Origin of the sequence: Massilia suwonensis (assembly GCF_042655665.1) — a bacterium.
Lineage (GTDB): Bacteria > Pseudomonadota > Gammaproteobacteria > Burkholderiales > Burkholderiaceae_D > Telluria > Telluria suwonensis.
The window spans coordinates 398,923-511,456 of sequence record NZ_JBHSMR010000001.1; the positions used below are offsets into that span (position 1 = coordinate 398,923).

A 112,534-nucleotide genomic window follows, 5' to 3' on the forward strand; every position below is an offset into this window, starting at 1 on the left:
CGGGACAATATCGCAATCGACAGGCGCAGGTCAAGTGCGTGGCTGTGGGTCATGACCAGGAAGGTCGTTCCAGGAGCGGCTTCTTCCACCAGCACCTCGGGAATGTCGGTGGCTTCGATCGTGACGTTCGCCGGCACCGTGGCCGGGAACAGGTCCTCGCGCTCGTCGACCCAGGTGACGCGGCAAGGCAGCTCGCTGAGTGCGCGCACGATGGCGGCGCCGACGTGGCCGGCGCCGAACAGCATCAGGTGGGCGCGCGGGGCGAGCACGGCATCGGCGAGCCAGCGGCGGCCGTCGGCGTCGGTGAAGACGTGGGTGCCGAGAGTGCGGTCGAAGGCAGGGACAGGATCGCCCGCCAGTTGCACACCGTCGGTGTCAAACAGCGCCCACGTAGGGTGGACGGGTCCCCCGTCCACGCGTTCAGCGGACGCATGACCTTCCGATTGCGTGCCAACGCCACCGCTGGTTGAACGCGTGGACGGGAGACCCGTCCACCCTACCGGTATGACTCTGAATGTATCGGCGCTGCGGCGCGCATCGAGCAAGACCATCTGGTCGCGGTCGACCGGCTCGAAAACCAGATGCGCAATCCCGCCGCAGCACTGCCCCAGGCTCGGCCCGAGCGCGAAGCGCTCCAGCTTCGGCTGCCCACCGTCTTCCAGCATCCCGCGCGCGATCTCGATCGCGCGGTGCTCGAGGTGGCCGCCGCCGATGGTCCCCGCGAAGCCGTCGCGCTGCACGAGCATCTTCGCCCCCGGCTCGCGCGGCACGGAGCCTTCGACGATGGCGACCGTGACCAGCACGGCCGGCGCACGCAGCGCGGCGGTGAGCCAGTCGTCCATCACGCGCGGGAAGCGGCAGCTTCGACGAAGGCGATGGCGTCGAGGATCTCCTCGCTCGTCGCCGGCGCGTTCAGGGGCGGGTTGACGCGATGGCCGCCGACGCTGGAAACCGCGTCGCGGATCGCGAAGAAGACCGAGAACGGCAGCAGCAGCGGCGGCTCGCCCACGGCTTTCGAGCGGTGGATGCTGTCTTCGACGTTGCGGTTCTCGAACAGGCGCACGCGGAAGTCCTGCGGGCAGTCGGATACGCCCGGGATTTTATAAGTCGAGGGCGCGTGCGTCATCAGCTTGCCGCCCGGGTTCCACCATAGTTCCTCGGTGGTGAGCCAGCCCATGCCCTGGATGAAGGCGCCCTCCACCTGGCCGATGTCGATCGCGGGATTGAGCGAGTTGCCGGCATCATACAAAGCATCAGCGCGCAGCAGCTTCCATTCGCCGGTGAGCGTGTCCACCACGACTTCCGACACCGCCGCGCCGTAGGCAAAGTAGGAGAAGGGCCGGCCGTTCATGGTCTTGGCGTCCCAGGACAGGCCGGGGGTTGCATAAAACCCGTCGGACCAGAGCTGCACGCGCGCGAGATAGGCCTTCTGCACCAGGTGCGGGAACGGCACCTCGATGCCGTTGACGAACACGGTATCGGCTGCGAAGCGCACGTCGGCCAGCTCACCGCCGTATTGCGCCACCGCGAAGGCGGCCAGGCGCTCTTTGATTTGTCGCGCCGCGTCCTGCGCCGCCTTGCCGTTCAAATCGGCGCCGGTCGATGCCGCCGTGGCCGAGGTGTTCGCGACCTTGCTGGTATTGGTGGCGGTGGCGCGCACGTGATCCATGTCCACGCCCAGTTCGTGGGCGACGACCTGCATCACCTTGGTGTTGATGCCCTGCCCCATCTCGGTGCCGCCGTGGTTGACCATGATGGAGCCGTCCACGTACACGTGCACCAGCGCGCCCGCCTGGTTCAGGTGGGTGACGTTGAAGGCGATGCCGAACTTGACGGGCGTGAGCGCCAGGCCCTTCTTCAATACCGGGCTGCCGGCGTTGAAGGCGGCAATGGCGGCGCGCCGCGTGCGGTATTCGCTCGAGGTTTCGAGTTCGGCCACCAGTTCGTGGATGACGTTGTCGACCACGGCCTGGCCGTAGGGCGTGACGTTGCGCTCGGTCTTGCCGTAGAAATTCAGCTTGCGCACGTCGAGCGCGTCCATGCCGAGATTGCGCGCGATCTCGTCCAGCACGTATTCCATCGCGATCGCGCCCTGCGGACCGCCGAAGCCGCGGAAGGCCGTGTTCGACTGGGTATTGGTCTTGCCGCAGGCGGCGCGGATGTCGACGTCGCTCAGGTAATAGGCGTTGTCGTAGTGGCAGACGGCGCGCGTGGCGACCGGCCCGGACAAATCGGCCGAGAAGCCGGCGCGCGAGACCATGTCGACTTTCGCCGCCAAAATGCGTCCGGCGTCGTCGTAGCCGACTTCGTATTCGTAATAGAAACAGTGGCGCTTGCCGGTGACGAGCATGTCGTCGTCGCGGTCGGCGCGCAGCTTCACCGGACGCTTCAGTTTGTGCGCGGCGATCGCGGCGGCCGAGGCCCACAGCGCCGACTGCGACTCCTTGCCGCCGAAGCCGCCGCCCATGCGGCGGCACTCGACGACCACGTGGTGCGAATGCAGGCCGAGCGCATGCGCGACCACGTGCTGCATCTCGCTCGGGTGCTGGGTCGAGCACTGCACCAGCATGCCATTGTCTTCGCCGGGAATCGCGTAGGCGATCTGGCCTTCCAGGTAGAACTGCTCCTGGCCGCCGACGTACAGCTTGCCGGCCACCTTGCGCGGCGCGTTCGCGAAGGCGGTTTCGGCATCGCCGCGCGCCAGGCGCATCGGCGGCACGACATAGGACTTGGCGGCGTGCGCTTCCTGCGGCGTCAGGATGGCCGGCAGTTCTTCGTACTCGATCTTGGCGAGGCGCGCGGCGCGGCGGGCGTTGTCGTGCGTGTCGGCGACGACGATGAAGACCGGCTGGCCGACGTATTCCACCTTGCCGTCGGCGAGGATGGGGTCATCGTGGATGATGGGGCCGCAGTCATTCGTGCCGGGGATGTCCTTCACCGTCAGCACCGACACTACGCCGCGCGCCGCGCGCACGGGAGACAAGTCGAGCGAGACGATGTGGGCGTGCGGCTTGCTCGACAAACCGAGCGCCGCGTGCAGCGTGCCCGCCGTTTCGGCGATATCGTCGGTGTAGGTAGCCTGGCCGAGCACGTGCAGCGTGGCCGATTCGTGCGGCCGGGCGCGGCCGACCGCTGCCCACGCCGCCTGCTTGATTGCTGGTGCGCCTGCGTCGTTCATATGATTCTCCTTACGCCGCTGCGAATGCGTTGACTGCGGACGGCGGCAGTGGATTTTCCAGCCGCGTCTCGAGCCAGAAGCGGCGCAGCAGGTTCTGGGCCGTCTTCATGCGATAGCTGCTCGAGGCGCGCATGTCCGACAGCGGCGCGTAATCCTGGGCCAGCGCGGTCATGGCCTCCTTCAGCGCATCTTCGTTCCAGACGCGGCCCGTCAGTACGGCTTCCGCAGCTGCTGCGCGTTTCGGCGTGGCCGCCATGCCGCCGAAGGCGATGCGCGCTTCCTTCACGATCTCGCCATCGAGCGTCAGCGCGAACGCGGCGCAGACGGCCGAGATATCCTGGTCGAAGCGCTTGGCCAGTTTATAGGTACGGAAGCGCACGCCGGCCTGCGGCAGCGGTACGCGCAGGCTGGCCACGAATTCGTCCGCCTGCAAATCCTTTTGCTGATAGCCGAGATAGAAATCTTCCAGCGCCAGTTCGCGTGTCCCATTTGCGCCGCGCAGCACCAGGCGCGCACCGAGCGCGATCAGCCAGGGCATCGAGTCGCCGATCGGCGACCCGTTGGCGACATTCCCGCCCAGGGTGCCGGCATTGCGGATCGGGAGCGACGCGAAACGCTGCATCAGCTCGCCCAGCTCCTGCGGATAGTGGCGGCAGACGGCCGCGTAGGCATCCTGCAGCGTGACGCCGGCGCCGATCTCGAGGTAATTACCCTCTTCGCGCACGGATTTCAGCTCCGCCACGTTGCCGATATAAATGATGTCGTTCAGCTCGCGCATCTGCTTGGTGACCCAGAGGCCGACGTCGGTCGAGCCGGCCAGGATCAGCGCCTGCGGGTGGGCGGCGCGCAACGCGACAAGTTCGTCGAGCGTGCGCGGCGCGTGGAAGCTGCGGCCTTCATAGGAATACGAGCTGCCCGCGCCGCGCTGCAGGGCAAGCAGCTGCCCGGCCACCGCGGCGCGGTCGAAGTCGGCGCGCGGCAGTTCGACCATGCGCTGGGCCGCGTCGATGATCGGACGGTAGCCGGTGCAGCGGCACAGGTTGCCGGACAGGGCGTCGTCGATCTGGCAGCGCGAAGGAGCCGTGCCCTCCTGCTTCAGGTACATGCCCCACAGCGACATCGCGAAACCCGGCGTGCAGAAGCCGCACTGCGAGCCGTGGCACTCGACCAGCGCCTGCTGGACCGGGTGCAGTCGCCCGTCAGGCAGCTGCAGGTCTTCGACCGTGAACAAGGCCTTGCCGTCGAGCGTGGGCGTGAACTGGATGCAGGAATTGACCGCCTTCAGTTCCAGCTCGCCGTTCTCGAGCGAACCGACGACGACGGTGCAGGCGCCGCAATCGCCTTCGGCGCAGCCTTCCTTCGTGCCGGTGCAGCGCAGATCCTCCCGCAGGTGCTGCAGGATGGTTTGCGTCGGCGCCACGCCGGTCACTTCGTGAACGGCGTTGCGGAAATAAAAGCGGATCGGGTCGGCCATGCTTGTCTCGGATTGGGTCCAGCGTGAAGGATACCTTGTCGGAGCAAGAAGCAACTATGCACAGAAACTGATTTTGCTTATCATCAAACCGATATATCAGCTTGGGTACGGATGGGTGTTTCTCCAATGCTCGGCGATGTCGATCCGGCGCGCGATCCACACGTGTTTATGCTGCAACACGTAGTCGAGGAAACGCGCCAGCGCCGCGGCGCGCGCCGGCCGCCCGACGATGCGGCAATGCAGCCCGATCGAGAGCATTTTAGGCGCGTTCAGACCATTCGGGTCGCCTTCCGCATACAGCACGTCGAAGGCGTCTTTCAGATAATCGAAGAACTGGGTGCCGGAATTAAAACCCTGCGCGGCGGCAAAGCGCATGTCGTTGGTGTCGAGGGTATAGGGCACGACCAGGTGCGGCGTCTCGCGTTGCACACCGTCGGGACCGGTGTGCGCGACCTTCTGCCAGAACGGCAGGTCGTCGCCATAGTAATCGGCGTCGTAGACGAAGCCGCCATGCTCGACCACGAGGCGCCGGGTATTCGGCGAGTCGCGCCCCGTGTACCAGCCGAGCGGCGCCTCCCCGGTCAGCTCGCGCATGATGGCGACCGCTTCCGCCATGTGCGCACGCTCGGTCGCTTCGTCGACGTTTTGATAGGAAATCCAGCGCAGGCCGTGGCAGGCGATCTCGTGGCCGAGCTCGCGGAAGGCGGCCACGGCGTCCGGGTTGCGCTGCAGCGCCATCGCTACGCCGAAGACCGTCAGCGGCAGTTTTCGTTCCTCGAACATGCGCAGCAGACGCCACAGGCCGGCGCGCGAGCCATATTCATAGAGCGATTCCATGCTCATGTGGCGCATGGGGAAGGCTTGCGCCCCTATGATTTCGGATAAAAAAGTCTCCGAAAACGGATCGCCATGCAGCACCGCATTCTCGCCGCCTTCCTCGTAGTTGAGCACGAACTGCAGGGCGATCCGGGCCTGACCGGGCCACTGGGCATGGGGTGGCGTGCGGCCATAACCAACGAGGTCGCGTGGGTAATTGGTTTCCATGAAAGGTCCCGAGGATGAGGGGTATATCGCCGATCATATATTGACTGAACTTCATCAGTATATGATCAGAAGAATAGACATCTTCACCACGACCATATAGGGACTCCGATGGGCAAACTCAGCACCCATGTACTCGATACCGCGCACGGCCGCCCGGCTGCCGGCGTGGCGATCGCGCTGTATGCGCTCGAAGGCGACGCCCGCAAGCTGCTGGCCGAGGCGGCGACCAACGCCGACGGCCGTTGCGACGCCCCGCTGCTGTCCGGCGAGACGATGCAGGCGGGGCGCTACGAACTGGTGTTCGCAGCCGGCGATTATTTCCGCGCCCAGGGCGTGGCCCTGCCCGATCCGCCTTTCGTCGACCGCGTGACGATCGCCTTCGGCATCGCCGATCCGTCGCAGAACTACCACGTGCCGCTGGTGGTGACGCCCTGGTCGTACTCGACTTACCGGGGAAGTTGACGAGAGAAAACGGACGCCTGCGCCCGCAGGAAATTGCTATCCTGAGGATTCACGACAGGAGCGCCAATGGCTTTGCACATCGTTCATTTCATCGGACCGATCAACCATCATTCGGCATGCAGCGTCCGCAACCTGTGCCTGCAGGCATTGCAGAACGGGGCCACCGAGATCGAGCTGCACATGTCGACCGAAGGCGGCAACATGACGGCCGGCTTCGCGCTGTACTTCTTCCTGAAATCCCTGCCGATCCCGCTGACCACATTTAACATTGGCAGCATCGAGTCGGTCGGCGTCGTCATTTTCCTGGCCGGCAGTAAACGCTATGCCTGCCCGGGCGCACGCTTCCTCGTTCACCCCTTGCACTGGGGCTTCGGCAACCTGGTGGCGGCCGATCACTCGCGCGTGTCGGAATGGCGCGAATGCCTGGATTTCGATGCCGAACGCTATGCCGCCATCTTCGACGAGGCCACCCGCGGCGCCCCCGAAGCGCACGACATCCGCCCGCATCTCTTTGGAAACGCGCGTATCTACACGGCCGAGCAGGCCGTGCGCGCCGGCCTGATCGACGAAGCGGTCCAGGCCAGGCTGCCCGAAATGGGCGCCACCACCCACTGGTGGAATTGATCCATATCGATAAGCTTAGGTAATCGTTAACAGAAAGAACCGGATTACTGGTTCTGCTGTTTCGTCGATACAACATCACACATTGTAACAACAGTATTTAGCACTCGGCGGCTTGCTTTGACTTGTCAGTACTTTTGCCTGATGGATACAATCATTTCCGTCATTTCACGTTTCATCACATCTGACACGCCAAAAGAAGAAGTAAATCTTATAAACGCAGTATCTGTTACAGGTTGTCTTATGAATAAGCAGATTATCGCCGCCGCCCTGGCTTTGCCGCTGGCACTCTCGTCGGCCTTTGCGCAAGAAGCGCAAGGCCCTTCGGTCAAGATCAGTGGTTTCGGCACCGGCGCCCTCACCTGGACCAACACCGACCAGGCCGAATTCAGCCGTCCGAACCAGGCTTCCGGCGTCAAGAAAAGCCCGCGCACCGGCGTGGATTCGAACCTCGGCCTGCAGGCCGACATCGGCGTCAACAGCTGGCTCTCCTTTACCGCCCAGGGCCTGGTGCGCCGCGATGCCGAAGAAGAATACGGCGCGGAACTGGGCTGGGCCTTCGCCAAGGCCAAGATCAACGACCAGTTCAGCGTGCGCGTCGGCCGTATCGGCCTGCCGGCATTCATGATCTCGGACTACCGCAACGTCGGCTACGCCAACAACTTCCTGCGTCCGCCGGTCGAGATGTACTCGCAGGTGCCGTTCAATAGCCTCGACGGCATCGACGCCACCTGGCAGCACAGCTTCGGCGACACCACCCTCACCGGCCAGCTCGCCTTCGGCGGCGCCGAAGCCCCGATCACCGGCGACCTGACCGCGCGCGGCAAGAAGATGAGCGCCGTGAACGTCGTCGCCGAACACGGCCCGTTCACCGCCCGCCTCGGCCGCGTCGACGCCACCGTGTCGATCTACGGCAACGGCCCGAGCAACGTGCGCCTGGGCACCCTGCTGACCGGCCTGCGTACCTTCGGCACCGCCCTGCGCGCGCCGCAGCTGACCGAGATGGCCAACCAGCTCGCAGCCGACGAAAAGAAAGCCTCGTTCACCTCGGTGGGCCTGGGCATGGACTGGAACGACATCGTCGTCCAGACCGAATTCGCCAAGCGCAAGGTCGATGCCTACGTCAACGACACCAGCTCGTGGTACGTGATGGGCGGCTACCGTATCGGCAAATTCCTGCCGTACGTCATCCAGAGCAAGGTCAAGATCGACGGCACCGTGGCCAACGTCGTGCCGGCCACCTGCCCGGTCGCCAGCCCGGCCGTCTGCGGCCAGCTCGCTGCACTGCGCGCCGGCGCCAACGCCCTGCCGTACACCGGCGTGGGCCAGGGCGAGTCGAGCACCACCTCGATCGGCATGCGTTGGGACTTCTACCGCTCGCTGGCCCTGAAGGCGCAGATCGACCGCGTCAAGCCGGCCGTCGGCAGCGGCCTGCTGCTGAACGCCGCGCCGGGCTTCAACAAAGATGTCACCGTCGGCGCCGTGGCGATCGACTTCGTTTTCTAAGGAACGCGCCATGAACAAACTCCTGAAAGCGGCCCTTGCCGCAGCCATCCTCGGCGCCTCGCTGCCGGCACTGGCCGAAGTGGTCGTCGTGGTGAACCCGAAGGCGGCTGAAGCGACCATGACGAAGGACCAGGTTGCCCAGTTCTTCCTCGGTAAATCGAGCGCCATGACCCCGGTCGACCAGCCTGAAGACGCCGCCATCCGTGGCGAGTTCTACAAGAAGGTCACCGACAAGGACGCCTCGCAAGCCAAGGCCCTGTGGTCGAAGCTGGTCTTCACCGGCAAAGCCACGATGCCGAAGGAAGTCGCCAACAGCGCCGCCGTCAAGGCCGCCGTTGCCGCCAACCCGAAGGCGATCGGCTACATGGAAAAGAGCGCCGTCGACGCCACCGTCAAGGTTGTCTACACCGCGCCGTAAACAAAGGAACAGGGAGCCGCGCTCCCTCTGTCCAGGCCCTGCCCGCTTCCCAGCCGGCGGGGCTTTTTAGCTGAAAGCATCCGTAGCACGGGCCAATCACAAGCAGCGAATCGAGAGAGAGACGAACAGCATGAGCATCAAGCGCAGGATCTGGGCACTTCCGGTCATTTCGACCCTGATTTTCGGCCTCGGCGTAGGCGTCAGCGCGAGCATCGCGAACAAGGCCCTGGACTCGATCCATTCGACCGAAAAGGCCGACTACCCGGTGCTCGACGCATCGAAGGCCCTCACCCTCGAAGTCAAGGACATCACCGACGGCCTGATGGACGCCGTCAGCGAAGGCGACAAGGCGCGTATCGACGAGATGGGCAAGCAGGCCGAGGCCGTGCGCGCCCACCTGAAAGCTTTCAGCGCGATCGAAGGCCAGGCCGCGAACGGCGAGCGCCTGCTCAAGGAATTCAACGATTATTACGCGCCGGCGCTGTCGGCTGCGCGCATCATGCTCGAACTCGAGCAGGGCGACGCGCAGGCCGTGGTGCCGAAGATGCAAAGCACCCTGGCCACCCTCAACAAGGACCTGGAGCAGACCCAGGTCAAGGCCCAGGAACAGTTCAAGGCCGGCATCGCCAGCAGCGAGGCGAACGTGCGCCGCGTGCTGTGGACCATGATCCTTACCGCCCTGGTCGTGATCCTGAGCCTGGCCGTGGTGTCCTGGTTCGTGGTGCGCGCCATCTGGCACCAGCTGGGCGGCGAGCCGGAATATGCGCGCGAGATCGCCCGCGCGGTGGCCGCCGGCGACCTGGCGATGGACATCCGCACCGAAGCGAGCGACAGCACCAGCCTGCTGGTGGCGCTGAAAGACATGCGTGCGCGCCTAGCCACGATGGTCGCCGAGATCAAGAACTCGGCCGAGACGATCGCGGTGGCCAGCGCCGAAATCGCCAGCGGCAACGCGGATCTCGCCGGCCGCACCGAATCGCAGGCCGCCAACCTGGAGCGCACCGCGCGCGCCATGGACGAGCTGACCGGCGCCGTGCGCCAGAACGCGGCGAATGCCAACGAAGCGAACGCGCTGGTCGTCTCCGCCACCGACATCGCCACCCGTGGCGGCCAGGTCGTGGGCGGCGTGGTCAGCACCATGGGCGACATCAACACCTCGGCCAAGAAGATCGTCGAGATCATTTCCGTCATCGACGGCATCGCCTTCCAGACCAACATCCTGGCGCTGAACGCGGCGGTCGAAGCGGCGCGCGCCGGCGAACAGGGCCGCGGCTTTGCGGTCGTGGCCGGCGAAGTGCGCAGCCTGGCCCAGCGTTCGGCTGCGGCGGCGAAAGAGATTAAGGAACTGATCGGCGACTCGGTCTCGAAGGTCAACGCCGGCAGCGCGCTGGTCGACCAGGCCGGCGTGACCATGGGCCAGATCGTCGACTCGGTCAGGAAGGTGCACGACATCATGGCCGAGATCACCATGGCCGGCCAGCGCCAGAGCGAAGGCATCGAGGACATCGGCCGCGCGATCGACAGCATGGACGAGATGACCCAGCAGAACTCGGCCCTGGTCGAGGAAGCCTCGGCGGCGGCGGAATCGCTGACCGAGCAGACCACGCAGCTGACTGGCGCCCTGTCGGTGTTCAAGCTGGCCGACGGCGGCGAAGCCCCAGTGCTGAATACGCGTCCGGCAGCGCTGGCCCTGCGTTAAATACGGCACTGCTTTGTGCGAATCGATACCGGCGCCCGAGGGCGCCGGTATTGTTTTGGGCGGCGATATCGCAATGTTCACACCGCTTGACGCGCCGCTAACACCCGTAATCGAAACGCCAACAAACCCCGCGCTACGGGGCGTCATGGCATTTCGACTACGTGGTAAGCATGCCTCGTCACCCTGTTGAAACGCTTTACAAACTTGATGCCTGTAGGCATCATCCGAGGAGTCTGCCGCCTTGGGCGGCCCCTCGGCTTTCCTCTCATAACACGGCTCATATGGCAGCAGTCCTCCCCAACGCGACCCCAGGCACCCAGTTGTCCGGGCTTGCGCGCGCGCTGGTGCAGGCCGGGCGCCTGACGGCCCAGCAGGCCGAGGCGCTGCAGAAGAAGGCCGCGGGCGACCGCACTGCCCTGATCGACGCCATCATCGCCGAGCGCGCGCTCGATGCCGCCTCCCTGGCCGCCTTCTGCGCCGAGACCTTCGGCTACCCGCTGTTCGACCTGTCGGCCTTCAGCATCGAGTCGCTGCCGGAAGCGGCCATCGACGCCAAGCTGATGGCGGCCCAGCGCGTGATTGCCCTGGCCAAGCGCGGCAACCGCCTGTCGGTGGCCATCTCCGACCCGACCAATACCCAGGCACTGGACCAGATCAAGTTCCAGAGCGAGGCCGCGGTCGAGCCGGTGATCGTCGCCCACGACGCCCTGCTGGCGCTGCTGGCCAACCTGACCAAGAGCGCCGAGCAGTCCCTGGGCGACCTGGTGGGCGAGGAAGGCGACATCGAGTTCGCCGAGGAAGAGCAGGCTGCCGCGCCGGTGGAAGCCACCACCGAAGTCGAAGACGCGCCGATCGTGCGCTTCCTGAACAAGATCCTGATGGACGCCGTGTCGCTGGGCGCCTCCGACATCCACTTCGAGCCTTTCGAGAAGTTCTACCGCATCCGCATGCGCGTGGACGGCGTGCTGCGCGACCACGCCACGCCGCCGCTCGCGATCCGCGACAAGCTGGTCTCGCGCATCAAGGTGCTGGCCAAGCTCGACATCTCGGAAAAGCGCGTGCCGCAGGACGGCCGCATGCGCCTGATCCTGTCCGCCACCCGCACCATCGACTTTCGAGTCAGCACGCTGCCCACGCTGTTCGGCGAAAAGACCGTCATGCGTATCCTGGACGCGACCCAGGCGCAGATGGGCATCGATTCGCTCGGCTACGATCCGGACCAGAAGGCGATCCTGCTGGACGCCATCTCGCGTCCCTACGGCATGGTGCTGGTGACGGGGCCGACCGGTTCCGGCAAGACGGTCTCGCTGTACAGCTGCCTGAACGTGCTGAATAAACCAGGCATCAACATCTCGACCGCGGAAGACCCGGCCGAGATCAACCTGCCCGGCGTGAACCAGGTCAACGTCAACGACAAGGCCGGACTGACCTTCCCGGTGGCCCTGAAATCCTTCCTGCGCCAGGATCCCGACATCATCATGGTCGGCGAGATCCGGGATCTGGAAACGGCGGACATCGCGATCAAGGCCGCGCAGACCGGCCACATGGTGTTCTCGACCCTGCACACCAACGATGCGCCTTCGACCCTGACGCGCCTGATGAACATGGGCGTGGCGCCCTTCAATATCGCCTCCTCGGTGATCCTGATCACGGCCCAGCGCCTGGCGCGCCGCCTGTGCACCTGCAAGCAGCCCCTCGAGATGGGCCGCGAGGCCCTGCTCGCCGCCGGCTACCGCGAAGGCGACCTGCAGGACGACTGGAAGCCCTACGGCCCGGTCGGCTGCGAACGCTGCCTCGGCTCCGGCTACAAGGGCCGCGTCGGCATCTACCAGCTCATGCCGATCACCCCGGCGATCGAGGAACTGATCCTCGCGCACGGCAACTCGATGCAGATCGCCGCCCAGGCCGAGAAGGACGGCGTGAATTCGCTGCGCCGCTCCGGCCTGATGAAAGTGAAACAGGGGCTGACCAGCCTCGAAGAAGTACTCGGCTGCACCAACGAATAGCGAATACAGGATCAACATGGCTACCTCCCTCTCCACCCGAAGCCGCGGCGGCGCGCAAGTCAAGGAAGCGGTCTACGCCTGGGAAGGCAAGGACAAGTCCGGCAAGACCGTGCGCGGTGAGCTGCGCGCCGGCGGCGAGGCCATCGTCAACGTGACCCTGCGCCGCCAGGGCATCATGGTCACCAAGGTCAAGAAGAAGATCTACCGCAGCGGCAAGAAGATCACCGACAAGGACCTGACCATGTTCACGCGCCAGCTGGCGACGATGATGAAGGCCGGCGTGCCGCTGCTGCAGGCCTTCGACATCGTCGGCAAGGGCCATGCGAATCCGTCGATGTCGAAACTCGTGCTCGACATCCGCGGCGACATCGAGACCGGCACCAGCCTGAACAACGCCTTCCGCAAGTACCCGCGCTATTTCGACCCGCTGTTCTGCAACCTGGTCGGCGCCGGCGAACAGGCCGGCATCCTGGAAGACCTGCTGCACCGCCTGGCCGTCTACAAGGAAAAGACGCTGGCCCTGAAGGCCAAGATCAAGTCCGCCCTCACCTACCCGATCGCCATTCTCGCGGTCGCCTTCATCGTGGTCGCCGTGATCATGATCTGGGTGGTCCCGGCCTTTAAATCCGTGTTCGCCAGCTTCGGCGCCGACCTGCCGGCGCCGACCCTGATGGTGATGAGCATGTCGGAATTCTTCGTCGAATGGTGGTACCTGATCTTCGGTACGATCTTCGGCTCGATCTACTTCTTCTTCCAGTCCTGGCGCCGCTCCTTGAAGATGCAGCAGGCCATGGACCGCCTGCTGCTGCGCCTGCCGATCTTCGGCGACGTGATCCGCAAGGCCACCATCGCGCGCTGGACGCGCACCCTGGCCACCATGTTCGCCGCCGGCGTGCCCCTGGTCGAAGCGCTCGACTCGGTCGGCGGGGCTTCGGGCAACGCGGTCTACCTCGACGCCACGCGGCGCATCCAGACGGAGGTCTCGACCGGCACCAGCCTGACGGTGGCGATGCAGAACGTGAACGTGTTCCCGAGCCTGGTGACCCAGATGGTCGCCATCGGCGAGGAATCCGGCGCGCTGGACGGCATGCTCGGTAAAGTCGCCGACTTCTTCGAGGAAGAAGTCGACGAGGCGGTGAGCGCGCTGTCCTCGCTGATGGAGCCGATGATCATGGTCATCCTGGGCGTCCTGATCGGCGGGCTGGTGGTGGCGATGTATCTGCCGATCTTCAAGCTGGGGTCGGTGGTGTAAGGTCGAAACGACTGCGAGAAGGCGAGTTCCGGCAATGGTGCGGACCGGCTACTGCCCGGTCTCCCGCGCCAGCGCCACGAAGGCGTGCAGATAGTCGACATCCCAATCCGCTTCCCGCGCCCCCAGGTGGATGTGCTTCCGGATCCCGCCTGGCCCCAGCCGCAGGGTGCGCAGTTCCAGCTGCGGCGCGTAATCCGTCACCAGCCATTTCGGCAGCGCCGCCACGCCGCGGCCGCTGGCCACCATCTGCAGCATGATGTCGGTCGTCTCGATCGTCTTGTGCCTGCGCGGCGCGCATTTCGCGGGCAGCAGGAACAGGTTGTAGATGTCGAGGCGGTCGATCGGCACCGGGTAGCTGATCAGGGTTTCCTCGGCCAGCTGCTCCGGGCTCACCTCTTCCTGTCCCGCCCAGCGGTGCGCCTTGTGCACCACCAGCACCTGCTCGTAGCCGAACACGGGTTCGAAGCGCAAGCCTGGCCGCAGCACGGGGTCGGGCGTCACCACCAGGTCGATCTCGTGGCCGAGCAGCGCGCCGATGCCGCCGAACTGGAATTTCTGCTTCACGTCCACGTCCACCAGCGGCCAGGCCGCAAGATACGGCGACACCACTTTCAACAGCCACTGATAGCAGGGATGGCACTCCATCCCGATACGCAGCGTGCCGCGCTGGCCCTGCGCGAATTGCAGCAGCTGCTCCTCGGCCAGCAGCATCTGCGGCAGCAGGCGCTGGGCCACGGCGTACAGATACTCGCCGGCCTGGGTCAGGCGCAGGTTGCGCCCTTCGCGCACCCAGATCTCGGTGCCGGCCTGCTGTTCCAGCTTGCGCATGCTGTGGCTGAGCGCCGACTGGGTCACGTGCAGGGCATCGGCCGCGGCCGTGACCGACCCCAGCCGCTTGAGTTCGACCAGGATCTTCAGGTGGATACGCTCGAGCATATATGAATGAAATCGATGGATATGTGAAAAACGACCATTTTACTTCATCGATTCGCAGCTCTAGCATGGCCATGTTGATAATCCTGAAGGAACACGCATGACCATCATTCACAACCTCGGCTTTCCACGCATCGGCGCCGGGCGCGAACTGAAATTCGCGCTGGAGTCCTACTGGAAGGGCGAATCCTCGCGCGCCGCGCTCGAGACCCAGGGCGCAGTGCTGCGCCAACGCCACTGGCAGCAGCAGGCCGGCCTCGACCTGGTGCCGGTGGGCGACTTCTCGTTCTACGACCAGGTGCTCGACATGAGTTTTACGCTGGGACACCTGCCCGAACGCGTGCGCGGCTTCCATGGCGACGCACTCGACAATTACTTCCGGGTGGCGCGCGGGCGCTCGGCTGCGTCGACCGACGAGCACCACGGCTGCTGCGGCGGCGTCGCGGCCGGCGAGATGACCAAGTGGTTCGATACCAACTACCACTACATCGTGCCGGAATTCGACGCCGGCACCGTGTTCGCGCTCGATGCGTCGCGCCTGCTCGGGCAGCTGGCCGAAGCGCGCCGAGAGGGCGTGAAAGCCAAGCCGGTGATCATCGGTCCGGTGACCTATCTCGCGCTCGGCAAGACCCGGGACGACTCCGACAAGCTGGCCCTGCTGCCCGCGCTGCTCGACGTCTACGCCCAGCTGCTGGAGACCCTGGCCGCGCAAGGCGTGGAGTGGGTGCAGGTCGACGAGCCGCTGCTGGTGACGGAGCTGGACCAGGACTGGCAGCACGCCTTCAACTTCGCCTATCACCAGCTGAAAGCGTGCCGCGTAAAACTGCTGGTGGCGAGCTACTTCGGCCCCTTGCAGGAAAACCGCTACCTGGCGGCGAACCTGCCGGTGGCGGGACTGCACGTCGACGCGACGCACGGCCAGGAAGACATCCTGTCGCTGCTGAACCTGCTTCCAGACCACAAGGTGCTGTCGCTGGGCGTCATCAACGGCCGCAACATCTGGAAGACCGACCTGAACGCCGTGCTGGACTGGCTGGAGCCGGTGGCGGCCCGTCTCGGCGGCCAGCTGTGGCTGGCCCCGTCCTGCTCGCTCCTGCACGTGCCGGTGGACCTGGAGGGCGAACAGAAACTCGACGCCGACATCCGGTCCTGGCTCGCCTTCGCCCTGCAGAAGCTGGACGAATTGCAGGTGCTGGCCGAGGCGCTGCGCGGCGGACGGACCGCGGTTCGGGAAGCATTGGCTGCGAACGCGGCGGCGCTGGCCGCGCGCCGCGCCTCGCCGCGCGTGACCAATCCGGCCGTGCAGGCGGCGGTGGCCGCCATCGACGCCGGCCTGGGCGCGCGCCGCAGCAGCCATGGGGTGCGCAGCGCGGCACAGGCGGCCCTGCTGCAACTGCCCGCCTACCCGACAACGACCATCGGCTCCTTCCCGCAGACGGCGGAGATCCGCCAGGCGCGCAGCGCATTCAGGGCCGGCACGCTCGCTCACGCGGACTACAATGCGGCGATGCGGGCGGAGATCGCGCGCAGCGTGCGCGAGCAGGAAGCGCTGGGACTGGACGTGCTGGTCCATGGCGAGGCCGAGCGCAACGACATGGTCGAATACTTCGGCGAACAGCTGGAGGGCTATGCCTTCAGCCAGTCCGGCTGGGTGCAGTCCTATGGCTCGCGCTGCGTAAAGCCGCCCATCCTGTTCGGCGACATCAGCCGTCCGCGGGCGATGACGGTGGAGTGGATCGCCTACGCGCAGTCGCTGACCGCGAAACCGATGAAGGGCATGCTGACCGGCCCGGTGACGATCCTGAACTGGTCCTTCGTGCGCGACGACCAGCCGCGCGCCCTCTCCTGCAGGCAGCTGGCGCTGGCGATCCGGGCCGAGGTGCTCGACCTGGAGCGGGCCGGCGTGCGCGTCATCCAGATCGACGAGGCGGCGCTGCGCGAAGGCCTGCCCCTGCGCAGGTCGGAATGGAAGGCCTGTCTCGACTGGGCGGTCGACGCTTTCCGCATCGCGGCCAACGGCGTGCGCGACGAGACGCAGATCCATACCCACATGTGCTACGCGGAGTTCAACGACATCATCGCGGCAATCGCCGCCATGGATGCGGACGTGATCACGATCGAGACCTCGCGCTCGAACATGGAACTGCTCGACGCCTTCGACGATTTCAAGTATCCGAACGAGATCGGCCCCGGCGTCTACGACATCCACTCGCCGAACATCCCGAGCCAGGAGCAGATCGTGGGCCTGATGCGCAAGGCGGCCGAACGCATCCCGGCCGGGCGCCTGTGGGTCAATCCGGACTGCGGCCTCAAAACACGCCAGTGGGCCGAAGTGCTGCCCGCGCTGGGCAACATGGTGGCGGCGGCCAGGACCCTGCGCGCCGGGCTGGCCGCGTAAGCGCCGGCGCCGTCAGCGGCCGAGGCGCTCCATGAAGGCCCCGAGCCGCCCGATCGCCTCGCGCAGGTTGCCGGCGCTGGCCGCATACGACAGGCGTACGTAGCGGTCCGCGCCGCAGTGTCCAAAATCCTTGCCCGGGGTGAGCGCCACGTGCGCCTCTTCCAGCACACGCTCGCAGAACTGCCAGGAAGTCAGGCCGGTTCCGCTGACGTCGAAGTAGACGTAGAAGGCGCCGTCCGGCGGCACCGGCACCGGCAAGCCGATCCCCGCAAGACCTTCCAGCACCAGCGCGCGGCGCCGGCCGAACTCGACCCGGCGCTCTTCGCAGACGGCCAGCGACTCCGGCGTGAAGCAGGCCAGCGCCGCCTGCTGCGACAGGTGCGAGGCGCAGATGTAATAGTTCTGGGCCAGGCGCTCCATGGTCGGCACCATCGCTTCCGGTACCACGGCCCAGCCCAGGCGCCAGCCCGTCATGCCGAAATATTTCGAGAAGCTGTTGATGACGATCGCGCCTGCGTCGAAGGCGAGCACGGTCTGCGGTGGACGTCCGGACGCATCGCGGTCGCCCAGGTTCAGATAGATCTCGTCGACGATGCGCCAGGCGTCGTTCTCGCGCGCCCAGTCGCAGATCGCGCGCAGTTCCTCCGGCGGCACCGAGGTGCCGGTCGGGTTCGAGGGAGTCGCGATCATCAGGCCTTGCGTCTGCGCCGTCCAGTTGGCGCGCACGCTGGCGGCATCCAGCTGAAAACGGCTGGCGGCATCGGTGGCGACCAGCTTCACGTTCGCGCCGAAGCTGCTCAGGAACTGGCGGTTGCAGGGATACGAAGGATCGCCGACCAGCACCTCGTCTCCCCCGTCGACCAGGGCCGCCGTCACCAGCAGTAGCGCGGCAGAGGCGCCGGCGGTGACGATGATCCGGTGCGGATCGATGCTGACGCCATGCTCCTGCAAGTAAAAATTGGCGATGGCCTGGCGCAGGGGCGCGATGCCCAGGGCCGCCGTGTAGGGCAGCGAACCGCCCTCCACCGCCGTGCGAGCTGCTTCGAGGACTGCGGGCGGCGGACCGAAATCGGGTTCGCCGAGACTGAGCTTGATGACCTGGTGCCCTTGCGCTTCCAGGGCGGCGGCGCGCTTGCCGAATTCCATGGCGAAGAAGGGATCGACTGCGAGTGCGCGTTGGGAGATTTTCATGGCGATTCTTTGCGTGACGGCTGTGGATCAGGGATTTTATCCGGCTCGCCCCAAGCCTGCTCAACTCCGGCCAGGCACGATATCCACCCCGATCTGCTCGGCCAGCGCCAGCAATTCGCCGTAGGCCAGCGGATCGGCCACGAGGCTGCGCGTCGCCGCCCTCGGGCGCAGGATGCCGGCTGCGATGCGGTCGCCGAACAGCACCACCGAGCGTGCGCTGTCGTCCTGGCGCGAAATCCAGCACAGGCCCTGCACTTGCGGGAAACCGGCGTGGATGGCCACGGCCCACTGGCGGGTCAGCGGATACTGGTCCTTCTCGGTATCGATGAGTTGCTTGCGTTCGACGCCGAGCTTGCGCAGCGCGCGGCTGCCCAGGTCGGCCAGCTGCAGGTCTTCGATGGCCGTGAATTGGGAATGCACCTGTCCGTCGAGTTTGGCCTTGTCGTAGGCCTTGAAGCCGGCGGCGAAGGGAACGTCGTGGAACACGCTTTCCATGGCGGCGCAGGCAAAGCTGGCGCCGCCGTAGAGCGTGGGGATGGGCTTGCCGGCGGCATCGGCAATGGGGCTGAAGCGCGCATTGCCCTTGATGCCGGGATTGAACTGGACCGCGCCGTAGTCGAGGTGGTGCACCCGGTGCAGCGGTTCGCCCGCAGGCCAGCGGGTGAGCGTGATGTGGAGCGTGGGCGGTGGCGCGATCGCCACGCCGGCGGCGGCTGCGTTCGGCCTGGCGGCCGGGCGCTTAACCATGCAGTACGCCTTTGCATTCGTCGGCGGCCGCCGCGATCACCCGCTCGGGCGCGCTTGCCAGCAGGTCGCGCGGCGCTTTGCCGCCCAAAAAACTGTTGGCGGACATGAACCAGTAGGACAGGCCCCAGGCATCCTTGCTGTCGCCGAAGGTCTTGAGGACCTGGGCCAGCGCCTTGCGCGGCCGGTAGCCGGCGCCCGGATCGAGGCCGTAGCTGGGAAAATAATCGATGCCGTTGTGGCGGATGGCGAAGATGGCGCCCTCGCGCTTCCATTTGTTGGGCTGGGCGCTGGGATTGCTGGCGCTGAAACCGGCGACCGAGGCGATCTCGGCGGCCGTCATCCAGTCGCCGCTGCCGATGACCGCGGTGCGCGCACGCACCAGCATGGTCGCTTCCTTGAGCTCGTTGGGGGTGGGCGGCGTGCGCGGCACCAGGGCTTCGACGATCGCGTCGAGCGATTCGCGATGCTGCTTGCCGACGATGGCCTTCACCAGCCCGGCGATGCCGGCGAAGGTGTCGGCGATGGCCGCCGCTTCGCGCGGCGTGGCGTGCTCCAGGGTCACCACCACGACTTGTTCGGCATACACCGCGCCCAATTGCTCGCGGACTTCCTCGGGCCCGCCCGCCAGGGTCGAAATGCCCGGGGTCTCGTATTCCACTGTGCGCATGGACCCTCCTGATGAGATTATTCTGGTTCGCTTCATGACATCATAACCCATATAATCCACCTGATCCACGACGCTTGCAAGGGGCGCACGCACGGAGTTTGCGCCCAATACGGGCGGCATGCACGCCACATTCCTGCTGCACAGGAGGCAAACGGTGCATGCCACCTTCGCCAAAACCCCCGAAACACCCTAAAATAGGTTGATCTACGGAACCATTTTCACTTTTCGGAAGCTCGCATTGGAAACTCTTCTCTTCGCCGCACCGGGCTTGCTCGGTCCCACCCTGGTTGCCGGCCTGCTGGGCCTGCTGATCGGCAGTTTCCTGAACGTGGTGATCCACCGCATCCCGAAGATGATGCAGCGCGAGTCCGACAACTACGTGGCGCATGAGAGCGGCAAGGAATTGCCGCATACCGACCGCTACAACCTGATGGTGCCCCGTTCCGCCTGCCCGCACTGCGGCCACCAGATCACGGCGCTGGAAAACATCCCGGTCATCAGCTGGCTCGCGTTGCGCGGCAAGTGCAGCAAGTGCAAGGCGCCGATCTCGGCGCGCTATCCGGCCATCGAACTGCTGACCGGCGTCCTGTCGGCCCTGCTGGTGTGGACCTTCGGCTCGGGCGTGGCCGGCATGGCCACCCTGGTATTCGCCTGGTTATTGATTGCGATGACCTTCATCGACGTCGACACCCAGCTGCTGCCGGACGATCTGACTTTCCCGCTGCTGTGGCTCGGCCTGCTGGTCAACCTGAACGGCACTTTCGTGCCGCTGCGCGACGCCGTGATCGGCGCCGTAGCCGGCTACCTGGTGCTGTGGGCCGTGTACTGGCTCTTTAAACTCGTGACCGGCAAGGAAGGCATGGGCTATGGCGACTTCAAGCTGCTGGCGGCGCTGGGCGCCTGGCTCGGCTGGGCGATGCTGCCGACCATCATCCTGCTGTCCTCGGTGGTGGGCGCGATCGTGGGCATCAGCCTGATCGTGTTCGCCAAGCGCGGGCGCGACAAGCCGATTCCCTTCGGCCCTTATCTCGCGGCCGCCGGCATGATCGCCCTCCTGTACGGCGAGCGGATCGGCGCCATCTTCCAGGGCTTCATCGCTTAACTACCATGGAACCAGGCCAGGCACTCGCATTCTCCGTCGGCCTGACCGGCGGCATCGGCAGCGGCAAGACGACGGTGGCCGACATGTTCGGGGCGCTCGGCGCCTCGCTGGTCGACACCGACGCCATCGCCCACGCCCTCACCGCGCCGCACGGGTCCGCGATGCCGGCCATCCTGGCCGAGTTCGGGGACGGTTTTGCCACGCCGGAGGGCGCCCTCGACCGCGCCAAGATGCGCGAGCTCGTGTTCACCGATCCCGGCGCCCGCGCCCGCCTGGAAGGCATCCTGCATCCGCGCATCCGCGAGGCGACGGCAGCCGCGGCGGCGATCGCCACCGGTCCCTACGTCATCTTCGTGGTGCCCCTGCTGATCGAGTCGGGCACCTGGCGCGAGCGGGTCACGCGCATCCTGGCCGTCGACTGTCCGGAAGAAACGCAAGTAGCGCGCGTCATGGCGCGAAACAATTTATCTGAAACCCAGGTACGCGCCATCATGGCGGCCCAGGTCACGCGTGCGCAGCGCCTGGCGGGCGCCGACGACGTCGTCCTGAACGACGATGGCCTGGCAGCCTTGACGCCCCAGGTCGAGCGCCTGCACGCGTTTTACATGGCCGAGGCCGCCCGGCTTGCCGCTTCAACCATGCGGGGTTTGTAATTTTGCTCCGCATGGTTCAGAATCACAGAGTTGCTCGCCAGCCCACATTCAGGGGAATGTCACTTTGATCGTCTACGAATATCCTTTCAACGAGCGCATTCGTACCTTGTTGCGGCTGGAAGACCTGTACGAGAAGTTCAAGTTCTTCGTACGCCAGGAACACCCGATGCAGCACCATGTCGCGCTCTCGACGATCTTCGACATGCTGGAAGTGGCCGGCCGCGCCGACCTGAAATCCGACCTGCTGCAGGAACTCGAACGCCAGAAGCAGAGCCTGCTGGCCTACCGCAGCAATCCGAACGTCGCCCCCGAAGCGCTCGATGCCGTGCTTGCCGAAGTCGAGCAGGTGAGCGGCGCCCTCGCGGCCAGTCAGGGCAAGACCGGCCAGAACGTGCGCGACAACGAGTGGCTGATGAGCATCCGCGGCCGCACCATCATCCCGGGCGGCGCCTGCGAATTCGACCTGCCCTCGTATTACGCCTGGCAGAAACGCCCCACCGAACAGCGCTACGCCGACATCATGGGCTGGTTCGGCCCGCTCGCCCCGCTGTTCGACGCCCTCGCACTGGTGCTGCGCCTGCTGCGCGATTCCGGCCGTCCGACTAAAATGATCGCAGCCGCCGGCAGCTATCAGCAAATGCTGCAAGGGAAGATTTACCACATGCTGCGCCTTGGCCTGGACGAGTCGCTCGGCGCGATTCCCGAGATCTCGGCCAACAAGTACATGCTGTGGGTACGCTTCACCACCCAGGGCGGCGATTTGAAACCGAAATCGCTGGAAGAGGACGTCCCCTTCGAGCTGACCCTGTGTAATTTCTAAAGTATTGCCATGACCGTCGTAGCCTGCCCTACCTGCGCCAAGAAAGTCGAATGGACGCCTGAGAACAAGTACCGTCCGTTCTGCTCCGAGCGCTGCAAACAGATCGACCTGGGCGCCTGGGCCGAAGAGAAGTACACCATCCCCGCCGCCGCGCCGAACGAGTCGCAGGACAATCCGCTGGACGACGACCAGCGCTGATCTTGGACCGTCGCCCCGGATTGCCTGCCAGCCTGGCTTTACGCGCGATCCGCGGCTACCAGCGTTACCTCTCCCCTCATAAAGGTTTTAGCTGCGCCTATCGCTGCGCGACCGGGCGCGACGGGTGTTCGGGCTACGGCTATCGGGTGATCGGACGATTCGGCCTGCTGGCCGGATTGAAGCTGCTGCGGCGCCGTTTGCGGCTATGTGGCGAGACCAACCGGCGCCACCATGTGGTGCCGAATCCCGTGCTGTATTACCAGCGGGGCGATTGCGATCCTGGCTGCGGTGGCGATTGCGTGCCGGACCTGCCCTGCAGCGGCAGGTCAGCCGGCAGCTGCCTGGGAGACTTCCTCTCCGGCCTGTGCGACTGTTCCTGCGAGCCTGGCTCGCGTGCGGAAGAACAAAAACGCAAGGACGAGATCGAGCGCCAGGAAAAAAAGCGCCGACAGGCCCAAGGCGGCCGAGCACCGTAGGGTGGGCTCCCCGAGCCCACGCGTTTCGCACGTAACCATTTACCGGCGGCAGAGATGTATCGCTCGTACGACGTGCAAACGTACTAAGCCAAGCTTACGCCTCACGAGCGGCGATCCGCCGCTGCGGTTATCGGATCGGTGCATACCGCGTGGGCACAGGAGCGCCCACCCTACGCGTTCCAGTCACATATTTCGAACGAACATGCGCCGATTGCTTACGCGGTGACAGTAATCCCGCCCGGCACCAGCACCGGCTTGTTGCGGCGGCCATAACGATCCATGAACAGCCCTTCCAGGCCGATCTCCGGCTGGCGGCCCGAGACCATGTCGGCCAGCACGCGGCCCGAGCCGCAGGCCATGGTCCAGCCCAGGGTGCCGTGGCCGGTGTTCAGGAACAGGTTGCGGTACGGCGTCGGGCCGACCACCGGCGTGCCGTCCGGCGTCATCGGACGCAGGCCGCACCAGAACTCGGCCTTCGACACGTCGCCGCCGCGCGGGAACAGGTCGGTGACCGAGTGTTCCAGCGTGTCGCGGCGCGCCTGGTGCAAACTCAGGTCGTAGCCGGCCAGTTCGGCCGTGCCGCCGACGCGGATGCGGTCGCCGAGGCGCGTGATCGCGACCTTGAAGGTTTCGTCCATCACGGTCGATTCCGGCGCGCCGGCGGCGTCCGTGATCGGCACGGTGATCGAGTAGCCCTTCACCGGGTACACCGGAATGTGGATGCCGATCTGCTTCAGGACAAACGGCGAATAGCTGCCCAGCGCCAGCACGAAGGAATCGGCCTTCAGCTCGCCCTGCGAGGTGACCACGCCGACCACCTTGTCGCCTTCGACGGACAGGCGCCTGATCTCGACGCCGTGGCGGAATTTCACGCCCAGTTCCTTGGCCATCTCGGCCAGCTTCTGGGTGAACTTGAAGCAGTCGCCGGTTTCGTCGTTCGGCAGCAGCAGGCCGCCGACGAATTTTCCACGCACGTTCTTCAGGGCCGGTTCATAGGCTTCGCAGCCGGCCGGATCGAGGACTTTATACGGCACGCCGTACTGCTCGAGTACGGCGATGTCGGTCGCGGCGCCGTCCAGCTGCTTCTGGTTGCGGAACAGCTGCAGGGTGCCCTGGCTGCGCTCGTCGTAGGCGATGCCGGTGTCCTTGCGCAGCTGGACCAGCACATCGCGGCTGTACTCGGCCAGGCGCACCATGCGGCCCTTGTTGATGGCGTAGCTCTTGTGATTGCAGTTGGCCAGCATCGAGAGCATCCAGCGCCACTGGTTCGGATCGAGCTTGGGACGCACGACCAGCGGGCTGTGCTGCATCATCAGCCACTTGACGGCTTTCGCCGGCACGCCGGGCCCGGCCCACGGGGACGCATAGCCGGGCGAGATTTCGCCGGCATTGCCATAACTCGTTTCCATGCCGGCGGCCGGCTGGCGGTCGATGACCGTAACGTCGTGCCCGGCCTGGGCCAGGTAATACGCCGTGGTGGTGCCGATGACACCACTACCCAAGACGATGATTTTCACAGGAGTCCTTCAACAGATTGGTTGACTGCTTTTTTACCCCGCATAGCGCAGCTGATCGAGCCACGCCAGCAGGGGGATGGTTGCGGGCAGCAGCGGGGTAAGGCCGACTGTCCCTTGCCACGCAAAGGCCTGGCCTTCCAGGCTTTGCGGTTCGCCGCGCCAGTCGCGGCTGATATAAAAATGGAGCCGCACATGGGCGTGCTCGTAGACGTGTTCGACGCAGCACCAGGGCTCGCCGCTGACGATCTGCATGCCCAGTTCCTCGACGAATTCGCGCTGCAGGGCTTCGAAAATGGTCTCGCCCGGATCCACTTTACCGCCCGGGAATTCCCAATAGCCGGCATAGGGTTTGCCTTCAGGGCGCTGGCCGAGCAGCACGTCGCCGTTCGGGCGCATCAGGATGCCGACCGCCACATCGATCGGCCGGGCTGTCGTGTGCTGCATTGCTGGTCCGTCCGGAAAATCCGATATTGTACGCCAGGCTGGTGCGTAAAGCATGGGCAGCGTGGCAACGGGCGATACAAAAATGAGAGGTAGGATAACCGCCGGATATGCCGTGATTTGTAGGGTGGAGTCCTGACTCCACGCGTTAGAACGGCGATGATGTCGAAACGATATTGCGACATGCAAACGCTGTAAACGCGTGGACTCAGGAGTCCACCCTACGGTTCATTGCGGATCGGATTCCGTGGCGAGCCTGCCAGCGTAATCCTTGGCGAACTGCCAGGCGACGCGTCCGGAACGCGAGCCGCGCCCCAAGGCCCACTGCAGCGCCTCGCCGCGCGCGGATTCGATCTGCTCCGGCGTGCAGCCGAAACTCTGCAACCAGTGCGCCACGATCCCGAGGTAATCGTCCTGCCTGAATGGATAAAAGGACAGCCACACCCCGAAGCGCTCCGACAGGGAGATCTTCTCTTCCACCGCCTCGCCCGGATGCAGCTCGCCGTCGTCGCCGTGTTTATAACCGGCGTTGTCCGCCATCTTTTCCGGCATCAGGTGGCGCCGGTTCGAGGTGGCGTAGATCAGGACGTTGTCCGATTGGGTGGCGACGCTGCCGTCCAGCGCCACCTTCAGCGCCTTGTAGCCGGCCTCCCCTTCCTCGAACGAGAGGTCGTCGCAGAAGATGACGAAGCGTTCGGGCCGGCCGGCGACCAGGTCGACGATGTCGGGCAGGTCGGCCAGATCGGCCTTGTCGACCTCGATCAGGCGCAGGCCCTGGTCGGCGAAGCCGTTCAGGCAGGCTTTGATGAGCGAGGATTTGCCGGTGCCGCGCGCGCCCGTGAGCAGCACGTTGTTGGCGGGCCGGCGCGCCACGAACTGGCGCGTGTTCTGCTCGATCGCGCGCTTTTGAAGCTCGACGTGCTGCAGGTCGTCGAACGCGATGGTCGACGCATGCCGCACCGGCTGCAGCCAGCCGCCGCCCGTGCCGCCCGGACGCCGGCGCCAGCGGAAGGCGTAGGCGTGCCGAAAGTCCGGCTCGCGCGGCGCCGGCGGCAGCACCGCCTCGACCCGCGCCAACAAAGCTTCGGCGCGGTGCAGGAACTGTTCGAGCGGCGTCATGCAGCGCTCAGGAACGGTAGTCGGCGTTGATGCTGACGTAGTCGTGCGACAGGTCGCAGGTCCAGACGGTGGCGCTCGCATCGCCGCGCGCCAGGGTGACGCGGACCGTGATTTCGGCCTGCTTCATCACGCGCTGGCCGTCCGCTTCCTGGTAGTCCGGATTGCGGCCGCCCGCCTTGGCCACCCAGACGTCGTCCAGGTACAGGTCGAGCTTGGTCACGTCGAGGTCGTCCACGCCGGCATAGCCGACGGCGGCCAGGATGCGGCCCAGGTTCGGGTCGGACGCGAAGAAGGCGGTCTTCACCAGCGGCGAGTGGGCAATCGCATAGGCGATCTTGCGGCACTCTTCCAGCGAACGGCCCTGCTCCACCGTGATGGTCATGAACTTGGTCGCGCCTTCGCCGTCGCGGATGATCTGCTGCGCCAGGTTGCGCGAAATGTCGGTGACGGCGTCGCGCAGCGCTTCGTAGTCGGCGCCGCTGGCCTGGTTCACTTCCAGGCTGCCGGCGCCGGTGGCGATCAGCATGAAGGAATCGTTGGTCGAGGTGTCGCCGTCGATGGTGATGCTGTTGAAGGACCGGTCGGCCGCATGCTTCACCAGTTCGTCCAGCACCGGCTGCGCCACTTTCGCATCGAATGCCAGGTAGCCCAGCATGGTCGCCATGTTCGGCTTGATCATGCCGGCGCCCTTGCTGATGCCGGTCATGGTGACCTGGTGGCCGCCGATGGTGACCGTACGCGAGGCCGCTTTCGGCTGGGTGTCGGTGGTCATGATCGCTTCGGCCGCATTGAACCAGTTGTCGGCGGTGAGGTTCGCCACGGCGGCGGGCAGGCCGGCGACGATCTTCGCGACCGGCAGCGGCTCCAGGATCACGCCGGTCGAGAACGGCAGCACCTGCTGAGCATCGCAGCCGAGCAGCTTCGCCACTTCGGCGCAGGTGGCCTGGGCGTTGGCCAGGCCCGGCTCGCCGGTGCCGGCATTGGCATTGCCGGTGTTGACGACCAGGGCGCGGATCGGCTTGCCGCCGCTCTGCACGGCCGCCAGGTTCGCCTTGCTGACCTGCACCGGCGCCGCACAGAAGCGGTTCAGGGTGAACACGCCGGCAACGGTGGCGCCTTCGGCCAGCCGCATCACCAGCAAGTCCTTGCGGTTGGGCTTCTTGATGCCGGCTTGGGCAAAACCGATGTCGATGCCGGCAACCGGTTTCAGGTCGGCGGCGACGGGCAGAGGGGAATTCACGGCCATGGTGGTCTCAATGGAAAGATTTCGAATCCGATATTGTACTGCGCACGGGCGGAGACGGGCGCGGGACGCATTCCGCACCAGGTTTTAGTGTTTTCGCAACATCCGACCAGCTATCGGATCCGATGGGTGACTTTCTATCAGGCATCATTGATAATTAGAAACTTGATAACTCGAAGGTCCACCGTGAAACTTGCCTTGATACGCCGCGCAATCGCGGCCACCCTGCTTGCCGCTCCGCTCGTCCATGCCGCCGACGACGCGGCGAAACCGCCGCGCCCCGCACCGCCCCTGGGCGTGCAGGCCTTCACCGCGGCTGCACACGAGATGCAAAATGCGATGGTCGCCGGCGCCGACCTCACGCGCAACTTCGACCGGCTGGTCGATTTCCAGCATACGCCCGAGACCGCGAAGCTGCTCGCCGACGCTTTCGGCAACGAGCGTCCGTGGTCGGTCGAAAAACGCGGCAACGAGCAGGGCAAGACCAGCTACCGCTTCCTGCTGGCGCCGCTGCACACCACCACGTCCGCCGGCAATACGCTCGTGTGGGACGCTTTCCCGATCGACTTCCGGGTCGATAATGCTGCCAGGTCCGTCGACTACCGCGGCAGCTGGCCCTCGCTGTCCTTCGAGGACAAGGACGCGCGCCTGACGCTGCGCGACGGCTCGCTCTCGGGCAAGCAGCGCCGCGGCGGCGGCGATGTCTGGTACGGCACGCTGCGCGGCGATCTCGCCAGCATGCAGTTCGAGCACAAGGCCAACAAGATGTCCCTCCTGATGCGCGAGCTGTGGATCGACGGCCGCGTCGACGAACGTCCGCGCACGGTCGACATGGCCTACGGCTTCGGCATCAAGGCCATCGAAGTCGCGGGCGAACGCATCGACGACGTCAAGATGAACATGCGCTTCGTGAACATCGAGAAGGCGGCCATGGTGGCGATGCGCGCGGCCGAAAAGAAGATGAGCGCACAGAAGGTGGCCACCAGCGACAACCTGAACGCCGTGATGCCCTTCTTCAAGCAGCTGATGCGCGGCGCCGCGAAGAACAAGACCGCGCTGGTGATCGACGAAATGAGCGTCGGCTACCACGGACACCGGGCCTTGCTGCGCGGGCGCGTCAGCTTCGGGCCGGGCGCCGACCGTGCCGACCTCGAGACCCTGGCCAAGCGCATCGATGCGCGCTTCACCGTCAAGGTCCCGCTGGCCCTGGTACGCGAAGCCGCCCTGGTCGTCGTGCGCCAGCAGATGGCGGCCGCCGCCAAGGCCCAGCCGCAAGCCCAGCCGCAGGACGCCGCGGCCCTGGCCGCATCCGCCACCGACGCCATCGTCGGCAAGCTGCTCGGCAACGGCTATGCGCGCCTGGAAGACGATGCGCTGGTCTCCACCATCGAGTTCCGCAAGGGTGTCCTGCGCGTCAACGGCAAGCAGGTCGAGCTGCCGAAGCCGCCGAAGGCGCCGGTGCCTGCCGATGCCACCGGCTTCATGCAGTCGCGCCGGATTGAAGAATCGTGCACCCTGCCGGACTATCCGGCCGAGGTGCTTGCCCAGGACCGCGCGATCGCGCTGGCGCTGGACTACGTGGTCAATGCGGACGGGACGCTGCGCGACGTCAAAGTGACCCGGCCAAGCGGTTTCCCCGATTACGACCGGGCCCTGCTGAAGGCCTTCTCGCGCTGCCGCTTCATCCCTGCCCTGCGCGATGGCAAACCCGTCGAACATCCCGCGATTTTCGTCGTGTCGCGCGAAGCGGGCAGCGTCCGCCCCTAATCTCCTCCCCAGCCGGTGCCGCCGCGGGCGGTACTGGCCTTTCCCTCTCCCGGCACCACCATTCTGTTGAACTTGTCAACTACACAAATGACGAGTTAACAAAATACGTCAGTGCAATCGTGCGAGAGAGCAACATACCTATACTCGATCGGGCCCGGTGCGGTCCGCTTCAGGCCGTCACCAGGTGCGTGCCCGTGTGCTCGCACGGGCTTACATAAGCAGAAACAACAATCAGGAGACGGAAAATGAAGTTCACCATGAAAGCACGGCTGCTGGCCGCGCTGTGCGTTGGCCTCGCAGCCGCGCCGGCCGCGTTCGCCGACGGCCAAGCGCGCCAGTTGACGGCATCCGCCAAGCTCTACAAGCAATACTTCCAGGAAGCCTCGAAAGAGTTCGACGTGCCCGTCGAGCTGCTCGAATCGATCGCCTATGCCGAAACCCGCTGGGTCTCGCACGTGCCGAAAGGCCAGCTGAAAAAGAACGGCGAGCCGCAGATCGAGATCGACCCCGACCCGCACCACGGCATGCCGCCCAGCTACGGCATCATGGGCCTGCGCAACGATACTTATTTCGGCACCTCGCTGACGCAGGGCGCGGCGCTGATCCGGGTCTCGCCGGATGTCGTCATCACCGACGTGCGCAGCAACATCCGCGCGGCCGCCGCCCTGCTCGCCCAGTACGGCGCGCGCAAGACGAAGCACTTCCCGCTCGAGGACTGGGAAGGCGCCGTAGCCCGTTATTCCGGCATTCCGCAGCCGGAAGTCGCGCAGATCTACACCTACGAGATCCTGACCGCGATCCGCCAGGGCCGCGAGGGCGAGGGCTATAAGATCAACCAGCGCCACGTGGAGATGGAAAAGGTCTACGGCAAGGAGAAGCTCAAGAAGCTGTCCGCGCGCCGCATCACGATCGAGACCGGCGTGCCCGATCCGAAGATCTCGGCGCCCGACTTCGTCGATGCAGCTTCCAAATAACGCCTCCGGAGACCACCCATGAAGAAGAACATGAACGGCCTGCTGGCAGGCTTGATCCTGGCCACGCTCGGCCTGCAGACGCTGCCGGCCGGCGCATCGACCGACTATCCGCCCGCGATCTGGAACCCGGCGGCCAGCTGCAACTACTCGGCGCGCACAGCCTCTATCAGCCACGTCACCATCCACACGACGCAAGGCTCCTACGCCGGCTCGATCTCCTGGTTCCAGAACTGCCAGGCAGGCGTCAGCGCCCACTACGTGGTCCGTTCCTCGGACGGCCAGGTCACGCAGATGGTGCGCGAATCCGACAAGGCCTGGCACGTCGGGAACTCGAACGGCTACACGATCGGCATCGAGCACGAGGGCTACATCAACGCCCCGGCCACCTGGTACACCAGCGCCATGTACAACGCCTCGGCGGCCCTGACGCGCGACATCCTCGCCTCGCGCGGCCTGTCGCAGAAGGTGTTCGACGGCAGCGGCGGCTGGAACGCGGTGCCTTCCGACTCGCTGTACAACGTCAAGGGCCACGTCAACTACGCCAGCCAGAGCCACACCGATCCGGGTTCGGGCTGGGACTGGGCGCGCTACAAATCGCTGGTCGCGGGCGGCACCAGCGGCGGCGGCGGCAGCGATGCAGCGCTGACCTGGCCGCTGGTCCAGTACGGGAACACGGGCGAGCGCGTGCGCACCATCCAGTACCTGCTGCAGCAATGGGGATACAGCCTCACCGTGAACGGCAGCTTCGACATGGCCACGCAGACCGCGGTGAAGAACTTCCAGTCCTCGCGCGGCCTGGGCGCCGATGGCATCGTCGGCAACGCCACCTGGCCGGCACTGACCATCGTCACCCAGCAGGGCGACTCGGGGGCGAAGGTGCGTGCGGTGCAGAGCCAGCTGAACGAGAGCGGGTATGGGCTGGTGGTGGACGGCGTTTTTGGTTCGGGCACCAACAGCGCAGTGCGCAGCTTCCAGTCGTCCAAAGGTCTCGGCGTCGATGGCATCGTCGGCGACAACACCTGGAGCAAGATGGCCTGGTGACGTAGGGGTTATTGAGGCCAATGGCCTCAATGACGGGTTCACCGGGCGCCCCGTGCCCACCATTGCCGATGCAAACGTGACGCATGCATTTGGTGGGCACGGGGCGCCCACCCTACGGAAAACCTGGGGTCAGGTCTGACAATTGGACACGGCCTGGACAATACCAGACCGAGTAAGGCAGAGACCGTGTCCGAATGCCAGACCTGACCCCAGTATTTGACTTAGCCGACTACCCTACAAAAAAAGGCGCCCGCGGGCGCCTTTCTCGTTACGGTTGCAGGCTCACGCCAACTTGCCGTGGCACTGCTTGAACTTCTTCCCGCTGCCGCAAGGGCACGGATCGTTGCGGCCGACCTTCACGCCCATGTAGGTGCTGTGGTCTTCGGCTGCCATCGGCGTGGTGCCCGGGTTGGCGACCGGGGCCAGCAGCTCTTCCGGCGCGGCCGACGGGTTGAAGTCGGCGTGCTGGTAGTTGATGTTTTCCAGGTGCGCCGCCTGCGCCGCCATGGCCGCTTCCGCCGCCTCGACTTCTTCGCGCGACTGGATACGGACCGTCATCACGGTGCGAATGACTTCGTTCTTGATCTGGTCCAGCATGCTGCCGAACAGTTCGAAGGCTTCGCGCTTGTACTCCTGCTTCGGGTTCTTCTGCGCATAGCCGCGCAGGTGGATGCCCTGGCGCAGGTGGTCCAGCGCCGACAGGTGTTCGCGCCAGTGGGTGTCCACGCTTTGCAGCATGACGTTGCGCTCGAAGCCGCCGAAGGATTCCTTGCCGACGATGGCGACCTTGCTGTTGTACGAGGCGTCGGCCGCGGCCAGCACCTTTTCCAGGATGTCGTCGTCGTTCAGGTTCGGATCGTCGACCAGCATCTGCTCGAGCGGCACGTCCAGCGCCCATTCGGCGGCCAGCACCGACTGCAGCGACTTGATGTCCCACTGCTCTTCGACCGATTCGGCCGGCACGTATTCGCGTACGACGTCGGTGAACACGCCGGTGCGCAGCGAGGCAATCAGTTCCGAGATGTCGGCCGCTTCCAGCAGTTCGTTACGCTGGGTGTAGATCACCTTGCGCTGGTCGTTGGCGACGTCGTCGTATTCCAGCAGCTGCTTGCGGATGTCGAAGTTGCGGGCCTCGACCTTGCGCTGGGCGGTCTCGATGGAACGGGTCACGATGCCCGCTTCGATCGGCTCGCCTTCCGGCATTTTCAGGCGTTCCATGATGGCGCGCACGCGGTCGCCGGCGAAGATGCGCAGCAGCGTGTCGTCCAGGCACAGATAGAAACGCGAGGAGCCCGGGTCGCCCTGGCGGCCCGAACGGCCGCGCAGCTGGTTGTCGACGCGGCGGGATTCGTGGCGCTCGGTACCGATGATGTGCAGGCCGCCGGCACCGACGACGTGGTCGTGCAGCGACTGCCATTCGTTGCGCAGCTGCGCCGATTGCGCCGCCTTTTCCGCTTCCGACAGTTCGGCGTTGGCTTCGATGATCTGGATCTGCTTCTCGACGTTACCGCCGAGGACGATGTCGGTACCGCGGCCGGCCATGTTGGTCGCGATGGTGATCATCTTCGGACGGCCCGCCTGGGCGATGATTTCCGCCTCACGGGCGTGCTGCTTGGCGTTCAGCACGTTGTGCGGCAGCTTGGCGCCGTTCAGGATGCCCGACAGCAGTTCCGAGTTCTCGATCGAAGTCGTGCCGACGAGGACCGGCTGGCCGCGTTCGTAGCAATCCTTGATGTCGATGAGCATCGCGTTGTACTTTTCCTGCGCGGACTTGTAGACCTGGTCCTGGCGGTCCTTGCGCTGCGACGGCTTGTTCGGCGGGATGACGACGGTTTCCAGGCCGTAGATTTCCTGGAACTCGTAGGCTTCGGTATCGGCCGTACCGGTCATGCCGGACAGCTTGGTGTACATGCGGAAGTAGTTCTGGAAGGTGATCGAGGCCAGGGTCTGGTTCTCGTTCTGGATGCGCACGCCTTCCTTGGCTTCGACGGCCTGGTGCAGGCCGTCCGACCAGCGGCGGCCCGTCATCAGGCGGCCGGTGAATTCGTCGACGATCACGACTTCGTTGTTCTGCACCACGTAGTGCTGGTCCTTGTGGTACAGGACGTGGGCGCGCAGCGCCGCGTACAGGTGGTGGATCAGCGTGATGTTGGCCGCGTCGTACAGCGAAGCGCCTTCCGGCAGCAAGCCCATCTTCGTGAGGATGGCTTCGGCGTTCTCGTGGCCGGCCTCGGTCAGCAGCACGGTGTGCGCTTTTTCGTCCTTGATGTAGTCGCCCGGGACCTCGATCACGCCCTTGCCGTCCGGGGTTTCCTCGCCGATCTGCAGGGTCAGCTGCGGCGGCACTTCGTTCATGCGGTGGTACAGGTCGGTGTGATTCTCGGCCTGGCCCGAAATGATCAAAGGCGTCCGCGCTTCGTCGATCAGGATCGAGTCGACCTCGTCGACCACGGCGAAGTTCAGGCCGCGCTGCACGCGCTCGCGTGCCTCGTAGACCATGTTGTCGCGCAGGTAGTCGAAACCGAATTCGTTGTTGGTACCGTAGGTGATGTCCGAACCGTAGGCAGTCTGCTTGGTGTCGTGATCCATCTGCGACAGGTTCACGCCCGTCGTCAGGCCGAGCCAGCCGTACAGGCGGCCCATCTGGTCGGCGTCGCGCTGCGCCAGGTAATCGTTGACGGTAATGACGTGCACGCCCTTGCCGGACAGCGCGTTCAGGTAGACCGGCAGCGTTGCCATCAGGGTTTTACCTTCACCCGTGCCCATCTCGGCGATTTTGCCTTCGTGCAGCACCATGCCGCCGATCATCTGGACGTCGAAGTGACGCATCTTGAGGACGCGCTTGGCGGCTTCGCGGCAGACGGCGAAAGCTTCCGGCAAGATGGCGTCGAGCGTCTCGCCTTTGGCGACACGGTCCTTGAATTGGGGGGTCTTGGCCTGGAGATCGGCGTCCGACAGCGCTTCCATCTGCGGCTCGAGCGCGTTGATCTGACGCACGGTTTTTTGATATTGCTTGAGCAGCCGCTGGTTACGGCTACCGAAAATCTGGGTCAGTAATGACATGCTAAGTTTCTTAAAAAGACGCCGCAAAAAGAGCCAGGGATGATATCAAACAGATACCTATCTAAGACCGACGGAGGCAAAAAGCGAGTGATTTTATCATGCGATGCGGCCACACTTGGGGATGATAGGCAGGATAACAAGTGTCGTGCACGAAAGAATGTTGCCAGTTTGCCTTGTAAATCGTCGATTGCCACGCCGGTGGGCCGCTTATGGTATGTTGCGGCCCTGTAGCCCACTCACTTCTCCTCCCATGCACATCTACGGCACCCGCAACCGAGCCACTTCCTTCGAGGTGACGGATTTTCTGCGGAAAAACGACCGCATGGCCAGCCTGATGCCGGCCGCGATGCGCATGGCCGACCTGCAGCGCGACGTCGGCCTGGCTTTGCCGGCGATTGCGAACAATTGCGACGTGTTGTCCTTCCAGGAAGGCGTGCTGACCCTGGCCGTGCCGAGTTCGGCCGTGGCGGCGCGGCTGAAGCAGCAGTTGCCGAAATTGCAGGCCACCCTGCTCGCACGCGGCTGGCAGGTCAACTCGACGCGTTTGAAGGTGCAGGTGACGCGGGCGATGCCGCAGCGGCCGGAGCCGCGGGTACTGGAATTGCCGTCCACGGCGGTGGAGGCCTTCGAGGAGCTGGGGGAGAGTTTGCCGGATACGCCGCAGAATGCGGCGCTGGTGGCGGCGGTGAAGCGCTTGGCGGCCAAGAGACGCGGCGGATAATCAACCGTTGAACACGCGGGCATGCCCGCCCTACGTTACGCAACGGTTCCATGAACTTGCTACAGACGGTGGTGCACCGTAGGGCGGGCATGCCCGCGTTACGGCGCGTGCAAATTGGCGCCGTCTAATTCGACCACGACTAGGTCTGCGCCCACTCCTGCTGCATCTGCTTGACGTACGACGCCGGCGCACTCTCCACCGCATCGAAAGACACGATCTCGTAGGCATCCGGCCGCGCCAGCAAGGCCCGCAGCAGATCGTTATTGAGCGCATGCCCCGACTTGTGTGCTTCATACGCAGCCAGCAACGGATGCCCCACCAGGTACAAATCGCCAATCGCATCGAGAATCTTGTGCCGCACGAACTCGTCGTCATAGCGCAGCCCGTCCGCATTCAGGACCCGGTACTCGTCCATCACGATCGCGTTCTCCAGCGAGCCGCCACGCGCCAGCCCCATGCCGCGCAGGCTTTCCACATCCTGCATGAAGCCGAAGGTACGGGCGCGCGCCACGTCGTGCACGTAGGACACCTGGGCGAAGTCGACCGAGGCGTTCTGCATCGTGCCGTCCACCGCCGGGTGGTTGAATTCGATAAAGAAGTCGAGCTTGAAGCCGTCGTGCGGTTTCAGTTTCGCCCACTTTTCATTATTGCCCGTGCCCTGGCGCACCTCGACTTCCTTCAGGACGCGGATAAATTTCTTCGGTGCAGGCTGGTCCTGCACGCCAGCCTGCTGCAGCAGGAACACGAAGGAGGACGCCGAGCCGTCCATGATCGGAATCTCTTCGGCCGTGACTTCGATGTACAGGTTGTCGATGCCGAGGCCGGCGCAGGCCGACATCAGGTGTTCGACGGTGGACACGCGCGCGTCGTTCTTGATCAGGACCGAGGCCATGCGCGTATCGCCCACGACGTCGGCGCTCGACGGGAACTCGACCATCGGATCGAGGTCGACGCGGCGGAACACGATGCCGGTATCGGGCGCGGCGGGACGCAGCGTCAGTTCGACCTTGCGGCCCGAGTGCAGCCCGACGCCGGTCGTGCGCACCAGTTCTTTGATGGTTCGTTGTTTGAGCATGGGTCGATTATATCGTCGCTGGCAAATCGCTGCCGGACTCGACCCTTGCAGCGTGGCAACGGATGAGCTAAGCGATGTGCATACGCCACACGCTCAGGGGTGCTCGGCCTCGGTGTGGACTTTCTCGTGCCGAATCAAGTACATGCCGCTGCCGATGATGATCGCCGCGCCGACCAGCGTATAGCCGTCGGGCAGCGCCTGCCACAGCAGCCAGTCGATCGCCACGCCCCAGGCCAGGGCCGAATACTCGAAGGGCGCGACTACGGAAGCTTCGCCATGGCTGAACGCTTCGGTGATCGCCAGCTGGCCGAAGAAACCGCTCACGGCCAGCGCGCACAGCAGCCAGGCGTGGGCCGCGTCGAGCGGCATCCAGGCCGGCAGCGCCAGGACGGTGGCGCCGATGGCCATCATCAGCATCAGCCAGAACATGATCTGCTCGCTGCTGTCGGTCCGCGCCAGCACCCGCGCGCCGATGGCGGAGATCGCATAGCAGACGGCCGATGCCAGGATGGCCAGCCCGCCCAGGGTCAGGAAGCCGCCGCCTTCCGGACGCAGCACCACCAGCACGCCGCCGAGTCCGACGAAGATCGCGATCCAGCGCGCCAGGTTCACTTTTTCCTTCAGCACGAACACGGACAGCGCCGTGATCAGGGCCGGCGCAATGAAGAAGATCGAATACGCCTCGGCCAGCGAGAGCTGCTTCAGGCCATAGGCGAACAGGGCCAGCATGGCGATGCCGACGCCGGCGCGCAGCAGCTGCAGCGACCAGCGCACGCGCAGCATGGTCGCAAAACCGCCGCGCCAGGCGACGTAGGCGCACACCAGCGGCAGAGACGAAAGCGAGCGCAGCGCCGCCACCTGCATCGCCGGGTAGTGGGCGGCGAGCAGCTTCATGCAGGTGTCCATCAGCGAAAACATGAACACGGCGACCAGCATCGCGCGGATGCTGCGCAGGTTGCCGCTCAATTTGCTCGTTGCTTGGGTATGCATGGGCTACAGAATAAAAACGGCGCCGCAGCGCCGTCGGGTCATACGAAGAAAGGCGATCAGCCCAGTTGCGTCAGCATGGTTTCGGCGCTCGAGACGTCGAAGCCGCCCTGCTCCACATTGAGCTGCTTGACGACGCCGTCTTCGACCAGCATCGAGTAGCGCTGCGAGCGCGTGCCCATGTTGTGCTTCGAGAAGTCCGCGTCCAGGCCCAGGGCCTTGGTGAAGGCGGCGTTACCGTCGGCCATCATGCGCACGATGCCGGTCGATTTCTGGTCGCGGCCCCACGCGCCCATCACGAAGGCGTCGTTGACCGAGATGCACCAGATTTCGTCGACGCCTTTTGCTTTCAGGGCGTCGGCGTTCTGGACGTAGCCCGGCACGTGCTTGGCCGAGCAGGTCGGGGTGAAGGCGCCCGGCAGGCCGAAGATGGCGATCTTCTTGCCCTTCACGAGGTCGGCGACCTGGAAAGTGTTCGGGCCGAGGGAGCAGCCTTCGGTTTCGGTCTCGATGAATTCGGCCAGGGTGCCTTCCGGCAGGCGTTCGCCAATCTTGATGGTCATGTCGGTAATCCTCAGGTGATATTTTTGAAAACCTTGCAAGTATGCCTGATGCGGCCAAGGCTTGCACGGCACGCCCCCGTCTTCGGCTGTCAGGGCTGTCACAAAACGGCGCGCCGCTTCGTCTTGCCGGTATCCCTGTTCTACACTGCGATCATCATGTCCCTCGATGCCACCTCCACCGCCCAGTTCGAAGCGGTCCGCCCGCGCCTGTTCGCCATCGCCTACCGCATGCTCGGCACCCGCGCCGATGCCGACGACGTGGTCCAGGACGCCTGGCTGCGCTGGCACGCCAGCGCACACGACAGCGTGCAGACGCCCGAAGCCTGGCTCGTCACGATCGCGACGCGCCTGGCGATCGACCGCCTGCGCAGCCGCAAGGCCGAGCGCGAGGCCTACATCGGCTGGTGGCTGCCCGAGCCGCTGGTCGAGCTCGACGAACGCACGCCGGAAACCCTGGCCGAACTGTCGAGCGACGTCTCGGTGGCCTTCATGTGGGTGCTCGAGCGCCTGGCGCCGGAAGAGCGCGCCGCCTTCCTGCTGCGCCAGGTGTTCGACCACGACTATGCCGACATCGCCACCATGCTGGGCAAGACGCAAGCCGCCTGCCGCCAGCTGGTGCACCGCGCCCAGGAACGGGTGCGCGCGCAGCAGCCGCGCTTTGCCGTCCAGCCCGAAACCCACCGCGCCCTGCTCGGCAGTTTCATGCAGGCGGCGGCCAGCGGCGACCGCGCCGCGATGAAGGCGCTCATGGCCGATGAAGTCAGCCTGGTGTCCGACGGCGGCGGCAAGGCCAAGTCCTTCCTGCGCGTGCTGCACGGCGCCGGCCGCGTGGCGGGCGTCTACTGGTCGCTCGAACACGCCTTCCCGGGCCGCGTCGCCTACCGCCAGGCCCGGGTCAACGGCGAACCCGGACTGCTGCGCTATGTCGAGGGCAGGCTCGAGTCGGCGCACGCTTTCATCGTCGACGAGGGCCGCATCGTGGCCGCCTTCGTGATCCGCAATCCCGACAAGCTGCTCGGCTTGCCGCAGGCGCTGTCACAGGATTGAAGGCTGGCGCGTCTTGATGGCATGAGGGGCGCAGGGTGCGTCCCCACTACCCTGAAAGGACACATCATGTCGCACGCAGCACGCATCAATCTCTTTGGTTTCGCCCGGGCCAGCCGCCAGGCGATGATCGCCCTCTCCGGCAGCGCCAGGGAAAGCTCCCTCGGCGCGCGCCTGGTCGAACTGGTCAACCTGCGCGTCTCGCAGATCAACGGCTGCGGCCTGTGCATCGACATGCACTGGCGCGACCTCATCAAGCAGGAGATGGACCCGCGCCACGTGAATGCGGTGGCCGGCTGGCGCGAAGCGCCCTTCTTCAGCGCGCGCGAAAAGGCGGCCTTGCGCTGGGCGGAAGCGGTGAATGCGATTCCGCATTCGTCGCCTTCCGACGCCGACTTCGCCGAGCTGCGCGAACATTTCAACGAAGAAGAGATCGTCCAGCTGGGCTATGCGATCGCGGCGATCCGAGGATGGAACATGCTCAACGTCAGCCTGCACACCCAGATCCCCGAAGTCCCGCCGCCAGGCATGTAATTCGTAGGGTGGGCGCCCCGTGCCCACCGACAGGTCGAACAGCCAACGATCCGCGAGATTTTGGTGGGCACGGAGCGCCCGATGAAACCGTAGTCGAGGCCATTGGCCTCGACTACCCCTACAAAAAAACCGGGACCGGAGCTTGCGCTCCGATCCCGGTTTTCGATTCAGCTTATAAAAGCTTAGTCGGCTTGCTTGCGCAGGAACGCCGGAATGTCGTAGGTCTCGACACCATTACGCTGCATCGCCTGCACCTGCTCCGATGCCTGCTCGCGGCGCCACACGGCCGGCTGCTTGTGGGCTGCGTCGGCGCCGACGGCTGCATGGCCCATGGCCACGCCGCCGGTCGGCAGGGCGCTGCCCATCATCGGCGCGTTGTAGGTGCCGGTGCGCAGCATCTGCTGCGGCTGCGGCTGCACCAGCTGCATCTTCTTGGCTTTGCCCAGGCCGGTCGCAACGACGGTCACGCGGATCTCGTCGCCCATCGCGTCGTCGTAGGCGATGCCTTGTGCGATCGACGCGTCCGGTGCGGCGAAGGCGCGCACGGCGGCCATGACTTCCTTGATCTCTTTACCCTTCAGGCCACGCGACGCGGTCACGTTGACCAGCACGCCCTTGGCGCCCGACAGGTCGATACCGTCCAGCAGCGGCGACGCGACGGCCTGTTCGGCGGCGATGCGCGCGCGGTCCACGCCCGAGGCGGTCGCGGTGCCCATCATGGCCTTGCCCTGCTCGCTCATGATGGTCTTCACGTCGTTGAAGTCGACGTTGATGTGACCCGGCACGTTGATGATCTCGGCGATACCGGCAACGGCGTTGTTCAGCACGTCGTCGGCATGCTTCATCCAGTCCAGCATCGATTCGTCTTCGTAGATCTCTTCCAGCTTTTCGTTCAGGATGATGATCAGGGAGTCGACGTGCTTCGACAGCTCTTCCAGGCCGGCTTCGGCCACGTCCATGCACTTCTGGCCTTCGTAGGAGAACGGCTTCGAGACCACGGCGACGGTCAGGGCGCCCATGGTCTTGGCCACTTCGGCCACGATCGGTGCGGCGCCGGTGCCGGTGCCGCCGCCCATGCCGGCAGCGATGAAGACCATGTGCGCGCCGCGCAGCGAATCCTCGATGCGCGAGCGGGTCTGCTCGGCCAGCTGGCGGCCGACTTCCGGACGCATGCCGGCACCCAGGCCGGACTCGCCGATCTGGATGATGTTGTTCGCGCTCGAGACGGCAAGCGCCTGGGCATCGGTGTTGGCGGCGATGAATTCGACGCCCGACACACCTTTGTTGATCATGTGCTGCACGGCGTTACCGCCTGCACCACCCACGCCGACGACCTTGATCACCGTTCCCAGTGCTGCGTTATCGACCATATCGAACTCCATGATGAGACTCCTAATTTTCAAAGTGCCATATCCATGCACCAAACCTCATAAGGGTATCAGGCCTAGCGCATGGATACTGCTAAGTATTATAAAAAATATGTGTTTTGTATCGAATCAAAGACGCTTCTTTGTCACTCTCGTTACTGCTCAGAAATTCCCCAAGAACCATTCCTTCATGCGCTGCCACACCGCCTTTACCGAGCTATCCTGGCGCGTCACGGTATAGCCCCGCAAATACTGTTTTTTCGCTTCCAACAACAGACCCAACACCGTCGCGTAGCGCGGGCTGCGCACCACGTCCGCGAGCTGGCCGCGATAGTCCGGCGTGCCCAGGCGCGTCGGTTTCAGGAACATGTCCTCGGCCATCTCGATCATCCCCGGCATCATCGAGGTGCCGCCGGTGAGCACGACGCCCGACGAGAGCACGCCCTCGTAGCCGGACTCGCGCACCACCTGGTGCACCATCGCGAACAGCTCTTCCACGCGCGGCTCGATGACGGCGGCCAGTGCCTGGCGCGAGAGCGCGCGCGGACCGCGGTCGCCCAGGCCCGGCACCTCGAGCGTCTCGCCCGGATCGGCCAGCACCTGCTTGGCCACGCCGTAGCGCAGCTTGATTTCCTCGGCTTCGCCGGTCGGCGTGCGCAGCGCCATCGCGATGTCGCTGGTGATCTGGTCGCCGGCGATCGGGATCACGGCCGTATGGCGGATCGCGCCGTCGCTGAAGACCGCGATGTCGGTGGTGCCGCCGCCGATGTCGATGATGACCACGCCGAGTTCCTTCTCGTCGTTGGTCAGCACCGCGTCGGCCGAGGCCATCGGCTGCAGGATCAGGTCCGACACTTCCAGGCCGCAGCGGCGCACGCACTTGACGATGTTCTGCACCGCCGACACCGCGCCGGTGACGATGTGCACGCGCACTTCCAGGCGGATGCCGCTCATGCCGATCGGCTCGCGCACGTCTTCCTGGTTGTCGACGATGAATTCCTGCGGCACCGTGTGCAGCAGCTGCTGGTCGGTCGGGATGTTGACCGCCTTGGCCGTCTCGATCACGCGCGCGACGTCGGTCGGCGTGACTTCCTTGTCCTTGATCGCCACCATGCCGCTCGAGTTGAAGGAGCGGATATGGCTGCCGGCGATGCCTGCATAGACATTGCGGATCTTGCAGTCGGCCATCAGCTCGGCCTCTTCGAGCGCGCGCTGGATCGATTCGACCGTGGCCTCGATGTTGACCACGACGCCCTTCTTCAATCCTTTCGACTCGTGCTGACCGAGGCCGATGACCTCGTGGCGTCCGTCGGACATCACCTCGGCCACGACCGCCACCACCTTCGAGGTGCCGATGTCGAGGCCGACGATCAGGTTTTTCGCGTCTTTTGTCATTGCTCGCCTGCTTAGATTTGCTTTGTTGGCTTGTTAGTCGGAGTTTTTGTTTTCTTCTTCGCCGCGGCCTTCACAGGCTTGTTGGCATCCGTCGGCACCGTCAGGGCCGCGGAAGACAGCGCCAGCCCGTTCGGGTAGCGCATGTCGATCGTATCGATGCGGCCTTCCTGCAGCCGGGCGACCAGCTGCGGGTAGACCCCGACCAGGCGCTGCACGCGCGCCTTGACGGTGTTCTTGTCCTGCTCGCGGCCGAGCTCCACGCTCATGCCGTTGTCCAGCTTGACGGTCCAGGCGTAACGCGAGGACAGCGCCAGTTCCTGCGGCACCAGTTTCACCGGCGCGAACCACGAGCGCAGCTCCGAAAAGCGCGCCAGCACGTCCTTCTCGCTGCCGGCCGGACCGAAGAAGGCCGGCAGTTCGTGGTCGTCGTCGGCCTCGGCGAGGTTGGCGGTGAAGACGTCGCCCTTCACCGACAGCAGGCGTCCCTCGCCCCAGGTACCGAGCGCCTCGTGCTCTTCCACTTCGACGATCAGGCCGTTCGGCCACTCACGGCGCACCGTTGCGCGGCGCACCCAGGGCACGGCTTCGAAAGTCGTGCGTACCTGGTCCAGGTCCGTGGTGAAGAAATTCCCGCGGATCTTGCCAAGGACGCTGTTCCGTACCGTCAGTTCGTTCACGTGCTTCAGGTCGATCTTGTACAGGCTCTCGATGCGCACTTCGCGCAAGGTGAACATCGGCCGCTGCGACAGCCACCACACGCCGCTCGCGATACCGGCGAGCAGCGTCGCCGCCAGCAGCGTGCTGGCGGTGGCGTTCAGGGCGCGTACGTCATGCCACATTCTTTTAGCCTTGTGCCTTGACCATCTTGCAGCGGGCCGAACGCAGGATCTCGATGCACAGGTCTTCGTAGCTGATGCCGACCGCGCGCGCCGCCATCGGCACCAGCGAGTGGCCGGTCATGCCGGGCGAGGTATTCACCTCCAGCAGGAAGGGCCGCATGTCGCTCTCGCGCACCAGCACGTCGACCCGGGCCCAGCCTTCGCAGCCGAGCGCACGGTAGGCGTCCACGGCGTGCTTCTGGATCTCTTGCGTCAGTTCCGCCGGCAGGTCCGCCGGGCAGTGGTACTGGGTGTCGTCCGTAAAATACTTGTTCTGGTAGTCGTAGTTGCCTTCCGGGGCCACGATCTCGACGATCGGCAGCGCGCGCGCATCCTTGCCGGTGCCGAGCACGGCGACCGTGAACTCGCGGCCGGTGACGAATTCCTCGGCCAGGATGACTTCGTCGAAGCCGGCGGCCAGGGCCACGGCTGCCTCGAACTCCTCGGCCTTTTCCACTTTCGTGATGCCGATGGTCGAGCCTTCGAGCGGCGGCTTGACGATCAGCGGCAGGCCCAGTTCAGCGACGATCTTTTCCAGGTCGTCGCCCGGGGTGACGGTCGCGTAGCGCGGGGTCGGGATGCCTTTCGACAGCCAGATGATCTTGGTGGTGATCTTGTCCATGCCGACCGACGAGGCCATGACGCCGCTGCCGGTGTAGGGGATGCCGAGCTGCTCGAGGGCGCCCTGCAGGCTGCCGTCTTCGCCGTAGCGGCCGTGCAGCGCGATGAAGACGCAGTCGAATTTTTCCGCGGCCAGTTCGGCCAGCGAGCGCTCGGCCGGATCGAAGCCGTGCGCGTCGATGCCGCGGCTTTGCAGCGCCTGCAGCACGCCGGTGCCGGACAGGATGGAAATCTCGCGTTCCGCCGAACGGCCGCCGTACAGGACGCCGACCTTGCCGAAGTTGGTGATGATGTCGCTCACGATGCTTACCTTTGATCAGATGTCAGTTGATGTGGAACGCCGCTGATCGAGCCCGCGCCCATGGTCAGCACGACGTCGCCGTCCCGTGCCGCCTGCAGGATCGCTGCCGGCATCTCGGCAATCGTTTCCACGAAAATCGGTTCGATCTTGCCGCCGGCGCGCAGCGAGCGCGCCAGGGCCCGGCCGTCGGCCGCAACGATCGGGGCTTCGCCGGCCGGGTACACCTCGGACAGCAGCAGCACGTCCGGTGCGCTCAGCACCTTGACGAAATCCTCGAACAGGTCGCGCGTGCGGCTGTAGCGGTGCGGCTGGAAAGCCAGCACCAGGCGCCGGCCCGGGTAGGCGGCGCGCGCCGCGGCCAGGGTCACCTCGGTCTCGACCGGGTGGTGGCCGAAGTCGTCGACCAGCGTAAAACTGCCGCCGCCTTCGAGCGCCACCTCGCCGTAGCGGGTGAAGCGGCGGCCGACGCCACGGAATTCCAGCAGGCCCTGCGCGGTGGCGGCATCGTCGATGCCGATTTCGCGCGCGATCGCAATGGCCGAGCAGGCGTTGAGCACGTTGTGCATGCCCGGCTGATTGAGCACGAACTTGGTGTCCGGGTAGCCCTGCTGGCGCACGGTGAAGTGCATGTGCACGCCGTCGGCGTAGGCGTCCAGCGCGCGCACTTGCGCGTCTTCCGAGAAGCCATAGGTCGTCACCGGCTTGGTCACCTGCGGCAGGATCGAGCGCACATGCTTGTCGTCGATGCACAACATCACGCGGCCGTAGAACGGCAGGCGGTGGGTGAAGTGTACGAACGCGGCCTTCAGCTTTTCGAAGTCGTGTTCGTAGGTTTCCATGTGGTCGGCGTCGATGTTGGTGATCACCTCGATCATCGGCGACAGGTTGAGGAAGGATGCATCCGACTCGTCGGCTTCGGCCACGATGTAGTCGCCGGTGCCGAGTTTCGCATTCGCGCCGGCGCTGTTCAGGCGGCCGCCGATGACGAAGGTCGGATCCAGGCCGCCCTGGGCCAGCACGGAAGCGACCAGGCTGGTGGTCGTGGTCTTGCCGTGGGTGCCGGCGATCGCGATGCCGCGCTTCAGGCGCATCAGTTCGCCCAGCATGATCGCGCGCGGCACGACCGGGATCTGCGCGGCGCGTGCGGCCATCACTTCCGGATTGGCTTCGTTGACGGCGGTCGAGGTGACCACGGCGTCGGCGCCGAGGATGTTGTCGGCAGCGTGGCCGAGGTAGACGCGCGCGCCCAGGTCCTTCAGGCGGGCGCTTGCAGCATTGCTGCCCAGGTCCGAGCCCGAGACTTTGTAGCCGAGGTTGAGCAGCACTTCGGCGATGCCGCTCATGCCGCTGCCGCCGATGCCGACGAAGTGAATGTGTTTGATCTTATGTTTCATTATTTTTGTTTGTTCTTCGCCAGTTGTTCCAACACGTCCGCAATTTCTTCATTCGCATTGCGCTTGCCGACCTTTTGCGCCGCCTCGGCCATTGCCAGGCAGTCCGCGCGCGTGGTCGACATCAGGAGCTGCGCCAGCTTTTCCGCCGACAGCTCTCCCTGCGCCAGGTGGATCGCCGCTTGCTGCTTGTCCATCCAGACCGCGTTGTCGCGCTGGTGGCTGGTGGTGCTCGCCACGAACGGCACCAGCACGCTGGCCACGCCTGCCGCCGTCAGTTCCGACACGGTGATGGCGCCGGCGCGGCAGATCACGAGGTCCGCCTGCGCATAGGCCGCCGCCATGTCGTCGATGAAGTCGACCACGTTCGCTTCCACTTCCGCCTGCGCATACGCCGCGCGCAGGGCCTCGATGTTCTTCTTGCCCGACTGGTGGGTCACGATCGGACGCACGTTGGCGTCGATGCGCGCCAGCGCGGCCGGCACGCTGTCGTTCAGCACTTTGGCGCCCAGGCTGCCGCCGACCACCAGCACGCGCAGCGGACCCGTGCGGCCGGCGAAGCGTGCGGCGGGGCTTGGGAGGTCGAGGATGGCCTGGCGCACCGGATTGCCGGTGACGACGGCCTTGCCCGCGGCGTTGCCGAAGTCGGCCGGGAAGCCGAACAGCACGCGCTGCGCCATCGGGCTCAGGGTCTTGTTCGACAACAGCAGGGCCGCGTCGGCATTCACCAGCGCCAGCGGAATGCCGCGCGTGCGCGCCATCAGGCCGCCCGGCACGGTGACGTAGCCGCCCATGCCCAGCACCACGTCGGGCTTGCGCTTGCCGAGGTAGCCCAGGCAGGCGCCGAAGGAAGCCGCCATCTTGAATGCGCCCTTTACGGTGTGCATCAGGCCCTTGCCGCGCAGGCCGGCGAAATCGATGGTGTCCATCTCGATGCCGTGCTTCGGCACGAACTCGCGTTCCATGCCGTGCGCGGTGCCGAGCCAGGTGACAAGCCAGCCGCGTTCACGCATGGTCTGGGCGATCGCCACGCCCGGGAAGATGTGGCCGCCGGTGCCGGCCGCCATGATCATGAGCTTCTTCACAGGCGGCCTCCCCGCATCAGGACGCGGTTCTCGTAATCGATGCGCAGCAGGATCGCGAGGCCGATGCAGTTGATGACGACGCCCGAGCCGCCATAGCTCATCAGGGGCAGCGTCAGGCCCTTCGTCGGCAGCAGGCCCAGGTTCACGCCCATGTTGATGAAGGTCTGCACGCCGATCCAGATGCCGATGCCTTTCGCAGCCAGGCCCGCGAAGAACTGGTCGAGGGCGATCGCCTGGCGGCCGATGTCGAAGGCGCGCTTGACGATCCAGTAGAACAGCGCCAGCGTGACCAGCACGCCGACCAGGCCCAGCTCCTCGCCGATCACGGCCATGATGAAGTCGGTATGCGCTTCCGGCAGGTAGTGCAGCTTCTCGACGCTGTTGCCGAGGCCGACGCCGGCGATCTCGCCGCGGCCGAAGGCGATCAGCGAGTGGGTCAACTGGTATGCCTTGTCCAGCGCATTGTCTTCCTGCCACGGGTCGAGGTAGGCGAACATGCGCGCGCGGCGGAACGGCGACAGCGCGATGATCGAGGTGAAGATCAGCACCAGGATGGCGCCGATGCCGCCGAACCAGATCATGTTGAAGCCGCCCAGGAACAGGATGCCCATGGCGATGCAGACGATGACGCCGAAGGCGCCGAGGTCGGGCTCGAGCAGCAGCAGCATGCCGACCACGCCGATCGCGAAAGCCATCGGCATGAAGCCCTTGGTCAGCTTGTGCATGTACTGCTGCTTGCGTACCGTGAAGTCGGCTGCGTACAGCACGGCGACGATCTTCATCATCTCCGACGGCTGCAGGTTGAACACCTTCAGCGAGAGCCAGCGCCGCGCGCCGTTGACGACCACGCCGACGCCCGGGATCAGCACCAGCATCAGGAGCACCAGGGTGCCGACGAACATCATCGGCGCCATCTTCTGCAAGGTGGCGACGGGAATGCGGAAGGTGACCCAGGCGGCCGCGATCGCGGCCACGATGAAGGCCATCTGGCGGAACAGGAAGTATTCGTGGCGGCCCTGCAGGTAGGCGAACTTGGGCGAATCCGGCAGCGCGATCGAAGCCGAATACACCATCACCATCCCGAACAGCATCAGGATCAGGGTGACCCAGACCAGCGGCTGGTCGTAGTCCATCATCTTCGAGGGACGCGAGCGCTCGGCAATGGCCGCATCGCTGGCGGAGCCCGAGAATTTGAACGGGATCTGGAAGGCCATCAGATCTCCTGCCCTTTTTCCAGGGCCAGCTCGCGCACGGCGTCGACGAACACCTGCGCGCGGTGCGCATAGTTCGTGAACATGTCGAGGCTGGCGCAGGCCGGGGACAGCAGCACGCTGTCTCCGCTGCGCGCCAGACCGGCGGCGCGGCGCACGGCCTGCGGCAGGTCGTCGAAGTCGAAGCACGGCACGCCGGACGGCTCGATCGCGGCTTTCACAGCCGGCGCATCCTTCCCGATCAGCAGCACGGCGCGCACGTAGCGCGAGACCGGTTCGGCCAATGGCGTGAAGTCCTGGCCCTTGCCGTCGCCGCCGGCGATCAGCAGGATCTGCTGGTCTTCGCCCGTAAAGGCTTTGCCGAGGCCGAGCAGCGCGGCGACGGTGGCGCCGACATTCGTGCCCTTGCTGTCGTCATAGAAGTCGACGTTGTCGATGCTGGCGACCAGTTCCACACGGTGCGGTTCGCCCGCGTATTCGCGCAGGCCGTGCAGCAGCGGCGCCAGCGGCAGGCCGGCGGCGCGGCACAGGGCCAGTGCGGCCAGCGCATTCGAGGCATTGTGCAGGCCGCGGATTTTCAGGGCGTCGGCCGGCATCAGGCGGCTGATGCTCGTTTCGACCGGTTCCGCAACCTCGCCTTTTTTCAGTTTTTTCTCGCTCGCTTCGCCGGCAACGGCGGTCGAGAGCCACAGCACGCCGCGCTCGTTGACGATGCCGAAGCTGCCCGCTTCCTGCGGTTCGCCGGTGCCGAAGGTGATCTGCGGGACGCCCGGCGCGCCCATGCGCATCACGGTCGCGTCGTCGCGGTTCAGCACGCGGGTGGTGTCTTGACCGAAGATGCGCGCCTTGTCAGCGGCGTAGGCGGCCATGTCGCCATGCCAGTCGAGGTGGTCCTGGGTGATGTTCAGCACCGTGGCCGCGTCGGCATTCAGGCTGTAAGTCGTGTGCAGCTGGAAGCTGGACAGTTCCAGCACCCAGGCTTGCGGCAGTTTGTCGTCCGCCAGCGCCTCGCGCAGCACGTCCAGCGCCGCCGGGCTGATGTTGCCGGCCACGCGCGTGTCGAAGCCGGCGCGGCGGCACAGCAGTCCGGTCAGGCTCGTGACCGTGGTCTTGCCGTTGGTGCCGGTGATGGCGATGACTTTCGGCGCATAGCCGCGTTCGAGCTTCAACGCGGCCAGTGCCTGCGCGAAGAGTTCGATCTCGCCCCAGACGGGGATGTTCTTTTCCTGAGCGGCCGGGGAAATGGAAGCCAGTTCCTTGTTCGGCGCGAGGCCAGGGCTGACGGCGACGAAATCAACGCCCTCGAGCAGCGCAGCACCGAACTCGCCGTGGACGAACTCGGCATCCGCCACCGCTTCCCGCAGTGCCGGCAAGCGCTGCGGCTCGGCACGCGTATCGGCCACGCGCACGCGCGCGCCGCATTGGCCTAGCCATTGCGCCATCGCGAGCCCGGATTCCCCGAGCCCCAGCACCAGTGCGAGTTTGCCGTCGTAGTTCATTCGATTAACGCAGTTTCAGGGTAGAGAGGCCGACGAGGACCAGGACCATCGTCACGATCCAGAAGCGGACCACGACCTTGGTCTCCTTCCAGCCCTTTTGTTCGAAATGGTGGTGCAGCGGCGCCATCAGGAAGACGCGGCGGCCGGTGCCATAGCGTTTTTTCGTGTACTTGAACCAGCTGACCTGGATGATCACCGACAGGGTTTCGGCCACGAACACGCCGCCCATGATGAACAGGACGATTTCCTGGCGCACGATGACGGCGATGGTGCCGAGCGCGCCGCCCAGCGCCAGCGCGCCGACGTCGCCCATGAACATCTGCGCCGGGTGCGCGTTGTACCAGAGGAAGGCCAGGCCCGCACCCGCCATCGCGCCGCAGAAGATCAGCAGTTCGCCGGCGCCGGCGATGTGCGGGATGAACAGGTACTTCGAATAGGTGACGTTACCGGTGAGATAAGCGAACAGGCCGAGGGCGCCGCCCACCATCACGGTCGGCATGATGGCCAGGCCATCGAGGCCGTCGGTGAAGTTGACCGCGTTCGACGAGCCGACGATCACGCAATAGGTGAGCGCGATGAATCCCCAGACGCCCAGCGGATAGCTGATGGTCTTGAAGAAGGGGACGATCAGGTCGGCTTTCGGCGGCAGGTCGAGCGAAAAGCCGGACTGCACCCAGGCCCAGAACAGCTGGGCGACGCCCCACGGAGTCGGCGCCGAGACCGAGAATGCCAGGTAGAGCGAGGCCGCGATGCCGACCAGCGACATCCAGAAGTATTTTTCGCGCGAGCGCATGCCTTCCGGGTCCTGGTAGACCACCTTGCGGTAGTCGTCGACCCAGCCCACGGCGCCGAAGCCGAGGGTGACGACCAGCACCGGCCAGATCAGGCGGTTCGACAGGTCGCACCACAGCAAGGTCGAGATGGCGATTGCAATCAGGATCAGCACTCCGCCCATGGTCGGGGTGCCGTGTTTTTTCAGGTGGGTCTGCGGACCCTGGGTACGGACAGCCTGGCCGACCTTCATCTCCGTCAGCTTGCGGATCACGGCCGGACCGGTGAACAGGCCGATCACGATCGCGGTGATCGTGGCGAACACCGCGCGGAAGGTGATGAAGTTAAAGACACGCATCGGACCGATATAGTCCTGCAGGTATTGAGCGAGCCAGAGCAGCATTAGTGGGCGTCCTTGCCAGTGTGTGTGGATCCGATCAGGTGATTGACGACGCGTTCCATCTTCATGAAGCGCGAGCCTTTCACCAACACAGTTGCATCAGAATTGCCGCCCAGTGCCTTGTCCAGTGCTGCCAATACATCGTCAAACTGCTCGTAATGATGTGCGCCGCTCGGCACCAGGTACCGAGAGAGCTCACCCGTCGCCAGCACCGTCTCGATGCCGCGGCTTTGCGCATATGCGCCGATTTCTTCCGTGAATTCACGGCCCTGCGTGCCGACCTCGCCCATGTCGCCGATGACCAGGATGCGCGGCGCCGGATAGGCGGCCAGCACGTCGATCGCGGCGCGCATCGAGTCCGGATTGGCGTTGTACGTGTCGTCGATCACCAGCGCGCCATTGGCCGCCTGCTTGCGCTGCAGGCGTCCGCCGACCGGGGCAAAGGCTTCCAGGCCGCGCACGATGGTGGCCTGGTCGATGCCGGCCGCCAGCGCGCAAGCGATCGCCGCGAGCGCATTGCGCACGTTGTGTTCGCCCGCGGCCGCCAGTGTCAGCGCGAATGCGCCGCCTGGCGTCGTTACTTTCAAATTGTTACCGAATCCGGTGCTGCTGTAAGTCGCATGCACGTCGCAAGCGTCGGGAAGGCCGAAGGTGATGCTGCGGCAGTGCGCCGCTAAACCCTGCCACAGCGCGGTGTAGGTGTCGTCGCCCGGATACACAGCCACGCCGTCAGGCGGCAAGGCGGCCAGCACCGAACCGTTTTCCTGCGCCACCGCTTCCACCGTGTGCATGAATTCCTGGTGCTCGCGCTGTGCGTTGTTGACCAGGCCGACGGTCGGCTGGGCGATCGCGGCCAGGCGGCCGATCTCGCCCGGGTGGTTCATGCCGAGTTCGACCACGGCGGCGCGGTGCGACGCTTCCAGGCGCATCAGCGTCAGCGGCACGCCGATCTCATTGTTCAGGTTTCCCTGCGTGGCCAGGCGCGTGTCTTCACTGAAGGCGGCGGCCAGGATGGACGCGATCATCTCCTTGACCGTCGTCTTGCCGTTGCTGCCGGTGACGCCGATCAGGGGAATGGCGTACTGGCGGCGCCAACTGTTGGCGATCTGGCCCAGTGCCGTCAGGGTGTTCGGTACGACGATGGCCGGCAGGGTCCAGCCTTCCGGCAGGCGCTCGGCCACGACCGCGGCGGCGCCGTTGCCCGCCACCTGCGCCAGGAAGTCGTGGGCATCGAAGGTTTCGCCGCGCAATGCGACGAACAGCGCGCCAGCTTTCGCCGTGCGGCTGTCGGTCGAGACGTTGTCGAAGGTGGCGTCGCCGCTCAGGCGGGCGCCAGGGATCGACGACATCAGTTGTGCGAGCGAACCGCGCATCAGTGCGTCCTCATCATGGTGAGCCGCGCGCTCAAGGCCAGCGTCGCATGGTCGGCGTCGGAAAACGGCAGCTTCTTGCCCTTGATTTCCTGGTAGGGCTCGTGGCCTTTCCCTGCCAGCAGGATCACGTCCTGCTTATCCGCCTGCTTGACGGCGGCCAGGATCGCGGTGGCGCGGTCCTCGAGCGCCTGATAACGATCGGTTTTCATGCCCGCCACGATCTGGGCGATGATCGCGCCCGGCTCTTCGCTGCGCGGATTGTCGCTGGTGACGATGACCTGGTCGGCGCCTTCGGCGATCGCGCCCATCTGCGGGCGCTTGCCCGGATCGCGGTCGCCGCCGCAGCCGAACACGCACCACAGCTGGCCGCCGCGCTCGTCGGCGACCTGGCGCAGCGCGTGCAGGGTCTTCTCCAGCGCGTCCGGCGTGTGAGCGTAATCGATCACGACCAGCGGCGCGTCCTGGCCGCCGACCTGCTGCATGCGGCCCGGGGCCGGCACCAGCGCTTCAATCGCCTCGATCGCGCGCGGCAGTTCGATGCCCTTGGCCAGCAGCGCGCCCAGCACGGCCAGCGCATTGCTGATGTTGAAGTGGCCGACCAGCTGGGTTTTCACGAGCTGACTACCCTGCTCGGTCTCGAGCTGGAATTCGGAACCTTGCGGCCGGCTGCGTTTATTGGATGCGCGCAGGATGTTTACGCCCTCGATGGCCGGCTGGGCGGCCGCGTCATGCAGGGTATAGCCGGTGATCGGCAGGCCCGGATTGGTGGCACGCAGGTGCTTGACCAGGCGCTGGCCGGCCGGATCGTCGAGGTTGATCACGGCGGTGCCGAGTTCCGGCCACTCGAACAGCTTGATCTTGGCGGCCTCGTAAGCCTCCATCGTGCCGTGGTAATCGAGGTGGTCGCGCGTCAGGTTCGTAAAAATCGCGACGTCGAAGTGCAGGCCGGCGGTGCGCCCTTCGACCAGGCCGATCGACGACACTTCGATCGCCAGCACGCGGGCGCGCGCTTCGCGCACGGCGGCCAGGCGGCTGGCGAGCAGCACGGCGTCCGGCGTGGTGTAGCCGGTGACGTTGAATTCGGGTTCGCTGCCGGCCTTGAACATGGCCACACCCAGGGTGCCGATCACGGCGGCCGTTTCGCCCAGCTTGGCGAAGGCCTGGCCGAGCCAGACCGAGCACGAGGTCTTGCCGTTGGTGCCGGTGACGCCGACGGTGAACATGTCAGCGTCGGGCTGGCCGAGCACGGAGTGGGCGATCATGCCGGCCTGGGCTTTCAGGTCCGGCACGGCCAGGTGCGGCACCTGGATCGCTTCGTCCCATGCGAAATCGCGCGCTTCATGGACCACGGCGACGGCGCCGTTGGCCACCGCCTGCGCGATGAAGCGGCGGCCGTCGGCGGTTTCGCCGGGATAGGCAAAGAAGACGTCGCCCGCTGTAATTTGGCGGGAGTCGGAAACGAGATTGCCGCCCGGTGCGGCGGCTACGATCCATCGGGCGACGTCTCGCTGGCTGATTTCGCTCTTGTTTGCGGCCATCACAAACTCTCCTCGAGTGGTTCTTCGGGAATGATGATGTCGGTGACCGACGAATCCGGCGGCACGTTCGCGGCCCGCAGCGCATTGGCCGCCAGGTCCGCCGCGGTCGGCGCCGCGACGCTGCCGCCGGTGCGCAGCGCGCCTCTTGGATTGTCGACCATGACGGCGATGATGAAGCGCGGCTTGGACATCGGCGCGATGCCGACGAAATAGCCGATGTTGTCGGTGCGCGAGTAGTGGCCATTGACGATCTTCTCGGCGGTACCGGTCTTGCCGCCGATGCGGTAGCCCGGCACCTGCGCCTTCGAGGCGGTGCCTTCCGGGCTGACGACGGATTCGAGCATGGTGCGCACCTGCGCCGCGGTCTTCGGCGAGATGACCTGCTGGCCGACCGGATGCTCGTCCACCTTCACGAAGGACAGCGGAATGATGTCGCCGTTACGGGCGAAGATCATGTACGAGCGCGCCATCTGCAGCAGCGACACCGACAGGCCGTGGCCGAAGGCCATGTTCGCGTATTCGATCGGGCGCCAGGATTTCCATGGACGCACGCGGCCGGCGGTCGGGCCGGGGAAGCCGAAGCGTGGGGCCTGGCCGTAACCGAGCTTGGTGTACATCTCCCACATTTCCTGCGGCGGGATCAGCTGCGAGATTTTCACGACGCCGATGTTCGAGGACTTCTGGATGATGCCGCCGACGTCGCGCACGCCGTAGTTGTGAGTGTCGCGGATGGTCTTGCCCGTCACGACCATGCGGCCGGGCGAGGTATCGAACACGGTGTTCGGGGTGATGCGCTTGGTCTCGAGGCCGAGCGCCACCGTCACCGGCTTGATCGTCGAACCGGGTTCGAAGGTGTCGGTGATGACGCGGTTGCGCAGCTGGGCGCCGGTGAGCTTGCGGCGGTCGTTCGGGTTGTAGCTCGGGTAGTTGGCCATGGCCAGCACTTCGCCGGTCTGCACGTCGAGCACGACGGCGCCGCCGGCCTGGGCGTTGAACTTCTCGACCGCGTTCTTCACGCTGGTGAAGGCGATGTACTGGAGCTTGGAATCGACGGACAGGGTCAGGTCCTTGCCGTCGTGCGGCTCGCGCGAATAGCCCAGGTCTTCGACGATGCGGCCCAGGCGGTCCTTGATGACCTTGCGGCTGCCCGGTGCGCCGACCAGCGACTTCTGCTGCGCCAGTTCCATGCCTTCCTGGCCCACGTCTTCGACGTTGGTGAAGCCGACCATGTGCGACATCACTTCGCCCTGCGGGTAGAAGCGCTTGTATTCCTTGCGCGTGTCGAGGCCCGAGATCTTGAGCTTCTCGATCTTGGCGATGACGTCCATCTCGACTTGCCGCTTCAGGTAAACGAAGGTGCGGTCCGAATCGAGCTTCTTGCGCAGTTCCGCTTCCGGCATCTCGAGCAGGCGCGCCAGTTCCGTCAGCTTTTCCGGCGGCGAGGCCAGCACGTCTTCCGGGATCGCCCAGACGGCCTTCACCGGAAGCGAGGAAGCCAGCACTTCGCCGTTGCGGTCCATGATCTTGCCGCGCGTGGCCGGCAGTTCGAGCGTGCGCTCGTAGCGGCTCTTGCCCTGCTTTTGCAGGAAGGTCGTCGACATGCCCTGCAGCCAGAGCGCGCGCGCGCCGAGCGCGGCAAAGGCCGCGAACAGCACGAACAGCATCACGCGCGAGCGCCAGTCCGGCAGGCGCACGGCCAGCACCGGGCTTTTCGAGAAAGCCATGCCCTTGGCGGCGGCGACGCGCCCGGTGGTGAAGGGTTTGTCGCGCTTCATTGCGCGCCCTCCGTCAGGTACTGGGTGCGGGCCGGGGTCAGCGGGGTCATGTTCAATTCGGTGCGGGCGATCTGCTCGATGCGTTCGTTCTTGCCGAGCGTGGACTGGTCCAGCTGCAGCTGGGCCCAGTCGATGTCGAGCTGGCGCGACTGCTGCTGCAGGCGCTCGAGCTCGATGAACAGGTGGCGCGACTGATAGCGCGCGTTCACCAGCGTCAGGCCGCAGGCGATCAGGCCGGCGGCCAGGATGACGTTGAGCTTGTTGCTCATTTACTCGCATCCTCCAGGCGCTCGGCCACGCGCAGCACCGCCGAACGGGCGCGCGGGTTGGCGTCGACCTCCGCGTCGGACGGCTTGATCTTGGCGATCAGCTTCATCTGCGGCTGCGGCAGGTCGACGGCACGGATCGGCAGGCGGCGGTCCGGCTGCGGTACCTTGGCTTTGCTGGCGAAAAATTGCTTGACCATACGGTCTTCGAGCGAGTGGAAACTGATCACCGACATGCGCGCACCGGGCGCGAGCATGGCGTAGGCGGCGTTCAGTCCGGCCTCGAGGTCCTCAAGCTCTTTATTGATGAAAATCCGGATAGCCTGAAAGGTGCGGGTGGCCGGATCCTTGCCTTTTTCCCGAGTCTTGACCGCGTCTGCCACGATTGCGGCAAGCTGGCGTGTGCCTGAAATTGGCTCGATTGCCCGGCGAGCAACAATCGCCTTTGCAATCTGAAAAGCAAACCGTTCTTCCCCATAATCTCGTATCACCTTTTCCAGTTGTTGGACGTCCGCCGTGGCAAGCCATTCGGCGGCCGAGAGTCCGCGTGTCGTGTCCATCCGCATGTCGAGCGGGCCGTCGTTGCGGAAGCTGAATCCGCGCGTGGCGTCGTCGACCTGCGGCGAAGAGATGCCCAGGTCGAGCAGGATGCCGTCCACCTGCGCCACGCCCTGGGCGGCCAGTGCCGTGCCCATCGTGGCGAAGCTGTCGTGGACGATGGTAAAACGTGGGTCGCTGATCTGCTGCGCGGTGGCGATCGCCTGCAGGTCCTTGTCGAAGGCCACCAGGCGGCCCTTCTGCCCCAGGCGCGACAGGATCAGGCGGCTGTGGCCGCCGCGGCCGAAGGTGCCATCTATATAGATACCGTCGGCGCGCGGGCCGGCCAGGTCGAGGGCATCGACCGCTTCGTCAAGCAGTACCGTGCGATGCAGCAGCTCGGGCACCGGAGTGGCTATCGTCATCCGTGCCTCAGAAAGAGAAATTGGAAAGTACATCGGGCATGCCGCCGGCGACGGCGGATGCTTCATCGGCGGCCAGCTTGGCGGCGTCCCAGATCTCGAAGTGGGTGCCCATGCCGAGCATCATCACTTCTTTTTCCAGGCCGACGGCGGCGCGCAGTTCGGGCGAAATCAGGACGCGGCCGGCGGTGTCCATCTCGACATCGCAGGCGTTACCAAGGAAAATGCGCTGCCACGCGCGCGCGGACATCGGCCAGGCCGCGATCTGGTCGCGGTGGGTTTCCCAGACGGGACGCGGGAAGAACAGGAGGCAGCCGTGCGGGTGGCGGGTAAGCGTGAGGCGGCCTTCGCATTGGAGCGCGAGGGCGTCACGATGCTTGGCCGGAATGGACATCCGGCCCTTCGCATCGAGATTGATCGCAGACGCGCCTTGAAACACGTAAGTTACCTAGCTTTGGAGGGTTATCAGTTTAGTTGTTTTGCGCGCCGGGAGACCTGAACTTCTCCCACAAAACTGCACTTTTTCACACTGTTTCCCACTTTAGAGGAAGCGTTGTTACTGGTCAAGCGAATTCCGGTAGGAAAAATCCGGATTTTGTTAATGAAATGAAGGACTTAGCGCTGTTCCCTCATACAGCTTCAAGAAAAAATATCTCGGAAAATTAAGCACTTAGCTTAATGAGTGAAAGTCGTTCCTCATCTAGACAAGCTGGCAGCATCGTTGCAATTAAGAAAAAAATTCTGTCTTTACGGCTGTGGTGACAGCAACGCGCAAGGTCCGCACTGCACAGCTAAAAAATTGCGAATTCATGCTGGACGGGTTAGCATTTCTCATCGCCCGGCAGTGTGGCGACACCGCTGGGCGTTTGTCGTAATAGCAAGGAGAAAGACGTGACCTTGACCATTGCCCGCACCCGCGCCGTGTACGACCTGCTCGACGTGCAGGATGCCCTTGACCGCAGCCGCGGCCGCTCCCCGGAACTCGAAGCGTTTTATGAACGCATGCTCGAAACCGGCCCAGAGCGTTTCGTGACCACCCCTTCCTCGATCGACGCCCTCTCCCCTTTGCTCGAGGAGTGTCCCAACTTCGACACCGTGCTCGACGACCTGGCGCGCTACCTGCGCCTGGCCCACGCCGGCAACAAGGGTTTCAATGTGATGCCGATCCTGTTGCTGGGCGGCCCCGGCGTAGGTAAAACCCATTTCGCCAAGCGCCTGGCGCGCGCCATGGGCACGGACTGCGAACTGATCAGCATGAACGCCCTCTCCGCCGGCTTCGTCATCACCGGCAGCTCGGCCAGCTGGCGCGGCGCCAAGTGCGGCAAGGTCGCCGAAAAACTCGTGCGCGGCCAGTACGCCAACCCGGTCGTCGTGCTCGACGAAGTCGAAAAAGCGACCGGCTCCTCGCAGTCCGACCCGCTGGCCGCCCTCTACCAGTTACTGGAACCGGAAACCTCGCGCGCCTTCCGCGACGAATTCATCGACGTCGAGATCGACGCCAGCCAGATCTTCTGGGTGCTGACGGCCAACTCGGTCGAAGGCATTCCCGCGCCGCTATTGAACCGGATGGCCGTGTACGAAGTGCCGGCGCCGACGCCCGAACAGGCCGCCGGCATCGCCCAGCGCATGTATGCGGCGCTGCTGGTGGAACTGAATTTGTCCGGCTTCGACGCCCGCCTGCCCGATGCGGTGCTCGACAAGCTGGCCCCGGTCGCTCCGCGCGACCTGCGCAAGACCCTGCTCGACAGCCTGGGCTATGCGGTCGCCGATGGGCGCGCGCACGTGACGGTCGAGGACGTGCGCGTGCGCACGGTGGCGGGACGGGGGCGCATCGGTTTCTAGAAGTGCCGCAAAACGCGCGGCGACGCTAGAATGAGCTCATATCGTCAACCAGAGAGCCTCATGACCGACTTCGCCATCACGCCACCCGCCACGCCTTCCCTCGCCATCTTCGGCAGCAGCGCCCGCTTCCCCATCCGCCGCGTCTTCTGCGTCGGCCGCAACTACGCCACCCACGCCCGCGAGATGGGCAGCGACCCGGACCGCGAGCCGCCTTTCTTCTTCATGAAGCCGGCCGACGCCGTCGTCCAGGCCGAAGGCGCCCTGCCCTATCCGTCGGCGACCAGGGAGCTGCACCACGAGATCGAACTGGTGGTCGCCATGCGCTCGGGCGGCGCCGACATCCCGGCCGACGAGGCGCTGGCCAAGGTGTGGGGCTACGGCGTCGGCATCGACCTGACCCGGCGCGACCTGCAATCGGTCGCGAAAGACACGGGCCGTCCGTGGGACATGGCCAAGGGTTTCGACGCTTCCGCACCCTGCAGCCCGCTGCGCCCGGTGAGCGCCTTCGGTCACCCGACCGAGGATGCATCGATCCGCATTACCGTGAACGGCGAAGTGCGCCAGGAAGGCTGTTTGAACGAGATGATCTGGCCGATCGCGGACATCATCAGCCACCTGTCGCGACTCGTGACGCTGGCGCCGGGGGATCTGATCTTTACGGGGACGCCGGGTGGCGTGGGTGCGCTGCAGCCGGGAGACCGGGTGCATGGGGAAGTTGCCGGCGTCGACGAGTTCGATCTGGAGATTGTGGAGAAATCGTAAGTACGGCAGCGGCCGGCGTATTACCTGGCTTGCGCAGCGCGCAGCGCCGCCAGGAAGCGCTCCGGCTGCTCTACGCTGATCAGGAGCGAAGGCCCCGTCCTGGCCGGCAGGTACACCACCCGGCTGCGGTCCGTCAGCAGCGCAAACACTGCCCCGCCCCGCCCCGCAAAGCGCCCTGCCGCATACCCCGGCAGGCCGATGCCATTGCTGCGCACGCCTAAATGCGCTTCGGGAATCGCGTCCAGACTGCCGGCGCGCGCCCGCGGCAGGTCGAACTCAGCCAGCGGCCGCTCCTGCCGGTAGAAATGCGCCGCGTGCAGCATGAGCTTGCCGCCCTCGAGCCGCAGTTCGTTGTCCGACATCGTGAACCCGAGGGCGCCCATCAGGGGGAGGATCAGGACTGCCGCCAACGCCATGTTGCGGGCGGTGCGCGCCGGGCCGTCGCGGCGCAGCACCAGCAGAGGGGCGCCGCAGGCCAGCAGCGCGATCGCGAACAGGGCGAAGTAGACCGGGGCGCCGACCGAAGGAATCGCAAACGCCATCAGTGCTCGACCCAGCCCTTGGCATGCTCGACCGCCCGCGCCCAGCGTGCCCGCAGTTCGTCACGCCGCTCGGGCGCCATCGCCGGTTCGAAACGGCGCTCGGCGCGCCACAGCGCCTGGATTTCCTCGCGCCCGCTCCAGAAGCCTTCGGCCAGGCCGGCCAGATAGGCGGCACCGAGCGCCGTCGTTTCGGTCACCAGCGGGCGCACCACCGGCACGCCGAGCAGGTCGGCCTGAAATTGCATCAATAAATCGTTGCGCGCGGCGCCGCCGTCGGCGCGGACTTCCATCACCGGGCAGGCGGCATCCTTCTGCATCGCCGCCAGCAGTTCCGCGCTCTGGTAGGCGATCGCCTCGACGGCGGCGCGGGCGATATGCGCCTTCGAGGTCCCGCGCGTCATGCCGACGATGGTGCCGCGCGCATACGGATCCCAGTGCGGCGCGCCGAGGCCGACGAAAGCCGGCACCAGCATCACCCCGCCACTGTCGGGCACCGAGGTCGCCAGCGCCTCGACCTCGCTCGACTCCTTGATGATGCCGAGTCCGTCGCGCAGCCATTGCACGGTGGCGCCGCCCATGAAGACGCTGCCTTCCAGCATGTAGTCGGTACGGCCGTCGATCTTCCAGCCGACCGTCGCCAGCAGGCGGTTGCGCGAGACCGGCGGCACGTAGCCCGAGTGCATCAGCATGAAGCAGCCGGTGCCGTAGGTATTTTTCACCATGCCCTTGTCGTAGCAGGCCTGGCCGAAGGTGGCGGCCTGCTGGTCGCCGGCGATGCCGCTCAGGGGAATCGGATGGCCGAACCATTCCTCGCGCGCCACGCCAACCCGGTCCGAGCTGCGCACTACTTCCGGCAGCATCGCCTCGGGGATGCCGAACAGGTCGAGCAAGGCCGGATCCCAGCGCATCGTGTGGATGTTGTAGAGCATCGTGCGCGAGGCGTTGCTGACGTCGGTGACGTGGCGCCCGCACAGTTTATAGGCGAGCCAGCTGTCGATGGTGCCGAAGCAGAGTTCGCCGCGCAGGGCGCGCTCGCGCGCATCGGGCACGTTCTCGAGCAGCCATTGCAGTTTGGTGGCGGAGAAATAGGCGTCCAGTTCCAGGCCGGTGCTGCGGCTGATCTGGCGCGCATACCCCGCTTCGCGCAGGCGGTCGCAGGCGCCGGCGGTGCGCCGGTCCTGCCAGACGATGGCGCGCGCGACCGGTTCGCCCGTGGCCCGGTCCCAGACCACGGTTGTCTCTCTCTGGTTGGCGATACCGATGGCGGCGATCTGCGACGCGGGTACACGGCTATCGGAAATCACCTTGCGTGCGCAGGCGAGCTGGCTTTCCCAGATGTCGAGGGCGTCGTGCTCGACCCAGCCGGGCTGCGGGAAATGCTGGGGATATTCCTGCTGGGCGCAGGCGAAGACCTGTCCCTGGCGATCGAACAGGATGGCGCGGGAACTGGTCGTTCCCTGGTCGAGTGCGAGGATGTATTGAGGCACGCGTCCCCCTGGAATTCAGTGTAAAGCAGGCCGATAGGCCGGATTCTGTGTAGTGGTCTCCCTTGCGGGACGCCCCTATGACAGCCATTCCTCTAGGCGCCGAATTACTCCGGCGCTCAAGCTTCCTACCCGCACGCTCCGCGAGCAACATCAACGCGTGCCTATTTGGAATTGCTCCGAGTGGAGGTTACCGCGTTTCACCGTAACTTAATACGCTCGTCTCTGTGGCCCTATTCCTCGCCTTATACCCCTGGCTTGCACCAGAGGCTTTCGGCGGACGGCCGTTAACCGTCACCCCGCTCTGTGTAGTCCGGACCTTCCTCCCGCCGGTACCGAGGTACCAGCCAGCGGCTGTCTGGCCTGCTTCACGGGCGCCATTGTACCCGATGGGGGTGGGCGCCGCCATTTCTGAAAATCGGTGTCGCCATTTGAATAGTCCGGGCCGCGACGATTGCATAGAATGCCACGATGCCCAATCTTTGAGGATGACCGACACATGACGCACCCTTCCCGCACCGGCGGCCAGATCCTGGTCGATGCACTGCATGTCCACGGCGTCGACACCGCCTTTGGCGTGCCCGGCGAAAGCTATCTCGACGTGCTCGACGCCCTGCACGATTCCGATATCCGCTTCGTCATCAATCGTCAGGAAGGGGGCGCGGCCTTCATGGCCGAGGCCTACGGCAAACTGACCGGCAAGCCCGGCATCTGCTTCGTCACCCGCGGTCCGGGCGCGACCAATGCGTCGATCGGCGTGCACACCGCTTACCAGGATTCCACGCCGATGATCCTGTTCATCGGCCAGGTCGGCAACGACTTCGTCGACCGCGAAGCCTTCCAGGAAATCGACTACCGCCGCATGTACGGCCAGATGGCGAAGTGGGTGGCGCAGATCGACCGCGCCGACCGCATGCCCGAATACATCGCGCGCGCTTTTCAAATCGCCACCAGCGGCCGTCCGGGCCCCGTCGTGCTGGCGCTGCCGGAAGACATGCTGGTCGACACCGCGCAAGTGGCCGACACGCGCCGCTACCAGCCGGTGCAGGCCGCCCCTTCGCAGGCCCAGATCGACACGCTGCGCGGCATGCTGGCCGAAGCGCAGCGTCCCGTCGTCCTGTTAGGGGGCGGCACCTGGAACGCGCAGGCCTGCGCCGACCTGCAAGCCTTTGCCGAAGCGAACATGCTGCCGGTGGCCTGCACCTTCCGCTTCCAGGATTTGATGGACAATGCGCATCCGCACTACATCGGCGACGTCGGCATCGGCATCAACCCGAAGCTGGCCGCGCGCGTGAAAGATGCCGACCTGGTGATCGCGATCGGCCCGCGCCTGGGCGAGATGACGACCGGCGGCTATACCCTGCTCGATTCGCCGGTGCCGAAGCAGCGCCTGGTCCACATCCATAACGATCCCGAGGAGCTGGGCAGCGTCTACCAGGCCGAGCTGATGATCGCCAGCGGCGCGCCGCAGATCACGTCGATGCTGGCCGCGATGGAACCGGTCGACGCCAGCGCCTGGCGCCACACGGTCGCCGAAGCCAAGGCCGATCTCGCCGCTTTCCAGCAGCAGCCGCCGATCTTCAAGGACGGCCAGGCCCCGCTCGACCTCTGGCAAGTGGTGCAGGACATGATGGCCGTGCTGCCGCGCGACGCCATCATCACGAACGGTGCCGGCAACTACGCTTCCTGGGCGCACCGCTTCTACCGCTACGGCGCCATGCGTACCCAGCTGGCGCCGACCAACGGCGCGATGGGCTATGCGGTGCCGTCGGGGATCGCCGCGAAAATCGTCGATCCGCAGCGCACCGTCGTCACCTTTGCCGGCGACGGCGAATTCATGATGACCGGCCAGGAACTGGCGACCGCGGTGCAGTACAAGGCCGGCGTCATCATCGTCGTCTTCAACAACAGCATGTTCGGCACCATCCGCATGCACCAGGAAAAGACCTATCCAGGCCGCGTGTCGGGCACGACCCTGCACAACCCGGACTTCGCGGCGCTGGCGCAGGCCTATGGCGGCCATGGCGAAGTGGTCGAGAAGACGGCCGACTTCGCACCCGCCCTGGCGCGGGCACTCGAGTACACGAAGGGCAAGAACCTTCCGGCCGTGATCGAGCTGCGCTACGACGGCAACCTGATCACGCCGAACCTGACTTTGGAGGCGATGCGCAAGGCCGCGCAGGCGGCGAAGGTGGGTTGAAACTCAGCAGCCGGTAGGCTTGAACACGCACACGATGCTGCGCGTGGTCCTGCCATCGGCTGCGGTGACGGTGATCTCGAATTCGGGATCGGTCACCGTATAGCAGGCGCCCTCGTTCGGACCACGGCAGGCCTGCGCCAGCTTCAGCCAGCTCGGCTCGCTTGCGAGCACCCTGGCGAGATGCCTGCGATCCAGTTTGACGGGCTGATCGACTGTTTCCAGGACGCGAAAACGGCCGGCCGCCGCGGCTCCCAGCACAGTCCAGCCGCTGCGTACATCGGTGCCCGGCACGTCGATATGCGGCCCCTCCTCGCTGAGGTTCAGGAAGCTCACGGAACGCTGCCGGACGCTGACGCGCGCCCCCGGCTGGGTTGCTTCGACATCCAATAACAGCACCGCCTTCGGATCGCCCGCGATGATGGCGTACAGATCGGACTCCAGGCCGATCACGATGGCGCCGTCCTGCTGCGGCTGCTTTTGCCAGATCACGTTTTCCGCAAGGGACGGATGACCGGCGACAGTCAGGCGCACCGTGCGCAAGGCGGCCCCGGCGGACGGCTGGGCGAAAGCGGACCCTGGCAAGGCAAGCAGCATCGCTACCCCGAGCGGCAGGCGAAGAAAGGCACGGCGTTGTTCCAGCGGTGTGCTCATCTGTCCATGATCCCGCCAGCGGGGCAGCGGGTCAAGTCCTGCCTTCGCGGGTATGTAAGCTGCATGCCCCCGCACACGCTTCGATTGCAAAAAGCAGTCTTGCGCCGAACCGGCTATGCTGCTCGACAGGGACGTCAAACACGGCAGGCAGCCGGAACGATAACAAGGAGACAAGCAGTGAGCACCATCCCGGAACTGGTCCTGTGCATTCCCGGTCCATGGGGAGGCAGCAGCGTCCTGGCCGACGAGATCGCCCTCAGCGCCATCGGCTATTCCCTTGCCGGCAACGTGCTGCGCGACAGCGAGACCGGCTTCGCCTGCGAGCTCGTGCTGCAGCGCGCCGATTCGGATCTGGCCGACGACTTCCGCAAGGCCGGGCCGCACTGGGCCACCACCATCGCGATGGCCGACATCGAGGACCACCGCTCGGTCGCCTACCTGGTCGGGCCGGGCGGATCGCGCGAGGCGGCGGACGCCATGATGCGCGCCGGCGCCGCCCTGGTCGACAGCGGCGGCCTGGGCGTGAAGGTCGACAGCACCGGCATCGCCCACGCCCCGGCCTACTGGATCGACATGTGCGAACAGCTCGACCAATTGACGGCCCACCGCGCGCTGGTGGTGTACGTGGCCGGCGCCGAGGTGTATTCCTGCGGCATGCACAATTTCGGCTTGCCGGAAGCGATCACCAGCGGCGGCGACAAGACGCAGGCCGCCGACATGCTGCGCTTCTTCACGCGCTACCTGCTCGAACATGCGCCCCAGTTCGAAGATGGCCACACCTTCTCGGTCAGCGAGGGCAAGCCGGTGTACCGGGTCGAACGAACGGAAGCCATCGATTACGGCGATGGATCGCTGTTCAACAATCCCTACGGCGCCTGGCGCCTGGTGCCGCTGGTGCCCGAGAAGAAGGGTAACTGGTGGACCCGCAAGCGCTAACTGGGAAGTAGCGGTTCGAGTTCGGCGGGCAGCGGCAAGGGCCCATCGAACACGCTGCGCTGCTCCACCGCGGGCTGCGTCAGGAACAGCGCAACGAGAATGATGAACAACCAGGCGACAGCACTGCGCAAGCGTGTCATGGCATTCCCTCCTTTTTGATGAGTTCTTACTGTAGACCTGTTCGCAAAACCAGGCTGGGGCGCACGATTCGACCGCGTCAGGTCGCTTGACTCATGCGGACAGGGCAGCCGAACTGTCGCGTTTGCGCATATTGACAGGCTGCGCCCTGCCCCAATTCGTTGCCGATTCGTCAGTACGTCCCTCTGGTAAAATACGCGCGACCCTTTTCGTCGTGCCGGTGAAGAAGTCCCGGCATGTGCATGCACCACCTCCACCCACGCTATCCATGTTTAGTTTCTTTAAAAGAAAAAAAGCCGACACGCCGGCCGAGGTTGTGCCGGCGCCCGCCCCTGCGCCCACCCCGGCGCCTGTACCCACACCGGCCCCGGCCGCACTGGCGCCCGAGCCGGTAACCCAGGGCCTGCCTGAAGCCGAGCTGTTCATCGAAGAAACCGCCGAGCGTCCCACGACCGAAGCGGAGAAGAAAAAATCCTGGATGGCGCGCCTGAAGGCCGGCCTGTCCAAGACCTCGAGCAACCTGTCCCTGCTGTTCGTCGGCGCCCGCATCGACGAAGACCTGTACGAGGAACTCGAATCCGCCCTGCTGATGTCGGACGCCGGCATGGACGCCACCCAGTTCCTGCTCGACAACCTGCGCCGCAAGGTCAAGGAAGACAAGCTGCTCGACGCCGCCGCTGTGAAAACGGCGCTGAAGGAATTGATGATCGAGATGCTCCAGCCCCTGCAGAAGCCGCTGGAACTGGGCCGCCACGAGCCGCTGGTGATGATGATTTCCGGCGTCAACGGCGCCGGCAAAACCACTACCATCGGCAAGCTCGCCAAGCACATGCAGCGCTCCGATCAATCCGTGCTGCTGGCCGCCGGCGACACCTTCCGCGCCGCCGCGCGCGAACAATTGATGGTCTGGGGCCAGCGCAACAACGTCACCGTGATCTCGCAGGCTTCGGGCGATCCGGCCGCCGTCGCCTACGACGCCGTGCAGTCGGGCAAGGCGCGCGGCACGGACGTCGTCATGGTCGATACCGCCGGCCGCCTGCCGACCCAGCTGCACTTGATGGAAGAGCTGAAAAAGATCAAGCGCGTGATCGGCAAGGGCATGGACGGCGCCCCGCACGAGACCCTGCTCGTGATCGACGGCAATACCGGCCAGAACGCGCTCGCGCAAGTAAAAGCCTTCGACGATGCGCTGCAGCTGACCGGTCTCGTCATCACCAAGCTCGACGGCACCGCCAAGGGCGGCGTGCTGGCGGCGATCGCACGCACGCGTCCGGTGCCCGTGTACTTCATCGGCGTGGGCGAGAAGCTGGACGACCTGCAGCCTTTCAATGCAGAAGAGTTCGTTGAAGCGCTGCTGGGATAATCCTCGATGATCGAATTCCACTCCGTCTCGAAACGCTATTCCGCCGACGCCACCGCCTTGCGCGAGGTGTCCCTCAACATCAACAAGGGCGAGCTGGTCTACCTGGCCGGTCCTTCGGGCGCCGGCAAGTCGACGCTGATGAAGATGATCGCCGCCATCGAGCGTCCCAGCAGCGGACGCGTGGTCGTGTTCGGCCAGGACATCGGCAAGCTGGGCAAACCCGGCATCCCCTTCCTGCGCCGCAAGCTCGGCCTGATCTTCCAGCACCAACGCCTGCTGAACGACCGCAACATCCTGGCCAACGTCATGCTGCCGCTGCTGGTGACGGGTGCGCCCAAGGCCGGCGCCGAGCAGCGCGCCCGCGCCGCGCTCGACAAGGTCGGCCTGCTCGACCGCGCCAAGGCCCAGGCGCTCGAACTGTCGGGCGGCGAGCAGCAGCGCGTGGCGATCGCGCGCGCCATCGTCAACCGGCCGCAGATCATCCTGGCGGACGAACCGACGGCGAATCTCGACCGCGTGGCGGCCGACAAGGTGCTCGACGCCTTGCGCGCTTTTAATTCGGTCGGCGTGACCTGCCTGATCTCGACCCACGACGAGCAGGTGCTCGACGGCGCGGCGCGCGTGATCCGTCTCGAGCACGGCGAGCTGGTTTCTGCCGGCAACGTGGGAGGTGCGGCATGAGCCCGTGGATCCGCCAGCACCAGTTCGCGCTCGGCGCGGCCCTGGCTACCCTGCGCAAGGCGCCGGGCAGTTTCCTGTTCAACGTGCTGGTCGTCGCGGTCGCGCTCGCGCTCCCCTTCGCCGGCATCACCCTGCTCGACAATGTGCGCCCGATGTCGGAGCAGTTGTCGGTCGATCCGGAAGTGAGCCTGTTCCTCAATCCCGGCGCGACGCGCGAGGACGCCCAGGGGCTGGAGCCGCAGCTGCGCCAGATCCTGCAGGGCAGCAACGCGAAAATCGTGTTCGTGCCACGCGAAAAGGCACTCGACGATTTGAAAGACCGCAGCGGCCTGTCCGCCGCCCTCGACACCCTGGGCGAGAACCCGCTGCCCGACAGCTATGTGATGAAGCTGGAAGGTTTCAACAGCACCTCCGAGGCCGCGCGCATCGACGGCATCGTCGAGCAGATGGGCGCCCTGCCCCGGGTCGATACCGTGCAGGTCGATTCGGCCTGGGTGAAACGCCTGGCCGCCCTGCTCGGCATCCTGCGCCTGGCGCTGCTGCTGCTGGCAATCACGCTGGGCGCGGTGGTGATCGCGGTGGTGTTCAATACGATCCGCCTGCAGGTCCTGACCCAGCGCGAGGAAATTGCCGTGTCCAAGCTGCTGGGCGCGACCGATAATTTCATCCACCGTCCCTTCTATTACACGGGCGCCCTGCTCGGCCTGTGCGCCGGCGCCGTCGCCCTGGGCGCGGTAATGCTGGCCCTGAATCCGCTGAACAGTGCGATTGCCGAATTCGCAAGGCTGTACGCCTCGGAATTCCAGCTGGCACCATTGGGTCCCCTGGAAGCTGCGGGTTTGCTGGCGATCAGCGCCGGCCTTGGCTTGACCGGCGCCTTGCTCTCAGTGCAACGACACCTGGCGCGCATGCGCTAAGCATTGTTTTTTGCTTAATAAAAGGGTGACAGGGCCAGTCCTTGTCGCCCTTTTTCATTTGGCGCCCGGGCATCCGGATATGGTGCCGCCATGCGAATTTTCACGCCCCGGCTTGTAGGCGCGCATGCCGTTGCCGCGCCAGACAGATGCGCAAGCCGCTCTGGATGCCTTTTCTCGGTGCGCCAATTAACAGAAAATGCCGGTCCCGCGCCCGTAACCTGAGTCCTGACAGCACACGCAAGCCCAGTACATTTAATCTATCTCAACAGTTATGCAGGGTTCTGCTCTACAGTAAATCAGCCATTTTTTCGATACCGTAGAGAAATACTTTGATGAAACTTAAACGACCCGCAGAAGCCCGGGGGTCGCTAGCACTCTCACATGGAGAGTGCTAATATATGTGCTCAAGAGAAGGTAAACAAGGTCTGATCCGCATTGGGCACGCATCGAAACAACAGCGTGCAACCGGCTCCGGGATGTCCCGCTGACCGGCCGATGCAGCAAAGATTATTCTACGAGGAAAAACATGATGTCCGCACAATCCGCATTGGTTCCGACCAGCAGCCGTGCCCTGAACCTCGGCTTCACCGGCAATCTCGGTAACATCGACGCGTATATTTCCGCCGTCAACCGCCTGCCGATGTTGAGCCACGAGGAAGAGGTTTCGCTGGCAAAGCGCCTGCGGGAAGCGAACGATCTCGACGCCGCGCAAAAGCTGGTGCTCTCGCACCTGCGCCTGGTGGTGTCGATCGCGCGCGGCTACCTCGGCTACGGGCTGCCGCACGCCGACCTGATCCAGGAAGGCAACATCGGCCTGATGAAGGCCGTGAAGCGTTTCGACCCGAACCAGGGCGTGCGCCTGGTGTCGTACGCGATGCACTGGATCAAGGCCGAGATGCACGAGTACATCCTCAAGAACTGGCGCCTGGTGAAGGTCGCCACGACCAAGGCCCAGCGCAAGCTGTTCTTCAACCTGCGCAGCAACAAGACCGGCCTGGACGCGATGACCCCGACCCAGGTCGACGACCTGGCGAAGATGCTCGACGTCAAGCGCGAGGAAGTGATCGAGATGGAAACCCGCCTCTCGGGCCGCGACATCGCCCTGGAAGCGCCGACCGACGACGAAGACGACAAGTTCTCGCCGATCGCCTACCTGTCGTCCGACCAGCAGGAGCCGACCAAGGTGCTGGAAGCCGAGCAGGTCACGCGCCTGCAGAGCGAAGGCCTGGAAACGGCGCTGGGCAAGCTCGACCCACGCTCGCGCCGCATCGTCGAAGCGCGCTGGCTGGCCAATGACGACGGTTCGGGTGCGACCCTGCACACGCTGGCCGAAGAGTTCGGCGTCTCGGCCGAGCGGATTCGCCAGATCGAGTCGGCGGCTTTGAAGAAGATGAAAGGTGCGCTGGCGGCGTACGTGTAAGGCGCCAGGCATGTAGCAAGACACAGCGGCCCTGCGAGGGCCGCTTTTTTTTGCCCGGCAAGCGCGCGCTGTACCCGACAGGATGGGGGTAGCGTATCGATTCTCACCCATGGAGGCGGACATGCTGGCAAACACGGATGCGATCGCGACGGTCGGCGTACGCGATATCGCTGCTGCACGCACATTCTACGGCGAGGTGCTGGGGCTCGAGGAAGACAGCGGGCGCAGCCACTACCCGGATTTCCTCACCTACCGCAGCGGCGCCGCGCGGGTGCAGGTTTATCAGTCGGCGTATGGGGGAACCAACAAGGCGACGTCCGTCACCTGGGATCTCGGCGACCGGCTCGAAGCCGTTGTTGCCGCGCTTGCCGCCAAGGGCGTGCGCTTCGAGCATTACGATTTGCCGGGGATGCGGCAGGAGGGCGATATCCACGTCGCCGAGGGCATGAAGGCGGCGTGGTTGAAGGATCCGGATGGGAATGTGTTGAATTTGAACGGTACATGAGTTGAGCCGCGTGGTGGCGGACGGTGAACGCGGGCATGCCCGCCCTACGTTACACGACGGCCAACGATAGAATTCGGGACGGCGGTGCACCGTAGGGCGGGCATGCCCGCGTTACGCCGGTCGATCACCCCGCGGCGGCTGCAACAATCACGTCTTCTCCATCTGCTGCTTCGCATACCCCGCCCCCGACCCATTCGGCGACAGCTCCAGGTAAGTTTTATACGCCCCCTTCGCCTTCGCCTTGTCCCCCGCCTTGAAGTAGGCATCCCCCAGATTCATGTACGCGATTGCCCGCGACGGGTCCATCTTGACCGCGTTCTCGAACCACCTCGCCGCCTCGGCATACTTCTCCTGCTTGTAAAACACGAAACCGAGATTGTTCGCCGCCAGCGCAAACCCGGGCCGCAGTTTCAGCGCCTCGGTGAATTGCGCCTCCGCCTGCGCATACTGCTTTTCCTTGTACAGCAGCAGTCCCTGGTCGTTCGCGCGCTGGGCCTTCTGGCGGTCCGACACGGGAATCGCGGCCGGCGCCGTCAGGCGGGTTTCATTACCCTGCAGGTCCTTGACGACCACCGACGCCGCCGGCGCCGAAGCCTGGGCGTCGAGCTTCGTATTCAGCGCGATCGCATCGTTCGACAATTGCGTGGTCGCGGTATTCAGGAACTCGCTTTCCTCAGGCAGTTCGAACACGAACTCGCCCCCTTCCGAACCCGGCAGGCTGCCGAAGGCCGGCGTCTGCTGCGAGACGCTGGACACGGCCGGCGCCACATAGGCCGCCAGTTCGGTGCCCGTGATCAGGCCGTCGCCGTTCAGGTCGCCCTTGCCGCCGAGCGCCTGCAGCAGGGTCCAGGTGAAGACCGAGTGGCCGTTCGGGCCGCCGTCGGACACCAGCTGGTCGGTGCCGCCGGCGGTCAGCATCTGGCGCCCGAGGCGGCGCGCGTTATCGCGCAGGAAGGCTGCGTTCGCGGCGCCGCGCGTCAGGCCCAGGCCGCTGTAGCAGGCGTCCATCACGAACAGCGCGTGCTTGGCCGGCAGGCTCTCGGCGATGTTCTGGATTTCCGTCATCGGGATCGCATCGGTGGCCAGTTTATCGGGGTCGGCATCGTAGGGAACGATGTAGCCGAGGTCGCGCCCGGAACTGAGTTTTCGGGTCGCGCCATGGCCGGCGAAGAAGACGAAGATGCGGTCGTTCGGCTGCAGGTTGCCGTGGGCCAGGCGGTCGTGGAAGGCGGCCAGGATGCCGGTGCGCGTCGCCTGCTCGTTCTTCAGGGTGAGCACGCGCTCCGGCGCGAAGCCGAATTTCTGTACCAGCATCTGGCCCACGCCCTCGGCGTCGCGCACGGCATACTGCAGCTGCGGCCACTTCTGGTACTTGTCGATGCCGACCACGATCGCCCAGGAGTTGGCATAGCCGGTCGCGGCCGCGCGCGGCACCGCAGCCGGCGCGGCCGTGCCTGCTGTCTTGAAGGCCTGGCCGTCCCATCCTGCGAACTGGTAGCCCTCGGCTGTCAGGCGGTCGAGGATGGCCGGCAGCGCCTTGACGGTGCGTTCGTGGATGTCGTGGAACAGGATGATGCCGCGCCCTTCCTTGTCGACGGTGCGCAGCACGCGGTCCGCAATCGACGAAGGCACCGGATCGGCCCAGTCGAGCGAATCGATGTTCCACATGACCGACTTCAGGTGCGCATTGTCCAGCGCCTGCATGCCTTCCTTGTTGCGCGCGCCGTAGGGAAAGCGGAACAGGGCCGAGCGCTCGGGGTCGACCGCTTTCAGCAGCGCGTCGGTATTCAGGATCTCGGCTTTCAGATTGTCGCCGCTCTGCTTCGACAGCTGGGCGTGCGAGAAGCTGTGATTCGCCAGCACATAGCCGGCCTGCTTCAGGCGCCGGCTGACCTGGGCGCCGCCATTCAGTTGGGTCTTGCCCTGGGCGTCGAGCGAACCGATGTTGCGGCCGACGCTGAAGAAGATGGCGGGCGCGTTGTACTGCTTGAGGATCGCGGCGATCTCCTCGCTGTAGCGGCGGTGCGGGCCGTCGTCGAAGGTCAGCACGATGGTCTTCTTCGGCAGCGTCTTGCCGAAGATTTCGGCTTCCTCGCGGCCGGCCTGTGCAGGCGCGGCCGGCTCCGGCTTGGACGGATACGGCAGCACCACGCCGTAATCCTTGAGGATGCGCTCGCGCTGGTAGATGGTCTTCAGGTAGGCGACATAGCTCTCCCACTTCTCGCGCTTGAGGTCGATTGCGCGCGATTCGAAACGCCCGAAGACGGCGCGGATCTCCTTCTCGTAGTTGCGCTCGATCTCGGCCAGTGCATCGAGGTCTTCCGAGACGCGCTTGTGCAGCTTGATGGCCGGCAGCGAGGAGTCCTTCGCCACCTGCGCCAGCAGGGAAGCCATCACCTCGCGGAAGGCCAGGCGGTCGGCATCGTACAGCCCTTCTCCCGACTCCACGTAATCGAGCAGCTTGCCGATGGCGTCGAAGCGCGCCGGGCTGTTCGAGGCCAGCAGCCGGGCGATCGACTCGTCGAGTTTGGCGATGCGCTCCTGGTTTTCGTGGAACAGCTGCTGGCCGACGCGGTTCGCCTGCGCCTTTTCGTCGTTCGAGAGCGCGGCCTCGTCCTGGGTCAGGACGATGATCTTGCGGTAGGCGGCCAGCAGCGATTGCATGTCGGCCGAGACGGCGCTCGTGTCCAGCGCCGGGGCGGCCGGGGCGGCGACCGGGACGGGAGCGGGCGGAGCGGAGCGGGTACCGACGATCAGGCTGCCCCCGGCCGCGCCGGCAAGTGCGGCAACGCCGGCCACGGTGTACAGAAATTTACGTTTCACGAGTGCTCTGTGTAATTAGTTTTGTTAGAGCAACAATAACATTCGGGATGCGCGCTGTGGAGAAAAAGCGGCGCCGTCCTCATCCGGGAGCGTGGCATCCGGCGAGATGTCTCGGGAAGACGACACACCGTCAGGACAATACGTCGCCCCAGATCTGCTTCGCCCAGGCATCGGCATCGTGTCCCTCCTGTGCCGACGCATGGTCCGACAGGATGCCGGGCCCTTCCGCCTGCATGCTCTTCTTTGCCGCATCGTAGCGATACAGCGTCGAGATGTGCATCGCCTGCCTGTCGTCGATAAAGCTGTAGCAGGTGTTGGCAAAGGCCGGTGCAGGATCGGGCGCGCCGCCCAGCATCAGGTCGACGACGGCACGCGCGCAGATCCTGGCCTGCGCATTGGCCATGTGTGCGGACTTGGGCAGGCCGGATTCGATGGCGTCGCCGATCACGTGCACGCGCGGCAGGACCATGGACTCGTAGCTGAGGAAGTCGACCTCGCACCAGCGGCCCTCGCTATTGGCCAGGCCGGCGTCCGGCGCAATCCGGCCCGCGCGCTGGGGCGGGATGACGTTCAGCACGTCCGACTTCACGGTATCGAAGGCGGTCCTGACGGTCTTCGTGGCCACGTCGACCTGCTGCAGCTCGCTGCCCGGCAGGTACTCGATCATGCCTGGATACAGCTCGCGCCAGGCCCGTTCGAACAGCGCGCGCTTCGAGGTGATGACAGGATTGGCGTCGAGTACCACGACCTTCGAGCGCGGCTTGTGCGTTTTCAGGTAGAACGCGGCCTGGCAGGCGCGCTCATAGGGCGCGGGCGGGCAACGATAGGGCTGCGGCGGCACCACGATGGTGAAGACGCCGCCGTTCGGCATGGCGATCAGTTGCCTCTGCAGATTGCGCGTTTGCGGCCCCGCCTTCCACGCATGGGGAATCTGCTCCTGCGCGCCGGCCAGCATGGGAAAGGCATCGTAGATGAAGTCGATGCCTGGGGCCACGATCAGCCGGTCATAGGCCAGCTTTTCGCCTGCCACATGAATGCGCGACTTGTCCGCGTCGATGGCCGTTACGCCGCCGCGCCTGAATCGGATGCCATGGTGCCGCTGCAAGGCGTCGTAGCCGAAGCTGAGCTGCGCCAGCGTCTTCTGCCCGGCCAGCACGCGGTTGCTAACCGGGCAGGAGATGAAGGCGGCATTCCGATCGACCAGCACGACTTCGATGCGTCCGCCGCTCAGTATTCTGACGTACTTGGCCGCGGTCGCGCCCCCATAGCCGGCGCCGACGACCACGACGCGCCCCGCCGACGCCCTGCCGCGCTTGCCGGCCGCGGCGGCGATCGGCCATGCCGATCCTGCCAGTGCCCATTGCAGAAACTCGCGCCTGCGCATCATGTCACTCCCATTCCAGGGCCGGATACAGCGCGTTGACGTTGCGCCGGTTGACGACGTCGAACAGCTGCCAGTGCCCGCGCTCGGAGCTCGCTGCCGTCTCCATCGCTTCCAGCATGCCGCTACCCTGGCGAATGCTGGCGCGTACGTCGCGCAGCAAGGCGTCGAGGTAGGCGCGCTGCCGCGCCAGGGCCTGGTGCTTGTCGCGCGTGACGGGACCATGTCCCGGGATGGTCGCGGCAGCCGGCAGCTTGTCCAGTGCATCCATCGCCGCGAGCCAGCCCTTGACGTCGCCATCGATGGACGGCGTGCGCTCGATGAACAGCAAATCTCCCGTCCACAGCGTGCCGCTCGTGGCATCGAACACGCTCAGGTCGTTGTTCGTATGCGCGTTCGGCCAAGCCCGCAACTCCAGCTTGCGCCCGCCCAGGTCGAGACTCAATCGGTCCTGCACGGTCTCGCCGGGCGCGACCAGCCTGCTGTTGACAGCGGCGCTGCCGAGCTGCTTCGTCAGCTTGCGCAGGTAGCCGTCGCCGCGCAGCGCCATCGCCTCGCGCAGCTTGGCATGGCCGATGAAACGGGGACTGTCTTCCACGAACGCGGCGTTGCCGAACACGTGGTCCGGGTGCACATGCGTATTGATCACGTAGCGGATCGGCAGCCGGGTGATGGTGCGCAGCGCTTCCTTGAGGGCCATGCCGACCGCATACGAGCCGCCGGTATCGATGACTGCCACCCCGTCACGGCCGACGACGAAGCCGATGTTGGCGATGTCGCCGTCGTAGCCTTCCTCGAAATCCTTGTGCTGCCCGATGTGCACGTACACGCCCGGCGCCACCTGCTCGAGGCGCAAGGGCGCGGCGCCTACCTGCGCGGCAACGGCAGCGAGCAGCAGCCAGAGCAGGCGCCGCATCTAACCACCGACCTCGAGCGACTGGCGGAACGTAGTGCCTGCATTGTCGCGGATGCGCACCTGCAGGGAGCCGGGCTGGTCGGCAACGAAGCCGAACTGGATGAACGGGTCTTCGCTGATGCCGATGGCCGTGTCCGCCGTCATCACGGGCTTGCCGTTATAGCTGACTTCGATCTTGTCGATGAAAAAGGCGGGCCGGAATCCGTTCGTGCGCAGGTCGCGCTGCAAGCCGGTGTACATCGGATGCTTGATCAGGAGCCTGGCCTGGTTGACGCTGCCCTTTTTGAAAGGCCCGTCGAGCGCCAGCTTCATCTTGCCGGCGGCCGCCAGCGCCGCCGGATTGTCGCCATTGACGGGACCGCCGCAACCGCCGGACGCGCGCACAGTGGCGGCATTCACATACAGGCGCCCATCGTTGGTTTCGGCGACGACGTGGACCGGGGAATCGGATTCAAACCGGATTCTGGTGGAAATTTCCGCCTTGCCGCTCTGGGGATTGAAGTGAAACACCGCGGTCAGCGGGACCGGGTTTTCGTCGACGAAGACGGTGACCGACTTGATGTGCTGCTGCGCCGTCATCGGATGATCGATGCTGAAGGCAAACGGCACCTGCTCGCCGCTGGGCGCGCGAGAAGGCGCCGTCAGGTGGATGAACGGCGCCGCTTCCAGTGTCTTGCCGGGGAAATGGGACTGCTGCAATGCTGTCCAGGAGGCCTGAGCTGCGGCCGGCAGGGCCAGCGCCGCCAGACCGGCAGAGCAACACGCAATGCATAGTCTCTGCAGAGGGTTTTTCATCACATCACCCTTTCTTCATGAAGGATGCACGATTCAATGCTGTCAAGATGACTATAGCGCATGCGCGCGACGGGAGGAGCGAAGGCGCAAAAAAAAGCGGCGGTCCCTGTGAAGACCGCCGCCAACCCTACTTTTACCGTTTAGTGCGGGCAGTGCCCGCTTACATTTAATAAATCGCCGCGCCGGAGGCATCTTTCAGCTGGGCTTTCCAGGCGCCCTGCACCAGCTTGACGACCGATGCCGGCATCGGCACGTAGTCCAGCTCGGCGGCAGCGGCGGTGCCGTTCTTGTAGGCGTAGTCGAAGAACTTCACGACCTCTTTACCCTTGGCGGCGTCCGCTTGCGAACGGTGCATCAGGATGTAGGAGACGCCCGTGATCGGCCAGCTGTTCTTGCCGGCGGTGTCGGTCAGGACCACGGCGAAGCCCGGGGTCTTGGTCCACTCGGCGCTGGCGGCGGCGGCCTTGAAATTCTCGTCGTCCGGCTGCAGGTACTGGCCGTCCTTGTTCTTCAGCTGGGTGTGCGACAGCTTGTTCTTCTTGGCGTAGGCCCACTCGACGTAGCCGATCGAACCCTTGATGCGCTGGACGTTGGCGGCGACGCCTTCGTTGCCCTTGCCGCCCACGCCGGTTGCCCATTTCACGGCCGTGCCGGCGCCGATCTTCTGCTGGAATTCCGGATTCGTCTTCGACAGGTAGTCGGTGAACAGGAAGGAAGTGCCCGAGCTGTCGGCGCGGTGCACGACGGTGATGTCGTCGCTTGGGAGCTTCACGCCGGGGTTCAGGGCGGCGATTTCCTGCGCGTTCCACTTGGTGATCTTGCCGAGGTAGATGTCGGCCAGGACCGGGCCGGTCAATTTCAGCTGGCCCGGAGCCACGCCTTCCACGTTCACGACGGCGACCACGCCGCCCATGATGGCCGGGAACTGCATCAGGCCGGCTTCATCGAGTTCGGCGGCTTTCAGCGGCATGTCCGAAGCGCCGAAGTCGACGGTCTTGGCCTTGATCTGCTTGATGCCCGCGCCCGAGCCGACCGACTGGTAGTTCATGCCGGTGCCGGTGGCGGCCTTGTACATCTCGGCCCACTTGGCGTAGATCGGGTACGGGAAGGTCGCGCCTGCGCCGGTGACGTCGGCGGCAAAGGAAGAGGACATCGCAAACGCAGCTGCGGCACCTGCGATCATCGTTTTGAACATGTGCTTCATTTTCATTTTCTCTTGGCTCCGAAGGGCTCGTTGTTGAAGTGACGAGCGCAGTCTAGTCGGCGAATATGACGGCTGTATGACGCCCTCGATAGCGCACCTGCTGTGGCGTTTTTGTTATGCTGCAGCTGTCGCCACGACCTGCCATCGAATGCGCCACCTGCTTGCCATGCCCTTTGCCTGCGCCGTCATCGTCGCGTGCGCCACGTCGGCAGCGCCTCATCCTGCCGGTCCGTTCACGCTCGCGCGCGGCGCCAGCGTGCTCGTCGCACGCGGCGTCACCGTGACTTTCGATGCGGTCGAGGACAGCCGTTGCCCACCCGGCGTGCAGTGCATCTGGGCCGGCAAGCTGAGCTACCGCTTCAGCATCCGGCGCGGCGACGCAGCGCCTGAAACCTTCACGCTCTCGCCCGCACAGCTCGAAGCCGCTCCCGCCACGCTGGGCGGACGCCGCATCGTGCTCGACGCGGACACGATCCCGCCAGCCCCGCCACAAGGCGCAGCCATCGATTACCGCGCTACCTTCTCCATCCTTCCTTCCCAACCCGACCAGTCCACATGACCCGATCCACGACCGCCCTCACCTGCACCCTCACCCTCTCCATCATCCTGCACGCGCCGCTGGCGCTCGCCAAGACACCCGTCGCCACCGGCAGCGGCGGCGCAGTGGCCACCATCAGCGAAAAAGCCTCGCAGTCGGCGCTCGCGATCCTGAACAAAGGCGGCAACGCGGTCGATGCGGCCGTGGCCGCCGCGGCGACGCTGGGCGTGACCGATCCCTTCAGCTGCGGCATCGGCGGCGGCGGCTTCATGGTGATCTACCTGGCCAAGGACAAGCGCGTGATCACGATCGACCACCGCGAGACGGCGCCGAGCTCCTTCACGCCGGCGGTTTTCCTGGAGGGCGGCAAGGAGATCGATTTCGAAAAGGCGGTCGCCAGCGGCGCGGCCGTCGGCGTGCCGGGCACCGTACGCGGCTGGCATGAGGCGTTGGAACGCTACGGCACCATGAACTTCAAGCAGGTGCTGGCGCCAGCGATCGACGTGGCCAACAAGGGCTTCACGGTGAGTGAAACTTTCTCTCATTTGACGCGCGAAAATGAACGAAAATTTCAGCAGTTCGGCACGACGAGCGCGCTCTACCTGAGGAACGGCAAGGCGGTCACGGCCGGCACCCTGCTGCGCAATCCCGACATGGCCCGGGCCTACCGTGAAATCGCCACAAAAGGCCAGCGCGCCTTCTACGAAGGGCCGATGGCGCGCGCCATCGTCGACGCCGTCAACCAGCCGCCGGTGGCGAACGGCGCCAGCGTCCGCGCGGGCAAGATGACGCTGGCGGACCTCGCCAACTACGAAGCGCGCATCCGCCAGCCGGTGGTCAGCACCTACCGCGGCTATGAACTCTACGGCATGCCGCTGCCGAGCAGCGGCGGCGTGACGGTGGCCGAAGCGCTGAACATTTTGGAGGGCTACGACCTCAAAGCCATGCCGCGCGCGAACGCCGAACACCTGTACCTGGAAGCGAGCCGCCTCGCCTTCGCCGACCGCAACGCCTATCTGGCCGATCCGGAATACGTCGACGCACCGGTGGCCGGCCTGCTCTCGAAAGAATTCGCGGCCGAGCGCCGCAAGCAGATCGATGTGAAGCGCGCGGCTGCCGACGTGAGCGCGGGCGACCCGTACCTGTACCAGCAGGACCAGAGCGTTCCGCTGCGTCCGCAGCCGCGCGCCATGCAACGCGAGAATGCGCACACCACCCACTTCACGGTCTCGGACAAGGACGGCAATGTGGTGTCCTACACCTTCACCATCGAATCCTGGGGCGGCAGCGGCATCGTCGTGCCGGGCTACGGCTTCCTGCTGAATAACGAGATGACCGACTTCGACTTTTCAGGCCCGCGCCCGAACGTGCCGGAAGCCGGCAAGCGCCCGCGCAGCAGCATGGCGCCGACCATCGCCCTGAAAAACGGCAAGCCGGCCTTCACCATCGGCAGCCCGGGCGGCTCGACCATCATCACCACCGTGCTGCAGACGATCGTGAACCACGTCGACTTCGGCATGCCGATGGATGCGGCGATCAATGCGCCGCGCCTGTCGGAGCGCAACGGCGCCACGACCTCGGTCGAGCCGGGCTTTGCGGGATCGGCGCAGGCACAGGCGCTGGCCGGCTTCGGCCACAAATGGGAAGAACCGGCCGAGGAAATCGGCGCGGCGAATGCGATCGTGTTCAATCCGGATGGGACCGTGACGGCGGTCAGCGAAGGCCACCGCCACGGGATTGGGAGCGCGCTGGTGCAGAAGCGCGGACACTGAGGATCAGGCGAAGCGGCCGGCCGGGAAGGCGTAGGGTGCGGCGACGGCTGCGCGCCAGCGCAATGCGACGACGCCCAGCGCCAGCACGATGCTGGCGGCTGCCGCCACCGGCAGCAGCGGCGTCCCGGCCAGGGATTGGACGAGCCAGGCGATACCGAAGCTGAATGCCGTCGACGCGGCCAGTCCGCCGATCAGCAGCAGCACGGCCTGGCGCACGTGGCGCGCATGGTCGCGTACATTGGCTGCGAGCAGCGGCAGCGTAAAGCAGCCGGCCTGTGCCTGCAGCAGCAGCGCTTCGGCGGGAGCACCGGCGAGGGCCGACATCGCCAGCAGCGTCGCAACGATGGCCAGCCAGTCGAGCAGCGCCATGCGCAGCAGCGATCCGTTCAGCTGCCGGTTGAAGCGGGCAGCCGCAGCCGGAACCGATGGCGCCAGGCGCAGCAGGCCTTGCTCGGCGCGGGTATCGGCCAGGCGCAGCGTGCGCTGCCCATAGGTGAACAGCTGGGCGAACAGCAAGGACTGGCACAGCACACCCAGCCACTTCACATTGAACGGCCCCATGCCGCCGAACAGCCTGAACAGGCCCGTGAACAGCGCGGCGCCCAGCAGCAGGATCAACAAAGGCATATAACGCTGCGACCAGTGCAGTACGGGACCGAAGAGCGCCAGCAGCACCGCAGGCGGATGCCGGCGCTGCCGGCACGCGCGGCGCAGCGCGCCGGCATACAGCCTGCCGCTCCAGCGCATGGCCGGCACGTGACGCAGCAAGCCCTCCGGCCGCGTACGCGCCATGGCGCGCGCTTGCGCGCCGCGGCGGCGCCAGTGCCGTTCGCCGCCGTTCGGGAAGATCAGTTCGAGCGTGCGCGCAGCCAGCGCCAGCAACATCAGCGCTGCAATGGCGGCCCCGGTCGGGCTCAAGGCCACGGCGGGCAGCTGATCGCGCCAGACAGCCGCCAGCAGCGGCGCGACCTGCAGCAGCGCACCGGTCTGGTAGCCGCCCGCCGACAGGCCCAAACCGATAAGCCAGGTCAACGTCGCCAGCGCGACGACGGACAGCGGCAGCATCGTGTCCGACACCATCAGCACCACGGCCGCGGTGCTCGTTGCCCACACCAGGATCGTCAGCTGCATCAGGCGGCGGCGCATGCGCGGCACCAGCCTGGCGGTCTCCGGCGTGTTCATGCGGACCGCGCCCGGCATGAAGTAGGTCAGGGCCGCAAACATGAACACGACCACCGGTACCCTGGCAGCGAATGCCAGCGTCTCGACGAGCACCCCGGTCTTCATCCACACAAGCATGCCGACCGCCAGCGGACCACCCAGCGCGAGCAGCCTGAATACCCACTTGGCACGCGGATCGCGCGAGGCCAGGGCTGCGCTCCAGAGCAGCCGATAATCGCGCACCGCCCCGCTCATTGCGTCACCTCGATGAACAGGTCTTCCAGGCTGAGGCTCTCGACGCGCACGCCCGCCGCATTGCCAAGGTGGGCAGGCGGCGGTCCGCCGTGCGTCACGACGCTCGTGATGCCGTCGCCGCCGCGCTGGCGGCGCACCTCGCCCGCCAGCTGCACGCCATCGAGCACCGCGCTTGGCCCGGTCACGCGGCGCGCGCCTTCGAGCAAGGCGTCCAGCGGTCCCTGCAGCGCGATCTTCCCATCCTTCAGGAAGGCGACGTCGAGCGCGACCCGCTCCAGGTCCGACAGGATGTGCGTCGAGAACACGACCGTGGTGCCATGGTCGATCACGCTGTCGATCAGCTCGCGCAGGAAATCGCGCCGGCCGACCGGGTCGAGGCTCGATACCGGCTCGTCCAGGATCAGCAGTTCCGGATCGGGGCCGAGCGCGCGGATGATCGACAGGCGCTGCTGCTCGCCGCCGGACAGCTTGCCGATCGGTTTCCCCTGCTTGTCCGCATCGAAACCCCAGCGCCCGAGCAGCGCATCGACCTTGGCATCGTTCCAGCGCGGATACAGCGACTTGAAATAGTCGAGCAGCTGGCGCGGCGTCAGCCAGTCGAACAGGTCGCATTTCTGCGGCACGTAGCCGATGCGCGCACGCGTTGTGTCAGTCAGCGTGGCGACGTCTTCGCCGAACACGGTCACGCTGCCGCCATCGCACTCGCGCAGGCCCAGCAGGCACTCCATCAGCGTCGACTTGCCGGCGCCGTTGCGCCCCAACAGGCCGATCACCTGTCCCGGCATCACCTGCCAGTCCAACCCGTCGAGGACAAGCTGGCTGCCGAATCGTTTGGTCGTTGACGACATCTGGATGATGGGAACTCTCATGCTTGCTCTTTCAGAAGTTGAGTGAAAAGGGAAACAACGGTGTCGGGATCGAGTTCGAGCTGGCGCGCTTCCATGGCGGCGCGTTCCAGGGTCGGACGCAGGAGTTCCAGGCGGTCGAGCGGGTGCTGCCCACTCTCGCCGCGGTCGGCAACGACCATGCCCATGCCGCGCCGGCGCGTCAGCAATCCTTCCATCTCGAGCAGGCTGTAGGCCTTGGACACGGTCATCGGATTGAGCGCCAGCGCCTGCGCGACTTCGCGTACCGAGGGCATGCCGTCGCCGGGCGCCATCTGGCCGCCGGCGACGAGGCGCCGCACCTGCTCGACGAGCTGGCGGTAGATCGGCTCGGGGGAGCCGGTGGTGATCGAAAACAGCTGGGCGGTATGGGTGGTCATGGCGTCTAGTGTATTAGTTGATTAATACAGTAGACACGTTTTATCGCGATGTCAACAAGAAATATCAAAGCCGGCCGCGTCCCGGCGTATGCTAGCGGGACAATTCGCCACTTTGGAGAACCTGAGATGACCCGATTGACGGCAAAGGATTTCGACCCCGAGGTGCTGCAACTCTTCGACGGCTATGTCCACGGCCGCCTCTCGCGCCGCGACTTCCTGGCCTCCGCCTCGCGTTATGCAGTCGGCGGCGCGACGGCGGCGACCTTGCTGGCCCAGCTGTCGCCCTCTTTCGCCGCGCCCCTGGTCACGCCATCGGACAGCCGCCTGAAGACGGGCTACGAGGAGTTCCCGTCCCCGCAAGGCTACGGCACGGTGCGCGGTTATCTGGCCGTCCCCGCGAACGCCAAGGGCAAGCTGCCGGCGATCCTGGTTGTGCACGAAAACCGCGGCCTCAATCCCCACATCGAAGACATCGCGCGCCGCCTGGCGCTGGAAGGTTTCGTCGCGTTCGCACCCGATGCGCTGCATCCGCTGGGCGGCTATCCCGGCGACGAGGACAAGGCGCGCGCCCTGTTCCAGAAACTGGACCAGGCGAAATCACGCGCCGATTTCGTTGCCGCGGCGGGCGCGCTCAAGTCGCTCCCGCAGTCGACGGGCAAGGTCGGCGTGGTCGGCTTCTGCTACGGCGGCGCCATCGCCAACTACCTGGCGACAGTTATCCCTGACCTGGCCGCCGCCGTGCCCTTCTACGGCAGCCAGCCGCCGGCCGCCGAGGTGGCGAAGATCCGCGCGCCCCTCTTGATCCACGATGCCGGCAAGGACGAACGGATACTGGCCGGCTGGCCGGCCTACGAGGCGGCGCTCAAGGCGAACAAGGTGGAGTACCAGCACTTCGTGTACGAAGGGGCGGAGCACGGGTTCAATAACGATACAACGCCGCGCTACGATGAGGCGGCGGCGAAGCTGGCGTGGGGGCGGACGGTGGGGTTTTTCAGGGCGAAGCTGGGGTAGCAGCCCAGGCGGGGAGCCAGCTATGCCCTATTTCAGCTTTTCTTGCTTCTGCTGCTTATACATAAACAGCGCCATCGCCGCAGAAGCGAGCAGCAATACAACGCTGGCTGCATCGACGCTGACATCGACGCGCACATCCACTTTAACGTCTTTCATATTCTTCCCATGCAGGTTGTTGTTCCAATGACCAGCGCCTCGGCCCGATGATAACCCAGCGTACGGAACCGGTATGCTCCGCTCAACTTAAAGCTGCTTATCAAACTTTGGTACTGATGAAAGCATAATATATTGCTTCTATCTAGCAATTTTCGTGCTACTCTCAGTCCGCACATCTACCTTTTAAAGGAAAAAATTTTTCCTGATATGTGCATTGCATATGAAAGAAAACAGGCCACGATCAGGAAGAAAAATGAAAAAGAAATGGATTGTCATAGCGCTTTTATTGGGGTTTGCCGTCATCGGCGCAATGATCGCCAGGCCCGGGTTGCGGCATGTATTCGCGCCCGAACCGGAGGTAGTGCTTGACCACGAGATGCGGGTGGAAGTGATCGATACCCTGGTGGCGAAGCTGAATGACTTGTATGTCTTTCCCGAGAAGGCCAGGAAGATCGAGGTTGTCCTGCACCAGCGCCTGCAGGAAGGCAAATACAACGGGATAAGGAGCGGCTATCGGCTGGCGCGCCAGCTCACGGCCGACCTATATGGTATAGCCGGGGACAAGCATATGAAGGTGCGGTACCACCCCAAGCTGGCCCTGCCCGACGAGGCGGATGCGCCTGCGCCGACGACGCGAGCGGAGTGGGAAGAGCGCCACAACTTCGTGATGCGCCTATTCATACGCAACACAACAAATCGTAGCGTGGTGTTTGCCCGCCTGAGCCCCAACATCGGTTACCTGAAGATTTCCAGTTTTCCTGACGCTTTTCTCATCGCCGAAAAGTACGCCGAAGCGATGGAGGAACTTGCCGGCACAGACGGCCTCATCGTGGACCTGCGCCAGAACAGCGGCGGCGACCCGCAAGCGGTCGCCTTACTGATCAGCTATTTTGTCGACCAGCGTACACGCCTCAACGATCTCTGGGACCGCGAAACCGGCAGCACCATCCAGTACTGGACCCAGGACAAGCTCGACGGCAAACGCTATGGCGGCAAGAAGCCGGTCCTGATCCTGGCCGGCCCGGATACGGCATCCGCCGGCGAAGACTTTGCGTACACAATGCAGGCATTGAGGCGCGCCACGGTGGTCGGCGAGCGGACCTGGGGCGGAGCCCACCCCATGGCACTGTACAGCATGGGCGAACATTTTTTTGCCCAGATACCCAGCCAGCGCAGCATCAGTCCCATTACCGGTACCAACTGGGAAGGAGTCGGCGTCACGCCGGATATTGCAGCGACACCGGAAAGTGCGCTTGCGGTGGCCAGGAACCTGATGCAGCGTCGACTTCATGGAACCGCCCCGCTCGCCGCCGCGAAACACTGAGACCGCACATCACTTCTTCGCGCCGCACGGGCGGAATGCCGCTCGGCCGCTTCCGCCCAAAACGAAAAAACCGGGGACGCATCCCCGGTTCTCGTTTGCAGCAGCTACCCGATTACAGATGCGGCGTAATCGACGGCATCAGGTCATCAAACGTCCGTCCGCTGGCATTCTCGCCGATCGCATGCATCTTCCACTCGCCATTGTGACGGTACAGCTTGGCCATCACTTGGGCCGTGTGGGCGCCCTGCACCGAGAGGTCGTAGCGCGCCACTTCCTTGTTGCCGGAGGCGTCGAGCAGGCGGCAGTAGGCGTTTTGCACTTGCGAGAAGTTCTGGCCGGTGAAGCTGTTCACGGTGAACACGAGCGACTTCACGTTGCCCGGCACGGCGGACAGGTCGACGTTGATCTGCTCGTCGTCGCCGTCGCCGGCGCCGGTGCGGTTGTCGCCGGTGTGCTGGATGCTGCCGTCCTTGCTTTTCAGCTGGCGGAACCAGACCACGTCGACCGGACGGTTCGATTCGTCGAACATCACCACCGAGGCGTCGAGGTCGACGCTTTCGGTCTTGGCGCCGAAGCCGAGGAAGCCCTTCGATTTGATGGCGTCCCAGCCCAGGCCCATGGTCACACGGGTGAGCGCGCCGCCGCCCTCTTTCGAGAGCGAGATCTTCTGGCCTTTTTGCAGGTTGACAGTCATTGCGTATCTCCTAATTGGTTAGCGTGCGGGGGCCTGCATCCAGGCCTTGAAGGCGGCGCGGTTACGCGAACACACGTAGACCTTGCCCTTGCCCGAGAAGCGCAGGACCATGCCCTCGCCGCTGGTTTGGCTGTTGATCAGGTTACCCAGGAAGCCGCCACTGGTGCCGGTCGTGATCGAGATCTCGTAGCGTAGCGTGCTGTCCCAGCACACGACGTGCGAATTGTCGATGATCGCGTCCTTGCCCGGCTCGACTTCCAGCATCGACATCGATCCGAAACCCGACACCACCACCTGGCCCTGGCCGCTCGTCTCGGTGACGAAGAAGCCGCCGCTGTTGGCGAACAGCGCATTGCCGATGCTCTGGGTGCGCACGTTCAGGCCCACGTTCGAGCTGGCGGCGACAAAGGCGCCGTCGCTGATGATGTACTGGTTCGGACCGACGTCGACGATCTGCATCGCGCCCGGCAGCGTCGGCGAGAGCAGGCAGTCGCCGGCGCCGCGGGTGGCTTCGATGTGCTGCTGGAAGAAGGACTCGCCGTTGGCGAAGGTGCGCATCAGCGCGCTGCCGAGCCCGCCCCGCATCTTGCCCTTCAGGTCCAGGGTCGATTCCATCATCACCATCGCGTCGGATTCGCAATAGATGGTTTCGCCCTGGCGCATCGAGACGTGCAGGAAGGGATCGACGTCCCCGGTCACGGTAAAAGTTGGCATGTTCAGTAGCTTCCTTTATATGCGGCCCCCGGTCGGGGGGACCGCGAACCTGTATTGATTAAACGTTGACGCCGTAGTTCTTGGCGAGTGGCCCCAGGCCGCCCTGGAAGCCCTGGCCAATGGCGCGGAATTTCCAGTCGGCGCCGTTACGATACACCTCGCCGAAGATCATTGCCGCTTCCGTCGAGCCGTCTTCCGACAGGTCGTAGCGGGCGATCTCGCTGTCGCCATTGGCGTTCAGGCAGCGGATGAAGGCCTTGCCGACCATGCCGAAGTTCTGGCGGCGCGACTCGGCGTCGTGGATGGTCACGGCCAGCACGATTTTATCCACGTCCGCCGGGACCTTGGTCAGGTCGACGGCCACGGTTTCGTCGTCGCCCGCGCCTTCGCCGGTCTTGTTGTCGCCCGAGTGGACGACCGAGCCGTCGGCCGACTTCAGGTTGTTGTAGAAGATGAAGTCGGCGTCCGAACGTACCTTGCCCGACGAGTTCAGCATGAAGACCGCGCCGTCGAGGTCGAAGGCGGCGCCGTCGGTGGCGCGGGTGTCCCAGCCCAGGCCGACCTTCAGGTTGGTGAGGCCTGGGGCTTCTTTCGACAGGTTGACGTTGCCGCCTTTTTGCAGACTGATTGCCATGATTGTGTATCTCCTTAGTGAGGACTGCTTTTTGAACACCTGGGTTGCCACGCACAGCGAACTGGTGTTCTGCCATTCGCCGTGCGGTTCGTTTGCGGAGCGCCTTGTTCGGGCGCTCTCGCGTCATGCTGTGAATCTGTTCTTGCTCTGAACGCGTGGAGTCGGGACTCCACCCTACGTCACGGGGTTTCGTGGTGCGTCGTATCCGGTCGCCGCACATGTAGGGTGGAGTCCTGACTCCACGCGGTACGGCGCTTGCTCTGCCGCACCGCGTGGTATTACTGCTTACGCCAGCTCTTTGACTTCATGCCCTTCGAGCGCGGCATGCTTCTTCTTGTACTGGATCGACGACCACAGCGAAGCCGCAATGAAGGCCACACCCGTCAGACCGGTCACCAGCTCAGGCACGTGGAACTTCATACTTGCCAGCATGATCACGGCCAGGATACCGATCGCGTAGTGCGCGCCGTGTTCCAGGTACACGAACTCGTCCAGCGTGCCCTTCTTGACCAGGAAGACCGTCATCGAACGCACGAACATCGCGCCGATTGCCAGGCCCAGCATGATGATCACGACGTCGGAGGTGATCGCAAACGCGCCGATCACGCCGTCGAAGGAGAACGATGCGTCGAGCACCTCCAGGTACAGGAAGCCGCCGATACCGCCGGTCTTGACCATGTTGCCAACGTTGCTGTTCTCGTCCGACTCGCTCTTCTCGAGCAGGCTGCTGATCATGTCCACGCCGACGTAGACCAGGATGCCCCAGATACCGGCAACCAGAACGATCATGCGCTGGGCGTCGTCAACGAAGGTCGATGCGAACAGCAGGGACGCCAGCGCGACCATCACCGAGATCGAGGACACTTTACCGAACGAACCGAGCTTCTTCTCGAAGTTGCCCAGCCAGTGGGTTTCCTTCTCGTCATCCAGCAGGAAGTTCAGGAAGACCAGCATCAGGAACATACCGCCGAAGGCCGCCACTTCCGCGTGGTGCGCCGTCAGGTGGCCGGAGAAGGATTTCGGATCGGTCAGCGCCAGGTTCCAGACTTCGGTCAGGCCGAGGTCAGCCGCGACTGCGACGATGACGATCGGGAACACGAGACGCATACCGAACACGGCAATGATCATGCCCAGACCCAGGAACAGCTTGAGCCAGAACTCGTTCCAGCCTTTCAGGACCGAAGCGTTGACCACGGCGTTGTCGAAGGACAGCGAGACTTCCATGATCGACAGGATGGTGGCCACACCGATCGCCGTCAGCGCACCGGACGTGCCGCCGTGCTCGTAACCCCACCAGCCCGCCAATCCGAGACAGATGATCGTGACGAGGAATGACCCTCTGAAATGCTTCATATTGATTTCCCTTCCTTGTTAAAGTTGACAGGACGCAGTGTAAGGGCTGGCCACCTATTGAAAAAGCGAAGATAATCGAAGGATTACTTCGGAAAAACAGAAGAGATCGGGTTGAGATGCGAAACGCGAGCACGAATTTTCGCCATTTGTACTATTTCTGGGTGGTTGCCAAGGAAGGTAGCATCACGCGCGCTGCCGAGCGGCTCGGTTTGGCGGTGCAGACCGTCAGCAGCCAGATCGCCCTGCTCGAGCAGTCGCTGGGGAAATCGCTGTTCACCCAGCAGGGCCGGCGCCTGGTGCTGAGCGACGCGGGCGAGCTGGCACGCACCTATGCCGACCAGATCTTTTTGCTGGGCGAGCAGATGCAGGACGCGCTCGACCAGTCCTCGACCCTGCGCACCCGCGTCTCGGTCGGGATTTCCGATTCGCTGCCGAAACTGACCGCCTACCGCCTGCTGGAAGCGACCACCCAGCTGAGCACGCCGGTGCGCCTGGTCTGCCACGAGGACGAGTACGAAGCCCTGCTGGCCGACCTGGCCCTGCATAAACTCGACGTGGTGCTGACCGACCGCGCCCTGCCCACCGGCAGCACCCTGCGCGTGTTCAGCCACCTGCTGTTCGAAAGCGAGATGACGGTGGTCGGCACCGAGGCGCTGGCCGACAAGTACAAGAAGGATTTCCCGAAGAACTTGAACGGCGCGCCTTTCCTCCTGCCAACGAGGAATAATGCCTTGCGCGTCAAGATCGACGAGTGGTTCGAATTGCAGGGCGTGCATCCGGACATCGTCGGCGAATTCGAGGACAACGCTTTATTGAATACGTTTGGCCGGCGTGGCCTGGGCCTGTTCTTCGCGCCGGCGGCGCTGGCGAGCGACCTGGCGGAACAGTTGCAGGCGGTGCTGGTCGGCCGGGTGCCGCAGGTGCGCGAGCAGTTCTATGCGATCTCGAACGAGCGCAAGATCCAGCATCCGGCGGTCGAAGCAATTCTTGCCTCGATGCACTAAGCAGAGCTCGATACTGGTTGAGTTGTACAATAGGCATCAGCAGTACCCTTCTTCAACTCACTGTTTGTATGGAAAATCTTTTATTTGTCGTTCTGGCCCTGTTGTTGGTTGTGCTGAACGGCTTCTTCGTGGCGGCGGAATTCGGCATCGTCACCTTACGTAAAACCCGCGTGCGCGCCATCGCCAAGACTTCCGGACTGCGCGGGCGCATCCTGGCCAAGGTCCACGGCCAGCTCGACGAATATCTCTCCGCCTGCCAGCTCGGCATCACCCTCGCCTCGCTGGGCCTGGGCTGGGTCGGCGAACCGGCGTTTGCCAGCCTGCTCGAACCGGTGTTCGCCTTTGCCGGCGTGACCTCCCCGCAAGTCATCCACGGCGTGTCCTTCGTGATCGCCTTCAGCGTCATCTCCTTCCTGCACATCGTCGTCGGCGAGCTGGCGCCGAAATCGCTGGCGATCCGGATTCCCGAAGTGGTCGCCATGTGGTGCGCCCTGCCCCTGTACGGTTTTTACTGGGCCATGTACCCGGCGATCTGGCTGCTGAACGCCAGCGCCAACGCCACGCTGCGCGTGGCCGGCCTGTCCGGCGCCGGCAGTCACGACACCCATTATTCGACCGAGGAATTGAAACTCATCCTGCGCACCAATACCAGCACCGGCAAGGAAAAATTCACCCACGACGAGCGCCACATCCTGGCGCAGTCGCTGGAATTCAGTGAGATGGCCGTGTCCGACCTGATGCGCCCGATTAACGAAGTCATCGCCCTGCACGAAGACTTGTCGATCGAGGAAAACCTGGACACCGTGCGCCGCAACCGTTTCTCGCGCTATCCCTACTTCGATGAGGAAGGCGAGGAGGTGCTGGGCGTGATCCACCTGAAGGACCTGTTCTTTGCCCAGCAGTCGGGCAAGGACATCAGCGACCTGTCGCAATTCCTGCGTCCCGTCGAGACGATCTCGGCGCGCACGCCGGCCCAGGACATCTTCCGCCGCTTCCGCTCCGGCGCCCCGCACTTCGCCCTGATCGGCGAGAAGGGCAAGCGCCCGGTCGGCTTCATCACCCTCGACAACCTGCTGGGCGCGATGGTCGGCGAGATCCGCGACGAGTTCCGGATGAACGAGAATGACTGGCTGCCGCAGTCGGACGGCACCTATATCGGCAAGGCCTCGCTGCCAATTTATTCGCTGGAACGCCTGCTCGGCATCGACATCGACAACGAGGAAATGGGCCTGGACGACGTCGAATCGGTCGGCGGCCTCCTGATGGCGAAGCTGGGCGATATTCCGAAGCAGGGCCAGCGCATCGAGTTCCCGAAGTTCGACGTGGTGGTGAAGAAGACCAACGGTCCGCGCATCCTGCTGGTGAAAGTCATTCCCCGCCTGGAGCGTGGCGAAGACGAAGACGAGCTCGGTTGAGCGTACAAGGCGTTACAAACGGTTGGACCGTTGCCGCATTTGCATGCGTATAATGTTTCGTCGGCAATAGTCCAGTTCACAGTGAGCCCCGTATGAGCGTGCGTCTTCGCAACAACGTGACCGTCACGGGCACGGGTCCCATCACCCTCCTCTTCGCCCATGGTTTCGGCTGCGACCAGGTCGTCTGGCGTTTCATGACGCCGGCCTTCGAAGACCGTTACCGGGTGGTTGCCTTTGACCTCACCGGCAGCGGCAATTCCGACCTCTCCGCCCACGACCGCCGGCGCCACGGCAGCCTGCACGGCTATGCCGACGACCTGCTCGAGATCATCGACGAGGTGGGCGGCCCTGTGGTCTACGTCGGCCACTCGGTCAGCGCCATGATCGGCATGCTGGCCGCGATCAAGGCGCCCGAGCGCTTCCTGGCCCAGGTCATGATCGCGCCCTCTCCCTGCTACATCGACGATGCCGACTACCGCGGCGGCTTCAGCCGCGGCGACATCGAGGAGCTGATCGAGACCATGGATGCGAACTACCTCGGCTGGTCGAGCAGCATGGCGCCCGTGATCATGGGCGCGCCGAATTTGCCGCACCTGGGCATCGAACTGACCAACAGCTTCTGCCGCAACGATCCCGCCATCGCCAGGCACTTCGGCCGCGTCACCTTCCTCTCGGACCACCGCGCCGACCTCGCACATGTGCCTGCACAGGTGCCGGTCCTGATCCTGCAATGCAGCGACGACCTGATCGCGCCGCGCGCAGTGGGCGACTACCTGCAGCGCAGGCTGGCCGGCAGCCGCTTGCAGGAAGTGCGCAACGTCGGCCATTGTCCGCACATGAGCGCGCCGCAGGAATGCGTGCGCCTGACCCGGGAATTCCTCGACACCCTGGAGCCACGGGTGTGAACGTCCTGCCCGGCGACGACACGCTCTACCAGCACGCTCCCTGCGGCCTGCTGCTGACCGACGGCGCCGGCCTGATCCTGCGCGCGAACGCGACCTTTTGCCGCTGGCTCGGCTATTCGGCCGGCGCCCTGGTCGGCAAGGTACGCATTCAGGACCGGCTTCCCGTCGGCACCCGCCTGTTCCACCAGACCCACTGCCTGCCGCTGCTGCAGGTGCAAGGTTCGGTGGCGCAGCTGCAGGTCGAGATCCGCGATAGCGCCGGGCAGCGCATGCCGGTCCTGGTCAACATCGTACGCCGCATCGAGGATGGTGAAGTTCTCGACGAGTGGGCGCTGTTCGCCGTCAACGAGCGCCGTTCCTACGAGCGCGAGCTGCTGGCCGCGCGCAAGAGCGCCGAGCAGGCCCTCGACGCCCGGCTCGACGCCGAAACCCGGCTGCGCGCCCTGAACGTCGCCCTGTCGGATGCCGACCGCCGCAAGGACGAATTCCTCGCCACCCTGTCGCACGAGCTGCGCAACCCGCTGGCGCCGATGCGCAGCGCCATCGAGGTGCTGAAGCTCGAACATGGCGCCGGCTCGGACCGGCGTCCCCTGCTCGACGTCTTCGACCGCCAGCTGCATCACCTGACCCACCTGGTCGACGACCTGATGGAAGTCTCGCGCATCACGCAAGGCCGCATGGAGCTGCGGCGCGAACCCGTGCTGCTGGCCGAGATCGTGCGCGGTGCGCTCGAGGACGTGGCGGCCGGCATGCGCGCGGCCAGGCATGTGCTGTCGGTCGAGATCGCGGCGCCGCACGCGGTGGTGGACGCCGATCCGACGCGCCTGTTCCAGGTGGTCGTCAACCTGCTGACCAATGCCTGCAAGTACACCCCGCACGGCGGCGCGATCGCGCTGGAACTGAAGGCGGAAGGACGCGAAGCCCTGATCGTCGTGCGCGACAGCGGCATCGGCATCCCGGCGCATGCGCTGGACAGCGTGTTCGACATGTTCTCGCAACTGAAACCGGCGCTCGACCGTTCGAAGGGAGGCCTTGGCATCGGCCTGGCCCTGGTGCGCGGCATCGTCGGCCTGCACGGTGGCAGCATCGAGGCGGCAAGCGAAGGCGAAGGCCGCGGCAGCACGTTTACCGTGCGCCTGCCGCTGGCCGCGGTGCAGGCTACACCGGATGCGCTGGAGGCTGCCCACGACGCCGTGCGTCCCGCCAGCGTGCTGGTGGTCGACGACAACGTCGACGCCGCCGAGACCCTGCAGATGTTCCTCGAACTCTCCGGCTGCATCGCCCGCGTCGCCCACGACAGCGCCGCCGCGCTCGACCTGCTGGAACGCTTCACGCCGCAAGTCGCCCTGTTCGACATCGGCCTGCCCGACATGAACGGCTACGAACTCGCCCGCCGCGTGCGCCAGTTGCCGGGCGGCGCCGACATGCTGCTGATCGCGGCTACCGGCTGGGGGCAGGAAGCCGACAAGCAGCTCGCCTTCGATGCGGGGTTCGATCATCATTTAACGAAGCCGATCGACTTCGACAAGCTAAGAGTACTGCTCGCTGCACCGTAGGGTGGAGTCCTGACTCCACGCGTCTACAACGCATCCCAATCGAAACGCGTTATCTCAACGCGAACCGTGCACCGCGTGGAGTCGGGACTCCACCCTACGTCACGCCACCGCTGCGTTCAACTCTTCATCGCGCACCCGATGCACCGACGCACACGACACTACCCCGCCCAACAACAACACCATCGCCACGCTCTCCCCCATCGTCGGCCACCTCCCCTCCCACAGGAAGCCATACAAGGCCGCAAACACCGTCTCGAACACAATCATCTGCCCCATCAAACTCAAAGGCAGCGTCCGACTCGCCACATTCCACAACCCGTTCCCGACCACCGAGCACAAAATCGCCACCGCGGTCACGATCCCCGTAAACGCCATCCACTCGCTGTGCGCATGCGCCGCCTGTGTCGTAAAGAACGCCGGCACGGCCAGCACGATGGCCTCGACACCGGTCACGACACCCACCAATAAACTCCACTCGTGTGCCGACACCGTCTCCAGCCGCGCCAGCCAGCGGCTGTTCGCCACCGCGTAGATCGTCCACGACACCAGCGCCCCGAACGCGCAACCTAGCCCCAGCAGAGATCCCGATCCCGCCGCCGACAGCGACTCCCAGCTGATGCACAGCAGCCCGGCGATGCTCAGCACCAGCGACGGCAGCAGCCGCCGCAGCGGCACCGCATGCCGGTCGCGGCTGCCGACCAGGGTCACGGCCACCGGCAGGAAGCCGATCACGAGCGAGGCCATCGCCACTCCGCCCCTTTGCACGGCGGTGGCCAGGAACAGGTAATAAATGATATTGCCGCAGAAGGCGAGCCAGGCCAGCGCCTTCCATTCCTTGCGCGTCAGCCTTGCCACCACGCGGCGCCATGTCGGCGCCAGCAAAGCCGCGGCTACCAGGCCGTAAGCGAGATAACGCCCGGCCGACAGCTGCAGCGGCGTAAAGCCGGGCGTCAGTTCAGGCGCGAGAAAAACGAGGCCCCAGACAGCACCCGCGGCGATGCCGGCACCGATGCCGAGCCAGTGTTTGTTGGTATTCATGTGCATTCTCCTGTCAGCCTCGATTCTGAATGGCCGACGGGGAGCAGTCTTGGCAGGAACTACTGAGAATTTGACGCTTTCTCGCGAAGCGCACGGCGATACGCGGCCGGCGTCACATCGAGCCCCTGGCGCATGGCCCGCGTCAGCGCGCTCTGATCGGAAAAGCCGGCCGCCTGGGCTACATCGGCAATCGAACGATTCGTACTCGCGAGAATGCGGCAAGCAAGGTCGATCCGCTTCTGCAGCAGCCAGGCATGCGGACTCGTATCGAGCTCCTCGCGAAACAGTGCGTGCAGGCGGCTGACGCTGATACGCGCGTACTGCGCCATCGATTCGGTCGACCAGGGGTTGCCCGGACTCGCCTCTACCTGCGCGAGCAATGCAGCCAGACGCGAACGCAGCTGCGGCGTCCCCAGCGCCAGCGTATCGAGCAGCAGCGGCACCCAGCCTTCGAGGTGCGCCGCCTGGACGGCGCGCTGCTCGGTGACCAGCTCCATGAACTCGATCAGCTTGCGCGCCGCAGAGCTGATCGCCGTGAACGGCTTTTCCTGCAGCCGCTGCCAGCCTTCATGCGTCAGCGCCGCGGCATCGATATCGAGGATCAGCGACCGGTTGCACGCCTCGCTCGACTGCGCATGCCAGGCCCCGACCGGCACGAAGGCGCCCTGCAGCGGATCGAGACGCCGACCCCGTCCCTCGATGGCCAGTTGCACTTCGCCCGATACGGGCAGAACGAGCTGAGCGTAGGCATGGCGATCCGGCTCCCGTTCTTCGGCGTAGGAGCGAAGTTCGATGTCGAAGAGTGAGGTTCCTGAAAGTGCCACAACAGTGTCCGGCCGGCCGATGAAGCGAAAAGTCTAGCATGGGAAGCCAAAGCCCTATTCTTCCCTCTGCGTGGCGACCGGAGCAGTCACTCCAACCGCGCGATTGCTGGTAAAAACTTCTAGCATAAGAGCAACTAGACTTATAGACTTAGCCTTTACAGCAAGGAATAAAAACGAATGAACGAAAAAAATGCTATCTGGTGGAGAAAAAATCGTGAGGCAGGATCGACAGCCTGGATCATCAGAAAGGGAGTAGTCCAGTTCGGCACAGCATTGTGCATGATGTTCTTTCTACCGATCCTGATGAATGACGCGCGCCAACTTATGCAGAACGTCGTCTATCTCCCCGTTTGCATTTTAGGAGGTGCGCTGTTTGGCTTGCTTACCTGGTACCCCATGGAATGGCAATATCGTCGTTATTTGTCAAAACACAGACAACCACCCTTATAAATGCGAGGCATAGGTATGATCAACATAGTTACGCCATAAGCACTTCCGGTTGGATGCCAACCTTTGCAAGAGTCCGGAAGGTGCAGCTTCCTGCGCCTGGTCGGCGCAGACCTAGATGATCTGGTTCAACTTTCTCATACCCTTTATAGGTTTAATATGAACAGAGGCTTAGAAGAACTAATTTATAGAATAAAGCGATTGGAAATCGAAGTGGAATCGGGCGATTCGAATATTCCGGAATCGATTTGGCGCATCCAATCTATTTTCGATGGACTAATATCTGACCTTTCGCGCGGCCGTTACGAACGACGTGAGGTGCCACAAGGGATCAAATCGATTCATCATCGCCTTAATCATTTAGAGGCGATGATCGATACGCTAAGATATACAAGATTCGAATGCGCAATGAGATCGGAAAGTGTTTTAGAACGCTTTCCACAGATGCTCACGGCATTAAATGATTCCAAGGCCAGCACCGTGGGTTACAAGGAATTCATAAAGAACTTAAATGGTTTTTTCGTTGAAAAGACCGCCGTCATCGTAGATCCCTATATTTTTTCGAACGGAAACGTGGCACAGAGCGACTATTGTACTTACGTGTTGGATATGATAGGTCCATGCCCGCAGCGCATTGATTTTTATTTCATGAAGAAAGATGGATATAAGAAATCCGTCGCCGATGTGATCTTCAAAAGTTTAACCTCTCGCGGCTGCACAGTGAATCTCTTCGAGTGCGTTAACATCCACGATAGGGTACTGATGAAACATTTTTCTACGGCTAATGATCCGGAAAAATCTCACTGGAAAGGCAGAGTAGTTGGCGCATCTGCAAACGGGATTGCGTCGCGCCCCACATATGTGATCGATATGCCTGCTGGAGATGCTGAAGGGTATTCAACGTATCTAAGTAACGTTCGCAAAACGGCAACGAAACATGCGTCGCCTCCTGTCTAAGCCAAGGAATATGCCTGCATCTCGGTTCGCGGGCAAGGCCAGGACAGGTCTGACATCTGGAAGGGACTCCTCCATAGCCCTGCATGACGGCCCAAATCAACAGATTTCCATTTGAGGTCATGTGGCTCTGGGTCAGGTCTGACATTCGTGGCTCTGGGGTCAGGGCTCTGGGGTCAGGTCTGACATTCGGACACGGCCTATTCCTTAACCCCTGCATGACGGCCAAATGATCAAATCTCCGGCTGAGGTCGTGTCTGATTGTCAGACCTGACCCCAGCCGTGTGACCCCAGCCGTGGTCATCAGCAAGCGCTATTACCGACTCGGCGTCACCCGCCACACCGTATTCGCCAGGTCATCCGCCACAATCAGCGCCCCGCGCGGATCGACGGTCACGCCGACTGGGCGCCCGCGCGTCTTGCCGTCGCTATCACGGAATCCGGTCACGAAGTCGACCGCCGGACCTGCAGGACGTCCGCCATTGAACGGCACGAAGACCACCTTGTAGCCCACCGGGTTGTTCGTGTTCCAGCTGCCATGCTCCCCAACGAAAGCGCCGTTGGCAAAGGCGCCGCCCATGACCGGCGCCGAGAAGCTCACGCCCAGCGCGGCGACGTGCGCGCCGAGGCTGTAGTCGGGCTTGATGGCGGCGGCGACCTTTTCCGGGTTCCCTGGCTGGACGCGGTTGTCGACGTTCTGGCCCCAGTAGCTGTACGGCCAGCCGTAGAAGCCGCCGTCGCGGATCGAGCTCAGGTAGTCCGGCACCAGGTCGGGGCCGATCTCGTCGCGCTCGTTGGCGACCGCCCACAGCTGTCCGGTTTCCGGATGCATCGCCAGTGCGGTCGGGTTGCGCACGCCGGTCGCGTAGGGCCGGTGGGCGCCGGTGGTGACGTCGATCTGCCAGATCATCGCGCGGTCCACTTCCGCTTCCATGCCGCGCTCGGTGATGTTGCTGTTCGAGCCGATGCCGACATAGGCGAAGCGCCCGTCGGGGCTGAGGGTCAGCGACTTGGTCCAGTGGTGGTTGATCTCGGACGGCAGTTGCGTGATCGTCTTCGGCGGGCCGCCGGCCTTGGTCTGGCCTTCGGTGTAGTCGAAGCTGACCAGGGCATCCTGGTTGGCGACGTACAGCTTGCCGTTGGCGAAGGCCAGTCCGTACGGGGCGTTCAGCTTGTCCGCGAACACCGTCTTGAGTTCGTAGTTGCCGTCCTTGTCGGCGTCGCGCAGCAGGGTCAGGCGGTTGCCGCTCTTGACCTTGGTGTTGCCCTTGGCCTTGATGTAGCCGGCGATCACATCCTTCGGTTTCAGCTTGGCCGCGCTGCCGCCACGGCCTTCCGCCACGATGATGTCGCCGTTCGGCAGCACGAGGGTCTGGCGTGGAATCGCCAGGTCGGTCGCGATCGCCGTGATGGTGTAGCCCTGGGGCACGGTCGGCTTGCGGTTGCCCCAGGCCTCCGGCTCGGCGATCTTCATGTCGGGCAGCAGGCCGCGGTGCGGTTCCGGGAGCTTCGGATCCGCGCCGAGCGACAGGGTCTTGCTGCCTTCGTTGCTGCAGGCGCCCAGCAGCAGCGCCACACCCATGACGATCAATACGTTCGCGCGTTTCATTGCACACCTCCCGCACGTGGTTGCAGGCCGATCCAGGCGGTGACCAGGATCAGGATGGTGACGATGATCGACAGCACCAGGCCAGCCGGCATGACGGCCCAGGCATCCTTGGCGTGCTGGAAAGCGTTGACCAGGCCCAGCACCCAGGTCACGAGCAGCAACAGGAAATAGGTCAGCGGCTGCCCGCCCTTGCGCGGCGCACGCACCAGTCCGACCAGCGCGCCCAGCAGGGCCAGCCCGGCGAACAGCTCGGCACCTGCAAGCAGCCAGGAAGCGAAATTGCTCCACTGGATCTGGTAAGTGTTGTGGTAGGCGATATCGCTCAGCAATGCGCCGAGGAACAGGGGTACCGCTCCGGCAAGCAGGAGCGTGTGAAGCAGCCCTGGCGGGCTGCGATAGACCGGGGTGGCCGTGGTGACGGTAGACATGAAAGGTCCTCGTGATGTTATTGTTATGCAAAGCATATCGCTTAGTCGAAAATGCTGTCGCATAATTAACCCCACTCAGGCCTCCTGTTCCCCCTTCTGCTTCACGATTGGATCGCGCGTTCCCGTCCATTCGCTCATCAAGGAATAGCCCACTGCCAGCAGCACCGGCCCGATGAACATGCCGACGAAGCCGAAGGCAATCACCCCGCCCAGCACGCCCAATAGCGTCAGCAGGAAAGGCAAACTGGTCCCGCGGCTGATCAGCATCGGACGCACGACGTTGTCGACGCCGCTGATCAGGACCGTGCCCCAGATCAGCATGAAGATGCCCCAGCCCGTCTCGCCCTGCGAGAACAGCCAGATCGTGGCGCTGCCCCAGATCAGCGGCGGACCGAAGGGCACCAGCGAGGTGACGAACACCAGCACCGACAGCAGCGGCACGGCCGGCACGCCGGCCATCGAGAAGCCGATCGCGGCCACCAGCGCCTGGGCCAGGGCCGTACCGAGCAGGCCGTACATGACGCCGCGCGTCGTCTGGCTGATCGTGTCGGACACGGATTCGGCGCCCTCGCCCATCACCTTGGCCATCATGCTGCTTGTGACCGCGATCAGCGCGTGGCCATCGCGGTAGAGGAAGAAGCTCACGAAAGCGGCCAGGCTCATCTGCACCACGCCCGTGCCCAGCATCAGGCCGCCGGCCATCAGGTAGTGGCGGGCCGGCTCGACCATGCGCTGGGCCAGGGCCAGCATCTGGTCGCGGCTGGCGACCAGTTGGCGCAAATAGACGTCGAGGGTGTCGCCGATGAAAGGCAGGTCGCGCACCCAGCCGGGGGGCACCAGGGCGCCGTGCTCGATGGCGTAGCGCAGCTGGCCGAAGGTGGTGGCGACGTCGTCGGCCAGGTTGTAGGCGACGATCGCGAGCGGGATGATGACGAGCAGGGTCAGCGAGAGCGTCATCGTCAGCGCCGCGAGCGAGCGGCGGCCCCGCATCGCGCGCAGCAGGCGCAGGTACAGGGGCCAGGACGAGATGACGACGGCGGCCGCGAACAGGATCGCGGGCAGGAAGGGTTTTAAGACGTAAAGGCAGCCCAGCGTGAGCAGGACGACCGTGGCGATGCGGGTGTAGTTTCTGCCTGAGCGTGGTTCCATGCCAGCCGTAAGAGATTGTCTTTACAAGACAATCATAACAGCTGACGCAGGTCGTGCACGATCGGGGCCGGGCCTTGTCCATGGCGCAGGAACAAACGTACGCGCCCTTCCTTGTCGAACACGTAGCTGCCCGCCGTGTGGTCGACCGTATAGCTGCCCGGTTCCTTGCCCGGCACCTTCGAGACAAAGACCTTGAATTCCTTGGCCGTTGCCGCCGTCTGTTCCGGCGTGCCGCGCAGGCCGAGGAAACGCTTGTCGAAGGCCGGCACGTAGGAGGCCAGCAGTTCCTGGGTATCGCGCTCCGGATCGAGCGTGACGAACAGCACCTGCACCTCGTTGCTCGAGGGGCCGAGTTCCTTCATCACGGCGGCCATTTCGGCCATCGTGGTCGGGCAGACGTCCGGGCACTGGGTGTAGCCGAAGAACAGCACCACCAGCTTGCCCTTGAAGTCGGCCAGGGTGCGCGCCTTGCCGTTGTGGTCGGTCAGCGAAAAGCCTTTCGCGTAGTCGAGGCCGGTCAGGTCCGTGTTCTGGAAGGCGGGCGTTTTCGTGCTCAGCTTGTCGCAGCCGGCGCCCAGCAGTGCCAGCGCCAGGAGACCGGCAGTGATCAGTCGTCGTTTCATGGATTAAAACCTGAAATAATGGTCGACCAGCAGCGCCGCAAACAGCAGCGACAGGTAGACGATCGAATAAGCAAAGGCCTTGCGCGCCACCTGGTCGCTGTAGTGCTTGTACACGCGCCAGGCGTGGCGCAGGAAGATCGCGTTCAGGATAATGGCGGCAACCAGGTAGATCAGGCCGCTCATGCGCACGATCCAGGGCAGCAAGGCGGTGGCGAACAGCGCCAGCGAATACAGCCAGACCTGCTGGCCGGTATAGGCCATGCCATGGGTCACCGGCAGCATCGGCAGGCCCGAGCGCGCGTAGTCCTCGCGGCGGTACATGGCCAGCGCCCAGAAGTGCGGCGGGGTCCAGACGAAAATGATCAGTACCAGCAGCCAGGCCTGCATCGGCACTTCGTTGGCGACCGCCGCCCAGCCCAGCGCCGGCGGCATCGCGCCCGACAGGCCGCCGATGACGATGTTCTGCGGCGTCGCCGGTTTCAGGTAGATCGTGTAGATGACGGCATAGCCGACGAAGGTGACGAAGGTCAGCCACATCGTCAGCGCGTTCACGAAGGCATACAGCACCCACATCCCGAGGCCGCCGATGATGGCGGAAAAGACCAGGGTCTGGTTGCGCGTCAGCTCGCCGCGCGCGGTGGCGCGCCGTGCGGTACGCGCCATGCGGGCGTCGATCTCGGCCTCGATCAGGCAGTTGACGGCAAAGGCGGCGCCCGCCAGCAGCCAGATCCCGACCGTGCCGGCGACCAGCACGCGCCAGCCGGGGAAGCCGTCGGTCGCCAGGAACATGCCGATGATGGCGCAGAAGACGGCGAGCTGGGTCACCCGGGGCTTGGTCAGCGTCCAGTATTGGGAGAAGCGGCTGGTGGATTGGAGGGCGGTCTGGGTGGTCATCGATACGAGTTCGCAGGAACGTCGGCATTCGCGGGGGCGCGCTGCGATACGTCGAGCAGGTGCTTGACCTTGTAGTTTAACATGGTCACCAGCAGGACGAGGAGAGCAGCCCCGGCGTTATGCAACACGGCAATCGCGAGCGGGAAGTCGAAGAACACGGTGGCGATGCCCGTGAAGAGCTGGGCCAGCAGCACCAGGCCGATCAGTTTCGCCGTCTTGCGCAGCGCCGGCTGGCGCGCCGCACGCCAGGCCGCCAGTCCCAGCACGAGCGTCACGACGATCGCGAAATTGCGGTGCACCCAGTGGATCGCGACCAGGGCCGAGAACTGCAGGTAGTGGCCGGCGGCCGTCTTGCCGAGTTCGCGCCACAGGGTGAAGCCGTGTTCGAAATCCATCTCCGGGACGAATTTTCCGTCGCAGAGCGGGAATTCGTCACAGGCGAGCGTTGCGTAGTTAGTGCTCACCCACCCGCCCAGTGCGATCTGGACGAGCAGCACGGCGGCAGCCAGCAGGGCCAGCGTGCGCAGCGACTTCACCGCAGCCAGGTCGCGGCTCGGTGCCAATGGTTTCATCAGGTGATTCTCGCGCTCGCCCAGCCAGACCAGCATCGCCAGCAGCAGCATGCCCAACAACAGGTGAATGGTGACGATCACCGGCTGCAGTTTCAGGGTCACGGTCCAGGCCCCGAAGGCGCCCTGCACGCAGACGAACAGGAACAGCGCCACCGGCAGCGACGGGGCGAAAGCCTGCTGATGGGTTTTGCGCCACTGGCGAATGGCCTGGAACATCAGCGCCATGATCAAGACGCCGATGCCCATCGCCAGGTAGCGGTGGATCATCTCGATCCAGGCTTTTACCTTGGTCACCGGACCGGTCGGCATCAGGGCCTCGGCCGCGGCGATCTGCTCGTGCGCGATGAAAGGATTGGCGGCGCCGTAGCAGCCCGGCCAGTCGGGGCAGCCCAGGCCCGAATCGGTCAGACGGGTAAAACCGCCGAACACGATCAGGTCGAAGGTCAAAAACACCATCACCCAGACCAGTTTGCGGTATTTGTTGGCGTCGTTCGACAGCCAGACCATAGTCAAGGGAATGCTGGCCACGAAAATGCCCATCAGGGCCAGCTGGAGCAAAGTCGAAGGATGCATGTCCGCTTAACCGATCGCCGAGGCTTTTAATAATTTGGACAAGTCCTTGTGCACCTTGCGCGGGTCCGGGTCTTTCGGGAAACGCATCATGAGGTTGCTGCGCGGGTCGATCAGGAAGATGTGGTCTTCCAGCTTCGTCCCCTGCTCGGTCGGCAGCCATTTCGCCAGCTGTTCGGGCGAGACGCGCAGCATGTGCATGTCGTCATAGCTGCGGATCAGGATGGTGTCGACCGGCTCCTGGTCGGTGATCAGCCAGGCGCGCTCGACGCGGTCCATGTTCTTGCCCTGCATGGTGCGCAGCTGGCGCATCGAGAACAGTTGTTTGGCGCAGGCCTCGTCGCAGCGTCCGCCGCCGACTTTCACCATGATCCACTTGCCGGCATAGTTTTCCAGCGTCTCCGGGCGGCCGTCGAGCGTCGTGCTGGACAGTTTCGGCATCGGGTGCGCGCGCTGGTCGATGATGGCGCCGTAATTGGTACGGCCGCTCGGCTTGATGACGTAAAAGGTGAGATACGAGGCGATGATCGGCGCCGCGCAGACCAGCAGCAGGAGACCCAGTTTCAGGCGGCCCTTGCGTTGTGCCTTGGCCGCGCCTTCAGACAGCTTGTTTTCTTCCACTTCGAAACCCTGTAATCACGAAAAATAAGGCAGCCATGGCCGCCAGCGCATACCACTGGAAGGCGTAGCCGCGGTGCTTGTCGACGCCCGTGCTGGGCGCCGGCCAGTCGCGCACCAGGCCTTCGCCCTGCCCGCTCTGCTGCACAAAGAAGGGCGCCAGCGCCAGGCCGCTCGCCTTGGCCACACTGTCCACGTCGAGGTTCTGCACCCGCATGCCGGGCTTCAGTTCCCCCGCGCCGCCGAGCTGCATGACGTGCCCCGCGCTGAGCGTTGCCACGCCCTCGATCGTCACCGTACGGTTCGGCGTTTGATAGTCCGGCAAGTGCGCGTAATCACTCGCATCGCGCGGCAACCACCCGCGCAGCACGAGCACATGTCTGTCCGAATCCGCTATTTTAAACGGCATCGCCAGGATGAATCCGGCCCGCCCATTCAGCGGCCGGTTATCCAGAAACAGCGGCCACCCGCTGACCCACTCCCCCGTCACCCGCACCCTTCGATATTCGATACTCGTAGGGTGGACTCCGTCCACGCGTACGTGCCCATCCACACCACCATCTCGACCAAAGACCACCGGCTCCGCCTTGCCACGTTCAAGCAACTTCGCCGCAATCCCCAGCTTCTCCTCCGCCCGCCTCGTCTGCCAGTTCCCCAGCATGACCCCGAGCACCACCAGCGCAACGGTAACGACGAACGGAATGACCCTAAACCTGAATGCCAAACGCATTACAATGAACCTCTACTCAACCCGCGAGCAAGAATAATGAAAATCTTCATCGCCATCGCCTTCATCCTGATCATCGCCAGCCTCGGCTCGGCGCTGTTCTTCCTGATGAAGGACAAGGGCCGCAGCAACCGCACGGTGCAGGCGCTGGCGATGCGCGTCGGCCTGTCGATCACGCTGTTCCTGATCGTGCTCGCTTCCTACAAGATGGGCTGGATTCATCCGACCGGCATCCGCTGAGCATTCTTCAGATACGACAAGGGGACAGCCACCCGGCTGTCCCCCGCTATTCCTTCCTGCCGCCGCTTACAGCCAATAGACCACGACGTAGAGGCCCAGCCACACGACGTCGACGAAGTGCCAGTACCAGGCGGCGCCTTCGAAACCGAAGTGGTGATCGGCCGTGAAGTGGCCGCGCAGCACGCGGTACAGCACCACCGACAGCATGATCGCGCCCATCGTCACGTGGAAGCCGTGGAAGCCGGTCAGCATGAAGAAGGTCGAGCCATAGATGCCCGAGGTCAGCTTCAGGTTCAGCTCCTGATAGGCGTGCATGTATTCGTAGGCCTGGAAGCCCATGAAGATCGCGCCCAGCAGGATGGTGATGAACAGGAACACGGCCGTATTGCGGCGATGGCCTTCACGCAGCGCGTGGTGGGCGATGGTCAGCGTCACGCCCGACAGCAGCAGCAAGGCGGTGTTGATGGTCGGGATCGGGAACGGGCCCATCGTATTGAAGGCTTCGACCACGCCGGCCGGACCGGTATTGCCCCAGTGGGCGGCGAAGTCGGGCCACAGCACCTTGTGGTCGAGATCGGCCAGCCAGGGCATGGAGATCGCACGGGCGTAGAACAGCGCGCCGAAGAAGGCGGCGAAGAACATCACTTCCGAGAAGATGAACCAGCTCATCGACCAGCGGAAGGAGGAATCGATGCGCTGGCTGTACTGGCCCGTTTCGGACTCCTTGATGGCGTCGCCGAACCAGAAGTACAGCACGGTCAGCATCGCGACGATGCCGGCCAGGCAGACGGCCGGTCCCCAGGAGGCGCTGTTGACCCAGCCGGACGCGCCGAGCATGGTCACCAGCATCGAAATCCCGCCGGCCATCGGCCACATCGAGGGGCCCGGCACGAAATAATGCGGCGCGGTCTTTGACACACTCATCTTCATCTCCTGGAACGTTGTTCTAATGCGTTGAATTGAAATGCTTAAAAACTTCTACTGCGAGACCGCCAATTTCACCACGAATAACAGCACGCCGATGAAGATTGCCACACCCAGCAGCGCCGCCAGAATCACGTGGAACGGATTCAGGTTCGCCGCGTCATGCTCGTAGTCCTTGCGCTTGCGTACGCCGAAGAAGGACCAGAACACGGCCTTCATCGAGGCTAAAAACGAGGCCTTGCGCTCCGGTTCCATCTAGTTCGCCGCCACCGCGCCGGACACCTCGAAGAAGGTGTACGACAGCGTAATGTTCTTCACTTCCTTCGGCAGCTTCGGGTCGATGAAGAATACCACCGGCATCTGGCGCGCCTCGTTCGGCTTCATGAGCTGCTCGCGGAAGCAGAAGCACTCGACCTTCTTGAAATGCGGCGTCGCCGACTGCGGCGCGTAGCTCGGGATCGCCTGCGCCTTCACGGCGCGCGCCTGGGTGTTCACCACTTCGTAGACGACGGTCGCCAGTTCTCCCGGATGCACCTGGATCGAACGCGTCGTCGGCCGGAAGCGCCACGGTCCCTGCGCATTGCCGTCCAGTTCCACGGTAATCGTGCGGCTGGTGTCGACCTGCGTGTTTTCCGGACGCTCGACCGTGCCGTCCTGCTGGGTGATCACGTTAATGCCGAGCACCTCGCACATCTGGCGGTAGACTGGCACCAGCGCGTAGCCGAAGCCGAACATCGCCACCGCCACCACCACCAGCTTGCCGAAGGTGGAGCGGTTCAGGCGCAGGCGCTCTTTCTGGGTATAGCTCATTACATGAACCAGAGACGCTTGGCGATCACCGCCGCGAAGAAGAACGCGGCGATCACGCACAGGATCAAAGCCGTCTTGCCGTTGTTCGGCTTTTTACGGGCGTTCATTACTTCACCAGCGGCGGGTTCTCGAAGGTGTGGAACGGCGCCGGGCTCGGCACGGTCCACTCCAGGCCTTCCGCGCCTTCCCATGGTTTTGCATCCGCTTTCGGGCCGCCCTTGATCGTCGGCAGGACGACCGCGAACAGGAAGTACACCTGCGACAGGCCGAAACCGAAGGCGCCGACCGAGACGATCATGTTGAAGTCGGTGAACTGGACAGCATAGTCCGCATAGCGGCGCGGCATGCCGGCCAGGCCCAGGAAGTGCATTGGGAAGAAAGTGATGTTAAAGGTGATCAGCGACAGCCAGAAGTGCATCTTGCCGCGGCCTTCCGGATACATGTGGCCGGTCCACTTCGGCGCCCAGTAATAGAAGCCGGCGAACAGCGCGAACAGCGAACCTGCCACCAGCACGTAGTGGAAGTGGGCCACCACGTAATACGTATCGTGGACCTGGATGTCGATCGGGGTCACGGCCAGGATCAGGCCAGTAAAGCCGCCCATCGTGAACACGAAGATGAAGCCGACCGCGAACAGCATCGGGGTCTCGAAAGTCATCGAGCCCTTCCACATCGTGGCGACCCAGTTGAACACCTTCACGCCGGTCGGCACCGCGATCAGCATGGTCGCGTACATGAAGAACAGCTGCGAAGTCACCGGCATCCCGGTGGTGAACATGTGGTGGGCCCAGACGATGAACGACAGCACGGCGATCGAGGCGGTCGCGTAGACCATCGAGGCGTAGCCGAACAGCGGCTTGCGGGCAAAGGCCGGCAGGATCTGCGAGACGATGCCGAAGGCCGGCAGAATCATGATGTAGACCTCTGGGTGGCCGAAGAACCAGAAGATGTGCTGGTACATGACCGGGTCGCCGCCGCCGGCTGCGTTGAAGAAGGAGGTGCCGAAGTGGCGGTCGGTCAGGGTCATGGTGATCGCGCCAGCGAGCACCGGCATCACGGCGATCAGCAGGAAGGCGGTGATCAGCCAGGTCCAGCAGAACATCGGCATCTTCATCAGGGTCATGCCGGGAGCGCGCATGTTCAGGATGGTGACGATGATGTTGATCGAGCCCATGATCGACGAAGCGCCCATGATGTGCATGGCGAAAATCGCCATGTCCATGCCCGGGCCCATTTGCGTCGACAGCGGCGCATACAGGGTCCAGCCGGCGGCGGTGGCGCCGCCCGGCGAGAAGAAGGAGCCTGCCAGCAGCAGGGCCGCCGGCGGCAGCAGCCAGAACGAGAAGTTGTTCATGCGCGCGAAGGCCATGTCGGATGCGCCCACCTGCAGCGGGATCATCCAGTTGGCGAAGCCGACGAAGGCCGGCATGATCGCGCCGAACACCATCACCAGGCCGTGCATGGTGGTCAGCTGGTTGAAGAACTCGGGACGGAAGAACTGCAGGCCGGGCTGGAACAGCTCGGTGCGGATCATCAGCGCCAGCACGCCGCCCGAGAGCAGCATGATGAACGAGAACCACAGGTATAGGGTACCGATGTCCTTGTGGTTGGTGGCGAAGAGCCAGCGGCGGGCGCCGGTCGGCATGTCGTGGTGCGCGTGGTCGTGGCCGTGGTGGTCGTCGTGCGCGTGATCGAGGGTGCTGGAAGTCATGTCAGTGTCCTGAAAACTCTGTACTTGCTACGTTACTTGCTACGGGCAGCCAGCACTTCGGCCGGTTGAACGATGTTTTCCGCAGCCTTGTTCGACCAGGTGTTGCGGGTATAGGTAATGACTGCGGCGATGTCCGAATCCGACAGCTGCTTCCAGGCCGGCATGGCCGAAGCATAGGCAGGCGTATCCTGGCCGTTGAGCAGCACCTCGATCTGGTGGCCCTTGGCGCCGTTCACGACCGGCGAACCGTCGAGCGGTGCGAAAGCGTTCGGGACGCCCTTGCCGTTGGCCTGGTGGCAGGCCACGCAGTTGGCGGCATACACGGCTTCGCCTTTGGTTTTCAGTTCGTCGATGGTCCAGACTTTGGTCGGATCGTCGGCCAGCGCAGCCATCTTTTTCTTTTCGCCGGCAACCCAGGCGGTGTAGTCCTCGGCCGAGACCACGCGCACGACGATCGGCATGAAGGCGTGGTCCTTGCCGCACAGTTCGACGCAGTTGCCGCGGTAGACGCCGATTTTCTCGGCCTTGAACCAGCCGTCGCGCACGAAGCCGGGAATCGCATCCTGCTTGATCGCGAAGGCCGGGATGGTCCAGGCGTGGATCACGTCGTTGGCGGTGAGGACCATGCGGATCTTCTTGCCGACCGGGACGACCATTTCGTTGTCGACTTCGAGCAGGTAGTTTTCGCCGCGCGCTTCGGTCGGCGCGACGCCCGGCTCGCCGACCTGGGTGCGCGGGGTGGACAGGTTCGACAGGAAGCTGATGCCCTCGCCTTCGCCCTTCAGGTAGTCGTAGCCCCACTTCCACTGCATGCCGGTGGCTTTGATGGTGATGTCGGCGTTCGAGGTGTCCTTCAGGGCCACGACGGTGCGGGTGGCCGGCAGGGCCATGCCGATGACGATCAGGAAGGGCACGACGGTCCAGGCGATTTCGACGGCGGTCGATTCGTGGAAGGTGGCGGGCTTGTGGCCCAGGGATTTGCGGTGCTTGAACACCGAATAGAACATGACGCCGAAGACGCCGATGAAGATGATGAGGCAGACCAGCATCATCCAGTTGTGCAAGCTGTAGATGTCCGCGCCGATCCCAGTCACCGGAGTTTGCATGTTCAACTGGTGTTCCACCGGCCGCCCCGTGATTTCCGGAGCCGCCAGTGCCGGGATACTGGTCGATACCGCAAGACCGAGCATCAAGGCGTGAAGTCGCTTTGCATATGTCATGAATTGTCCCCAACCACCCAAAATAAGAATATTTTTAAACGGTCAGCAATTCCATGAACGAACCGCCGCCGCTCCGAAACCAAGTGCAAGCTGGTTCCCGGCGGCACGGCCTGTGGACGCGCAACGGGTTGAAACCATGCTCGTCCACCAGCAACTGCAACAACGTACTGACGGGCGCCAAACTTGCTGATGCTGCTTTTTCATTTTCTAATTCTTCCACCGGAGCGCATCGTTTTTCAATGCTTACGGGGCGCCAGGCGAAAAAATAGTTATTGATTATACTCAAATCGCTAATTTTTATTCAAGGAAAATTCCTGCCACGGCTGTGTTATTTCATGCGTCATGGCATCGAGCGTTGCCGCATAGGTCTTGACAAATGCTTTTGTAGGGTGGGCACTCTGTGCCCACGCGGTACACGGTCACCGAAGCCCGAAGCCGCATTGCCGGTTCACGGCTTGCGCGGCCTGAACTGCACGATCGCCTCCCCCGCCGCCGTCGTCTTCGGCACCGGCCGGAACGCATGCCCATAAATCACTTCGAAGCTCAGCCCGATCTTGCCGTCCGCGCCGCGCTGGGCTTCCAGCGCATCGACCATGCGCTGCCAGGCCGCGCGGCCGATCAGCCCGCGCCGGCGCGTGGCCAGCGGATTGCCGCCGATGGCGCGCACGTCCGCCAGCAGCGCCTCGACCGTGCCATAGGTGACGGTAATGCGCTCGGCATCCATGACCGGCGTCGAAAAGCCCGCTTCCACCAACTGGTCGCCGAAATCGTGCATGTCGACGAAGGGCAGCGTATGCGGCGATTCGTCCAACTCGGCAAAGGCGGCGCGCAGCTCCTTGAAGGTGTCGGGACCGAAGTTCGAGAACATCAGCAGCCCATCCACGCGCAGCACACGGCGCCATTCGGCGAACACCCGGTCGGGCTGGGGATGCCAGTGCAGCGCCAGGTTCGACCACACCAGATCGAGCGAGTTCGGCCCGAATGGCAGGGTCCCGAAGTCGCCGCAAAGAAGATCGACGCCGGCCCTGGCCGGCATCAGGCGGCTGAGCATCTGGTTCAGCGAACGCATGGCGGGTGCCGGCGCTTTCGCTTCGTTCAGCATCGCGTTCGAGGCATCCATCCCGAGGATCTGGGCCGCCGGATAAGTCTTTTGCAGGGTGGCAAGGTCGGGCCCGGTGCCGCAGCCGGCGTCCAGTACGCGCTGGGGCACAATCTTTACCAGGCTCAGCCGCTCATGCATGCGGCCGGCGACTTCGCGGCGCAGGAAGTCGGCAGCAGCCACGCGCTGCGGTTCCGCGAACAGCGCGCGCACACGCGACTGGTCAATCGGCGCGCTCATTTTCGATGGGGACGAGGGAGAAGCCATATTTCTGATGCATTCAAATGAGATAATGGCGGGAGTGTACAGGTTTGCCGGGAGTCGAGCCGATGGGTGAGCGCATCGAACCGCAGTTGCTACCACCATTACTGCGCTGGCCGCGGGCCCTGGCGCGGATCTTGTTGCCCAGTTCGTGCGCCCTGTGCGGCGAGAGGGCGGACGATGCCGTCTGCGTCCCCTGCACTGCGCGCTACGCCCTGCCCGGTGGACCGCGCTGCCCCTGCTGCGCCAACCCGCTTGGCCCTGGCGAGCCGCCCGGGCAAGCCTGCGGCACCTGCCTGGCCGACGCGCCGGCCTATGATGCGACGGTCGTTGCCGCCGATTACGCGGCGCCGCTCGACGGTCTCGTGCTGGGCCTGAAATTCGGCGCCCGGCTGCCGCTGGCGCCCTGGTTCGCCGGCCGCCTGGTCGATGCCGTGCTGGCCGCGCCGGGCTGGCCCCTGCCCGAGCTGCTCTGTCCGGTTCCGCTGGGTGCGCGCCGCCTGCGGGAACGCGGCTTCAACCAGGCGCTCGAGATCGCCCGGCCGCTGGGCCGCGCGATCGGCGTCGCCGTGCAGCCGCGGCTCGTGACGCGTGCCGTCGAGACGGCCGCGCAGTCGGGCGTAGCGCCGCGCGAACGGGCCGCCAACATCCGGGGCGCCTTCGAGCTCGCCCCGGAGATGGCAGAACGAATAGAAGGCCGCCACATCGGCGTCGTCGACGACGTCATGACGAGCGGCCATACCTTGAACGAACTGGCTGCCACTTTAAAGGCGGCCGGCGCGGCGCGCGTGTCGAACCTGGTATTCGCGCGCACGCCACCACATTGACCGGACCTCGATAAGCCTACTGCGCGTCGGATTGTTGGTCTGCGATGCTCGCTGTACTTCCGTACAGCTGCGCGTCTCGACCAACACTCCTTCCGCTCGCTACGGCTTCTCGAGGTCCTTTAAGGAGAGTAAATGTTTCACGTCGTACTGGTCGAACCCGAAATCCCGCCCAACACGGGCAACGTCATCCGCCTGTGCGCCAACACCGGCGTGCAGCTGCACCTGATCGAGCCGCTCGGCTTCCCGCTGGACGACGCCAAGATGCGCCGCGCCGGCCTCGATTACCACGACTACGCGACCATGAAGGTGCACAAGGACTGGGAGGCCTTCCTGGCGAACGCCCAGCCCGACCCCAGCCGCATGTTCGCGCTGACCACCCACGGCTCCGCCCCCTTCGCCGACGCCGCCTTCAAGCCGGGCGACGTCTTCGTCTTCGGCGCCGAATCGCGCGGCCTCGACCCTGCCCTGCGCAACAGTTTTCCGACCAGCCAGCGCATCCGCCTGCCGATGATGCCGGACAACCGCAGCCTGAACCTGTCGAATACGGTGGCGGTCGTGGTGTACGAAGCCTGGCGCCAGAATGGCTACGCGGGCGGCGCCTGAGGACCGCCCTTCAGCGCGGCAATACCGTTACACTCTCCAGACGAATACTTTCCCCTGGAGAAAGCGCCTTGACCAACCGACGTTCCATCCTGCAGGCCGCCGCGGCGCTGGCAGCCCTCGCCGCCTGCGCACCCACCGCCGCGCAGACGGCTACGACTCCGCTCGTCATCGGCGAGAGCTTCACGCTGGCGTCGACCGTGCTCGGCGAAAACCGGCGCATCAATGTCTACAACGCGCCGGCGTCCAGGGACGGCACGCCGCTGCCCGTCCTCTATATGCCGGACGGCGGCCTGGAAGAGGATTTCCTGCATATTGCCGGCTTGCTGCAGATCGCGATCGCCAGCGGCACGATGCGCCCGTTCATGCTCGTCGGTATCGAAAACACGCAGCGCCGCCGCGACCTGACCGGTCCCAGCACGGATCCGGAGGATCGCAAGATCGCGCCGGTGATCGGCGGATCGGATGCATTTCGCCGCTTCATCGCAAATGAACTGATGCCGGCAGTCCGGACGCGCTACCGGACGACGGGGGAAACGGCCATCATCGGCGAATCGCTGGCTGGGCTGTTCGTGGTAGAAACCCTTTTTGTCGCCCCCGAGATGTTCGACACCTATATTGCCGTCGATCCCAGCCTGTGGTGGAACCGCGAAGGCTTGCTGGCGAAAGGCATTGCACAACTGCGCACGGCTAGCCGCGCCGGCAAGATGCTGTTCGTCGGCGCCAGCGGCGAACCGGGCATGCCGGCACTGGCCGGCAGGCTCAAGCAAGTCGTCGATCGCGCTTCCGCGCCGGGACTGCGCTTCGAGCTGGCCGCGTTTCCCGAAGAGACGCACCGCACGATCTACCATCCAGCCGCCTTGCGGGCCTTGCGCACCCTCTTCAGGAATCCGCCGGAACGTCCGCGGAGCCAGTAACACCGAGCACGGCGAATTCATGCTCGCCCTTGGCGCGATCGAACACCTGCCCGGTCAGGGAATGGGCATTGCATTCGCGCTGGCGCGCGGCCGGCTCGTCGTAGAAGAACGGCAGGAAGGCGTAGCGTTCGCCCCGCGTCACCGGCGTCGCCTCGTGCAGGAGCGAACACGAAAACACGACTGCGCCGCCGGTCGGCGCGCGGTAGGTGCGTGGCCCGAACTCCGGGAAACGCAGGTCGCCGCCCTCGTATGCGTGCGCATTCAGGTTGATGGTGCAGGCAAAGCGGCGATGCGCGGTGCCGAGCGTCGTATTGTCCTTATGCGGGCGAAAGAAGCCGCCGCTGTCGCCGTCGTAGCGGGCAACGATGTAGCGCTCCATCCGCGTGGCCTCGAACTGGAACGCGCGTCGCATTTCCGGCAGCATGCGGCGCCCGATACGCGCCTGGATCGCTTGCCTGAGCGAGGCCAGTTCGGGACGCGCATCGAATTCGACATCCTGGCGCCGCTTGAAGCTGTGCTCCCGGACTTCCACGGTCTTCCCGTTGACCTCGCGCATGAAGCCGGATTCGACACCGCCGTAACGCTCGTACAAGGCAATCAGCTCGTCGCAGAGCGCGTCTTCGAATACCCGGGGCAGGATCAGCACCGGGGCGTTCAATGGGGTGCCCGCATGCTCTTCGACGGGCGGGAGCCGGCCGATGAGCTCGTCGAGCGCTTCATTGTGGGCCGCGGCAGGCAGCATCGGTATGCAGGCCATCACCCGCAGCATCGGATCGAGGAGCAGCGTGAAGGGCCGGTAGGCCGTGGCCGACGAGGGGTCGGCGGCAATGGCCCCGAACCGGGTACTGAGCTTGCGGTCGAAATCCCAGAAATGGCGTATGCCCGGAATCATGGCGCGCAGGCGCTCCTGGCGCTCGTCTTCCGGATCGATGGATACCCCGTAGAAACACAGGTGCCGGTCGTCGAAGCGGGCGCGGTGCCGCTGGACGAAGTCGAGGACCTGGCGCGTGCTCTCATGCGCCGCGCTGCCGAGGAAGCTGAGGACGACATAACGGCCTGCCGCCGTATAAAACGCATACTTCGGATTGGTCGCGGAACGTGCCGTGAAATCCGGGATCGGGTCGCCGGGTAACCACATCGTCTGCCCCCTTCAAGCGCTGTCGTATTGACAAGTCTAGCGAACAGTCATGTTTTCGCCTAGATGGGAGCGCCACATTTTTTTCCATCGCGCCCGGGCGCACGGTGCTCAGCCTTCGTCACTTCTCCACATGACCCGGTTGCGCCCGCCCTGCTTCGCCCGGTACAGCTGCACGTCGGCCGCCTCGAACAAGGCCGCCGAGCTTTCCATGCGGCCTGGGTCGAGGCTGGCGCCGCCGATGCTGACCGTGATGC

General features: G+C 64.6%; 108 protein-coding genes and 1 other RNA gene (2 of these 109 running past the window's edge). 42 read left to right on the forward strand and 67 right to left on the reverse strand.

Annotated features, from left to right (window positions below):
• The 4 genes from xdhC to puuE form a co-directional block, all read right to left on the reverse strand.
• Positions 1-842, reverse strand: partial view of a xanthine dehydrogenase accessory protein XdhC gene (xdhC, locus tag ACFPQ5_RS01710; protein ID WP_379751287.1) — the 5' portion only. It extends 250 nt beyond the left edge of the window; the window shows 842 of its 1,092 coding nt (coding positions 1-842); it begins with the start codon at positions 840-842; its stop codon lies off the left edge, out of view.
• The gene (xdhB, locus tag ACFPQ5_RS01715; RefSeq protein ID WP_379751289.1) at positions 842-3,178 is read right to left on the reverse strand and encodes a xanthine dehydrogenase molybdopterin binding subunit; all 2,337 of its coding nucleotides are present in this window, start codon (positions 3,176-3,178) and stop codon (positions 842-844) included. The genes xdhC and xdhB overlap by 1 nt, the downstream gene beginning before the upstream one ends.
• 10 nt (positions 3,179-3,188) lie before the next feature.
• On the reverse strand, positions 3,189-4,652 hold the full coding sequence (xdhA, locus tag ACFPQ5_RS01720) for a xanthine dehydrogenase small subunit (protein WP_379751291.1): 1,464 nt from the start codon (positions 4,650-4,652) through the stop codon (positions 3,189-3,191).
• Between the two features lie 96 nt (positions 4,653-4,748).
• Positions 4,749-5,696 carry an allantoinase PuuE gene (gene puuE / locus ACFPQ5_RS01725; RefSeq protein WP_379751293.1) on the reverse strand — a complete coding sequence of 316 codons (948 nt, stop codon included), beginning with the start codon at positions 5,694-5,696 and terminating at the stop codon, positions 4,749-4,751.
• Positions 5,697-5,804: 108 nt separating this feature from the next.
• Here puuE and uraH point away from each other — a divergent pair, with 108 nt between their 5' ends.
• The 7 genes from uraH (at position 5,805) to ACFPQ5_RS01760 (ending at position 13,660) form a co-directional block, all read left to right on the forward strand.
• Entirely contained in the window at positions 5,805-6,158 is a 354-nt protein-coding gene (gene uraH / locus ACFPQ5_RS01730; RefSeq protein ID WP_379751295.1) for a hydroxyisourate hydrolase, read from the forward strand.
• Between the two features lie 66 nt (positions 6,159-6,224).
• Positions 6,225-6,782 carry a ClpP family protease gene (locus ACFPQ5_RS01735; RefSeq protein WP_379751297.1) on the forward strand — a complete coding sequence of 186 codons (558 nt, stop codon included), beginning with the start codon at positions 6,225-6,227 and terminating at the stop codon, positions 6,780-6,782.
• 240 nt (positions 6,783-7,022) lie between these two features.
• Positions 7,023-8,285: a hypothetical protein gene (locus ACFPQ5_RS01740; protein ID WP_379751299.1), complete on the forward strand. Its 1,263-nt coding sequence runs from the start codon at positions 7,023-7,025 to the stop codon at positions 8,283-8,285.
• 10 nt (positions 8,286-8,295) lie between these two features.
• Entirely contained in the window at positions 8,296-8,703 is a 408-nt protein-coding gene (locus ACFPQ5_RS01745; RefSeq protein ID WP_379751301.1) for a hypothetical protein, read from the forward strand.
• 130 nt (positions 8,704-8,833) lie between these two features.
• Positions 8,834-10,402 (forward strand): methyl-accepting chemotaxis protein, encoded by a 1,569-nt coding sequence (locus tag ACFPQ5_RS01750; RefSeq protein WP_379751303.1) that lies wholly within the window; start codon positions 8,834-8,836, stop codon positions 10,400-10,402.
• A 281-nt stretch (positions 10,403-10,683) separates the two neighbouring features.
• Positions 10,684-12,408 (forward strand): type IV-A pilus assembly ATPase PilB, encoded by a 1,725-nt coding sequence (pilB, locus tag ACFPQ5_RS01755; RefSeq protein WP_379751305.1) that lies wholly within the window; start codon positions 10,684-10,686, stop codon positions 12,406-12,408.
• A 16-nt stretch (positions 12,409-12,424) separates the two neighbouring features.
• Complete coding sequence (locus ACFPQ5_RS01760; protein ID WP_379751308.1) at positions 12,425-13,660, forward strand: type II secretion system F family protein; 1,236 nt, start codon at positions 12,425-12,427, stop codon at positions 13,658-13,660.
• Between the two features lie 48 nt (positions 13,661-13,708).
• Here the strand turns inward: ACFPQ5_RS01760 and ACFPQ5_RS01765 are convergent, their stop codons facing one another.
• Complete coding sequence (locus tag ACFPQ5_RS01765; RefSeq protein WP_379751310.1) at positions 13,709-14,596, reverse strand: LysR family transcriptional regulator; 888 nt, start codon at positions 14,594-14,596, stop codon at positions 13,709-13,711.
• A gap of 97 nt (positions 14,597-14,693) precedes the next feature.
• Between ACFPQ5_RS01765 and metE the strand changes: the two genes are divergently transcribed.
• A complete protein-coding gene (metE, locus tag ACFPQ5_RS01770) occupies positions 14,694-16,991 on the forward strand; it encodes a 5-methyltetrahydropteroyltriglutamate--homocysteine S-methyltransferase (RefSeq protein ID WP_379751312.1) in 2,298 nt (765 codons plus the stop codon).
• A 12-nt stretch (positions 16,992-17,003) separates the two neighbouring features.
• On the opposite strand, the gene ACFPQ5_RS01775 is transcribed toward metE, so the two are convergent.
• From ACFPQ5_RS01775 to ACFPQ5_RS01785, 3 genes are read right to left on the reverse strand one after another with little or no spacing between them, the layout of a single operon-like run.
• Positions 17,004-18,182, reverse strand: coding sequence for a pyridoxal phosphate-dependent aminotransferase (locus tag ACFPQ5_RS01775; RefSeq protein WP_379751313.1), 1,179 nt, complete (start codon positions 18,180-18,182; stop codon positions 17,004-17,006).
• 60 nt (positions 18,183-18,242) lie between these two features.
• The gene (locus ACFPQ5_RS01780; RefSeq protein WP_379751315.1) at positions 18,243-18,929 is read right to left on the reverse strand and encodes an RES family NAD+ phosphorylase; all 687 of its coding nucleotides are present in this window, start codon (positions 18,927-18,929) and stop codon (positions 18,243-18,245) included.
• Positions 18,922-19,596, reverse strand: coding sequence for a hypothetical protein (locus ACFPQ5_RS01785; RefSeq protein ID WP_379751317.1), 675 nt, complete (start codon positions 19,594-19,596; stop codon positions 18,922-18,924). The genes ACFPQ5_RS01780 and ACFPQ5_RS01785 overlap by 8 nt, the downstream gene beginning before the upstream one ends.
• A 238-nt stretch (positions 19,597-19,834) precedes the next feature.
• Between ACFPQ5_RS01785 and ACFPQ5_RS01790 the strand changes: the two genes are divergently transcribed.
• The 5 genes from ACFPQ5_RS01790 (at position 19,835) to yidD (ending at position 22,845) form a co-directional block, all read left to right on the forward strand.
• The gene (locus ACFPQ5_RS01790) at positions 19,835-20,698 is read left to right on the forward strand and encodes a prepilin peptidase (RefSeq protein WP_379751319.1); all 864 of its coding nucleotides are present in this window, start codon (positions 19,835-19,837) and stop codon (positions 20,696-20,698) included.
• 5 nt (positions 20,699-20,703) lie between these two features.
• On the forward strand, positions 20,704-21,351 hold the full coding sequence (gene coaE, locus ACFPQ5_RS01795) for a dephospho-CoA kinase (RefSeq protein WP_379751321.1): 648 nt from the start codon (positions 20,704-20,706) through the stop codon (positions 21,349-21,351).
• A gap of 64 nt (positions 21,352-21,415) precedes the next feature.
• Positions 21,416-22,171 (forward strand): cell division protein ZapD, encoded by a 756-nt coding sequence (gene zapD / locus ACFPQ5_RS01800; RefSeq protein ID WP_379751323.1) that lies wholly within the window; start codon positions 21,416-21,418, stop codon positions 22,169-22,171.
• 9 nt (positions 22,172-22,180) lie between these two features.
• Complete coding sequence (yacG, locus tag ACFPQ5_RS01805; protein ID WP_379751325.1) at positions 22,181-22,369, forward strand: DNA gyrase inhibitor YacG; 189 nt, start codon at positions 22,181-22,183, stop codon at positions 22,367-22,369.
• 2 nt (positions 22,370-22,371) lie between these two features.
• Positions 22,372-22,845, forward strand: a complete 474-nt coding sequence (yidD, locus tag ACFPQ5_RS01810; RefSeq protein WP_379751327.1) for a membrane protein insertion efficiency factor YidD — start codon at positions 22,372-22,374, stop codon at positions 22,843-22,845.
• A 215-nt stretch (positions 22,846-23,060) separates the two neighbouring features.
• Here the strand turns inward: yidD and ACFPQ5_RS01815 are convergent, their stop codons facing one another.
• The 4 genes from ACFPQ5_RS01815 to argJ all read right to left on the reverse strand — a co-directional run bounded on the left by ACFPQ5_RS01815 (position 23,061) and on the right by argJ (position 27,168).
• Positions 23,061-24,362, reverse strand: a complete 1,302-nt coding sequence (locus ACFPQ5_RS01815) for a D-amino acid dehydrogenase (RefSeq protein ID WP_379751329.1) — start codon at positions 24,360-24,362, stop codon at positions 23,061-23,063.
• A gap of 33 nt (positions 24,363-24,395) precedes the next feature.
• Positions 24,396-24,806 carry an NUDIX domain-containing protein gene (locus tag ACFPQ5_RS01820; protein ID WP_379751331.1) on the reverse strand — a complete coding sequence of 137 codons (411 nt, stop codon included), beginning with the start codon at positions 24,804-24,806 and terminating at the stop codon, positions 24,396-24,398.
• A gap of 225 nt (positions 24,807-25,031) precedes the next feature.
• A complete protein-coding gene (locus ACFPQ5_RS01825; protein WP_379751333.1) occupies positions 25,032-25,922 on the reverse strand; it encodes an ATP-binding protein in 891 nt (296 codons plus the stop codon).
• A gap of 7 nt (positions 25,923-25,929) precedes the next feature.
• Positions 25,930-27,168, reverse strand: coding sequence for a bifunctional glutamate N-acetyltransferase/amino-acid acetyltransferase ArgJ (gene argJ / locus ACFPQ5_RS01830; RefSeq protein WP_379751335.1), 1,239 nt, complete (start codon positions 27,166-27,168; stop codon positions 25,930-25,932).
• Positions 27,169-27,363: 195 nt separating this feature from the next.
• On the opposite strand from argJ, the gene ACFPQ5_RS01835 reads away from it, so the two are divergent.
• The 3 genes from ACFPQ5_RS01835 to ACFPQ5_RS01845 all read left to right on the forward strand — a co-directional run bounded on the left by ACFPQ5_RS01835 (position 27,364) and on the right by ACFPQ5_RS01845 (position 30,947).
• Positions 27,364-28,932: a DUF945 family protein gene (locus tag ACFPQ5_RS01835; RefSeq protein WP_379751337.1), complete on the forward strand. Its 1,569-nt coding sequence runs from the start codon at positions 27,364-27,366 to the stop codon at positions 28,930-28,932.
• 245 nt (positions 28,933-29,177) lie between these two features.
• Complete coding sequence (locus ACFPQ5_RS01840; protein WP_379751339.1) at positions 29,178-29,906, forward strand: hypothetical protein; 729 nt, start codon at positions 29,178-29,180, stop codon at positions 29,904-29,906.
• 18 nt (positions 29,907-29,924) lie between these two features.
• A complete protein-coding gene (locus ACFPQ5_RS01845; RefSeq protein WP_379751341.1) occupies positions 29,925-30,947 on the forward strand; it encodes a peptidoglycan recognition protein family protein in 1,023 nt (340 codons plus the stop codon).
• Between the two features lie 282 nt (positions 30,948-31,229).
• Here the strand turns inward: ACFPQ5_RS01845 and secA are convergent, their stop codons facing one another.
• On the reverse strand, positions 31,230-34,010 hold the full coding sequence (secA, locus tag ACFPQ5_RS01850) for a preprotein translocase subunit SecA (protein WP_379751343.1): 2,781 nt from the start codon (positions 34,008-34,010) through the stop codon (positions 31,230-31,232).
• Positions 34,011-34,260: 250 nt separating this feature from the next.
• Between secA and ACFPQ5_RS01855 the strand changes: the two genes are divergently transcribed.
• Positions 34,261-34,731 carry a DciA family protein gene (locus ACFPQ5_RS01855; protein WP_379751345.1) on the forward strand — a complete coding sequence of 157 codons (471 nt, stop codon included), beginning with the start codon at positions 34,261-34,263 and terminating at the stop codon, positions 34,729-34,731.
• Positions 34,732-34,870: 139 nt separating this feature from the next.
• On the opposite strand, the gene lpxC is transcribed toward ACFPQ5_RS01855, so the two are convergent.
• The 3 genes from lpxC to ACFPQ5_RS01870 all read right to left on the reverse strand — a co-directional run bounded on the left by lpxC (position 34,871) and on the right by ACFPQ5_RS01870 (position 37,356).
• Entirely contained in the window at positions 34,871-35,806 is a 936-nt protein-coding gene (lpxC, locus tag ACFPQ5_RS01860) for a UDP-3-O-acyl-N-acetylglucosamine deacetylase (protein WP_379751347.1), read from the reverse strand.
• Positions 35,807-35,899: 93 nt separating this feature from the next.
• Positions 35,900-36,742 carry a DMT family transporter gene (locus ACFPQ5_RS01865; protein WP_379751620.1) on the reverse strand — a complete coding sequence of 281 codons (843 nt, stop codon included), beginning with the start codon at positions 36,740-36,742 and terminating at the stop codon, positions 35,900-35,902.
• A 110-nt stretch (positions 36,743-36,852) separates the two neighbouring features.
• Positions 36,853-37,356: a peroxiredoxin gene (locus ACFPQ5_RS01870; RefSeq protein WP_379751349.1), complete on the reverse strand. Its 504-nt coding sequence runs from the start codon at positions 37,354-37,356 to the stop codon at positions 36,853-36,855.
• Between the two features lie 156 nt (positions 37,357-37,512).
• Between ACFPQ5_RS01870 and sigJ the strand changes: the two genes are divergently transcribed.
• Together sigJ and ACFPQ5_RS01880 are read left to right on the forward strand one after the other, a co-directional pair.
• Entirely contained in the window at positions 37,513-38,403 is an 891-nt protein-coding gene (gene sigJ / locus ACFPQ5_RS01875; RefSeq protein WP_379751351.1) for an RNA polymerase sigma factor SigJ, read from the forward strand.
• A gap of 66 nt (positions 38,404-38,469) precedes the next feature.
• A complete protein-coding gene (locus ACFPQ5_RS01880) occupies positions 38,470-38,934 on the forward strand; it encodes a carboxymuconolactone decarboxylase family protein (RefSeq protein ID WP_379751353.1) in 465 nt (154 codons plus the stop codon).
• 182 nt (positions 38,935-39,116) lie between these two features.
• Here ACFPQ5_RS01880 and ftsZ read toward each other — a convergent pair whose 3' ends face one another.
• From ftsZ to mraZ, 15 genes are all read right to left on the reverse strand, one after another.
• A complete protein-coding gene (gene ftsZ / locus ACFPQ5_RS01885) occupies positions 39,117-40,316 on the reverse strand; it encodes a cell division protein FtsZ (RefSeq protein WP_379751355.1) in 1,200 nt (399 codons plus the stop codon).
• A gap of 147 nt (positions 40,317-40,463) precedes the next feature.
• Positions 40,464-41,696 (reverse strand): cell division protein FtsA, encoded by a 1,233-nt coding sequence (ftsA, locus tag ACFPQ5_RS01890; RefSeq protein WP_136220792.1) that lies wholly within the window; start codon positions 41,694-41,696, stop codon positions 40,464-40,466.
• A gap of 11 nt (positions 41,697-41,707) precedes the next feature.
• Positions 41,708-42,535: a cell division protein FtsQ/DivIB gene (locus ACFPQ5_RS01895; protein ID WP_379751357.1), complete on the reverse strand. Its 828-nt coding sequence runs from the start codon at positions 42,533-42,535 to the stop codon at positions 41,708-41,710.
• Between the two features lie 4 nt (positions 42,536-42,539).
• On the reverse strand, positions 42,540-43,487 hold the full coding sequence (locus ACFPQ5_RS01900; protein WP_379751622.1) for a D-alanine--D-alanine ligase: 948 nt from the start codon (positions 43,485-43,487) through the stop codon (positions 42,540-42,542).
• A gap of 14 nt (positions 43,488-43,501) precedes the next feature.
• Complete coding sequence (murC, locus tag ACFPQ5_RS01905; protein ID WP_379751359.1) at positions 43,502-44,890, reverse strand: UDP-N-acetylmuramate--L-alanine ligase; 1,389 nt, start codon at positions 44,888-44,890, stop codon at positions 43,502-43,504.
• Positions 44,890-45,960, reverse strand: a complete 1,071-nt coding sequence (murG, locus tag ACFPQ5_RS01910) for an undecaprenyldiphospho-muramoylpentapeptide beta-N-acetylglucosaminyltransferase (RefSeq protein ID WP_379751624.1) — start codon at positions 45,958-45,960, stop codon at positions 44,890-44,892. The genes murC and murG overlap by 1 nt, the downstream gene beginning before the upstream one ends.
• 8 nt (positions 45,961-45,968) lie before the next feature.
• Positions 45,969-47,186, reverse strand: coding sequence for a putative lipid II flippase FtsW (ftsW, locus tag ACFPQ5_RS01915; protein ID WP_379751361.1), 1,218 nt, complete (start codon positions 47,184-47,186; stop codon positions 45,969-45,971).
• Complete coding sequence (murD, locus tag ACFPQ5_RS01920) at positions 47,186-48,682, reverse strand: UDP-N-acetylmuramoyl-L-alanine--D-glutamate ligase (protein ID WP_379751363.1); 1,497 nt, start codon at positions 48,680-48,682, stop codon at positions 47,186-47,188. Before murD ends, ftsW begins: the two co-directional genes overlap by 1 nt.
• Positions 48,683-48,686: 4 nt before the next feature.
• Positions 48,687-49,856: a phospho-N-acetylmuramoyl-pentapeptide-transferase gene (gene mraY, locus ACFPQ5_RS01925; protein WP_379751365.1), complete on the reverse strand. Its 1,170-nt coding sequence runs from the start codon at positions 49,854-49,856 to the stop codon at positions 48,687-48,689.
• Positions 49,856-51,226 carry a UDP-N-acetylmuramoyl-tripeptide--D-alanyl-D-alanine ligase gene (locus tag ACFPQ5_RS01930; protein ID WP_379751367.1) on the reverse strand — a complete coding sequence of 457 codons (1,371 nt, stop codon included), beginning with the start codon at positions 51,224-51,226 and terminating at the stop codon, positions 49,856-49,858. The genes mraY and ACFPQ5_RS01930 overlap by 1 nt, the downstream gene beginning before the upstream one ends.
• The gene (locus ACFPQ5_RS01935) at positions 51,226-52,764 is read right to left on the reverse strand and encodes a UDP-N-acetylmuramoyl-L-alanyl-D-glutamate--2,6-diaminopimelate ligase (RefSeq protein ID WP_379751626.1); all 1,539 of its coding nucleotides are present in this window, start codon (positions 52,762-52,764) and stop codon (positions 51,226-51,228) included. The genes ACFPQ5_RS01930 and ACFPQ5_RS01935 overlap by 1 nt, the downstream gene beginning before the upstream one ends.
• Positions 52,764-54,539, reverse strand: a complete 1,776-nt coding sequence (locus ACFPQ5_RS01940) for a peptidoglycan D,D-transpeptidase FtsI family protein (protein ID WP_379751369.1) — start codon at positions 54,537-54,539, stop codon at positions 52,764-52,766. Before ACFPQ5_RS01940 ends, ACFPQ5_RS01935 begins: the two co-directional genes overlap by 1 nt.
• Positions 54,536-54,808 (reverse strand): cell division protein FtsL, encoded by a 273-nt coding sequence (gene ftsL, locus ACFPQ5_RS01945; protein ID WP_136220782.1) that lies wholly within the window; start codon positions 54,806-54,808, stop codon positions 54,536-54,538. The genes ACFPQ5_RS01940 and ftsL overlap by 4 nt, the downstream gene beginning before the upstream one ends.
• Entirely contained in the window at positions 54,805-55,767 is a 963-nt protein-coding gene (gene rsmH, locus ACFPQ5_RS01950; protein ID WP_379751628.1) for a 16S rRNA (cytosine(1402)-N(4))-methyltransferase RsmH, read from the reverse strand. Before rsmH ends, ftsL begins: the two co-directional genes overlap by 4 nt.
• 7 nt (positions 55,768-55,774) lie before the next feature.
• The gene (gene mraZ, locus ACFPQ5_RS01955) at positions 55,775-56,203 is read right to left on the reverse strand and encodes a division/cell wall cluster transcriptional repressor MraZ (RefSeq protein ID WP_379751371.1); all 429 of its coding nucleotides are present in this window, start codon (positions 56,201-56,203) and stop codon (positions 55,775-55,777) included.
• Between the two features lie 452 nt (positions 56,204-56,655).
• Here mraZ and ACFPQ5_RS01960 point away from each other — a divergent pair, with 452 nt between their 5' ends.
• Together ACFPQ5_RS01960 and ACFPQ5_RS01965 are read left to right on the forward strand one after the other, a co-directional pair.
• A complete protein-coding gene (locus ACFPQ5_RS01960) occupies positions 56,656-57,606 on the forward strand; it encodes an AAA family ATPase (protein WP_379751373.1) in 951 nt (316 codons plus the stop codon).
• Between the two features lie 60 nt (positions 57,607-57,666).
• Positions 57,667-58,368 carry a fumarylacetoacetate hydrolase family protein gene (locus ACFPQ5_RS01965; RefSeq protein ID WP_379751375.1) on the forward strand — a complete coding sequence of 234 codons (702 nt, stop codon included), beginning with the start codon at positions 57,667-57,669 and terminating at the stop codon, positions 58,366-58,368.
• A 20-nt stretch (positions 58,369-58,388) separates the two neighbouring features.
• On the opposite strand, the gene ACFPQ5_RS01970 is transcribed toward ACFPQ5_RS01965, so the two are convergent.
• The 3 genes from ACFPQ5_RS01970 to rnpB all read right to left on the reverse strand — a co-directional run bounded on the left by ACFPQ5_RS01970 (position 58,389) and on the right by rnpB (position 60,764).
• The gene (locus ACFPQ5_RS01970; RefSeq protein ID WP_379751377.1) at positions 58,389-58,910 is read right to left on the reverse strand and encodes a PH domain-containing protein; all 522 of its coding nucleotides are present in this window, start codon (positions 58,908-58,910) and stop codon (positions 58,389-58,391) included.
• Entirely contained in the window at positions 58,910-60,397 is a 1,488-nt protein-coding gene (gene glpK, locus ACFPQ5_RS01975; protein ID WP_379751379.1) for a glycerol kinase GlpK, read from the reverse strand. The genes ACFPQ5_RS01970 and glpK overlap by 1 nt, the downstream gene beginning before the upstream one ends.
• A gap of 18 nt (positions 60,398-60,415) precedes the next feature.
• Positions 60,416-60,764, reverse strand: an RNA gene (rnpB, locus tag ACFPQ5_RS01980) — RNase P RNA component class A.
• A 129-nt stretch (positions 60,765-60,893) separates the two neighbouring features.
• On the opposite strand from rnpB, the gene ACFPQ5_RS01985 reads away from it, so the two are divergent.
• Positions 60,894-62,594 carry a thiamine pyrophosphate-binding protein gene (locus ACFPQ5_RS01985; RefSeq protein WP_379751381.1) on the forward strand — a complete coding sequence of 567 codons (1,701 nt, stop codon included), beginning with the start codon at positions 60,894-60,896 and terminating at the stop codon, positions 62,592-62,594.
• 3 nt (positions 62,595-62,597) lie between these two features.
• On the opposite strand, the gene ACFPQ5_RS01990 is transcribed toward ACFPQ5_RS01985, so the two are convergent.
• Positions 62,598-63,245 (reverse strand): hypothetical protein, encoded by a 648-nt coding sequence (locus ACFPQ5_RS01990; protein WP_379751383.1) that lies wholly within the window; start codon positions 63,243-63,245, stop codon positions 62,598-62,600.
• Positions 63,246-63,422: 177 nt separating this feature from the next.
• On the opposite strand from ACFPQ5_RS01990, the gene ACFPQ5_RS01995 reads away from it, so the two are divergent.
• The gene (locus ACFPQ5_RS01995; RefSeq protein ID WP_379751385.1) at positions 63,423-64,181 is read left to right on the forward strand and encodes a DUF4261 domain-containing protein; all 759 of its coding nucleotides are present in this window, start codon (positions 63,423-63,425) and stop codon (positions 64,179-64,181) included.
• Here the strand turns inward: ACFPQ5_RS01995 and ACFPQ5_RS02000 are convergent.
• Positions 64,178-64,321 (reverse strand): hypothetical protein, encoded by a 144-nt coding sequence (locus tag ACFPQ5_RS02000; RefSeq protein ID WP_379751387.1) that lies wholly within the window; start codon positions 64,319-64,321, stop codon positions 64,178-64,180. The genes ACFPQ5_RS01995 and ACFPQ5_RS02000 overlap by 4 nt on opposite strands.
• 266 nt (positions 64,322-64,587) lie before the next feature.
• On the opposite strand from ACFPQ5_RS02000, the gene ftsY reads away from it, so the two are divergent.
• From ftsY to ACFPQ5_RS02025, 5 genes are all read left to right on the forward strand, one after another.
• The gene (gene ftsY / locus ACFPQ5_RS02005) at positions 64,588-65,682 is read left to right on the forward strand and encodes a signal recognition particle-docking protein FtsY (RefSeq protein ID WP_379751389.1); all 1,095 of its coding nucleotides are present in this window, start codon (positions 64,588-64,590) and stop codon (positions 65,680-65,682) included.
• Positions 65,683-65,688: 6 nt separating this feature from the next.
• Entirely contained in the window at positions 65,689-66,363 is a 675-nt protein-coding gene (locus ACFPQ5_RS02010) for a cell division ATP-binding protein FtsE (RefSeq protein WP_379751391.1), read from the forward strand.
• Positions 66,360-67,280: a permease-like cell division protein FtsX gene (gene ftsX, locus ACFPQ5_RS02015; protein WP_379751393.1), complete on the forward strand. Its 921-nt coding sequence runs from the start codon at positions 66,360-66,362 to the stop codon at positions 67,278-67,280. The genes ACFPQ5_RS02010 and ftsX overlap by 4 nt, the downstream gene beginning before the upstream one ends.
• Before the next feature lie 526 nt (positions 67,281-67,806).
• On the forward strand, positions 67,807-68,700 hold the full coding sequence (rpoH, locus tag ACFPQ5_RS02020) for an RNA polymerase sigma factor RpoH (protein ID WP_136220771.1): 894 nt from the start codon (positions 67,807-67,809) through the stop codon (positions 68,698-68,700).
• Positions 68,701-68,821: 121 nt separating this feature from the next.
• The gene (locus ACFPQ5_RS02025) at positions 68,822-69,205 is read left to right on the forward strand and encodes a VOC family protein (protein ID WP_379751395.1); all 384 of its coding nucleotides are present in this window, start codon (positions 68,822-68,824) and stop codon (positions 69,203-69,205) included.
• A gap of 147 nt (positions 69,206-69,352) precedes the next feature.
• Here the strand turns inward: ACFPQ5_RS02025 and ACFPQ5_RS02030 are convergent, their stop codons facing one another.
• The 5 genes from ACFPQ5_RS02030 to pstS form a co-directional block, all read right to left on the reverse strand.
• Entirely contained in the window at positions 69,353-72,028 is a 2,676-nt protein-coding gene (locus tag ACFPQ5_RS02030; protein ID WP_379751397.1) for a polysaccharide deacetylase family protein, read from the reverse strand.
• Between the two features lie 130 nt (positions 72,029-72,158).
• The gene (locus ACFPQ5_RS02035; protein WP_379751630.1) at positions 72,159-73,412 is read right to left on the reverse strand and encodes an NAD(P)/FAD-dependent oxidoreductase; all 1,254 of its coding nucleotides are present in this window, start codon (positions 73,410-73,412) and stop codon (positions 72,159-72,161) included.
• Positions 73,413-73,416: 4 nt separating this feature from the next.
• Positions 73,417-74,325 (reverse strand): quinoprotein relay system zinc metallohydrolase 2, encoded by a 909-nt coding sequence (locus tag ACFPQ5_RS02040; RefSeq protein WP_379751399.1) that lies wholly within the window; start codon positions 74,323-74,325, stop codon positions 73,417-73,419.
• Entirely contained in the window at positions 74,326-75,024 is a 699-nt protein-coding gene (locus ACFPQ5_RS02045) for a quinoprotein dehydrogenase-associated SoxYZ-like carrier (RefSeq protein WP_379751401.1), read from the reverse strand.
• 262 nt (positions 75,025-75,286) lie between these two features.
• A complete protein-coding gene (gene pstS / locus ACFPQ5_RS02050) occupies positions 75,287-76,315 on the reverse strand; it encodes a phosphate ABC transporter substrate-binding protein PstS (protein ID WP_379751632.1) in 1,029 nt (342 codons plus the stop codon).
• Between the two features lie 157 nt (positions 76,316-76,472).
• On the opposite strand from pstS, the gene ACFPQ5_RS02055 reads away from it, so the two are divergent.
• The gene (locus tag ACFPQ5_RS02055) at positions 76,473-76,883 is read left to right on the forward strand and encodes a hypothetical protein (protein WP_379751403.1); all 411 of its coding nucleotides are present in this window, start codon (positions 76,473-76,475) and stop codon (positions 76,881-76,883) included.
• Complete coding sequence (gene ggt / locus ACFPQ5_RS02060; RefSeq protein ID WP_379751405.1) at positions 76,880-78,634, forward strand: gamma-glutamyltransferase; 1,755 nt, start codon at positions 76,880-76,882, stop codon at positions 78,632-78,634. Before ACFPQ5_RS02055 ends, ggt begins: the two co-directional genes overlap by 4 nt.
• A gap of 3 nt (positions 78,635-78,637) precedes the next feature.
• Here the strand turns inward: ggt and ACFPQ5_RS02065 are convergent, their stop codons facing one another.
• The 3 genes from ACFPQ5_RS02065 to ACFPQ5_RS02075 are packed head-to-tail and all read right to left on the reverse strand — an operon-like array spanning position 78,638 to position 81,314.
• Entirely contained in the window at positions 78,638-80,050 is a 1,413-nt protein-coding gene (locus ACFPQ5_RS02065) for a hypothetical protein (RefSeq protein ID WP_379751407.1), read from the reverse strand.
• Positions 80,047-80,919, reverse strand: a complete 873-nt coding sequence (locus ACFPQ5_RS02070; protein WP_379751409.1) for an ABC transporter ATP-binding protein — start codon at positions 80,917-80,919, stop codon at positions 80,047-80,049. Before ACFPQ5_RS02070 ends, ACFPQ5_RS02065 begins: the two co-directional genes overlap by 4 nt.
• Complete coding sequence (locus ACFPQ5_RS02075; RefSeq protein WP_379751411.1) at positions 80,916-81,314, reverse strand: GntR family transcriptional regulator; 399 nt, start codon at positions 81,312-81,314, stop codon at positions 80,916-80,918. The genes ACFPQ5_RS02070 and ACFPQ5_RS02075 overlap by 4 nt, the downstream gene beginning before the upstream one ends.
• Before the next feature lie 126 nt (positions 81,315-81,440).
• On the opposite strand from ACFPQ5_RS02075, the gene ACFPQ5_RS02080 reads away from it, so the two are divergent.
• A complete protein-coding gene (locus ACFPQ5_RS02080; protein WP_379751414.1) occupies positions 81,441-82,325 on the forward strand; it encodes a dienelactone hydrolase family protein in 885 nt (294 codons plus the stop codon).
• A 27-nt stretch (positions 82,326-82,352) separates the two neighbouring features.
• Here ACFPQ5_RS02080 and ACFPQ5_RS02085 read toward each other — a convergent pair whose 3' ends face one another.
• On the reverse strand, positions 82,353-82,481 hold the full coding sequence (locus ACFPQ5_RS02085) for a hypothetical protein (protein ID WP_379751417.1): 129 nt from the start codon (positions 82,479-82,481) through the stop codon (positions 82,353-82,355).
• A gap of 253 nt (positions 82,482-82,734) precedes the next feature.
• On the opposite strand from ACFPQ5_RS02085, the gene ACFPQ5_RS02090 reads away from it, so the two are divergent.
• Complete coding sequence (locus ACFPQ5_RS02090; protein WP_379751419.1) at positions 82,735-83,805, forward strand: S41 family peptidase; 1,071 nt, start codon at positions 82,735-82,737, stop codon at positions 83,803-83,805.
• A 112-nt stretch (positions 83,806-83,917) separates the two neighbouring features.
• Here ACFPQ5_RS02090 and ACFPQ5_RS02095 read toward each other — a convergent pair whose 3' ends face one another.
• The 4 genes from ACFPQ5_RS02095 to ACFPQ5_RS02110 all read right to left on the reverse strand — a co-directional run bounded on the left by ACFPQ5_RS02095 (position 83,918) and on the right by ACFPQ5_RS02110 (position 87,200).
• Positions 83,918-84,499 carry a TerD family protein gene (locus ACFPQ5_RS02095; protein ID WP_379751421.1) on the reverse strand — a complete coding sequence of 194 codons (582 nt, stop codon included), beginning with the start codon at positions 84,497-84,499 and terminating at the stop codon, positions 83,918-83,920.
• An 18-nt stretch (positions 84,500-84,517) separates the two neighbouring features.
• Entirely contained in the window at positions 84,518-85,213 is a 696-nt protein-coding gene (locus tag ACFPQ5_RS02100; RefSeq protein WP_136220761.1) for a TIGR00266 family protein, read from the reverse strand.
• A gap of 58 nt (positions 85,214-85,271) precedes the next feature.
• Positions 85,272-85,847 carry a TerD family protein gene (locus ACFPQ5_RS02105; RefSeq protein WP_379751423.1) on the reverse strand — a complete coding sequence of 192 codons (576 nt, stop codon included), beginning with the start codon at positions 85,845-85,847 and terminating at the stop codon, positions 85,272-85,274.
• Positions 85,848-86,132: 285 nt separating this feature from the next.
• Positions 86,133-87,200 carry a DUF475 domain-containing protein gene (locus tag ACFPQ5_RS02110; RefSeq protein WP_379751425.1) on the reverse strand — a complete coding sequence of 356 codons (1,068 nt, stop codon included), beginning with the start codon at positions 87,198-87,200 and terminating at the stop codon, positions 86,133-86,135.
• 116 nt (positions 87,201-87,316) lie between these two features.
• On the opposite strand from ACFPQ5_RS02110, the gene nhaR reads away from it, so the two are divergent.
• The 4 genes from nhaR (at position 87,317) to ACFPQ5_RS02130 (ending at position 92,080) form a co-directional block, all read left to right on the forward strand.
• Positions 87,317-88,204: a transcriptional activator NhaR gene (nhaR, locus tag ACFPQ5_RS02115; RefSeq protein WP_379751427.1), complete on the forward strand. Its 888-nt coding sequence runs from the start codon at positions 87,317-87,319 to the stop codon at positions 88,202-88,204.
• A gap of 68 nt (positions 88,205-88,272) precedes the next feature.
• Positions 88,273-89,619, forward strand: coding sequence for a hemolysin family protein (locus ACFPQ5_RS02120; protein ID WP_379751429.1), 1,347 nt, complete (start codon positions 88,273-88,275; stop codon positions 89,617-89,619).
• A 92-nt stretch (positions 89,620-89,711) separates the two neighbouring features.
• Positions 89,712-90,524, forward strand: coding sequence for an alpha/beta fold hydrolase (locus ACFPQ5_RS02125; protein ID WP_379751431.1), 813 nt, complete (start codon positions 89,712-89,714; stop codon positions 90,522-90,524).
• Positions 90,521-92,080, forward strand: a complete 1,560-nt coding sequence (locus ACFPQ5_RS02130; RefSeq protein ID WP_379751433.1) for a hybrid sensor histidine kinase/response regulator — start codon at positions 90,521-90,523, stop codon at positions 92,078-92,080. The genes ACFPQ5_RS02125 and ACFPQ5_RS02130 overlap by 4 nt, the downstream gene beginning before the upstream one ends.
• 99 nt (positions 92,081-92,179) lie before the next feature.
• On the opposite strand, the gene ACFPQ5_RS02135 is transcribed toward ACFPQ5_RS02130, so the two are convergent.
• Positions 92,180-93,118, reverse strand: coding sequence for a DMT family transporter (locus ACFPQ5_RS02135; protein ID WP_379751435.1), 939 nt, complete (start codon positions 93,116-93,118; stop codon positions 92,180-92,182).
• A gap of 59 nt (positions 93,119-93,177) precedes the next feature.
• Entirely contained in the window at positions 93,178-93,942 is a 765-nt protein-coding gene (locus tag ACFPQ5_RS02140) for an AraC family transcriptional regulator (protein WP_379751437.1), read from the reverse strand.
• A gap of 177 nt (positions 93,943-94,119) precedes the next feature.
• On the opposite strand from ACFPQ5_RS02140, the gene ACFPQ5_RS02145 reads away from it, so the two are divergent.
• A complete protein-coding gene (locus ACFPQ5_RS02145; protein ID WP_379751439.1) occupies positions 94,120-94,392 on the forward strand; it encodes a DUF6095 family protein in 273 nt (90 codons plus the stop codon).
• A 198-nt stretch (positions 94,393-94,590) separates the two neighbouring features.
• Positions 94,591-95,346, forward strand: coding sequence for a hypothetical protein (locus tag ACFPQ5_RS02150; protein WP_379751441.1), 756 nt, complete (start codon positions 94,591-94,593; stop codon positions 95,344-95,346).
• A gap of 313 nt (positions 95,347-95,659) precedes the next feature.
• On the opposite strand, the gene ACFPQ5_RS02155 is transcribed toward ACFPQ5_RS02150, so the two are convergent.
• The 8 genes from ACFPQ5_RS02155 to ACFPQ5_RS02190 all read right to left on the reverse strand — a co-directional run bounded on the left by ACFPQ5_RS02155 (position 95,660) and on the right by ACFPQ5_RS02190 (position 102,536).
• Positions 95,660-96,952, reverse strand: a complete 1,293-nt coding sequence (locus ACFPQ5_RS02155) for a PQQ-dependent sugar dehydrogenase (RefSeq protein WP_379751443.1) — start codon at positions 96,950-96,952, stop codon at positions 95,660-95,662.
• Positions 96,949-97,380 carry a DUF2231 domain-containing protein gene (locus ACFPQ5_RS02160; protein WP_379751445.1) on the reverse strand — a complete coding sequence of 144 codons (432 nt, stop codon included), beginning with the start codon at positions 97,378-97,380 and terminating at the stop codon, positions 96,949-96,951. Before ACFPQ5_RS02160 ends, ACFPQ5_RS02155 begins: the two co-directional genes overlap by 4 nt.
• Positions 97,381-97,455: 75 nt before the next feature.
• Positions 97,456-98,529, reverse strand: coding sequence for an AI-2E family transporter (locus tag ACFPQ5_RS02165; protein WP_379751447.1), 1,074 nt, complete (start codon positions 98,527-98,529; stop codon positions 97,456-97,458).
• Positions 98,530-98,561: 32 nt separating this feature from the next.
• Positions 98,562-99,152, reverse strand: coding sequence for an SCO family protein (locus ACFPQ5_RS02170; RefSeq protein WP_379751449.1), 591 nt, complete (start codon positions 99,150-99,152; stop codon positions 98,562-98,564).
• A 3-nt stretch (positions 99,153-99,155) separates the two neighbouring features.
• A complete protein-coding gene (cyoE, locus tag ACFPQ5_RS02175) occupies positions 99,156-100,046 on the reverse strand; it encodes a heme o synthase (protein ID WP_379751451.1) in 891 nt (296 codons plus the stop codon).
• Positions 100,043-101,191, reverse strand: a complete 1,149-nt coding sequence (locus tag ACFPQ5_RS02180) for a COX15/CtaA family protein (protein ID WP_379751453.1) — start codon at positions 101,189-101,191, stop codon at positions 100,043-100,045. Before ACFPQ5_RS02180 ends, cyoE begins: the two co-directional genes overlap by 4 nt.
• A 6-nt stretch (positions 101,192-101,197) precedes the next feature.
• Positions 101,198-101,809 carry an SCO family protein gene (locus tag ACFPQ5_RS02185; protein ID WP_379751455.1) on the reverse strand — a complete coding sequence of 204 codons (612 nt, stop codon included), beginning with the start codon at positions 101,807-101,809 and terminating at the stop codon, positions 101,198-101,200.
• The gene (locus ACFPQ5_RS02190; protein WP_379751457.1) at positions 101,787-102,536 is read right to left on the reverse strand and encodes an SURF1 family protein; all 750 of its coding nucleotides are present in this window, start codon (positions 102,534-102,536) and stop codon (positions 101,787-101,789) included. Before ACFPQ5_RS02190 ends, ACFPQ5_RS02185 begins: the two co-directional genes overlap by 23 nt.
• Before the next feature lie 36 nt (positions 102,537-102,572).
• Here ACFPQ5_RS02190 and ACFPQ5_RS02195 point away from each other — a divergent pair, with 36 nt between their 5' ends.
• On the forward strand, positions 102,573-102,773 hold the full coding sequence (locus tag ACFPQ5_RS02195; RefSeq protein ID WP_136220745.1) for a twin transmembrane helix small protein: 201 nt from the start codon (positions 102,573-102,575) through the stop codon (positions 102,771-102,773).
• 66 nt (positions 102,774-102,839) lie between these two features.
• Here the strand turns inward: ACFPQ5_RS02195 and ACFPQ5_RS02200 are convergent, their stop codons facing one another.
• From ACFPQ5_RS02200 to ACFPQ5_RS02225, 6 genes are all read right to left on the reverse strand, one after another.
• Positions 102,840-103,697, reverse strand: coding sequence for a cytochrome c oxidase subunit 3 (locus ACFPQ5_RS02200; RefSeq protein ID WP_379751460.1), 858 nt, complete (start codon positions 103,695-103,697; stop codon positions 102,840-102,842).
• Positions 103,698-103,751: 54 nt separating this feature from the next.
• Positions 103,752-103,952, reverse strand: a complete 201-nt coding sequence (locus tag ACFPQ5_RS02205; RefSeq protein WP_379751462.1) for a DUF2970 domain-containing protein — start codon at positions 103,950-103,952, stop codon at positions 103,752-103,754.
• Entirely contained in the window at positions 103,953-104,507 is a 555-nt protein-coding gene (locus ACFPQ5_RS02210; protein ID WP_379751464.1) for a cytochrome c oxidase assembly protein, read from the reverse strand.
• 106 nt (positions 104,508-104,613) lie between these two features.
• The gene (ctaD, locus tag ACFPQ5_RS02215) at positions 104,614-106,218 is read right to left on the reverse strand and encodes a cytochrome c oxidase subunit I (protein ID WP_379751466.1); all 1,605 of its coding nucleotides are present in this window, start codon (positions 106,216-106,218) and stop codon (positions 104,614-104,616) included.
• A 32-nt stretch (positions 106,219-106,250) separates the two neighbouring features.
• Positions 106,251-107,438, reverse strand: a complete 1,188-nt coding sequence (coxB, locus tag ACFPQ5_RS02220) for a cytochrome c oxidase subunit II (RefSeq protein WP_379751468.1) — start codon at positions 107,436-107,438, stop codon at positions 106,251-106,253.
• A 448-nt stretch (positions 107,439-107,886) separates the two neighbouring features.
• Positions 107,887-108,777, reverse strand: coding sequence for a methyltransferase domain-containing protein (locus ACFPQ5_RS02225; protein ID WP_379751470.1), 891 nt, complete (start codon positions 108,775-108,777; stop codon positions 107,887-107,889).
• Positions 108,778-108,866: 89 nt separating this feature from the next.
• On the opposite strand from ACFPQ5_RS02225, the gene ACFPQ5_RS02230 reads away from it, so the two are divergent.
• From ACFPQ5_RS02230 to ACFPQ5_RS02240, 3 genes are all read left to right on the forward strand, one after another.
• Positions 108,867-109,625, forward strand: coding sequence for a double zinc ribbon domain-containing protein (locus tag ACFPQ5_RS02230; protein WP_379751634.1), 759 nt, complete (start codon positions 108,867-108,869; stop codon positions 109,623-109,625).
• 132 nt (positions 109,626-109,757) lie between these two features.
• The gene (gene trmL, locus ACFPQ5_RS02235; protein WP_379751472.1) at positions 109,758-110,228 is read left to right on the forward strand and encodes a tRNA (uridine(34)/cytosine(34)/5-carboxymethylaminomethyluridine(34)-2'-O)-methyltransferase TrmL; all 471 of its coding nucleotides are present in this window, start codon (positions 109,758-109,760) and stop codon (positions 110,226-110,228) included.
• 68 nt (positions 110,229-110,296) lie between these two features.
• Positions 110,297-111,142 (forward strand): alpha/beta hydrolase, encoded by an 846-nt coding sequence (locus ACFPQ5_RS02240; protein ID WP_379751474.1) that lies wholly within the window; start codon positions 110,297-110,299, stop codon positions 111,140-111,142.
• On the opposite strand, the gene ACFPQ5_RS02245 is transcribed toward ACFPQ5_RS02240, so the two are convergent.
• Complete coding sequence (locus tag ACFPQ5_RS02245; protein ID WP_379751477.1) at positions 111,108-112,280, reverse strand: 2OG-Fe(II) oxygenase; 1,173 nt, start codon at positions 112,278-112,280, stop codon at positions 111,108-111,110. The two genes, ACFPQ5_RS02240 and ACFPQ5_RS02245, sit on opposite strands and share 35 nt — an antisense overlap.
• Positions 112,281-112,388: 108 nt before the next feature.
• Positions 112,389-112,534, reverse strand: partial view of a diguanylate cyclase gene (locus ACFPQ5_RS02250; RefSeq protein WP_379751479.1) — the 3' portion only. The gene runs 772 nt beyond the window's last position; the window shows 146 of its 918 coding nt (coding positions 773-918); the start codon falls outside the window, past its right edge; the stop codon is at positions 112,389-112,391.

Bases quoted from the DNA above. Each gene is read 5' to 3' on its own strand.
- ACFPQ5_RS01985 (WP_379751381.1), top strand. From the start codon at position 60,894: ATGACGCACCCTTCCCGCACCGGCGGCCAGATCCTGGTCGATGCACTG.
- ACFPQ5_RS02180 (WP_379751453.1), bottom strand. From the start codon at position 101,191: ATGCATCCTTCGACTTTGCTCCAGCTGGCCCTGATGGGCATTTTCGTG.
- ACFPQ5_RS02075 (WP_379751411.1), bottom strand. From the start codon at position 81,314: ATGACCACCCATACCGCCCAGCTGTTTTCGATCACCACCGGCTCCCCC.
- metE (WP_379751312.1), top strand. From the start codon at position 14,694: ATGACCATCATTCACAACCTCGGCTTTCCACGCATCGGCGCCGGGCGC.
- coaE (WP_379751321.1), top strand. From the start codon at position 20,704: ATGGAACCAGGCCAGGCACTCGCATTCTCCGTCGGCCTGACCGGCGGC.
- ACFPQ5_RS02080 (WP_379751414.1), top strand. From the start codon at position 81,441: ATGACCCGATTGACGGCAAAGGATTTCGACCCCGAGGTGCTGCAACTC.
- ACFPQ5_RS01940 (WP_379751369.1), bottom strand. From the start codon at position 54,539: ATGAAGCGCGACAAACCCTTCACCACCGGGCGCGTCGCCGCCGCCAAG.
- ACFPQ5_RS01840 (WP_379751339.1), top strand. From the start codon at position 29,178: ATGAAGTTCACCATGAAAGCACGGCTGCTGGCCGCGCTGTGCGTTGGC.
- ACFPQ5_RS01870 (WP_379751349.1), bottom strand. From the start codon at position 37,356: ATGACCATCAAGATTGGCGAACGCCTGCCGGAAGGCACCCTGGCCGAA.
- ftsA (WP_136220792.1), bottom strand. From the start codon at position 41,696: ATGACAAAAGACGCGAAAAACCTGATCGTCGGCCTCGACATCGGCACC.
- argJ (WP_379751335.1), bottom strand. From the start codon at position 27,168: ATGGCCGTGAATTCCCCTCTGCCCGTCGCCGCCGACCTGAAACCGGTT.
- rpoH (WP_136220771.1), top strand. From the start codon at position 67,807: ATGATGTCCGCACAATCCGCATTGGTTCCGACCAGCAGCCGTGCCCTG.
- ACFPQ5_RS01785 (WP_379751317.1), bottom strand. From the start codon at position 19,596: ATGCGCACAGTGGAATACGAGACCCCGGGCATTTCGACCCTGGCGGGC.
- ACFPQ5_RS02070 (WP_379751409.1), bottom strand. From the start codon at position 80,919: ATGAGAGTTCCCATCATCCAGATGTCGTCAACGACCAAACGATTCGGC.
- ACFPQ5_RS02195 (WP_136220745.1), top strand. From the start codon at position 102,573: ATGAAAATCTTCATCGCCATCGCCTTCATCCTGATCATCGCCAGCCTC.
- ACFPQ5_RS01965 (WP_379751375.1), top strand. From the start codon at position 57,667: ATGACCGACTTCGCCATCACGCCACCCGCCACGCCTTCCCTCGCCATC.
- mraY (WP_379751365.1), bottom strand. From the start codon at position 49,856: ATGCTGCTCTGGCTCGCTCAATACCTGCAGGACTATATCGGTCCGATG.
- ACFPQ5_RS02210 (WP_379751464.1), bottom strand. From the start codon at position 104,507: ATGAGCTATACCCAGAAAGAGCGCCTGCGCCTGAACCGCTCCACCTTC.
- ftsL (WP_136220782.1), bottom strand. From the start codon at position 54,808: ATGAGCAACAAGCTCAACGTCATCCTGGCCGCCGGCCTGATCGCCTGC.
- ACFPQ5_RS02205 (WP_379751462.1), bottom strand. From the start codon at position 103,952: ATGGAACCGGAGCGCAAGGCCTCGTTTTTAGCCTCGATGAAGGCCGTG.
- ACFPQ5_RS02165 (WP_379751447.1), bottom strand. From the start codon at position 98,529: ATGGAACCACGCTCAGGCAGAAACTACACCCGCATCGCCACGGTCGTC.
- xdhA (WP_379751291.1), bottom strand. From the start codon at position 4,652: ATGGCCGACCCGATCCGCTTTTATTTCCGCAACGCCGTTCACGAAGTG.
- yacG (WP_379751325.1), top strand. From the start codon at position 22,181: ATGACCGTCGTAGCCTGCCCTACCTGCGCCAAGAAAGTCGAATGGACG.
- ACFPQ5_RS01845 (WP_379751341.1), top strand. From the start codon at position 29,925: ATGAAGAAGAACATGAACGGCCTGCTGGCAGGCTTGATCCTGGCCACG.
- ACFPQ5_RS02190 (WP_379751457.1), bottom strand. From the start codon at position 102,536: ATGCGTTTGGCATTCAGGTTTAGGGTCATTCCGTTCGTCGTTACCGTT.
- ACFPQ5_RS02230 (WP_379751634.1), top strand. From the start codon at position 108,867: ATGGGTGAGCGCATCGAACCGCAGTTGCTACCACCATTACTGCGCTGG.
- ACFPQ5_RS01750 (WP_379751303.1), top strand. From the start codon at position 8,834: ATGAGCATCAAGCGCAGGATCTGGGCACTTCCGGTCATTTCGACCCTG.
- murD (WP_379751363.1), bottom strand. From the start codon at position 48,682: ATGAACTACGACGGCAAACTCGCACTGGTGCTGGGGCTCGGGGAATCC.
- lpxC (WP_379751347.1), bottom strand. From the start codon at position 35,806: ATGCTCAAACAACGAACCATCAAAGAACTGGTGCGCACGACCGGCGTC.
- ACFPQ5_RS02110 (WP_379751425.1), bottom strand. From the start codon at position 87,200: ATGAAGCATTTCAGAGGGTCATTCCTCGTCACGATCATCTGTCTCGGA.
- ACFPQ5_RS02025 (WP_379751395.1), top strand. From the start codon at position 68,822: ATGCTGGCAAACACGGATGCGATCGCGACGGTCGGCGTACGCGATATC.
- ACFPQ5_RS02200 (WP_379751460.1), bottom strand. From the start codon at position 103,697: ATGAGTGTGTCAAAGACCGCGCCGCATTATTTCGTGCCGGGCCCCTCG.
- puuE (WP_379751293.1), bottom strand. From the start codon at position 5,696: ATGGAAACCAATTACCCACGCGACCTCGTTGGTTATGGCCGCACGCCA.
- ACFPQ5_RS01760 (WP_379751308.1), top strand. From the start codon at position 12,425: ATGGCTACCTCCCTCTCCACCCGAAGCCGCGGCGGCGCGCAAGTCAAG.
- coxB (WP_379751468.1), bottom strand. From the start codon at position 107,438: ATGACATATGCAAAGCGACTTCACGCCTTGATGCTCGGTCTTGCGGTA.
- ACFPQ5_RS01880 (WP_379751353.1), top strand. From the start codon at position 38,470: ATGTCGCACGCAGCACGCATCAATCTCTTTGGTTTCGCCCGGGCCAGC.
- ACFPQ5_RS01765 (WP_379751310.1), bottom strand. From the start codon at position 14,596: ATGCTCGAGCGTATCCACCTGAAGATCCTGGTCGAACTCAAGCGGCTG.
- ACFPQ5_RS01990 (WP_379751383.1), bottom strand. From the start codon at position 63,245: ATGAGCACACCGCTGGAACAACGCCGTGCCTTTCTTCGCCTGCCGCTC.
- ACFPQ5_RS02125 (WP_379751431.1), top strand. From the start codon at position 89,712: ATGAGCGTGCGTCTTCGCAACAACGTGACCGTCACGGGCACGGGTCCC.
- ACFPQ5_RS02090 (WP_379751419.1), top strand. From the start codon at position 82,735: ATGAAAAAGAAATGGATTGTCATAGCGCTTTTATTGGGGTTTGCCGTC.
- ggt (WP_379751405.1), top strand. From the start codon at position 76,880: ATGACCCGATCCACGACCGCCCTCACCTGCACCCTCACCCTCTCCATC.
- ftsW (WP_379751361.1), bottom strand. From the start codon at position 47,186: ATGGCCTTCCAGATCCCGTTCAAATTCTCGGGCTCCGCCAGCGATGCG.
- ACFPQ5_RS01820 (WP_379751331.1), bottom strand. From the start codon at position 24,806: ATGCAGCACACGACAGCCCGGCCGATCGATGTGGCGGTCGGCATCCTG.
- ACFPQ5_RS02170 (WP_379751449.1), bottom strand. From the start codon at position 99,152: ATGAAACGACGACTGATCACTGCCGGTCTCCTGGCGCTGGCACTGCTG.
- ACFPQ5_RS02055 (WP_379751403.1), top strand. From the start codon at position 76,473: ATGCGCCACCTGCTTGCCATGCCCTTTGCCTGCGCCGTCATCGTCGCG.
- ACFPQ5_RS02065 (WP_379751407.1), bottom strand. From the start codon at position 80,050: ATGAGCGGGGCGGTGCGCGATTATCGGCTGCTCTGGAGCGCAGCCCTG.
- ACFPQ5_RS02145 (WP_379751439.1), top strand. From the start codon at position 94,120: ATGAACGAAAAAAATGCTATCTGGTGGAGAAAAAATCGTGAGGCAGGA.
- cyoE (WP_379751451.1), bottom strand. From the start codon at position 100,046: ATGACCACCCAGACCGCCCTCCAATCCACCAGCCGCTTCTCCCAATAC.
- nhaR (WP_379751427.1), top strand. From the start codon at position 87,317: ATGCGAAACGCGAGCACGAATTTTCGCCATTTGTACTATTTCTGGGTG.
- ACFPQ5_RS02160 (WP_379751445.1), bottom strand. From the start codon at position 97,380: ATGTCTACCGTCACCACGGCCACCCCGGTCTATCGCAGCCCGCCAGGG.
- ctaD (WP_379751466.1), bottom strand. From the start codon at position 106,218: ATGACTTCCAGCACCCTCGATCACGCGCACGACGACCACCACGGCCAC.
- ACFPQ5_RS01735 (WP_379751297.1), top strand. From the start codon at position 6,225: ATGGCTTTGCACATCGTTCATTTCATCGGACCGATCAACCATCATTCG.
- ACFPQ5_RS02000 (WP_379751387.1), bottom strand. From the start codon at position 64,321: ATGACACGCTTGCGCAGTGCTGTCGCCTGGTTGTTCATCATTCTCGTT.
- pstS (WP_379751632.1), bottom strand. From the start codon at position 76,315: ATGTTCAAAACGATGATCGCAGGTGCCGCAGCTGCGTTTGCGATGTCC.
- ftsZ (WP_379751355.1), bottom strand. From the start codon at position 40,316: ATGGAGTTCGATATGGTCGATAACGCAGCACTGGGAACGGTGATCAAG.
- ACFPQ5_RS02040 (WP_379751399.1), bottom strand. From the start codon at position 74,325: ATGCGGCGCCTGCTCTGGCTGCTGCTCGCTGCCGTTGCCGCGCAGGTA.
- ACFPQ5_RS01935 (WP_379751626.1), bottom strand. From the start codon at position 52,764: ATGGCCGCAAACAAGAGCGAAATCAGCCAGCGAGACGTCGCCCGATGG.
- ACFPQ5_RS01775 (WP_379751313.1), bottom strand. From the start codon at position 18,182: ATGAAAATCTCCCAACGCGCACTCGCAGTCGATCCCTTCTTCGCCATG.
- ACFPQ5_RS02105 (WP_379751423.1), bottom strand. From the start codon at position 85,847: ATGGCAATCAGTCTGCAAAAAGGCGGCAACGTCAACCTGTCGAAAGAA.
- ACFPQ5_RS02245 (WP_379751477.1), bottom strand. From the start codon at position 112,280: ATGTGGTTACCCGGCGACCCGATCCCGGATTTCACGGCACGTTCCGCG.
- ACFPQ5_RS01745 (WP_379751301.1), top strand. From the start codon at position 8,296: ATGAACAAACTCCTGAAAGCGGCCCTTGCCGCAGCCATCCTCGGCGCC.
- ACFPQ5_RS02010 (WP_379751391.1), top strand. From the start codon at position 65,689: ATGATCGAATTCCACTCCGTCTCGAAACGCTATTCCGCCGACGCCACC.
- ACFPQ5_RS02100 (WP_136220761.1), bottom strand. From the start codon at position 85,213: ATGCCAACTTTTACCGTGACCGGGGACGTCGATCCCTTCCTGCACGTC.
- ACFPQ5_RS01740 (WP_379751299.1), top strand. From the start codon at position 7,023: ATGAATAAGCAGATTATCGCCGCCGCCCTGGCTTTGCCGCTGGCACTC.
- ACFPQ5_RS01970 (WP_379751377.1), bottom strand. From the start codon at position 58,910: ATGGCGTTTGCGATTCCTTCGGTCGGCGCCCCGGTCTACTTCGCCCTG.
- ACFPQ5_RS02085 (WP_379751417.1), bottom strand. From the start codon at position 82,481: ATGAAAGACGTTAAAGTGGATGTGCGCGTCGATGTCAGCGTCGATGCA.
- murG (WP_379751624.1), bottom strand. From the start codon at position 45,960: ATGATCATGGCGGCCGGCACCGGCGGCCACATCTTCCCGGGCGTGGCG.
- murC (WP_379751359.1), bottom strand. From the start codon at position 44,890: ATGAAACATAAGATCAAACACATTCACTTCGTCGGCATCGGCGGCAGC.
- ACFPQ5_RS01825 (WP_379751333.1), bottom strand. From the start codon at position 25,922: ATGACGCCGCTCGAACAGTTCCTGCACCGCGCCGAAGCTTTGTTGGCG.
- trmL (WP_379751472.1), top strand. From the start codon at position 109,758: ATGTTTCACGTCGTACTGGTCGAACCCGAAATCCCGCCCAACACGGGC.
- secA (WP_379751343.1), bottom strand. From the start codon at position 34,010: ATGTCATTACTGACCCAGATTTTCGGTAGCCGTAACCAGCGGCTGCTC.
- ACFPQ5_RS02035 (WP_379751630.1), bottom strand. From the start codon at position 73,412: ATGCGCAGGCGCGAGTTTCTGCAATGGGCACTGGCAGGATCGGCATGG.
- rsmH (WP_379751628.1), bottom strand. From the start codon at position 55,767: ATGACGATAGCCACTCCGGTGCCCGAGCTGCTGCATCGCACGGTACTG.
- ftsX (WP_379751393.1), top strand. From the start codon at position 66,360: ATGAGCCCGTGGATCCGCCAGCACCAGTTCGCGCTCGGCGCGGCCCTG.
- ACFPQ5_RS01865 (WP_379751620.1), bottom strand. From the start codon at position 36,742: ATGCTGGTCGCCGTGTTCATGTTTTCGCTGATGGACACCTGCATGAAG.
- ACFPQ5_RS02225 (WP_379751470.1), bottom strand. From the start codon at position 108,777: ATGAGCGCGCCGATTGACCAGTCGCGTGTGCGCGCGCTGTTCGCGGAA.
- ftsY (WP_379751389.1), top strand. From the start codon at position 64,588: ATGTTTAGTTTCTTTAAAAGAAAAAAAGCCGACACGCCGGCCGAGGTT.
- ACFPQ5_RS01780 (WP_379751315.1), bottom strand. From the start codon at position 18,929: ATGGTTAAGCGCCCGGCCGCCAGGCCGAACGCAGCCGCCGCCGGCGTG.
- sigJ (WP_379751351.1), top strand. From the start codon at position 37,513: ATGTCCCTCGATGCCACCTCCACCGCCCAGTTCGAAGCGGTCCGCCCG.
- ACFPQ5_RS01895 (WP_379751357.1), bottom strand. From the start codon at position 42,535: ATGTGGCATGACGTACGCGCCCTGAACGCCACCGCCAGCACGCTGCTG.
- pilB (WP_379751305.1), top strand. From the start codon at position 10,684: ATGGCAGCAGTCCTCCCCAACGCGACCCCAGGCACCCAGTTGTCCGGG.
- ACFPQ5_RS01855 (WP_379751345.1), top strand. From the start codon at position 34,261: ATGCACATCTACGGCACCCGCAACCGAGCCACTTCCTTCGAGGTGACG.
- ACFPQ5_RS02155 (WP_379751443.1), bottom strand. From the start codon at position 96,952: ATGAAACGCGCGAACGTATTGATCGTCATGGGTGTGGCGCTGCTGCTG.
- ACFPQ5_RS02135 (WP_379751435.1), bottom strand. From the start codon at position 93,118: ATGAATACCAACAAACACTGGCTCGGCATCGGTGCCGGCATCGCCGCG.
- ACFPQ5_RS02095 (WP_379751421.1), bottom strand. From the start codon at position 84,499: ATGACTGTCAACCTGCAAAAAGGCCAGAAGATCTCGCTCTCGAAAGAG.
- xdhB (WP_379751289.1), bottom strand. From the start codon at position 3,178: ATGAACGACGCAGGCGCACCAGCAATCAAGCAGGCGGCGTGGGCAGCG.
- ACFPQ5_RS02120 (WP_379751429.1), top strand. From the start codon at position 88,273: ATGGAAAATCTTTTATTTGTCGTTCTGGCCCTGTTGTTGGTTGTGCTG.
- ACFPQ5_RS01930 (WP_379751367.1), bottom strand. From the start codon at position 51,226: ATGCGCGGTTCGCTCGCACAACTGATGTCGTCGATCCCTGGCGCCCGC.
- uraH (WP_379751295.1), top strand. From the start codon at position 5,805: ATGGGCAAACTCAGCACCCATGTACTCGATACCGCGCACGGCCGCCCG.